At 69.7% G+C, this 115,343-nt stretch carries 102 protein-coding genes and 1 pseudogene; 47 read left to right on the top strand and 56 right to left on the bottom strand.

Translation table 11 applies throughout. The features are described 5' to 3' along the window. Positions 1-1,278 precede the first annotated feature (1,278 nt). A complete protein-coding gene (locus BMW88_RS29995) occupies positions 1,279-2,652 on the bottom strand; it encodes a hypothetical protein (RefSeq protein ID WP_143116319.1) in 1,374 nt (457 codons plus the stop codon). Next, positions 2,649-7,592 carry a P-loop NTPase family protein gene (locus tag BMW88_RS29990; protein WP_143116318.1) on the bottom strand — a complete coding sequence of 1,648 codons (4,944 nt, stop codon included), beginning with the start codon at positions 7,590-7,592 and terminating at the stop codon, positions 2,649-2,651. Before BMW88_RS29990 ends, BMW88_RS29995 begins: the two co-directional genes overlap by 4 nt. A gap of 3 nt (positions 7,593-7,595) precedes the next feature. Between BMW88_RS29990 and BMW88_RS41230 the strand changes: the two genes are divergently transcribed. The 7 genes from BMW88_RS41230 (at position 7,596) to BMW88_RS29960 (ending at position 18,792) form a co-directional block, all read left to right on the top strand. Beyond that, the gene (locus BMW88_RS41230) at positions 7,596-8,087 is read left to right on the top strand and encodes a hypothetical protein (protein ID WP_143116317.1); all 492 of its coding nucleotides are present in this window, start codon (positions 7,596-7,598) and stop codon (positions 8,085-8,087) included. A 514-nt stretch (positions 8,088-8,601) separates the two neighbouring features. Further along, complete coding sequence (locus tag BMW88_RS29985) at positions 8,602-9,822, top strand: TIGR02679 family protein (protein WP_245778159.1); 1,221 nt, start codon at positions 8,602-8,604, stop codon at positions 9,820-9,822. A 36-nt stretch (positions 9,823-9,858) separates the two neighbouring features. After that, entirely contained in the window at positions 9,859-11,397 is a 1,539-nt protein-coding gene (locus BMW88_RS29980; protein ID WP_245778158.1) for a TIGR02677 family protein, read from the top strand. Then, a complete protein-coding gene (locus BMW88_RS29975; protein WP_089957000.1) occupies positions 11,394-12,626 on the top strand; it encodes a TIGR02678 family protein in 1,233 nt (410 codons plus the stop codon). The genes BMW88_RS29980 and BMW88_RS29975 overlap by 4 nt, the downstream gene beginning before the upstream one ends. Continuing rightward, positions 12,623-16,693, top strand: coding sequence for a TIGR02680 family protein (locus tag BMW88_RS29970; RefSeq protein WP_089956997.1), 4,071 nt, complete (start codon positions 12,623-12,625; stop codon positions 16,691-16,693). Before BMW88_RS29975 ends, BMW88_RS29970 begins: the two co-directional genes overlap by 4 nt. Positions 16,694-16,917: 224 nt before the next feature. Beyond that, positions 16,918-17,690 (top strand): IS5 family transposase gene (locus BMW88_RS29965; protein ID WP_177221470.1). Its coding sequence is split into 2 segments (ribosomal slippage): positions 16,918-17,224 and positions 17,224-17,690, totalling 774 coding nucleotides; the frame shifts between segments, so codons are not numbered across the junction. A 199-nt stretch (positions 17,691-17,889) separates the two neighbouring features. Beyond that, positions 17,890-18,792 (top strand): DUF1963 domain-containing protein, encoded by a 903-nt coding sequence (locus BMW88_RS29960; RefSeq protein WP_089956994.1) that lies wholly within the window; start codon positions 17,890-17,892, stop codon positions 18,790-18,792. Between the two features lie 214 nt (positions 18,793-19,006). Here the strand turns inward: BMW88_RS29960 and BMW88_RS29955 are convergent, their stop codons facing one another. From BMW88_RS29955 to BMW88_RS29940, 3 genes are all read right to left on the bottom strand, one after another. Further along, the gene (locus BMW88_RS29955; RefSeq protein ID WP_089956992.1) at positions 19,007-19,453 is read right to left on the bottom strand and encodes a hypothetical protein; all 447 of its coding nucleotides are present in this window, start codon (positions 19,451-19,453) and stop codon (positions 19,007-19,009) included. Continuing rightward, the gene (locus tag BMW88_RS29950; protein ID WP_089956989.1) at positions 19,453-21,087 is read right to left on the bottom strand and encodes an RHS repeat domain-containing protein; all 1,635 of its coding nucleotides are present in this window, start codon (positions 21,085-21,087) and stop codon (positions 19,453-19,455) included. The genes BMW88_RS29955 and BMW88_RS29950 overlap by 1 nt, the downstream gene beginning before the upstream one ends. A 288-nt stretch (positions 21,088-21,375) precedes the next feature. Further along, complete coding sequence (locus BMW88_RS29940; protein ID WP_089956986.1) at positions 21,376-21,633, bottom strand: RHS repeat domain-containing protein; 258 nt, start codon at positions 21,631-21,633, stop codon at positions 21,376-21,378. A 549-nt stretch (positions 21,634-22,182) separates the two neighbouring features. Here BMW88_RS29940 and BMW88_RS29935 point away from each other — a divergent pair. The 11 genes from BMW88_RS29935 to BMW88_RS29885 all read left to right on the top strand — a co-directional run bounded on the left by BMW88_RS29935 (position 22,183) and on the right by BMW88_RS29885 (position 29,726). Continuing rightward, positions 22,183-22,473 carry a hypothetical protein gene (locus tag BMW88_RS29935; protein ID WP_143116316.1) on the top strand — a complete coding sequence of 97 codons (291 nt, stop codon included), beginning with the start codon at positions 22,183-22,185 and terminating at the stop codon, positions 22,471-22,473. Positions 22,474-22,612: 139 nt separating this feature from the next. Then, positions 22,613-22,987 carry an antibiotic biosynthesis monooxygenase family protein gene (locus BMW88_RS29930; RefSeq protein WP_089957183.1) on the top strand — a complete coding sequence of 125 codons (375 nt, stop codon included), beginning with the start codon at positions 22,613-22,615 and terminating at the stop codon, positions 22,985-22,987. Further along, positions 22,984-23,592, top strand: coding sequence for a SchA/CurD-like domain-containing protein (locus BMW88_RS29925; protein WP_177221465.1), 609 nt, complete (start codon positions 22,984-22,986; stop codon positions 23,590-23,592). Before BMW88_RS29930 ends, BMW88_RS29925 begins: the two co-directional genes overlap by 4 nt. Next, a complete protein-coding gene (locus BMW88_RS29920) occupies positions 23,589-23,978 on the top strand; it encodes a cupin domain-containing protein (protein ID WP_089956979.1) in 390 nt (129 codons plus the stop codon). Before BMW88_RS29925 ends, BMW88_RS29920 begins: the two co-directional genes overlap by 4 nt. Next, positions 23,975-25,231 (top strand): beta-ketoacyl-[acyl-carrier-protein] synthase family protein, encoded by a 1,257-nt coding sequence (locus BMW88_RS29915; RefSeq protein ID WP_089956976.1) that lies wholly within the window; start codon positions 23,975-23,977, stop codon positions 25,229-25,231. Before BMW88_RS29920 ends, BMW88_RS29915 begins: the two co-directional genes overlap by 4 nt. After that, positions 25,228-26,484 (top strand): beta-ketoacyl synthase N-terminal-like domain-containing protein, encoded by a 1,257-nt coding sequence (locus tag BMW88_RS29910; RefSeq protein WP_089956974.1) that lies wholly within the window; start codon positions 25,228-25,230, stop codon positions 26,482-26,484. Before BMW88_RS29915 ends, BMW88_RS29910 begins: the two co-directional genes overlap by 4 nt. A 1-nt stretch (position 26,485) precedes the next feature. Then, positions 26,486-26,728 carry an acyl carrier protein gene (locus BMW88_RS29905; RefSeq protein ID WP_177221464.1) on the top strand — a complete coding sequence of 81 codons (243 nt, stop codon included), beginning with the start codon at positions 26,486-26,488 and terminating at the stop codon, positions 26,726-26,728. Between the two features lie 2 nt (positions 26,729-26,730). Continuing rightward, complete coding sequence (locus BMW88_RS29900; protein ID WP_089956971.1) at positions 26,731-27,189, top strand: SRPBCC family protein; 459 nt, start codon at positions 26,731-26,733, stop codon at positions 27,187-27,189. Next, entirely contained in the window at positions 27,174-27,503 is a 330-nt protein-coding gene (locus tag BMW88_RS29895) for a TcmI family type II polyketide cyclase (protein ID WP_089956969.1), read from the top strand. Before BMW88_RS29900 ends, BMW88_RS29895 begins: the two co-directional genes overlap by 16 nt. Next, positions 27,496-29,058, top strand: coding sequence for an FAD-dependent monooxygenase (locus BMW88_RS29890; protein ID WP_089956966.1), 1,563 nt, complete (start codon positions 27,496-27,498; stop codon positions 29,056-29,058). Before BMW88_RS29895 ends, BMW88_RS29890 begins: the two co-directional genes overlap by 8 nt. Positions 29,059-29,105: 47 nt before the next feature. Next, positions 29,106-29,726, top strand: coding sequence for a SchA/CurD-like domain-containing protein (locus BMW88_RS29885; RefSeq protein WP_177221463.1), 621 nt, complete (start codon positions 29,106-29,108; stop codon positions 29,724-29,726). A gap of 205 nt (positions 29,727-29,931) precedes the next feature. Here BMW88_RS29885 and BMW88_RS29880 read toward each other — a convergent pair whose 3' ends face one another. The 4 genes from BMW88_RS29880 to BMW88_RS42235 all read right to left on the bottom strand — a co-directional run bounded on the left by BMW88_RS29880 (position 29,932) and on the right by BMW88_RS42235 (position 36,236). Beyond that, positions 29,932-32,127, bottom strand: coding sequence for an SseB family protein (locus BMW88_RS29880; protein WP_143116314.1), 2,196 nt, complete (start codon positions 32,125-32,127; stop codon positions 29,932-29,934). A 34-nt stretch (positions 32,128-32,161) separates the two neighbouring features. Then, complete coding sequence (locus BMW88_RS29875) at positions 32,162-32,719, bottom strand: SMI1/KNR4 family protein (RefSeq protein WP_089956958.1); 558 nt, start codon at positions 32,717-32,719, stop codon at positions 32,162-32,164. Then, a complete protein-coding gene (locus BMW88_RS29870; protein ID WP_177221462.1) occupies positions 32,716-35,094 on the bottom strand; it encodes a scabin-related ADP-ribosyltransferase in 2,379 nt (792 codons plus the stop codon). The genes BMW88_RS29875 and BMW88_RS29870 overlap by 4 nt, the downstream gene beginning before the upstream one ends. 911 nt (positions 35,095-36,005) lie before the next feature. Further along, entirely contained in the window at positions 36,006-36,236 is a 231-nt protein-coding gene (locus BMW88_RS42235; RefSeq protein ID WP_177221461.1) for a hypothetical protein, read from the bottom strand. Positions 36,237-36,307: 71 nt separating this feature from the next. Between BMW88_RS42235 and BMW88_RS29860 the strand changes: the two genes are divergently transcribed. Both BMW88_RS29860 and BMW88_RS29855 read left to right on the top strand, forming a co-directional pair. Then, positions 36,308-36,586, top strand: coding sequence for a hypothetical protein (locus BMW88_RS29860; RefSeq protein ID WP_143116313.1), 279 nt, complete (start codon positions 36,308-36,310; stop codon positions 36,584-36,586). Positions 36,587-36,646: 60 nt separating this feature from the next. Beyond that, positions 36,647-36,982 carry a hypothetical protein gene (locus BMW88_RS29855; protein ID WP_143116312.1) on the top strand — a complete coding sequence of 112 codons (336 nt, stop codon included), beginning with the start codon at positions 36,647-36,649 and terminating at the stop codon, positions 36,980-36,982. Between the two features lie 31 nt (positions 36,983-37,013). On the opposite strand, the gene BMW88_RS29850 is transcribed toward BMW88_RS29855, so the two are convergent. From BMW88_RS29850 to BMW88_RS29825, 5 genes are all read right to left on the bottom strand, one after another. Beyond that, positions 37,014-37,847 carry a WXG100 family type VII secretion target gene (locus BMW88_RS29850; protein ID WP_089956947.1) on the bottom strand — a complete coding sequence of 278 codons (834 nt, stop codon included), beginning with the start codon at positions 37,845-37,847 and terminating at the stop codon, positions 37,014-37,016. Between the two features lie 17 nt (positions 37,848-37,864). Beyond that, entirely contained in the window at positions 37,865-38,368 is a 504-nt protein-coding gene (locus tag BMW88_RS29845; RefSeq protein WP_143116311.1) for a YbaB/EbfC family nucleoid-associated protein, read from the bottom strand. 1,358 nt (positions 38,369-39,726) lie between these two features. Further along, entirely contained in the window at positions 39,727-39,981 is a 255-nt protein-coding gene (locus BMW88_RS29835; RefSeq protein WP_143116310.1) for a hypothetical protein, read from the bottom strand. Between the two features lie 18 nt (positions 39,982-39,999). Beyond that, on the bottom strand, positions 40,000-40,371 hold the full coding sequence (locus tag BMW88_RS29830; RefSeq protein WP_218148252.1) for an ectoine synthase: 372 nt from the start codon (positions 40,369-40,371) through the stop codon (positions 40,000-40,002). A 45-nt stretch (positions 40,372-40,416) separates the two neighbouring features. Continuing rightward, positions 40,417-41,751 (bottom strand): preATP grasp domain-containing protein, encoded by a 1,335-nt coding sequence (locus BMW88_RS29825; RefSeq protein WP_089956937.1) that lies wholly within the window; start codon positions 41,749-41,751, stop codon positions 40,417-40,419. 378 nt (positions 41,752-42,129) lie between these two features. Here BMW88_RS29825 and BMW88_RS29820 point away from each other — a divergent pair, with 378 nt between their 5' ends. Further along, positions 42,130-43,383 (top strand): MFS transporter, encoded by a 1,254-nt coding sequence (locus BMW88_RS29820; RefSeq protein ID WP_089956934.1) that lies wholly within the window; start codon positions 42,130-42,132, stop codon positions 43,381-43,383. Here BMW88_RS29820 and BMW88_RS29815 read toward each other — a convergent pair. The 7 genes from BMW88_RS29815 to BMW88_RS29785 are packed head-to-tail and all read right to left on the bottom strand — an operon-like array spanning position 43,349 to position 48,955. Continuing rightward, complete coding sequence (locus tag BMW88_RS29815) at positions 43,349-44,710, bottom strand: class I adenylate-forming enzyme family protein (protein WP_218148251.1); 1,362 nt, start codon at positions 44,708-44,710, stop codon at positions 43,349-43,351. The genes BMW88_RS29820 and BMW88_RS29815 overlap by 35 nt on opposite strands. Next, entirely contained in the window at positions 44,689-45,261 is a 573-nt protein-coding gene (locus tag BMW88_RS29810; RefSeq protein ID WP_089956931.1) for a beta-ketoacyl synthase N-terminal-like domain-containing protein, read from the bottom strand. The genes BMW88_RS29815 and BMW88_RS29810 overlap by 22 nt, the downstream gene beginning before the upstream one ends. Next, positions 45,261-46,355 (bottom strand): beta-ketoacyl synthase N-terminal-like domain-containing protein, encoded by a 1,095-nt coding sequence (locus BMW88_RS29805; protein WP_089957174.1) that lies wholly within the window; start codon positions 46,353-46,355, stop codon positions 45,261-45,263. The genes BMW88_RS29810 and BMW88_RS29805 overlap by 1 nt, the downstream gene beginning before the upstream one ends. A gap of 35 nt (positions 46,356-46,390) precedes the next feature. Continuing rightward, complete coding sequence (locus BMW88_RS29800; RefSeq protein WP_089956929.1) at positions 46,391-46,876, bottom strand: 3-hydroxyacyl-ACP dehydratase FabZ family protein; 486 nt, start codon at positions 46,874-46,876, stop codon at positions 46,391-46,393. Then, positions 46,869-47,303 carry an acyl-CoA thioesterase gene (locus tag BMW88_RS29795; protein ID WP_177221460.1) on the bottom strand — a complete coding sequence of 145 codons (435 nt, stop codon included), beginning with the start codon at positions 47,301-47,303 and terminating at the stop codon, positions 46,869-46,871. The genes BMW88_RS29800 and BMW88_RS29795 overlap by 8 nt, the downstream gene beginning before the upstream one ends. After that, a complete protein-coding gene (locus BMW88_RS29790) occupies positions 47,300-48,670 on the bottom strand; it encodes an aminotransferase class III-fold pyridoxal phosphate-dependent enzyme (protein WP_089956923.1) in 1,371 nt (456 codons plus the stop codon). The genes BMW88_RS29795 and BMW88_RS29790 overlap by 4 nt, the downstream gene beginning before the upstream one ends. 3 nt (positions 48,671-48,673) lie before the next feature. Next, entirely contained in the window at positions 48,674-48,955 is a 282-nt protein-coding gene (locus BMW88_RS29785) for an acyl carrier protein (RefSeq protein WP_089956918.1), read from the bottom strand. Between the two features lie 194 nt (positions 48,956-49,149). On the opposite strand from BMW88_RS29785, the gene BMW88_RS29780 reads away from it, so the two are divergent. From BMW88_RS29780 to BMW88_RS29770, 3 genes are read left to right on the top strand one after another with little or no spacing between them, the layout of a single operon-like run. Next, the gene (locus BMW88_RS29780) at positions 49,150-50,037 is read left to right on the top strand and encodes an HpcH/HpaI aldolase/citrate lyase family protein (protein WP_089956915.1); all 888 of its coding nucleotides are present in this window, start codon (positions 49,150-49,152) and stop codon (positions 50,035-50,037) included. Beyond that, positions 50,034-51,254 (top strand): 8-amino-7-oxononanoate synthase family protein, encoded by a 1,221-nt coding sequence (locus tag BMW88_RS29775; RefSeq protein ID WP_089957171.1) that lies wholly within the window; start codon positions 50,034-50,036, stop codon positions 51,252-51,254. Before BMW88_RS29780 ends, BMW88_RS29775 begins: the two co-directional genes overlap by 4 nt. After that, entirely contained in the window at positions 51,251-51,790 is a 540-nt protein-coding gene (locus BMW88_RS29770) for a MaoC family dehydratase (RefSeq protein ID WP_089956912.1), read from the top strand. The genes BMW88_RS29775 and BMW88_RS29770 overlap by 4 nt, the downstream gene beginning before the upstream one ends. A 2-nt stretch (positions 51,791-51,792) precedes the next feature. Here BMW88_RS29770 and BMW88_RS29765 read toward each other — a convergent pair whose 3' ends face one another. The 9 genes from BMW88_RS29765 to BMW88_RS29725 form a co-directional block, all read right to left on the bottom strand. Continuing rightward, complete coding sequence (locus BMW88_RS29765; protein WP_218148250.1) at positions 51,793-52,749, bottom strand: quinone oxidoreductase family protein; 957 nt, start codon at positions 52,747-52,749, stop codon at positions 51,793-51,795. 103 nt (positions 52,750-52,852) lie between these two features. Further along, positions 52,853-54,142, bottom strand: a complete 1,290-nt coding sequence (locus BMW88_RS29760; protein ID WP_342715254.1) for an aminotransferase-like domain-containing protein — start codon at positions 54,140-54,142, stop codon at positions 52,853-52,855. Next, positions 54,139-55,209 (bottom strand): alpha-hydroxy acid oxidase, encoded by a 1,071-nt coding sequence (locus BMW88_RS29755; protein WP_245778156.1) that lies wholly within the window; start codon positions 55,207-55,209, stop codon positions 54,139-54,141. Before BMW88_RS29755 ends, BMW88_RS29760 begins: the two co-directional genes overlap by 4 nt. Continuing rightward, on the bottom strand, positions 55,206-56,261 hold the full coding sequence (hppD, locus tag BMW88_RS29750; RefSeq protein ID WP_245778155.1) for a 4-hydroxyphenylpyruvate dioxygenase: 1,056 nt from the start codon (positions 56,259-56,261) through the stop codon (positions 55,206-55,208). The genes BMW88_RS29755 and hppD overlap by 4 nt, the downstream gene beginning before the upstream one ends. Before the next feature lie 26 nt (positions 56,262-56,287). Next, positions 56,288-56,503: an MbtH family protein gene (locus tag BMW88_RS29745; RefSeq protein ID WP_089956901.1), complete on the bottom strand. Its 216-nt coding sequence runs from the start codon at positions 56,501-56,503 to the stop codon at positions 56,288-56,290. Then, positions 56,500-63,516 carry an amino acid adenylation domain-containing protein gene (locus BMW88_RS29740; protein WP_177221458.1) on the bottom strand — a complete coding sequence of 2,339 codons (7,017 nt, stop codon included), beginning with the start codon at positions 63,514-63,516 and terminating at the stop codon, positions 56,500-56,502. The genes BMW88_RS29745 and BMW88_RS29740 overlap by 4 nt, the downstream gene beginning before the upstream one ends. Before the next feature lie 7 nt (positions 63,517-63,523). Then, positions 63,524-64,798, bottom strand: coding sequence for a cytochrome P450 (locus tag BMW88_RS29735; protein WP_245778154.1), 1,275 nt, complete (start codon positions 64,796-64,798; stop codon positions 63,524-63,526). After that, positions 64,782-65,051: an acyl carrier protein gene (locus tag BMW88_RS29730; protein WP_177221456.1), complete on the bottom strand. Its 270-nt coding sequence runs from the start codon at positions 65,049-65,051 to the stop codon at positions 64,782-64,784. The genes BMW88_RS29735 and BMW88_RS29730 overlap by 17 nt, the downstream gene beginning before the upstream one ends. Positions 65,052-65,114: 63 nt before the next feature. Further along, complete coding sequence (locus tag BMW88_RS29725; RefSeq protein ID WP_089956890.1) at positions 65,115-66,128, bottom strand: beta-ketoacyl-ACP synthase III; 1,014 nt, start codon at positions 66,126-66,128, stop codon at positions 65,115-65,117. Between the two features lie 164 nt (positions 66,129-66,292). On the opposite strand from BMW88_RS29725, the gene BMW88_RS29720 reads away from it, so the two are divergent. Then, complete coding sequence (locus BMW88_RS29720) at positions 66,293-67,516, top strand: cytochrome P450 family protein (RefSeq protein ID WP_089956888.1); 1,224 nt, start codon at positions 66,293-66,295, stop codon at positions 67,514-67,516. Between the two features lie 935 nt (positions 67,517-68,451). Here BMW88_RS29720 and BMW88_RS29715 read toward each other — a convergent pair. Beyond that, on the bottom strand, positions 68,452-69,699 hold the full coding sequence (locus BMW88_RS29715; protein WP_245778153.1) for an MFS transporter: 1,248 nt from the start codon (positions 69,697-69,699) through the stop codon (positions 68,452-68,454). A gap of 100 nt (positions 69,700-69,799) precedes the next feature. On the opposite strand from BMW88_RS29715, the gene BMW88_RS29710 reads away from it, so the two are divergent. Beyond that, positions 69,800-70,771 (top strand): ArsR/SmtB family transcription factor, encoded by a 972-nt coding sequence (locus tag BMW88_RS29710; RefSeq protein WP_177221454.1) that lies wholly within the window; start codon positions 69,800-69,802, stop codon positions 70,769-70,771. A gap of 25 nt (positions 70,772-70,796) precedes the next feature. Here the strand turns inward: BMW88_RS29710 and BMW88_RS29705 are convergent, their stop codons facing one another. The 3 genes from BMW88_RS29705 to BMW88_RS41215 form a co-directional block, all read right to left on the bottom strand. Continuing rightward, positions 70,797-71,690 carry a ParB/RepB/Spo0J family partition protein gene (locus BMW88_RS29705; protein ID WP_177221453.1) on the bottom strand — a complete coding sequence of 298 codons (894 nt, stop codon included), beginning with the start codon at positions 71,688-71,690 and terminating at the stop codon, positions 70,797-70,799. A gap of 1,062 nt (positions 71,691-72,752) precedes the next feature. Beyond that, complete coding sequence (locus BMW88_RS29700; protein WP_089956881.1) at positions 72,753-74,087, bottom strand: preATP grasp domain-containing protein; 1,335 nt, start codon at positions 74,085-74,087, stop codon at positions 72,753-72,755. A gap of 432 nt (positions 74,088-74,519) precedes the next feature. After that, a complete protein-coding gene (locus BMW88_RS41215; RefSeq protein WP_143116308.1) occupies positions 74,520-74,801 on the bottom strand; it encodes a hypothetical protein in 282 nt (93 codons plus the stop codon). A gap of 290 nt (positions 74,802-75,091) precedes the next feature. On the opposite strand from BMW88_RS41215, the gene BMW88_RS29695 reads away from it, so the two are divergent. The 3 genes from BMW88_RS29695 to BMW88_RS29685 all read left to right on the top strand — a co-directional run bounded on the left by BMW88_RS29695 (position 75,092) and on the right by BMW88_RS29685 (position 79,135). Continuing rightward, positions 75,092-76,303: a serine/threonine-protein kinase gene (locus tag BMW88_RS29695; RefSeq protein WP_177221451.1), complete on the top strand. Its 1,212-nt coding sequence runs from the start codon at positions 75,092-75,094 to the stop codon at positions 76,301-76,303. A gap of 718 nt (positions 76,304-77,021) precedes the next feature. Then, the gene (locus BMW88_RS29690; protein WP_089957164.1) at positions 77,022-77,705 is read left to right on the top strand and encodes a response regulator transcription factor; all 684 of its coding nucleotides are present in this window, start codon (positions 77,022-77,024) and stop codon (positions 77,703-77,705) included. Continuing rightward, positions 77,702-79,135 carry a HAMP domain-containing sensor histidine kinase gene (locus tag BMW88_RS29685; protein WP_089956876.1) on the top strand — a complete coding sequence of 478 codons (1,434 nt, stop codon included), beginning with the start codon at positions 77,702-77,704 and terminating at the stop codon, positions 79,133-79,135. The genes BMW88_RS29690 and BMW88_RS29685 overlap by 4 nt, the downstream gene beginning before the upstream one ends. 87 nt (positions 79,136-79,222) lie before the next feature. Here the strand turns inward: BMW88_RS29685 and BMW88_RS29680 are convergent, their stop codons facing one another. Beyond that, entirely contained in the window at positions 79,223-81,370 is a 2,148-nt protein-coding gene (locus BMW88_RS29680; RefSeq protein ID WP_089956875.1) for an MMPL family transporter, read from the bottom strand. Positions 81,371-81,753: 383 nt separating this feature from the next. Beyond that, positions 81,754-81,864, bottom strand: coding sequence for an acyl carrier protein (locus BMW88_RS44510; protein WP_425434707.1), 111 nt, complete (start codon positions 81,862-81,864; stop codon positions 81,754-81,756). Between the two features lie 346 nt (positions 81,865-82,210). On the opposite strand from BMW88_RS44510, the gene BMW88_RS29670 reads away from it, so the two are divergent. Continuing rightward, positions 82,211-82,792, top strand: coding sequence for a DUF3885 domain-containing protein (locus tag BMW88_RS29670; RefSeq protein WP_089956869.1), 582 nt, complete (start codon positions 82,211-82,213; stop codon positions 82,790-82,792). 139 nt (positions 82,793-82,931) lie between these two features. Here the strand turns inward: BMW88_RS29670 and BMW88_RS29665 are convergent, their stop codons facing one another. The 3 genes from BMW88_RS29665 to BMW88_RS29655 form a co-directional block, all read right to left on the bottom strand. Beyond that, the gene (locus tag BMW88_RS29665; protein WP_143116306.1) at positions 82,932-83,432 is read right to left on the bottom strand and encodes a hypothetical protein; all 501 of its coding nucleotides are present in this window, start codon (positions 83,430-83,432) and stop codon (positions 82,932-82,934) included. Then, complete coding sequence (locus BMW88_RS29660) at positions 83,429-84,136, bottom strand: hypothetical protein (RefSeq protein ID WP_089956864.1); 708 nt, start codon at positions 84,134-84,136, stop codon at positions 83,429-83,431. The genes BMW88_RS29665 and BMW88_RS29660 overlap by 4 nt, the downstream gene beginning before the upstream one ends. 201 nt (positions 84,137-84,337) lie before the next feature. Continuing rightward, positions 84,338-84,682, bottom strand: a complete 345-nt coding sequence (locus tag BMW88_RS29655) for a hypothetical protein (protein ID WP_089956861.1) — start codon at positions 84,680-84,682, stop codon at positions 84,338-84,340. Positions 84,683-85,005: 323 nt separating this feature from the next. Between BMW88_RS29655 and BMW88_RS29650 the strand changes: the two genes are divergently transcribed. The 6 genes from BMW88_RS29650 (at position 85,006) to BMW88_RS29625 (ending at position 90,140) form a co-directional block, all read left to right on the top strand. Further along, on the top strand, positions 85,006-86,028 hold the full coding sequence (locus tag BMW88_RS29650) for a GlxA family transcriptional regulator (RefSeq protein WP_089956858.1): 1,023 nt from the start codon (positions 85,006-85,008) through the stop codon (positions 86,026-86,028). Between the two features lie 116 nt (positions 86,029-86,144). Further along, positions 86,145-86,579 carry a hypothetical protein gene (locus BMW88_RS29645; protein WP_089956857.1) on the top strand — a complete coding sequence of 145 codons (435 nt, stop codon included), beginning with the start codon at positions 86,145-86,147 and terminating at the stop codon, positions 86,577-86,579. 366 nt (positions 86,580-86,945) lie between these two features. Next, on the top strand, positions 86,946-87,461 hold the full coding sequence (locus BMW88_RS29640; protein WP_089956855.1) for a hypothetical protein: 516 nt from the start codon (positions 86,946-86,948) through the stop codon (positions 87,459-87,461). 53 nt (positions 87,462-87,514) lie between these two features. Next, positions 87,515-88,378, top strand: coding sequence for a DUF4097 family beta strand repeat-containing protein (locus tag BMW88_RS29635; protein WP_089956852.1), 864 nt, complete (start codon positions 87,515-87,517; stop codon positions 88,376-88,378). A gap of 35 nt (positions 88,379-88,413) precedes the next feature. Next, the gene (locus BMW88_RS29630; protein ID WP_089956849.1) at positions 88,414-89,367 is read left to right on the top strand and encodes an ATP-binding cassette domain-containing protein; all 954 of its coding nucleotides are present in this window, start codon (positions 88,414-88,416) and stop codon (positions 89,365-89,367) included. Continuing rightward, positions 89,364-90,140 (top strand): ABC transporter permease, encoded by a 777-nt coding sequence (locus tag BMW88_RS29625; RefSeq protein WP_177221447.1) that lies wholly within the window; start codon positions 89,364-89,366, stop codon positions 90,138-90,140. The genes BMW88_RS29630 and BMW88_RS29625 overlap by 4 nt, the downstream gene beginning before the upstream one ends. 113 nt (positions 90,141-90,253) lie before the next feature. Here the strand turns inward: BMW88_RS29625 and BMW88_RS29620 are convergent, their stop codons facing one another. Then, positions 90,254-90,496, bottom strand: a complete 243-nt coding sequence (locus tag BMW88_RS29620) for a hypothetical protein (protein WP_143116305.1) — start codon at positions 90,494-90,496, stop codon at positions 90,254-90,256. 369 nt (positions 90,497-90,865) lie between these two features. Between BMW88_RS29620 and BMW88_RS44095 the strand changes: the two genes are divergently transcribed. From BMW88_RS44095 to BMW88_RS29610, 3 genes are read left to right on the top strand one after another with little or no spacing between them, the layout of a single operon-like run. Further along, positions 90,866-90,991, top strand: coding sequence for a hypothetical protein (locus tag BMW88_RS44095; RefSeq protein ID WP_281249462.1), 126 nt, complete (start codon positions 90,866-90,868; stop codon positions 90,989-90,991). 23 nt (positions 90,992-91,014) lie between these two features. Next, positions 91,015-92,502 carry an MFS transporter gene (locus BMW88_RS29615; protein WP_245778152.1) on the top strand — a complete coding sequence of 496 codons (1,488 nt, stop codon included), beginning with the start codon at positions 91,015-91,017 and terminating at the stop codon, positions 92,500-92,502. Then, the gene (locus tag BMW88_RS29610) at positions 92,489-93,091 is read left to right on the top strand and encodes a class I SAM-dependent methyltransferase (RefSeq protein ID WP_089956843.1); all 603 of its coding nucleotides are present in this window, start codon (positions 92,489-92,491) and stop codon (positions 93,089-93,091) included. The genes BMW88_RS29615 and BMW88_RS29610 overlap by 14 nt, the downstream gene beginning before the upstream one ends. Positions 93,092-93,100: 9 nt before the next feature. Here BMW88_RS29610 and BMW88_RS29605 read toward each other — a convergent pair whose 3' ends face one another. Next, positions 93,101-93,745, bottom strand: coding sequence for a DedA family protein (locus tag BMW88_RS29605; RefSeq protein ID WP_089956841.1), 645 nt, complete (start codon positions 93,743-93,745; stop codon positions 93,101-93,103). A gap of 235 nt (positions 93,746-93,980) precedes the next feature. Here BMW88_RS29605 and BMW88_RS29600 point away from each other — a divergent pair, with 235 nt between their 5' ends. Continuing rightward, entirely contained in the window at positions 93,981-94,643 is a 663-nt protein-coding gene (locus BMW88_RS29600; RefSeq protein WP_089956838.1) for a Type 1 glutamine amidotransferase-like domain-containing protein, read from the top strand. Positions 94,644-94,814: 171 nt separating this feature from the next. Here the strand turns inward: BMW88_RS29600 and BMW88_RS29595 are convergent, their stop codons facing one another. Both BMW88_RS29595 and BMW88_RS29590 read right to left on the bottom strand, forming a co-directional pair. After that, positions 94,815-95,273: a nuclear transport factor 2 family protein gene (locus BMW88_RS29595; protein WP_089956835.1), complete on the bottom strand. Its 459-nt coding sequence runs from the start codon at positions 95,271-95,273 to the stop codon at positions 94,815-94,817. Then, the gene (locus tag BMW88_RS29590) at positions 95,270-96,283 is read right to left on the bottom strand and encodes an NADP-dependent oxidoreductase (protein WP_245778151.1); all 1,014 of its coding nucleotides are present in this window, start codon (positions 96,281-96,283) and stop codon (positions 95,270-95,272) included. Before BMW88_RS29590 ends, BMW88_RS29595 begins: the two co-directional genes overlap by 4 nt. A 109-nt stretch (positions 96,284-96,392) precedes the next feature. Here BMW88_RS29590 and BMW88_RS29585 point away from each other — a divergent pair, with 109 nt between their 5' ends. Then, positions 96,393-96,956 carry a TetR/AcrR family transcriptional regulator gene (locus BMW88_RS29585; protein WP_089956833.1) on the top strand — a complete coding sequence of 188 codons (564 nt, stop codon included), beginning with the start codon at positions 96,393-96,395 and terminating at the stop codon, positions 96,954-96,956. Between the two features lie 38 nt (positions 96,957-96,994). Here the strand turns inward: BMW88_RS29585 and BMW88_RS29580 are convergent, their stop codons facing one another. Continuing rightward, positions 96,995-97,759 carry an SDR family NAD(P)-dependent oxidoreductase gene (locus BMW88_RS29580; protein ID WP_089957155.1) on the bottom strand — a complete coding sequence of 255 codons (765 nt, stop codon included), beginning with the start codon at positions 97,757-97,759 and terminating at the stop codon, positions 96,995-96,997. A gap of 147 nt (positions 97,760-97,906) precedes the next feature. Between BMW88_RS29580 and BMW88_RS42230 the strand changes: the two genes are divergently transcribed. Then, positions 97,907-98,056: a hypothetical protein gene (locus BMW88_RS42230; RefSeq protein WP_177221445.1), complete on the top strand. Its 150-nt coding sequence runs from the start codon at positions 97,907-97,909 to the stop codon at positions 98,054-98,056. A gap of 81 nt (positions 98,057-98,137) precedes the next feature. Here BMW88_RS42230 and BMW88_RS29575 read toward each other — a convergent pair whose 3' ends face one another. Together BMW88_RS29575 and BMW88_RS29570 are read right to left on the bottom strand one after the other, a co-directional pair. After that, positions 98,138-99,724 carry a glycoside hydrolase family 64 protein gene (locus BMW88_RS29575; RefSeq protein ID WP_089956830.1) on the bottom strand — a complete coding sequence of 529 codons (1,587 nt, stop codon included), beginning with the start codon at positions 99,722-99,724 and terminating at the stop codon, positions 98,138-98,140. 266 nt (positions 99,725-99,990) lie between these two features. After that, complete coding sequence (locus BMW88_RS29570; RefSeq protein WP_143116304.1) at positions 99,991-101,301, bottom strand: tetratricopeptide repeat protein; 1,311 nt, start codon at positions 101,299-101,301, stop codon at positions 99,991-99,993. 226 nt (positions 101,302-101,527) lie between these two features. Between BMW88_RS29570 and BMW88_RS29565 the strand changes: the two genes are divergently transcribed. Next, entirely contained in the window at positions 101,528-101,971 is a 444-nt protein-coding gene (locus tag BMW88_RS29565) for a hypothetical protein (RefSeq protein WP_143116303.1), read from the top strand. Between the two features lie 51 nt (positions 101,972-102,022). Here the strand turns inward: BMW88_RS29565 and BMW88_RS29560 are convergent, their stop codons facing one another. Beyond that, on the bottom strand, positions 102,023-103,471 hold the full coding sequence (locus BMW88_RS29560; protein ID WP_089956820.1) for a carboxylesterase/lipase family protein: 1,449 nt from the start codon (positions 103,469-103,471) through the stop codon (positions 102,023-102,025). Positions 103,472-103,498: 27 nt separating this feature from the next. After that, complete coding sequence (locus BMW88_RS29555) at positions 103,499-104,416, bottom strand: MBL fold metallo-hydrolase (protein WP_089956818.1); 918 nt, start codon at positions 104,414-104,416, stop codon at positions 103,499-103,501. Between the two features lie 137 nt (positions 104,417-104,553). On the opposite strand from BMW88_RS29555, the gene BMW88_RS29550 reads away from it, so the two are divergent. After that, positions 104,554-105,435: a helix-turn-helix domain-containing protein gene (locus tag BMW88_RS29550; protein ID WP_089957152.1), complete on the top strand. Its 882-nt coding sequence runs from the start codon at positions 104,554-104,556 to the stop codon at positions 105,433-105,435. Positions 105,436-105,499: 64 nt separating this feature from the next. Here BMW88_RS29550 and BMW88_RS44090 read toward each other — a convergent pair whose 3' ends face one another. The 6 genes and pseudogenes from BMW88_RS44090 to BMW88_RS29525 form a co-directional block, all read right to left on the bottom strand. Continuing rightward, positions 105,500-105,631, bottom strand: a complete 132-nt coding sequence (locus tag BMW88_RS44090) for a hypothetical protein (protein WP_281249460.1) — start codon at positions 105,629-105,631, stop codon at positions 105,500-105,502. A 32-nt stretch (positions 105,632-105,663) separates the two neighbouring features. Next, positions 105,664-106,581, bottom strand: a complete 918-nt coding sequence (locus BMW88_RS29545; RefSeq protein ID WP_089956815.1) for a fumarylacetoacetate hydrolase family protein — start codon at positions 106,579-106,581, stop codon at positions 105,664-105,666. Next, positions 106,553-106,903, bottom strand: coding sequence for a sigma factor (locus BMW88_RS29540; RefSeq protein ID WP_425434703.1), 351 nt, complete (start codon positions 106,901-106,903; stop codon positions 106,553-106,555). Before BMW88_RS29540 ends, BMW88_RS29545 begins: the two co-directional genes overlap by 29 nt. A gap of 155 nt (positions 106,904-107,058) precedes the next feature. Next, the gene (locus BMW88_RS29535) at positions 107,059-107,850 is read right to left on the bottom strand and encodes a class I SAM-dependent methyltransferase (RefSeq protein WP_089956811.1); all 792 of its coding nucleotides are present in this window, start codon (positions 107,848-107,850) and stop codon (positions 107,059-107,061) included. A 265-nt stretch (positions 107,851-108,115) separates the two neighbouring features. Further along, positions 108,116-109,023: pseudogene (locus BMW88_RS29530) on the bottom strand (IS5 family transposase). 105 nt (positions 109,024-109,128) lie between these two features. Continuing rightward, positions 109,129-109,752 carry a DUF1345 domain-containing protein gene (locus BMW88_RS29525; protein ID WP_089957147.1) on the bottom strand — a complete coding sequence of 208 codons (624 nt, stop codon included), beginning with the start codon at positions 109,750-109,752 and terminating at the stop codon, positions 109,129-109,131. A gap of 844 nt (positions 109,753-110,596) precedes the next feature. On the opposite strand from BMW88_RS29525, the gene BMW88_RS29520 reads away from it, so the two are divergent. Then, on the top strand, positions 110,597-111,088 hold the full coding sequence (locus tag BMW88_RS29520) for a MarR family winged helix-turn-helix transcriptional regulator (RefSeq protein WP_177221443.1): 492 nt from the start codon (positions 110,597-110,599) through the stop codon (positions 111,086-111,088). On the opposite strand, the gene BMW88_RS29515 is transcribed toward BMW88_RS29520, so the two are convergent. After that, entirely contained in the window at positions 111,072-112,148 is a 1,077-nt protein-coding gene (locus tag BMW88_RS29515; protein ID WP_089957144.1) for an LLM class flavin-dependent oxidoreductase, read from the bottom strand. The two genes, BMW88_RS29520 and BMW88_RS29515, sit on opposite strands and share 17 nt — an antisense overlap. A 53-nt stretch (positions 112,149-112,201) precedes the next feature. On the opposite strand from BMW88_RS29515, the gene BMW88_RS29510 reads away from it, so the two are divergent. Further along, on the top strand, positions 112,202-112,837 hold the full coding sequence (locus tag BMW88_RS29510) for an NADPH-dependent F420 reductase (protein WP_089956805.1): 636 nt from the start codon (positions 112,202-112,204) through the stop codon (positions 112,835-112,837). Positions 112,838-112,940: 103 nt separating this feature from the next. Further along, positions 112,941-114,050, top strand: a complete 1,110-nt coding sequence (locus BMW88_RS29505; protein ID WP_089956803.1) for a DNA alkylation repair protein — start codon at positions 112,941-112,943, stop codon at positions 114,048-114,050. A gap of 9 nt (positions 114,051-114,059) precedes the next feature. Here the strand turns inward: BMW88_RS29505 and BMW88_RS42225 are convergent. After that, the coding region (locus BMW88_RS42225; protein WP_177221441.1) for a hypothetical protein at positions 114,060-115,343 on the bottom strand (1,284 nt) is incomplete at its 5' end.

Here is a 115,343-nt window from a genome sequence, read left to right as displayed (position 1 = left end):
CTCCCAGGTCAGCGGATTGGTGTTCGCGGCCTTAAGCGGGCGCATTCTCACCTTCCCACAAGTAGTGGCTTGACCAGTCCATTGCCGACTCGGCTCCAGCGTTGCCAGGCGACAACACAAGAGGAGACAGGAAACGGTAGTGCGCCTCGAAGAACTTGCCTCCACCCGGCAAGGGCATGTTGGGAGCGGACTGCGACATCTTTGGCGCCGGATGGCCGTACCTGCTCATTAGCCTTCATGATGGCAATCAACCAGTGGCTCACGCCTCGAAAACACTGATGATCCTGTAGCTTCGCGTGATACTCACACAACTCAGATTCCTTCTACCTGAAGAGAATATCTCCTTCTCAACTAGCCCGCAGGGCTATCTGCACCGCTCAGATATTTCATCAACCCGTAGACAGCTCAGGAATTCCGTCCACATCAGCGGATTTGAGGTCGAAATTCAATCAATTACCTGCCACCCACAGAACCTTTGACGAAGCCGCACCGAAGGCGACCCAAGATCGGGATGCACACTCGCGCTTCGAACCAATCATCCCACTGTCGGAACCCATGGAATCTAGACTGGTAGTAAAACTGGTAGCTGAGACGCGCTACCACCAGCGAGACGCCAGTGAACCTGCGAGACCTGAAACGACTGTTCATGCAGCTCAGGCCCGTCGTAGCGAGACCAGCGCAACTGCCTGATACCCAACAGGATCCGTTCACGCCGAAGAGGTCACTGGTTCGATCCCAGTATCGCCCACAGTGTGTTTTACCAGGTCAAAGGGCCTGCCGACGATCTTCGTCGGCAGGCCCTTTGCGTTGCGTAGGAGCAAATTGGGAGCAGGACCTCCCCATCAACTTGCGGTTTTGGCCGAAGTCTCGTCACCGAGACTTCTTAAATCCGCAGGCAGCGAACCGACATCCTTTTGGAGCACTGTGAGCGCTTCGCCGTTACCTAAGCGCTCACTACAGAACCATCGATAGCTCGATGCGCTCGTTCGATCAGCCCTGACTTTCCCAAGCTTGGGCAAGATGCGCGGCGACCGGGCGGCACACAGCTAGTGATAGGGCCCTCGCCGGTCCGGGTGTGAGTCGTTGCCGTGCGTCGGCGCCGAGCGAAAGTCGTCGAAGTGCAGACGAGTCCCATACTGACGTCTGGCATCTCGATCGTGACGCCTACACCGGCGTAGATCACAAGTGACCGCTGGTTCGCGATGTGCTCGATCAAGGTGAAGGTGCCCGAGTCGCTGAAAACGGATCAGCGCTCCGTGCGAAGGACATGCCCCCATCTCACCAAAGCGTTTCCGGCATCACCGCAGCGAGCTGGTCGAGTTCCTCATCGGTCAGCGGACGCAAGTGCGCCAACGAGTTGCGGACATCCCGCGCGCAGAACAGAAGCTCAGCATCCGGGCGGGACAGCTGAGCCCGCCTGCTGCTGACCGCCCAGGCCATCGCGCCCAGCTCCAACGTCCCCGGCCTGGAACGGGTGCGCCGCCAGTCGTGAGTGTCCTGTCCTCGCTCCAACAGCTCGATGACCGACTTGGACGCATTGTCCCGCAACACCTTCTCCAGACGCGCGCGGCATCCGTCCACCAGAGGTGTGAGAGCACGGCTCTGCCCGCGCCAAATCAACGTGTCGAGGTTGCCGTGATCAGCGGACGACAACTTGGCTGCGGGGCTGATCCGAATGCGTCTGTCCCACCGGTCCACAACGCCTTTGCGCCAGGCACTTCTCAACGCCTGTGGGGGACGAGCGCCCCCAGTTCGGCCGTCGATCTCCGCCGGGAGGACGTCATCGATGGCGTCGTACGGCAGCGCCTCGATCTGCTCGGCGAGCGTGGAGACTTGGCCGTTCCAGGACCGGGCGAGGTGTTCAGCGAGCAGCAGGTCCGGTCCGGCGACCTCGATCAACACCTCGGTCGCGACCTGCTGCCGGAGGATGGCCACCTTGCCTTTCGTCGTCCGCCATGGAGATTGCCGGCGCACCGACGCAGCGACGGTCGCGGTGTCCAGCCGACCGCACACGTCCCACCACCAGTGCACCTTCGTGGTCACCGGGTCGGCTCTTTCCAGCACGGAAGCCGGGAGGTCGTCCTCCCTGACCGCGACCAGCAGACGCGGTCTGGAGGCGGGTGCGAGCCCGTGTTCCTTGAGCAGGGCGGTGAACCGGCTGACGCATGCGCCGAGATCCGCGGTGTCCCAGCCGCCCCAGCCGCAAAGCACGACGACCTTGCCGGACAGCTTCTCGTCCAGGACGAGGCGGGCCAGCGGATCACCGGTCAGCGGGATGTCGAACAACGTGCGCAACTTGTCCACTACCGTCTCCTCTGGACGGTCCGCCACGATCGGCGAAGGATCCTGAGGCTCGTCGAACTCCAGGAGTCCCAGGGTGTTGCGCGCCCATGCCGGTAGCGTCGTGACCTCAGGCGCCTGCCATCGGTGTACCGCGGGCACGACCATCCTGCTCCGTTGCGGCGCCTGGACACGGACGCTGTCGGCGCGCGCACCGGCGATGTCGACGAGATCGTCGGCCGTTCCCCGGTCGACCAGTTCGTCCGGAAGCACCCACACACAGGTGAACCCGTCGTCCAAGTCGCGCGACAGGACGTCGAGATGGCCGCGCGGACCTGGTAGTGAAGGCAGTTCCCACGCCTGCCTGCTCACGGCGTGCCGCGCAGCGTCGCCAGGCACCGGTGGACCACCCGGTCGAGGGAGACGCCGTTGGCGCCTTCGTCGAGCACTCCCAGTTCCGCAAGCTCGTCCAGAAGCGCGGTAGCGTGAGCGAGATCAATCTCCAACGCTTCCGCGACGTCTGCCGGCGAGGCCAGGTCGCCGGGATCGAAGTAGTCGACCCAGACGCCGATCCGGTCTCGCAGACCCGCGCTCACATCCGCCTGGTCGAGGAACCTGGCGGCCCAGTCGCGGTCATCCGTGCCGCGCCTCGCCATGTCGAGCGCCTGTGCCTGGGTCCGCCCGCGCCGAACCACCGTGCTGATCAGATCCTCCACCAGCTCCGGCCAGCCACCGGTGGCCTCGATCAACTTGGTCCTTGCTTCGACCACGTCGAACGGGCACTCCGGCCAGCTGCGCAGACTGCCGACCGTCCACCGAGCCAGCCGTACGGGTTCGGCGCCGAGCTTCTCCGCTTCATCGCGCTCCAGCACCAGCACCGCCGCCACGGACGACTCGGTCAGCAGCTGCTCCGCACGACGAATCTCCGCAGGTGACTTACCCCGCAGGTCCGCGACGACGACCGTCGGCCGCCTGCGCCGCGAAGCGGCCTGCAAGGCCCTGGTTACGTCGGTCCCCATCTTGCAGATGTCCACGTTCAGGCTGCGCACTTTGGCGTAGTCGCTGACAGCCTCAGCGACTCGGTCGACACCGAGTGCCGCCGACCCGACTACGACGGACAGCCCTGAGGTCGAACTGGTCAGGTCGGACAGCTGCCCGTCGGTGAGCGGGCTCCTGCGGTCCACCTCGTTGCCGTCGACCTGGAGCAGCCGACGAGCGTCGCGCGGGTTGTATTCGTAGGGCAGGTCGAAGTCGGTTTCCTCCAGCTCGCGTTCCAGGTCTGACTTCGTGCCGAGCATGTTGACCACGTTCGGGCTGCGCACTGCGAACCTGTCCTGCCCCGACAGCCGGATGAGCAACCCGAGCCCCACCATCTCGGTGAGGTGGATGCTGGTCTGGGTGACCGTCATGTCGTCGAACCCTGCGGGCCAGTACAGCCTGGCCAGCTCGAGGAGCTCGTCGGCGCCGTAATCCGCACCGAACGAGTCCTTGAGGCTTTCCAGCGCGATGATCAGCATCAGGACCCGGTAGCGATCCTCGAGGTTGATCGTGATGCGCAGCCGTTCAGCGATCCGGGCCCGCACCCGGTCGCTCGCCGCGACCGCTTCGACATCGCTCTCCCTGATCTGCATCGGCAGGTCCTGGATCTGTGAGACGCGGCTGTGCAGCGTGCGCACCAGTTCCTCGCAGAAGATCTGGATCAGGCTGGCCTGGTAGTTCGTCGCCGCGAGCAGTCGCCAGACGAGCTCGGGCTGTTCGAACGTGTAGCCCAAGGCCGCGAGCGGCTCGGCGACGAGCTTTCGAGCGTCCGCCGCGTCCAACGGGCCAACCAGGATATCGGGACCACCGTGAGCCAGCGGGACGTTCGACAGGTGCCCGAACCGCTGCACCTGGTGCAGACCGGCGAACACGACCTTGAACCGCCGCTCTGTGGACTCCATGAGCTCCTTGAGCCGCAACACGTTCGGGAACGTGGAGACACCGCCCGCCGTCGGCACACCGCGAGAGTCGGCGGTGAGGAATGCATCGGCCTCGTCTGCCAGCAGGAGCAAACGCTTGCCGGGCTTGTTGTTGAGCCAGGTTCGGATCTGCGTGACCACGTCATCGGCGGAGACTTCGGCGGCCACCTTGGACTGCAGCACACCGCGCTCCTTGAGCAGGAGCACGAGCTCGCGCCAGATGCGACCGGCGGGCTCGGCCTCGCCGATTCCGCGTCCCTTGAGGTCCAGGTAGACGGCGTGCTGGTCGTCAACCGAGTTGAACGTGGCCTCCACCCGGCGCAGCAGCGCCGACTTGCCGAGCTGGCGTCCGCCGTAGATGAACAACCCACCGCGCGGGTCGATCACCTCCGCCATTTCCTTAGCACGCCCCACGAACACCTCGGGCGGAACGAGACCGGCGACGAACGGGGTGTACGGGTTGAGCGCCGTCCACGGCAACGTGACGCGCTGAGTGGCTCGCCACGACCCCGGCGCCTTCGCGGCGACCCAGCTGAACACGGCGGGGTCGACTACCAGCGCCTGTGCCGAGGTGCCGACGGCATGCACCGCGAGCTGACGTCGCGCGCCCATGTCCATCGGATGCAGGTACAGGACGACGTTGGCCCGGCCGGACTCCTCCGGACCGAGAACGTCAAGCACGGTCCGTCCTCGACGTTCGTCCGTCACCACGATCACGTTGTACTCAGATGCGGCGGATCCGAGCACCGACACGTAGGAACCGTCGCTGGGCACGGCCTGCACGCGGAACTTGCGGAAGCCGAGGCGTTGCCGCTGGTTGTACTCCCGCGGCCTGGTCGACGAGTTCAGTCCCAACGTGCGCAGGATGTCCTTCACCACCACCGGGAGCTGGTCCCCGCTGTGCTGGCGGTTGTCGGTGAGCGAGTCCCACGCCTTCACTCCCACGGCACCGAGCTCGGCCAGCTCACCGTCCTTCACGATCAGCTTGGCCCAGTGGGTGGCGCCGGTCTGCGGAGCCGTCAGGCCGCGGGCGACGCCATCGGCCAGGACGTCGGTGAACGCCTTGAGGTCCTGACCGGTGAGCTCGGCGTACTCAGGCAGCGGTTTGCCCTCCCTGACGAAAGCCAGGAATTCCGCCGCGGTCACTGTGTCGTCGTCGTCCAGCAACCCGGCTACCCGCTGACGGTCTTGGTCGGAGAGCGCCAACGCGGCGAGTTCGGCGCGGAGTTCCTCCACCCAGGAACGCTGCTTGGCTTCGAGGCCGCTGACGAGATCACTCACTTGGCGTGCGGCCTCGTCGAACCGGCTGTCGGCCACGTCGCCGAGCGTCAGCAGACGGCCGCTGACCGTCGACTCCTCGACCTGGTCCAAGAGGTTCTGCGTACGCACTCGGGCGAACAGCTCACGCGCCTTCATCAGGTCTGCGCGATGCTTGCGCGCCAGTGACTCCCGCGCTGCGGCGACATTCTCGCGAGCCGACGTGGCAAGCTGGTTTCCAGGCCAGAAGCCGGTCTCCGCCAGCTCGATCACCCTAAGCGCACTGCGGAGATCGCCGACCTCGCAGTAGGACCGCACCGCCGCATCCAGGTCGAGCGGCTCGCTCAACCGCGCCAGCACCGCCGACGTGCGCGGATCGTCTTGATCTGGCCGACCCTGCGCGTCGCGAGGCAGGTCCGACAGCGGCAGCAGCACATCGGCGCTCGGCTCGGCGATACCAGGTGCCTCGCTGGACAGGGGCGAATCGCCCGGCCCGAAACCGGTCCAGACAGGACTGGTCGTCGTCTCCAACCACCTGTGCAGCAGTGACACGGCGGCGCCGACCATCCCAGGAGGAACCTCGGCGGAGCCCGCGTCGGCGGCCGCGTGGAGCAGCTTCTGACCGAGCGCGGCGTCGTCGGACTCGGCGGCGGTCAACCTGCGGTGTACCGCGTCCGCCTCCTGCACAATCGCGCCTACCTCTTCGAGGGAGCGGCGCAGCGTGCGCAACGCGGTGGCCACGATGGGTACGCGAGACTGCTTGGGCGTTCTCATCGCCGCATCGGCGGCCTTGATCATGCTGTCGATCGCTCCGGGCACAGCGAATTCGGCGGCCACGTCGGACACCGCCTGGCCGTTCGACGCGTTCTCGGACCAGGCACGGACCGCCTCAAGTGCGTTCGACAGCGGCTGCCCCTTTACCATGAGCCGCTGCAGCACCCTCGTGGCGCGCTGGTAGTTGTTCTTGCGCCTGGGCAGCTCCTCCATGAGCACCGCGGCCCGCCTGCCGAGCTCGGCACGTGCCTCGTGCACGTCCTCCTCCGGCGGTACGAGCCCGACCTCGAAGTCGACCCGGAACTCGCGCCGCACCGCCGTGATGCACGTGTCCACCAACGTCTGCCAGGGCGCCGGCAACGTCAGCTCCGGGCCGATCTGGGCGAGCAGTGGATGACCCCACCCCGCGACCAGGCCGGCCCGGAGCACGGCCGTGGTCACCACCACCGCTGCCTCTGTGTCGGCGCTCAGCTCCTGCGCGTCCAGATCCAGCGCGGCGAGCACCGCGGTGGCCTCGGCGTTGCTCGTGACCGCGTAGGCGGCCGCGGCGAAGCGCAGCGCGGCTACCCGCCGGTCGAACTCCCCTGACATCGCCGTCACCCAGTAGGCCTCACCGAGCCTGCCCGCGCGCGTCAGGTCGACCGCGAGCGGCGGATCGCCTTCGTCCCAGCCGTGCAGGAACTCGTCCTGCTGCGGAACCTCTTCGTGCTCCAGCGCGCTAGGGCGACTCTCGAGCACAACGTCCGCGATCGGCGCCAGCTCCGGAGTCTTGTTAGCCTGCAACGGTTCCTGAGGCTCGGACGGCGGGTCCGGCTTGGGTTGGGGACCGGCCTCAGCCTCGAGCTGAGGCTTGGGCTCCGGGTCACTCTCAATGTCGGAAGCGCCTGAGGACGTCAGCGCCGCGTATTCCTTCCGGAGCACGGCCAAGCTGTCCATCAACCCGCTCTTGGCCTCCTCGGAAAGCGTGCCGAGGATGGTCTCCAGCCCGCGAATCTGCTCGCTGAGCTCGTCGACGCGGGCAGCGACCGACTCCTTCTCACGCTGCCGTTCGGCCTCCAGCTGCCGCAGGTTCTCCAGGCACACCTCGGCATCAGCGAACACCGCGTCCTCAGGAAGATCCAGTTCACGCAGAAGCTGTTCCCGCCGCTCGCTGTACTGGCTGACGGGCGCGGTCAGGACCGCCACCGCACCGCGCTCGACGTCGTCCGCCAGCTGACGCAAGGAAGCCGACGTCTCGGCGGCGAAGTTCCGGAACGCGGTCAACTGCTGATCGAGCTCGACGAGCCGACCGCTGGTCTCCGCTCTGCCAATGCGGTCAGTCACGTCGTGATCTCCATTCAGAATGAGGTCTGGCAAGGATTTCCTGGACGCGCCTCCGACGGCGCCCTCGAGTTCGGCGCGATACCGCGTGGCGGTCGGCGTCGCCTGTGCGTCACCGAGCAGGAGTCCGTACAACACCACCTTCCCGATAGGACGCCCGAGTGCGACGAGCATCTCGCCAAGCTGTTCTCTCGTCGGGTCGACGACCAGGGCCTCGTTGAACGACAAGTGGTGCACGAGGAGGTCGGCAGCCGGAGACAGCACCGCCTCCGCGATCGGGACGAGCTGATGCGCCTGGGCTCTCGCCAGCCATGCACGCGCCGCCAGGAGCTCGCGACGCACCGGCGCCCGCATGCCCCCAGTGCCATGAGGCAGCTTGGCAACGGCACGCAGCGGATCGCTCAACATCAGGACCGCGCCGAGATCCACGTCGTCGAGCGACCTGAGCCACCTGCGGAAGTCGTTGGACACATCGACGGCGCCTGTCACGGTCAGTAGTTGTACATCGCGCGGAACTCAACCTGTTAGGTGAACACTCAACATTACCCAAGTGGAGCAACCGCAGCTGCATCAATACGCCCGAACAGTCCAATGGCGAGACATGATCGGGCTTACTGAATTCGCCCGACCCGCCAACGACTGGTTACACGCGCGATGAACGCGGCAAGGCACAACGTGAACCCATCCACCCATACCATCGACCCACGTTGAGCTGGCCAATTGCTACTCCAGCGATTGGCGTCAACGCACTGCGAACGTCCGCGCAGAAAGTTGACAAGTTTTTGTCCTTGTATTGTCACCTTTGCCACGCCACGGCGAATTGCAATCCCATAGCACAAGCTCGCCAGACGTTGATCGTCGACCCCTCCGAATCTAACGGAAAGTGACGCTTCAGCCGGTCAGCGTGATGACCTGAGCAGCTGAACCAACATCGCAGCCACCGCGACCCGGTTGACTCCAAGCTCGGCCACGTCATGCCGGACCGATGAGCGGTTCTGCCAAGGTTGGCATCATGCGTGCGTTGGACCGGCTGGGGTCGCCTGCCCTGATGCCCTTGTGGAAGGCCGTGCACGACCGGATGTCGTCTGGACGTCAGGTCAGCCGGGTGAAGGCCGGCCCTCTCGACGACGAGCAGCGGTCGGCTGTGGCCGATCTGCTGGGAACTGATCGCCTGCCGGGCGAGTACGTGACGGTGTCGATGGCCGCGCTCGACGAGTTGCTGATGTCCGCAGTGGGTGCCGGGGCGCGCGAGGTTGTCGTGGCCCTGCTGGGCCCGCTGGACGACCGGGCCGGGCAGCGGGCGCTGGCCGATGCCTCCCGCTCCGAGCTGTGGGCGTGGCTGGACAGCCATGTCGTGGTTACCAGCCAACCGGCGTTGAAGGGGTGGGTGGAGTCCGTTCGGCGCGCAGGACTCGTCGCCGGTTCTGTCGAGCGCACCAGGAGGGAACTCGATCGCGCTTTGAGAATCCTCGCCGCATTGCCTGCGGCGGGCGTGCCTCTGCCAGTGCTTGCGGAGAGCCTGCTCGGTGATCCGCACGCCCTGGACGAGGGAACGCGGGGCGCGGGGCTGGTGTTGCGGGCGCTGGCGGAGTTGCACGACGTGGAGCTGCCGAAGAACGCTCAGGAGCGTCGGGCGCTGTGGGAGAGCGCCGGGGTGGTCGAGGACGAACTGTCGTCGGTCGTCTTGGCCGCCGGGCTGCGGTTGAGCGGTGTCGGCGGCCAAGTCCTGCGGGTGTGCGCGGACGAGGGGCACGTCGCGGCCCTGACGTTGGCACAGGTGCGGGCCACCTCGTTCGTCGGCTCGCCACAGGAGGTGTGGGTCTTCGAAAACCCGAGCGTGCTCGCGGTGGCGGTCGCCCGGCTCGGGCCCTCGTGCCCGCCGATGGTGTGCACGTCGGGGTGGCCCAACAGCGCGGTGATCGCCCTGCTGCGCGGGCTGGCCGCGGAAGGATCCGCGCTGCGCTACCACGGCGACTTCGACGGTGAGGGCGTGCGGATCGCCGCGCACGTGATCGCCCGCACGGGCGCCACGCCCTGGCGCATGGCAACTGAGGACTACCTGCGGGCGTTGGGTGACGGCACGCCGGTGGGACGGATCACCGAGGCGCCCTGGGACGACGGGCTGGCCAACGCGATGTGCGAGCACGGGTCGGCGGTTCCGGAGGAGCGGGTCACTGGTCGATTGTTGGACGAGATCCAGGAACGCGGGCGGGTTGTCGGTGGTCTGCCGTAGCGTGCTCGACTGAGGGGAGGGGAAGCCTTGGCTGCCATGCGCGTGCCATCGGAGATGTTCCGGTTCACCACGGGCGAGCGGGCGGAGCTGTACGTCGCGATCCTGCATGCGTTCGGCGAGGCCAACGAACGGCTTGAGACCGCTCTCGGGCTGGACGACGTGCGGTCGAGACTTCGTTCTGTCGGTTGGCTCGACCCCCTCGACGATCAGGACCTCGTCGACGCTCTGGGCAGCCTGCGCGGCTGGGGGCTGCTCGACGTCACCCAGAACCACGCCGAGAACTATCGAACCGCCGACGAGTACGAGCGGCGCAACATCCAGTACTCGCTGACCAGACGAGGTGAGGCCGCACTGGCCGGGGTGGTGCACGCGATGGGCGTGCTGGCCTCGACCGGGGCACTCCAGACCGCCGTGCTCGACGCGATCGCGGACCGGCTCGCTGAACTGGCCGTGCACCTCAGTGATCCCGCCGCGCCGGATCGCCGGGTCTTCAGCACGCTGGTCGAACTCGAAGGTCATCTGGAAGCCCTGCGGGGCAACACGAAGCAGTTCAACGGCGAACTCCAGCGCCTGCTGCGCACCGAGGGCGCGGACCAGGACACCTTCCGCGAGGTCAAGGCGGCGACCGTGGCCTACCTCCAGGAGTTCACCACGAACCTGGAGCAGCGCACGCACGCGATCGCCAGTCGCATCGCCGTGGTCAAGGGCTACGGTGTGCCTCTGTTGCACCACCGGGCGTTGCTCGGCGCAGAGCTCCCGCCCACCGAAGGCGACGGTGCGGACGTGGCGTGGCTGGAGCTGCGCCGGGCCAGGTGGGAGGGATTGCGGGCGTGGTTCCTTCCGGTAGACGGCAGCACGCCACGTGCCGAGCAGCTGTTCGCGGTCGCTCGACGCGCGATCATCGCGTTGTTGCAGGTCCTGGATCGGATCACCGAGTCCCGGCGCCGGTCGACCAGTGCGGCGGCAGACTTCCGCGAGCTGGCCCGCTGGTTCGCCGCGGCGCCGTCGGAGGAAGACCTGCACCTGTTGTGGACCACGGCTTTCGGCCTCGGTTCGGCCCGGCACGCCCACCTCGCGCACGCCGATCCCGAACTGGTCAGCTCGTCCGCCGGCTGGTCCGAGGCACCGCCCGTGGAGGTGTCCGCGCTCCTGCGCAGTGCGGGCCGGACGGAGCGGTTCAGCCGCACAGGGCGAGTGCGCGACGTGGCGGAGGTCAAGGCGGTGCGTGCCGAACGGGCTCGCGCTGAGCGGGCCGCGCTGAAAGCCGCCTGGGACCAGCTGGACACCGGAGGCGGCATCCGGCTCTCCCGGTTCGCGCAACTGGAGCACGAGGTGCTCGAACGACTGCTGGAGTTGCTCGGACGAGCCTTGGCCACAGCACCGGACCAGCACGGGGTCCACCGGGCCACCACAGGCGACGGACGGGTGGAGATCTTACTGACTCCACCGCGGGAGCACCGGGAGCACGCCGTGATCCAGAGCCCGCGCGGGGTGTTCATCAGCCCGGACTACGACGTCGAGATCCGCACACAGGGTGGCCGCACGACACGGCCCAGGGAAGCTGAGACCGGATGAGCAACCTCGCGAACCAGCTGGTCATCGCCGAGCGCGAAGAGGTCGCGCGGGCGATCCGCCTGCTCCTCGCGGCACCGCTGATCAGCGCCAGGAGCGCACCGGAGACCTTCGACCTCGTGCGCAGGCGGCGGGACCCGGTCGAGAAGTGGTTCGACTACTACTGCGGGTGGTCGCTCGTGGTCGAGCCGCGCTTGGGATACGCGCGGCTGGCCAAGGTCAGACTCGCCACCGATCCCACCCGTCCGGCACGACGGCACCGCGCCAGCCGTGCCCCGTTCGACCGCCGCCGGTACACGCTGATGTGCGTGGTGGCCGCCGAACTGCTGGCGATTCCGGTCACCACCATCGGGCTGTTGGCGGACCGCGTCGTACAGGCCTGCGCTGTGGACCCGGCCGTGCCACGGTTCGACACGTCCAGTCGCGCCGAGCGGATGGCGTTCGTCGACGCGCTGCGCCTGCTGGAATCGTTCGGCGCGGTCGAGGTGGTGGACGGCGCCACCGACGCGTACGTGGACTCCGCCGCAGCGAAGGTCCTCTACCGGGTGGATGCCACGCTGCTCATGCGACTGCCGGCGGCCCCGGTCGGCGCCTCGCAGGTGGCGGTACCCGCCGACGAGGTCCCGCTGCGCTTCCCGGAGCTGCTGACGAGGCTGTCCCGCGAACGGCGTTACGGCGACACCGACGACGAGGTGTCCGACGTGCGGCGCAACCTGCGGCTGCGGCACTCGGTGTTCCGCAGGCTCGTCGAGGACCCGGTCGTGCACCGCGACGAGCTGACGCCTGCGGAACTCGCCTACTTGGAATCTCCGACAGGTGGCCAGCTGCTGCGCCGGGCCGCCGATCAGGCGGGCTTCCTGGTGGAGGAACGTGCCGAGGGTTTCATGTTGGTCGATCCGGACGGCCTGGCCACCGACAGCCGGTTCCCGGACGACTCGAGCAACGCCAAGGTCGCCGCCCTGCTGCTCCTGGACGGGATCGCGTCCGCGTCCGGACCAGTCGCCGTTGAACAGCTGCGCGGTGAGGCCGACGCGTTGCTGAGCCGATTCCCCAAGTGGGCCAAGGGTTATCGCGACGAGAACGGCCCCGGCCGACTGGTCACCGACGCGCTGGACGTGCTGGTCGCGTTCGGCCTCGTCCGGGTCAGCGGTGGAGTCGTGCGAGCCCGTCCCGCAGCCGCCCGCTACGCGGTGACCCGAACCAGCGCCGACGACGTCGAGGACGAGCCATGACGGTGACCGAACTGCCGAGCGCCATTGCCGTCTCAAGCACGGAGCGCGAGGCGGTGGCCAGGTGGACACCGGAACGCGCCGGGATCCTGAACGTGTGGCGCTACTACGACGAGGTCTTCACGTTCCACAGAGGACGGTTGCTGCTACGCGGCCCCAACGGCACCGGCAAGTCGAAGGCGCTGGAGCTGCTCCTGCCCTTCCTGTACGACGCAAACCTGCGCGCCAACCGGCTGTCCACCTTCGGCACTTCCGAGCGCACCATGCACTGGAACCTAATGGGAGACGGCGCGTCCGGTACCACGAGGGTCGGCTACGTGTGGCTCGAGTTCCGCTTCCCCGCGGCGAGCGGCTCGCAAGACAGATGGTTCTCCTGCGGCGCACGGCTGGCCGCGACCAAGCACACCACCACCGTGCACCCCGACTACTTCACCACCGACCTCCGCATCGGTGTACCGAACGGCCTCTCGCTCACTGACCAGCACGGCGCTCCCCTCACCACCAAGGCGCTGGAAGCCGCGCTCAGCGAGCAGGGGGTCCTCCACCAGAACGCCGCGGACTATCGCGCCACCGTGCGCTCGACCCTGTTCCCCGGTTTGAGCGAACAGCGCTACGACGCACTCATCACGGCCCTGCTCCAGCTCCGCACGCCCAAGCTGTCGCAGCGGCTCGACCCCGTGCTGCTGTCCACGCTGCTGTCCAAGGCCCTGCCGCCGCTCGGCGAGGCGGAGATCAGCGATCTGGCCGAAGGCTTCGAACGCCTGGACCGGCAACGTGAACAGCTCAACCGCATGGACGCGGAAGTGGAAGCAGCGCAGCGCCTCAGTGCAAGGCAACGCGCGTACGCCCAGCGCGTGCTGCGCGCCGCCGCAGCGAAGCTGATCTCCGCGACGACCGAGCTCGGCAACCTGGCAGAGGCCGCGAAGCTCTCGGCCGAGGAGCACGAACGTGCGGCGCGGCGCAAGGAAGAAGCCGAAGAGCTTGAGGATCAGCTGGAACGGCGGATCATCGAAGCCGAAGGGCGTGTCCAAGGCCTGATCGGCAGTGAGGCGTACCGGAAGGGTGAACAGCTCGACCGGCTACGAACCCAGGTCCGCCAGGCGCGTGCGACCGCAACGACGAGGCGCGCCGACGCGACCCGCCATCGCGAGACCGCCCAGGCTGATGTGGAGGCCGCGGACATCGCCGCCAGGCATGCGGAGACACGGACCGAGACCACCGCGGCGCTGGCCGAAGTCGCCTCGACCGACGCCACCCGCGTCGGGCTGGCCTCCGTCCACGCGGAGATCGCTCGAACCCTCGCCGATCCCTCGCGGTCGCGGGCTCTGCTGCGCGCCGCGGTGCAGGCCCGAGGCGAACAGGTGGGAGCCGTGCGCGCCGCATTGAGGGAGCACGGGGTCGCCGTCGCGGGCAGGGAGGAGGCGGAGCAGGCACTGGACGAGGCCAGGGAAGCACTCGCGGAGGCCGCTGAACGCCGCGCGGTGCTGAGCGACCGCCGCGATGAAGCGCTTGCGAAGCTGCAAGCCGCCATCGTGACGTGGGCGGCGGGCTGCCGCGAACTCATCTTCCCCGAGCCCGGTGTGCTGGCAGGCCTCGCCACGGCGGAGACCGCCGTGCTGACCCAGGTCGACACCGTCGCAGGGCGCGTGCTGGACGCCGTCACCAGGGAGGAGACCCTGATCGAAACGGCGCGGGCAGACGCCGAACGTGAACGTGGCGCATTGCGCGAGGAGATCCGCCGGCTGCTTGCCGAACAGGACCTGCCTCCCCTGCCACCACACACCCGCACCACCGACCGCGCAAGGATGAACGGCGCGCCGCTGTGGCGGCTGGTCCGCTTTGCGGACGCGGTGCCCGAGGAGGTCCGCGCGTCGGTGGAAGCCGCACTTCAAGCGTCGGGCCTGTTGGACGCCTGGGTCGGCCACGACGGTGCGATCACCGGGCACGACACGTTCGCCGTGCCCGGCTCCGTACTTGTGGCGCCGGGCCGGTCGCTCACCGAGGTCCTCGTGCCCGAGTCGGACACACCCGTGGCCACTGGCGTCGTCACCCGCCTGCTGGCCGAGGTGGCCTTCGGCGAACATCCACCAGAGGGGCACCCGGCGGCGATCGGCGCCGATGGCGGCTGGCGCTTGGGCACCCTGCGCGGCACGTGGCAGAAGGACGAGGCCGCGCACATCGGCGCGCTCGCCCGGCAGCGGGCCAGGCAGCGCCGGTTGACCGAACTGCGCGAGCGGATCACCACGTCGGAGGGGCTGATCGAGACGCACACCGCCGCACTGCGAACGCTTGCGTCACGCAGGTCGGCCGTCCAAGCCGATCGCGACGCGCGGCCCAGCCACGCCGACGCGGACGCGGCTCTGGAAGCGCTCACCAGGGCGGAGGCGGCGGTCTCCACCGCCGATGGCATAGTCCGGCGTTCGCTGGACACCCTGTCGAAGCGCGAGCAGCGCGTGGACCGCGCCCTGCGCGAGCTGACCGCAGCCGCAGCCGAACACGGACTGCCCGCGGAGCGAAAAGCGCTCGACACCGTGGCGGATGCCGTGAACGCCTTCCGCGCCGCCGCTGACGCGTGGATCGACGAGCACGCCACCCTGGTCGCGGCGCGTCGCGAAGCCGACCGAACCGCCGAGCAGGCACAGCGCTCCCGGCTCGCCGCCGATCAGCGAGAGGACGAGGCGGACGAAGCCGAAGCCGTCGCGAGCAGACTGGACAGTGAGCTGGACGCCGTCGAGAGCACCATCGGCGTCGACTACCGGAGCGTGCTCGACGCGCTCGGAGCCCTGCGGGTCGAGCTCGGCGAGCTCAAGCAGCGAGCGAGCAGGACACGCAAGGAGATCAGCGGCCTGGCCGAGCGGCTGGGCGAGCTGACCACCCGGCGCGCCACCGACGCGGAGGTTCGTGACAGCGCCATCGGCGTTCGCGACCAGGCGGCAAATCGCTTCCGCCACCTGGCGAACGGCAGCTTCCCAGCGGACAGCGGCTTGCACGACATGACCGCGTTCACCGAGGCGCTCACGACGTCCACTGGTGTCCGGGCGGCTCTCGACGCGGCGAGGACGGTCGCGGCCTCGTGGCCAGCACTCCCCCACTCACCGAAGAACATCGGCGACGCCGCACATCGGTTGGCCGAGGAGGTGCACGCGTCCCGCGAGGTGCTCGGCGGTCGCGCCGATCTCGAACTCGACTCCGACGAGGACGTCCAGGTCTTCTCCGCAATGGTGGACGGAATGCGCATCGGTGCGTCGGCGCTGTTCGATCGGCTCCGATCCGACGCCGAGCGCAGCCGGAAGGACATCACCGCACAAGAACGCGAACTGTTCGACCGAACCCTCACTGGCGACACTCGCCGTCACCTCGCCGCCCGAATACGGCAGGCGCATGAACTGGTCGACGGCATGAACGCTCGCTTGGAGCGCGTGCGCACCGCGTCCAAAGTGGCGGTGCGGCTGGTGTGGGAAGTCTCACCAGACCTGCCGGCCGGCACGAAGGCGGCACGCGACCTCCTGCTCAAAGATCCGGTGCGGTTGAGCGAGGCCGATCGCGAGTCGCTGCACCGATTCTTCCGCGAGCGCGTCGAGCAGGCCAAGGCCGATGAGTCCGCCGCAGGCTGGGAACAGCAACTGGGTCAGGTGTTCGACTACACCGCCTGGCACCGGTTCGTGGTGAAACTCGACCGCATGAATGGCACGGGGTGGCAGCCGTTGACCAAGAAACTTCACGGAGCGCTCTCCGGAGGTGAGAAGGCGATCGCGCTGCACCTACCCTTGTTCGCCGCCGTGGCAGCCCACTATCAGGCAGTCGCCCGCGCACCGCGGGTCATCCTGCTGGACGAGGTCTTCGTCGGCGTCGACACAGTCAACCGCGGCCAGGTCTTCGAGTTGCTGTCCGCACTGGACCTGGACCTCGTGCTCACCTCCGACCACGAGTGGTGCACCTACCGTGAACTGGACGGCATCGCGATCCACCAGCTGATCACGGGTGGCGACGGAGAAGAGGCCGTGACCACCGCCCGCTTCGTGTGGAACGGGACCGAGATACTCGACGAGAGGGAAGGGGAAGACGGCTGAAGTCCCCCAGGCCGACTTCTCCTCTTGCGTCACAGGACGCTCATGGCGGCGACGAAAGCAGTACGTCAGCCGTGGGAGCACACTCTGGAAGCGGATCGGGAGCAGCGTCGTGCGCTGGACGCACCAGAACGGTCCTCAACGAACCTGAACGGAACCGCACCAGCCTGCAGGAGTCGCGTTCCTGGAAGTCAGCGCGATCTCATCGCCATAGTTCACACAGGCGGATCGAGCCGCTGCGTCCGGTGGTGTCGCGACGCGCGGATCATCCGGGACGTAAGCGGCTGGATGACCGCAAGGTGTTGTGCGGCATCCTGTTCGTGCTCTACACCGATATCCCGTGGGAGTTCCTGCCCCAGGAGCTCGGTTTCGGCTCGGGCATGACCGCTTGGCGGCGGCTGCGGGACTGGCATCAGGCCGGGGTGTGGCAGCGGCTGCACGAGAACCTGCTCGCCGAGCTCAACGCCGCGGGCGCGCTGGACTGGTCGCGGGCGGTGATCGAGGGCTCGCACGTGCCTGCTCTCAAGGGCGGCCCAAAACGGGAGCGAGCCCGGTCGATCGCGCCAGGACCGGCTTGAAGCACCATCTGATCACCGAAGGGCACGGCATCCCGCTGGCCGTGTCGCTCACCGGCGGCAACCGCAACGACGTCACCCAGCCTATGCCGCTGATCGAGCAGATCCCGCCGGTGCGCGGCAAACGCGGCCGGCCCCGGTTCCCGCCCGACGCGGTGTACGCCGACCGCGGCTACGACCACGACAAGTACCGCGCCCTGGTGCACGACAAGGGCATCACACCCGTGATCGCCCGCCGCGGCAGTGAACACGGCTCCGGTCTGGGCGTGTATCGCTGGGTTGTCGAGCAGACCTTCGCGCTGCTGCACTGGTTCCGTCGCCTGCGGATCCGCTGGGAGATCCGCGACGACATCCACGAAGCCTTCCTCAGCCTGGCCTGCGGCATCATCTGCTGGCGCCGACTCCGCGACCTCTCATTGAGTTAGGAGTTCCAAGGCGGTGTCCGCGCGCCCGCCGGTGTTCGGCGGGCGGGAGGGGTTCATCGTTTGCGAGCACGCCGCGCGGCATGGATCGATACGAGCACTTCCGTGGCTCCGCAGTGGATCGGGGTGAGTGGCGGAATCCGCTCCGTCTCAATAGGACCGTTCTGCAAGAACGGTCACACGATCTGCGATCATCCCTGTCATGGATCGTTATGAGCAGTTCCGCAGTGCCGCAGTCGATCGCGGCATTCCCGAGGACGAGATCGGCAAGTTCGCCGAGCTGATCCGGTTCGGGGTCTGGACCTGGCTGAGCACGGGTGAGGGCGAAGTCGTCGGTCAGGTCGGCGGCCTTCCCCGGTTACCGGTGGGCGTGGAATGGCCGGGGGGTAGCTTCCCGTTGCCGTTCATCGGGTCTGTCGACTGTGCGGCTCTTCCTCGGGCCGAGGGGTTCGGTCTGCCGGAGGACGGGTCGCTGTTGTTTTTCCTGCACCACGAGGAAGACATCGAGGAGTACCCCACTACCGACTACTCGCGGGTTCTGTACGTTCCTGCGGGCACGGAGACCGAGGAGGCGGCGCCGCCGCCCGGCCACGACTCCAGGTCGACCTACATGGACGAGACCATTCCGTTCCTCATCCCCGAGCACTGGATCGTCGCGCGGGTGCGGCCAGAGTTGCCGGAGTGGATCGAGGATCGGGACGTCCAGTTCGCGACGGCCGATGTGAAGGAGTTGTTCGGCTCGCTGAAGCACCTCGACGAGTTGTGCGAGGTCGTCGAGCAGCTCTGGCCGGAGGAGAGGCCGAACCACCACAGCACGCTCCAACTCGGCGGGTACTGCCGCAACATCGGCAGTGGGCACAGCCCGCACTCGCAGATGGCCGGGGTCCACGCGCAGGGGCAGCGCAGGGCGAACCCCGAGATGTCCCAGGACGAGTGGCGGCGCCTGGAGCACGAAGAGGAGGAGCGGCTGGTACGGCAGTGGGTGCCGCTCGCCCAGTTCTCCACGGAGAGCGAGTTCTACTACGGGTGTTTCCTGATCGACGAGGACGACCTCGCTGCCAAGAGGTTCGACAAAATACATTCTTGTACGATGTTCACCGAGTGAAGCCGGTCGGTGCGCCCCATCGGGGTCCGGTGGCGCGCCGTGAGGGCGAGGCGTTGCGGACCGTCGACGCGTTCAGCTGTCGCACGTCGCTGACGATGGAGTACGACTGAGGTCTGCCTTTGAGGTCATCCCGCAGGGGTCGTCCGCGCATTTCCGTCCGTTGGAGGCTCTGGGAGATCAGACCCGATCGAACTGCTGCCGTGCTGTGCGGTGCTCAGAAGACGGAGTCGTCCCACGTGGCGCTCAGGTCCTTGGCTGTCACCAGGATGGTGCCGGCGTGGAACGCGAGCTCGTGGCTGATACCGTGTTCATGGGGAAGGATCTCGTCCAGCGCGAGGTCGCCCAGCCGGACACCCGCCGGCTGGCGCTCACCCACATCGATGGAGAAGGTCCGCGCATCGGTGTACCGGATGACCAACGCCGGCGGATACGGGCCCGGTCGCGGCTCGAACCGGAAGCCGATCTCCACGTCTACGGTCTGGTAGTCGTCGAAGTAGTTGATCCGGTCGACCAGCAGATCCTTGACGCACCGCGCTGCGGAGAAGTCGTAGTGGTCCGGATCGGTCGCGAACCGGCGCGCGCCTTCGGGCAGCCGGTCGACGAACTCCGGAAGGTGCTCCTCGTACGGGCGGTAGTCGTAGGGGAAGAGGACGTACTTCATCAGGTTTCACACTTGTTCGACAGGCGTGGGCGCTTCCACTTGTCGCCGGTGACGTCCGCTGACCCCTTCTCCGGCAACCTGTCCCCCTTGCGCAGCAGGTCGATGGACAGGTTCTTCAACCTACCCTCGATGTGGGGCGGTACTTCGCCTGGATCCGGGATTCGGCTGAGGCGGTGCTTCAGGAACCAGCCTTCGCTGCCCCAGACTCCGATCTCCTCGCCGTTGCGGTGAACGTGGAACTCGAAATCGTGTGATCCGGCGATGGGGAACACGGCAAGGCCGAGGGTCCAGCCGTCGCTGTGGTTGTACCACTTCCTCGGCAGCGCCCCGCCGAGGCCGTACGGGTCGATCCAGGTTCCGGGGTTGACCACGTAGGCGTGGCAGTCGTCGCCGCCGTTGATGCCAAGCGGGTCGGTGGAGGTGAAGCGCCCGGAAGCCGGGTCGTAGTAGCGCACGTAGTTGTAGTGCAGCCCGGTTTCTTCGTTGAAGTACTGGCCTGGGGAACGCAACGGGGTGTGCGCGGCGCCGAGTGGCCGGCCGATCTGCTCGCCCCACGCGGTCGTCCGGGACCGCCACGCGATCTGCCCGTCGGGGTCGACCAGTTCTGTCGGTGTGCCGACGATGTCGGTGACGATCGCGTAGAACTGCTCGTCCACCCACTCCTGCGAGGACGTCGCCCGGCGTTCGGTCTGGGCTACCGGTTCGAACCTGCCCGGCGCGAAGTCCCAGCTCGTCGCACGGCCGTCGGAACGCACCTGTTCGGCGAGCACCGGGCCGTCCCACGTGAAGTCGGTGCGTTCGGTCGTGCTGCCGTCCGCAGCGAGCTTTTCCTTGGCGACCCGTCGGCCCAGCGGGTCGTACAGGTAGCGCCAACGGGTTCCGTCCGGGGTCGTCACACCGGCCAGCCGGTCTTCGGCGTTCCACTCGTAGCGCCAGGTTTCCGGCTTGCGGGACAAGCGCTTCTTCTGCCGGATGACCATCCGGCCCTGCGGATCGTAGGAGAACCGCATGTCGCCCGTGGTCAGTACGAGCGTCTCGTCATACTGCCTCGGTCCGCGGGAGTCCGCGCTCGGGGACGCCGCAGACGTGATGCAGCCGGCCGCGTCGTAGGTGTACGCCTCGTGCCACCCGTTGCCGTTCACCGCTGTGACCCGCCCGACCGGGTCGAGGTTGTACTGCCGCATCCCGGTCACGCCGTCGGCCACGGCACTGGTGTACCCGTCCGCGCGGTATCGGAAAGTGCTTTGCTGCGTGGCCCGCTGCTGCCCTGGCTTGTGCAGGACCTGCGAGACCAGCCGGCTGTTCCGGTCCCAGGTCTGCGTCATCGCCACGCCCGTGTCCAGCAGGCGCTCGATCTCCCGGCCCGCCGGGTCGTAGCCGAACGTGATGACCCGGCCCGCCGTGTGCAGCCGAGCAGGCTGGTCCGCGTCGTGGTACTCCCACCGGCTGATTGCGCCCGTCGGGATAACCCGGCTGATGCGCCGGCCAAACGTGTCGTACGTGGACCACACGGTGCGGCCGTTGACGGTCTCGGCGACCACGCGGCCGGCCGGGTCCCGTTCCAGCTCGAGCAGGACGTCGTCGCTCGCGGCCCGAACCAGCCGCTGCTCCGCGTCGTACTCGAAGCGCGCCACTGTGTCGCCCGTCCGGCGTCGTCTCGGCCGCGACGAGGTCGAAGTGCGTGGTCTCGATCCGCGTGACCCCGCCGATCGCGTTGGTGTGCTCGACGGCGTTGCCCTCTCCGTCGTACCTCCACCGCTCGACCGAGCCGTCCGGCATGGTGTGCGTGAGAAGCTGGCCCTCGACGGTCCACGTCATCCGCCGCACGTTCCCGGCGGGATCCACGGCCTGGCTGACCCGGCCGAACGCGTCCCGCACGTACCGGGTGGTCGCGCCGTCCGGCCGATCAGCATCAAGGGCAGTCAGGCGGCGTTGCTCACGACACGGCGGATCGCTCCGGTCGGATCGACCACCTGCCTGACGGTTCCGCGGGCGTCCCGCTCCGTCATGATGACGGCGCCCGCCGGGTCGGTCAGGGCGACGACGTTCCCGCGCTCGTCGTAGTCGATTCGCCGGGTCAGGTCACCGGGACCGGTCACTCTGATCGGCTGACCCCACTCGTTGTAGGCGCTCCTCGTCTGCGTGCCGTCCGGCCTGGTGAGTACGACGAGGTTGCCCATTTCGCCGGTCGTAGCGGTCCCATTCGTTCGAGGTCGTGTTGCCGAGTGCGTCGACGACGCTCGAAAGCTGCATCGCCTCGTTGAAGTGGTAAACCGTGCGGTGTCCCGAAGAGTTCGTGTAAGTCGTCCGTCCCGTGGGTTCCGTCCCGCCGTGGCACGTCGTGCCGTCGGTGGTGAGGGTCGATTCGCGACGCGTCCGGCCAGGAGGCAGGGCGTCGGTGTTCCGCCCGTCTACCACGTCGACACCAGCGAGACGAAGGTGCGGGCGAGGTTGCCGCACGTGTCGATGCGGTGGGCTGTCCATTGCCATCGGAGACAACCTCAGCGAGTAGTGGATTCGGTGCTCGATCGGGTAACGGGATGCGGTGGCGGCCTACACGCCGCGCACGCCGCGGGAGGCTTCCTCCTTCGGATGGGCGGCATTGCGCTCGATCGAGGGTTGGGCGAGCCGGATCGGCTTGTCGGACGCATCCTGGGTTACTCGATGGCGACCAACGACCGGCCGAGCGTGGCGAAGCGCCTTGTTCGGCGTCAGGAGAGGACGATCCGATGTCACGTTTGCCTCGTGTGGCCGGTCTGACCGGCATGGTGTTCGCCGCCGCAGTTCTGTTCTCGTTCACGGGGCCGCCGGCTCAGGCCGATCCCGGGATCTGCATCGACCACGTAATGGAGAACGGGTACAAGGCGAACGCCAACGTGCTCAAGGCGTGCAAGATCGCGAAGACGGGCGAGGAAGACGACGCCAGGACGTGCCGCCGGATGCTGCACGACGAGGGTGTGCGGCGCTCGGTGGCTTCGCACGCCTGCCGGATCGCCTCCTACCCGGAAGGTTCTTCCTGACCTGGTCCCGGGCTTCGCCCTCTCGATCGGGTGATGGCCGACCGATCGGCCGGCCCCGGCCTTGTCGGCGCGCAGAGCGGATCACCCCTCGGTCACCACGAACTGCCTGTTCATCCTGTGCACAACCGGAGGAGACGAGATGGCGTCGACAGCGGAGCACCACGCGTCCGGGCGTGGTCGGCTGCGGGTGATCTTCCGCCTGCGCGTGCCGGACGCGGACCAGGACCGCTTCCTCGACGCCTACCGGCGGATCAGGCATCAGGTGTCGCAAGTGGAGGGTTACCTCGGTGACCAGCTGTGCCAGTCGGAGGGTGATCCCGAGGACTGGGTGATCACCAGCGAGTGGGCGAGCGCGGCGCACTTCCACGCGTGGGAGCGCGGCGCCGACCACCGGCGGCTGGCGGCCCCGCTGGTCGCGTGCGCGACGGCGCGCGAGTCCTCGCGCTACCACGTCCGTCTGACCACCACGCCGGACGCCGGAACCGATCGACAACTGCTGGAGGTGAAGTCGTGAACCGCTATGCGTTGACGTTCCCGGTGCGGCCGGGGTCGGAGGCGGCTGTGGCCGAGATCCTGGGCGGCTACGCCGGGCCCCCGCCCGGCCGGCCGCAGGCCGCGCGCCCGCTGCTGGACCGCACGTCGGTTTTCATGGTCGGACCGGTGGTGGTGCGGGTCGTGGACATCACCTGCCCGCCCGCGGAGGCGATCCGGCACCTGGCCGCGCAGCCGCAGATCCAGGCCGTGGAGCAGCGGTTGCGGCCGCACCTGGTGCAGGACCGCGACCTGTCCGACGACGACGGCCGGCGGCGTTTCCTGGCCGGCTCGGTGATGCGGGTGGTCGCCTCCCGCAACGGCCATTCCGGCCACCTGCCCCGTGCGGCGGCGTTCTACCGGGCGTTGCCGGGCAAGGCCGGCGAGGTGGCCCGGCTGCTCGCTGACGAAGGCTCGGATTCCGGTTGCGGCACAACGGTGTTCCGGCGAAGGGACGTGGTCGTGCACCTGGTGGAGTCCTCGGACGGCATGCCTGCCGTGCCGCTCGCGGACAGGCTCGCGCCGCTGGTGGACGTGGCGTGCCCGATGTCGCTGGTGACCGACCGAGTGGTGGGGGCGGTGGCATGACCGGCCAGCTCCAGCGCGCGATGAGCCCGGACGACGTCGCGCCCAACACCCGCCGCGGTGGCGACATCCGCGTCCTGCTCGGCCCGGCGACGGTCGGCGCCACCTCCGGGTTCTTGGGTGTCGTGCTGCTCGGGCCTGGCGAACAGGTGAACGAGCACTACCACCCGTACTCCGAGGAGTTCCTCTACGTCGTGGAGGGCTCGGTGGTGCTGGACCTGGACGACGTGCCGCACGAGGTGGGCGCGAACCAGGCGATCCTGGTGCCGATCGGGATGCGGCACCGCCTCCGCAACACCGGGACGTCACCGGCACGCGTGCTGTTCCAGCTGTCCCCGCTGGCGCCCCGGCCGGATCTGGGGCACGTGGACACGGAGCAGGCGTCGTGACGCGCCGGGTGGCGGTCACCGGCCTGGGGGTGGTGGCACCGGGCGGCATCGGGACGAAGGCGTTCTGGGAGCTGATCACCTCCGGGCGCACCGCCACCCGGCCGATCACCCTGTTCGACCCGGACGGGTTCCGGTCGAGGATCGCCGCCGAGTGCGACTTCGACCCGGTGCACGCGGGGCTGACCACCGCGGAGATCACCCGGATGGACCGCTACGTCCAGTTCGCCTCCGTCGCCGCCGACGAGGCGTGGCGACAGGCGCAGGTGGGCGTCACGGACCCGTGGCGGCTGGGTGTGTGCATGGGTTCCGCCGTGGGGGGCACGACGCTGCTGGAGCAGGACTACGTGGCCACCTCGCAACGCGGGCAGCAGTGGGTGGTCGACGCGGGCGCGGCCTCGCCGTTCCTGCACTGCGCCCTGTCCCCCGCCACGCTGGCCGCGGAGGTCGCCGACCGGGTCGGCGCCTGCGGGCCGGTGCGGACGGTGTCCAGCGGGTGCACGGCCGGGCTGGACGCCGTGGGCCACGGCGCCCGCCTCATCGAGGACGGCCAGGCCGACGTGGTGGTGGCGGGGGCGTCGGAGTCCCCGATCTCGCCGATCACGGTGGCCTGTTTCGACGCGATTCGCGCGACCTCGGCGCGCAACGACGACCCCGCGCACGCGGCTCGCCCGTTCGACCGCGACCGGGACGGGTTCGTGCTCGGGGAGGGCGCGGCCGTGCTGGTGCTGGAGGAGCTCGACCACGCCCGTCGGCGGGGCGCCGAGGTGCTGGCGCAGGTCGCGGGCTTCGCCACCCGCAGCAACGCCCACCACATGACCGGCCTGACGACGGAGGGCGTCGAGATGGCCGAGGCCGCGCGGCGCGCGCTGGACCACGCCAGGGTGGCGCCGGACGAGATCGGCTACGTCAACGCGCACGGCTCGGGCACCCGGCAGAACGACCGGCACGAGACCGCCGCGTTCCACCGGCTGCTGGGTGAGCGAGCGCACCAGGTGCCGGTCAGCTCGATCAAGTCGATGATCGGCCACTCGCTGGGGGCGATCGGCTCCATCGAACTGGCCGCCTGCGCGTTGGCCCTCGTCCACGGTGTGGTCCCGCCGACGGCCAACCTGGAGACACCGGACCCCGAGTGCGACCTGGACTACGTGCCGCACACCGCCCGGGAGCGCCGGCTGGACGTGGTGCTGTCGGTCGGCAGCGGCTTCGGCGGGTTCCAGTCCGCGGTGGTGCTGACGAGACCGGAGCGGTCGTGAGCCCCGCGCGCACCGGTTCCGCGCCCGTCGTGACCGGTGTCGGTGTGATCGCCCCGAACGGTCTCGGGGTCGGCGAGTTCTGGCCCGCCGTGCGCGATGGGCACCTGGCGCTGGCGCCGATCGGGCGGCTCGAGCCCAACCCCTACCCGGTCACCGTGGCGGGCGAGGTGACCGGGTTCGAACCGGCGGGGTGGGTCGAACCGCGGATCACCGTGCAGACCGACCGGTTCACGCACTTCGCCCTCGCCGCCGCCGACCTGGCGTTGCGCGACGCCGCGCTGGACCCGGCGGCGGTGGAGCCCTTCGAGTTCGGCGTGATGACAGCCGGCTACAGCGGCGGTGTGGAGTTCGGCCAGCGGGAGATCGAACGGCTGTGGCGGCACGGACCCGAGCACGTGGGCCCCTACCAGTCGATCGCCTGGTTCTACGCCGCGTGCTCCGGTCAGGTCTCCATCGGCAACGGCCTGCGCGGCCCGTCCGGAGTGCTGGTCGCCGACGAGGCGGGCGGCCTGGACATCTTCGCCGCCGCCGGGGGTGAGCTGCGACGAGGCGTGCGAGCCATGCTCGTCGGTGGCGCGGAAGCCCCGTTCTGCCCGTACGCGATGTGCTGCCAGCTCGGACTGGGGCTGCTCAGCACGTCCGGCGACCCGGCCACGGCCTACCAGCCGTTCACCAAGCGGGCCGGCGGGTTCGCGCCGGCCGAGGGCGGCGCCATGCTCGTCGTGGAGAACGCCGGCGCCGCGCACCGCCGGGGGGCCACCGTGCAAGCGGTGGTGGCGGGGCACGGCGCGACCTACACCGGTCGGCGGCGGTTCGACCGGTCGGCGCAGGGACTGCTGCGGGCCGCCGCGGGCGCGCTCGCCGAGGCGGGTCTGACCCCGGACGACGTGGACGCGGTGTTCCTCGACGCGATGGCCGACCCGCTCGCCGACGCCGCCGAGGCCGAGGCGTTGCGCCTGCTGCTGGGCGAGCGCGCGAGCCGAGTGCCGGTGACCGCGCCCAAAGCCGGGTACGGGCGCAGCTACTCCGCCGCGGCCGTGCTCGACGTCGCCACCGCGGTGCTGGCCCTCGAACACGGTCTCGTGCCGCCCACCCCGGGCGTGCGCGAGTGCCGGTTCGACCTCGACCTGGTCATCGGCGCCGCCCGCCCGGTCGACCTGCGCACCGTCCTGGTGCTGTCCCGCGGTGTGTACGGCGGGAACTCGGCGCTCGTGCTGCGCCACCCGGAATCACCGATCAGCGGAGGTATGTGACGTGGACACCCGACTTTCCCCCGACGACCTGGCGGCGTTGATCAGCCGGTGCACCGGGGTTCCCGTGACCGGCGAGCAGATCACCGACCCCGACCGCACCTTCGACGACCTCGGCGTGGACTCCCTCGGCCTGATGGGCGTGCTGGCCGAACTGCAACGCGAGCACGGCGTGTCCAAGAACGCCGACCTGCGACCGCACCAGTCGCCGCGCGAGCTGCTGGCCCTGCTGCCCGGGAGGGCCTGAGGATGAGCGGGCACACCGAGAACGAGATCGTCATCGACGCGCCGATGGAGCTGGTGTGGGAACGCACCAACGACGTCGAGCGCTGGCCGGAGCTGTTCAGCGAGTACGCCTCGGTCGAGGTGCTCGAACGCGACGGCGACCGCGTGCTGTTCCGCCTCACCATGCACCCGGACGCGGCCGGCAGGGTGTGGAGCTGGGTGTCCGAACGCGTCGCGGACCGGGCCACCAGGACCGTCACCGCCCGACGCGTCGAGACGGGGCCGTTCGAGCGGATGCACATCCGCTGGACCTACGAACAACTCGACACGGGCGTGCGCATGCGCTGGGTGCAGGACTTCGCGATGAAACCCGACGCCCCCGTCGACGACGCCGCCATGACCAAGCACATCAACGACAACAGCCGCGTCCAGATGGCGCTGATCAAGCGCAAGGTCGAGGAGGTCGCGTGCACCGCACCCTGATCGTCGCCCGCATGGTCCCCGAGGCCGCCGACGAGGTCGCCGCCGCCTTCGCCGAGTCCGACCGCCACTCCGGCCTGCCCGCCGCGCTCGGTGTGCGGGCGCGCAGCCTGTTCCGGTTCGGCGAGCTCTACCTGCACCTGGTGGAGAGCGACCGCCCGTTGGCGGAGGCGGTGGCCGCGCACCGCGACGACCCCCGGTTCCGGCGGATCAGCCAGGACTTGAGCCCGTTCGTCTCCGCCTACGACCCCGGCACGTGGCGCGAGCCCAAGGACGCGATGGCGCACGAGTTCTACCGCTGGGAGCGCCATGTCTGAGATCCCGGTGCTGATCGCGGGCGGGGGCGTGACCGGCCTGTCCGCCGCCGTGTTCCTCGCCCGGTACGGCCTGCCGGCCCTGCTGGTGGAGCGCCACTCCGAACCGTCGACCGTTCCCAGGGCCCGCGCCCTCAACCCGCGCACGATGGAGCTCTACCGCGCCGTGGGCTTGGAGCAGACCATCGAGCGGGTGCGGTCACCGATCGCCGACCACACCGTCGTCGCCCACGCCGAAACCCTGGCCGGCCCGGAACTGCTGCGGCTGCCCAACCGCCTCGACACCCGCCCGGACTCGCTGAGCCCGTGCCGGTGGGCCGCGATCGACCAGAACCAGCTCGAACCACTGCTGCGCGCACATGCCGTCCAGACCGGCGCGGACGTGCGCTACCACCACGAGGTGGTGGCGGTGGACAACAGGACCGACGGCATTGTCGCGGTGGTGCGCGACCACCACACCGGGCGTGAGGAGCGTGTTCGTGCCGACTACCTCATCGTGGCGGACGGCGCGCACAGTCCTGTCCGCCGCATGCTCGACGTCGGGCAGGACGGTTCAGACCTCCTGGCGCGCAAGGTCAACATCTACTTCGACGCCGATCTCCGTGAACCGCTGCGCGGGCGCAAGATCGTCGGGCTGACCGTGCGCAACCCCGCCGTGCACGGGTTCCTCACGTCCATCGACGGCGCGAAGCGGTGGCGGTTCGCCGTCTCCCTGCGGCCGGGTGACGACGTCGCGGACTTCACCGAGGAGCGGTGCGTGCACCTGCTGCGCACGGCCATCGGCGTCGACGACCTGCCGATCGTGATCGACCACGTGTCCGAGGCCCCGTGGGAGATCTCCGGCCAGGTCGCCCACCTCATGCGCGTCGGCCGGGCGTTCATCGCCGGCGACGCCGCCCACGTCATGCCGCCCGTGGGCACTTTCGGCGTGGCGACCGCCGTCCAGGACGTCTTCAACCTGGCGTGGAAGATCGCCCTGCACCACCGCGGTGTGGCCGGCGCGGGCCTGTTGGCCACCTACGAGACCGAACGCCTCCCCGTGGCCCGGCACACCACCGCACTGACCGTCGAGCGGTACGGCCTGGTCAACGGCAAGCCAGGCGACGCACGCGACAGCGCGATCCGCCAGCGGGCGACGATGTTCGGCTACACCTATCCCGAAGGCGCCTTCGTCCCGGACGGGACCCCCACTCCCCACCCGGTGGAAGACCCCGACCACCCCACCGCCGCACCAGGCTGCCGCGCACCTCACATCACCTTGGAGCACAACGGCACCGCACTGTCCACTACCGACCTCATGGGACGCGACCTGGTTCTCGTCGCCGGCCCCGACGGCGACGATTGGCAACGGGCCGCAACCCTCGCGGGCGCACGGATCGAACACCACCGCATCGGCGACACCCTGCACGACCCCACCGGCGACTTCACCCGCCGCTACGGCATCACCGACGACGGCGCCGTCCTGATCCGTCCGGACGGGTTCATCGCGTGGCGCAGCCCGGCCACACCCGATCCCGGCGTCCTGCCGGCCGTGGTCGACCAAGTGTTGTTCCGATGAACGAGCAGCCTCCCGGTGGTCACTGTGGTGGCTTCCCCGCAGTCACGATGACCGGAAGTCGAACCGTGGACCGCTACGCGTTGACGTTCCCGGTGCGGGCCGGATCGGAGGCGGTTGTAGCCGAGATCCTCTCCGGGTACGCAGCCCTTGCCGTGTGCAGGCCGGAGACGGGGTGGGCGCTGCTGGAGCGCACGTCGGACTTCATGGCGGGGCGCGTCGTGGTGCGCGTCGTGGACATCACCTGCCCTCCTTCGGACGCCGTCCGGCACCTGGCGGGGCAACCCCAGATCCAGGCGATGGAGCAGCGGCTGCGGCCACACCTGGTCCACGACCACGACCTGACCGACGAGGCGAGCTTCCGCCGGTTCCTGGCGACCGCCGTGATGCGGGTGGCGTCCGGCAACGGCCGCACCGGTCGGCTGCCGCGCAGGGCCGTCCTGTACGAGTCGCTGCCAGGGCACGCCGGCGAACTGGCCCGGCGGCTCGCCGGTATCACCGTCGTCTCCGGTGGAACCACCGTGTTCCGGCGTCGAGATCTGGTGGTGCACCTGACCGAAGCGGACGATGAGACGCCCCCGGTGCCGCTGGTGGGCCTGGTCGCGCCGTTCGCGCGGCTGGCACGGCCGATGACCCTGGTGACCGACCGTTCGGTGGGAGCAGTGGCGTGACCGCCCTCTGCACCGATCGTCGCAGGCCCGGCAGGGCGGCGTGCGGGTCGCCGGCCTTGAGGTGAGCCGGCCCGACCAGCAGCCGGAGTCGACGCGACGTCGCACGGGCCGAAGGCACGAGCGGAAAGCAACGCCCTGTCCTCCGCCCGCAGTCGCGGGCGCTGCTCGCCGAGCTGCCTGCGCAAGACCGTGAACGAGGCGCGGCTCAGGCGTTCAGCGCGGCGATCAGGTCGTCACCCGGCAACTCCACACCGAGCTGCCCACCGGGGTTGATCACCAGCACCCCACCCGCCAGCACCGCGGCCAGCTCACGCCCCGTCGTCTGCATCGGCGCCACGACCTCCGCGGGCACGTGCCCCGGTGCCGACCACACCGCCACGAACCGACGCCCGCCCGCCGTGGTTCCCATGCGCAGGTTGCCCTGCCCGTCCGTCTCCGCGATCAGGTTGGCCTCCAGCGCCGCCGTGAGCAGACGCTGCTGCGGCGCCCACCCGGCCGCGACGTAGCCCAGCACCACGTCGAGGTCCGCCAGGGGCTCGGGGACACCGCGCCGTCGCGGACCGGGGCGGTAGTGGGGATTCAGGTAGGTCTCGCCCGTCAGTTCACCGTCGGGGCCCACCGCGTACGCGCCGAACAGCGTCGCGTCCGGGATGCCGTCGATGAAGTTCGGGTTGACCTCGGGGTCGGCGCACCACAGCCAGGTGTCGGGGACCTGGCGGCGGGCCTGCTCCCGCAGCGAGTCCGTGATCTCGGGCAGGCCGGGGTGCAGGGTGAAGTCGTCGATGTGATCCGGGTACTCGGTGAACGGCTTCGGCAGGACGTAGGCGCGGACGCCCTCCGCGGTGACGGCGGTGATCAGCTTCCACGGGCCCTTGAGCCGGTAGAGGTGGTGCTCGCGGTCCGACTCGATCGGGCTCTCGTAGGCGAGGTTGCCGTCGTGGTCGCCGTAGCGGTGCACGAACAGGTCCTCGACCTGGGTCAGCCGCACACCGGTCATCGTGTCGAGCGACGGGTCCAGCTCGGAGATCACCTGGAACGGCGACTGCCACGCGGGCAGTTCCTCATCGAGCTCGAACCCGAGCGCGTCCTGGTTCAGGACGAGCTGGCCCGCCAGGTAGGCGACCGCGTTGCGGACGTCCGCGAACCTCTCCCGCTTCTCCTTGAACCCCTCATCGGCCCAGTAGACCTCGTACCAGTCGCCGTCGCGGACCAGGCACCACGCCTGCTCGCGGTGGCCGTCCAGGCTGTAGAAGCGCGGGCTGGTCTGCAGACGCGTGATCAACGGCCAGAGCGGTTCCAGCGCCTTGCGGAGCGCTGCCTCGACCTGCTGCTCGCTGAACGGCCGGCCCATCGCGAGCGCCGCCGCGCGCGCCTTCGCGATCTCCGGGACGACGGGCGGCTCGTAGCGCTGCTGGCGGATGTGGTCCACCAGTTCCAACGGCGGCGGGACCTCGTGCTTGTCCAAGTGGTAGACCACGCTCGCGGGCCACACCCAGCGGCCGTCGGTCTGGTAGCCGAGCGGCACGACCTCCTCCTCGCCGGTGACGAGGTCCGCCGCCGAGCCGCGCGACGACAGGACGACCGGCGCGCTCTCCAGGTAGCGCAGCAGCAGAGCGGCTTCCCTGCCTCCGACCATGGGCCGGTACCAGACGCCCCTGCCGTCCTCGATCACGTCGAACGCGCGCGCCAGGTCGAGCCGGGTGGTCTCCTGCGGCGGGTCCCAGGCGTGGACGCGCCCCCTCTGCTGAGCCTTGCCGGCCGCGTGCCACATCCAGTCCGGCACCGCCTCCGGCCGTCTGGGCAGGAGACGCAGTTCGTCAGCCGCGTGCGTCTCCGCGGACGTCTCGATCCGCCACTGCGGCGGGCCGTCGATCAGGAACCTGCGGGTCGTCTCGCCGTCCCGGACGAACGTGAAGCTGCCGGTGAACCAGGTGCCGAGGCTGTTGCGGAACTCGCGCACCCGGAACCGGTGCAGCCACTGACCGGCCATCGCGGGCGGCGCCCACGCGCGGGTGATGCCGTCGAGGGTGACCGTCGCCTCGTATTCCATGCAGCGGCCGAGCGCACGGCAGTGGAGCTCGACCTGTTGCCAGCCCTCAGGTGCGAGCGCGACGAGAGCGTCCTGCACCCGGTCGAGGATCGGGGTGTTCGTGCGCGGCATCGCGTCACCGGGCGGCAGCGACGGGTACTGCGGCCACGCGCCGGGGAGCGGCGGCAGCTTACGGACGACGACCAGCCGTTCGTCGCTCACGTGGCCCTGCAAGGGGTCCAGGTCGGTGAGCGTCGCACCCTCGTCGGTGACGCGCCAGATCTCCGCGCCCAGCAGCGTCTCGACCGGCGCGTCCGCGCCGGGGCCGATCCGGAACGCCCTGTCCCCGTCGATCGCGATGTCGAACTGCACCTGCTTCACTCCTTGCCGCACAACGGAAAGACGGTCACGACCGGCGGGGTTCGACGAACTCGGCCCACTTCGGCGGCCGCTTGCCCATCTCCTCCATCATCTCCAGCATGTCGCGCAGGTCGGCGACGTTCGGCGCGGTGCCCGCGAACCAGTCGCTGACGCTGTCCCACGCCCTGCGCGCGCCGTCGCCCTCCACGACGTCCCAGACTGGCGGGTCGTCCTGGTCCAGGTCGGCGCCGTCGACGACGTGGTACGCGTACCCCTGGTGCGCCGTCAGCGCGAGCAGGCCGCGCGGGTCCGCCAGCTCGTGCTCGAGGTTCGTGAGCGTGGCGACGACGTGCCGCTTGCGCTCGGCGGTCATGGCCTCGACCCCGAACGCGGTCCCCGCGAGCCACAGTCCTGATCGGACACCCATGATGCGCAACACCTCGCGCACCGCCTCGGGAACGCGGTCCACCCCCTGCTCCGCGGCCATCTGGTCGATCTGGTCGTCGGACGCGCCTGCCACGGACCCGCGCCGCAGACCGTTCGCGCACACGCGCTCGAAGATCGCGGCGATGCGCTCACCGGGGTTGTCAGTCGGTTGGTTCACAGCGGGTAAAGCCTCTCTCCAGCTCGGTTGACGACCTCCAGGCGCATGTTCGGGAAGATGCGCTCGTAGGCGAGCATGATCTTCTGGCACGACATGCAGATCTGGAACTCGGGCGGGGTTCCGTCGCGCTTGGCCGACGGCAGGTCGACCACCATGCGGAGATCGCCCGAGATGTCCGCCGCGGAGAACGGCGCGTACGTCGTGCCGTTCGCCTCGGCCCGTGCCGCGCCACGCCTGTTCAGCTCGTCGATCGCGAGGGACATGCGGTCCTGCGTGCGCTGCACCTCGCCCTTGAAGCCGTCGCGGTAGTAGTTCGGGTCTTCCTTGTCGAGCTTGTCGACCGTCTTGTTGGCGTCGCGCAGTGCCGTGTCGACCTCGTTGCGGGACAAGCCGCTGTACTCGGCGAGCTGGTGGCGCGCGAGGTCCTCGAACATCTTCGGTTCCGAGTCGTTGACCCTCGGGGTGCCGCCGCCGTCGCGCCAACCGCCGCTCTCCGGGTCGTACGACGTCGCGTTGGACGTCTCGAAGAGCCGCTCGTTCTTCGGCGGCTGCTGCGGGGCCTCCGCCGCGGGACTCCAGTCGTGCTGCTTGCCGCTGAAGTTGTAGAAGTCGGCGAACTCGCCGTCGCGGTCGCTGCGGTAGCGCGCCGTCGACAGCGTGCGCTCGTGCGGCCGGCGTTCGGCGTCCGTGCTCGGGTTCCGGCCGGTCAGCTCGCGGACCGAGTCCAGACCTTCCTCGCGCTTCTCGCGGTTGTGGTCGCGCATGTCGCGGAAGTCGTCCTCCCGCTCGCCACGCCGTTCCGCGGTCTCCGGCGCGAACTCGGGCGTCTCGTCGCCCCACTCGGGCGTGTGCCCTGGCGGGTGGGGACTTTCGTGGATCTGCTGGGAGCCGTCCGGCCCGAACGTGCGCCACTCACCGTCGGGCGGCCAGCCGGGACGCTCGTTGTCCTGCGTCCTGGTGGCGAAGAGGTTGCCGTTGTAGTCGACCCACGCGTCCGTGTTCGGCGCGGTCACCGGCGCGCCGAGCTCCTGGGCGAGCCGGGCGGCGAACCCGTCGTCCCGCCGACCCGTGTCGCACCCGACGAGGGTGATCGGGTCGCCCCGGTAGTCGGGGTTCGCGCGGATGATGTCCGCGACGTCGCGCGGGGTGAGCGGGTAGCTGCCGACGCGTGCGGAGTGCGCGCTGCCGTGCAGGTCGACGACGAACTGCCCGGGGATCCGCGGCAGCTCCCTGGCCGTGTGGAACTCGTTGCGGTCCTGCGACCTGTCGAAGATCGACATACCGGCCGGCGTGGTGTGCACGTGGTCGCGCACGTTCGCGTCGAGCTCGTCGCCGAGCGGGCCGAGGCGGTCGCTGAGCGGCTTCTGCGGCCGTTGCGGGAGTTCCTCCTCGCGGCTGCCGCGGTCCTTTTCAGACGGCGCGTCGTCGTGCCGCGGAGCCCCCGGCTCGTGCTGCGGACGGTCCGGTTCCCGGTGCGGACGCTCGGACTCGTGCTGCGGACGGTCCTGCTCGGGGCGCGGTTGACCAGGTTCCTGCGTGTCCAGGCGATCGTGCACCGGCGGCGATTCCGTGCGCGTCGGCGCGACCGCCTGCGCCGGCTGGTGCGTCGGCGGCGCGGTGTTGAGCCGCTCGGCGATGGACGGCCGCGGCATGTCCGCCGGCCGCGGCACCGGCTGCGTCGGCCCGGACTGCCGCTCGGGCACCTCGGATCTGGCCGGTGTCTCGTTCTGCCCTGGTGGCACCGGTTCCCGGCGAGGAGGCGGCTGCTCCTCGGCGCGCGGCCGCACCGGGTCCGGTGCCCCGTCCGACTGCGCGGTGGTGCCGTCGGAACCGCTCTTGTGCCCGACGAAGTCGGGGTTCGGCACGAACGGCCCGAGCACGAGCCCCTGCCCGGGCTCGTGCCGAACCTGGTGCCAGCCCTCGACGTACCGCCAGTCGATGCCGCCGGGGAAGAGCGTCTCGCTCTCGGAGTACCGGCGGCGGTGATCGCCGACGCTGTCCAGCGTCGCGTCGGTCATGATGCCGCCGGGCGCCTTGACCACGTAGACCTTGCCCTCGCCGGTGCCCGCCCGTTCGACGGCCGTGCGCTGGTCGGACGTGGTGCTGACGTAGCCGTTGGTGTCCCCGTGGACGTGCTGGAGCAGGTCCGGCTTCTCGGCGGGCGCCTTGACGTCGAACCCGCCCGCCGCCTTGATCTCCTCCGGCGACCGCGTGTCACCTCGATAGAGCGCGTTCTCGTCCCGCGTCCAGCCGGGGACGTCTCGGTGCACGACCTTCGCCGGGTCCACGCCGTAGTACGACGGGTCGACGTGCCGCATGGCGACGGGCGGTTCGCCGTCCGGCCCGGGCCGCGGCTCCGAGTAGGCCTCGTGCACCAGAGGCGGACCACTGTCCTGACCGACGCCGGCAGGCACCCCTTGGTGGGGCCCCGCCGCGGGCGGAAACCCCTGCGGTGCAACCGGTACGTTGCCGTACCCAGGTTGACGGTGCGCAGGCGGCGCGTGCATCCCCGGCGTCTGCTGGGGGGACCAGGCGGGACGGTGGGGACCAGGCGAGCCGGGCACGCCGGGGTGCATGCCCGGCCCGCCCGGCGGCGTGCCGGGACGCATCCCAGGACCACCTGGCGCCATGCCGCGCCCGCCCGGCGGAACACCAGGACCGCCAGGCCTCGCACCCGGAGGAACGCCAGGACCCCCGGGCCGCATCCCGGGAGCACCAGGAGGCGAACCGTGGCCACCGGGCGGCATGCCGGGCCGCACGCCCGGACCGGGAGGCGCACCGGGCACAGGAGGGTTGCGCCCGGGACCACCGGGGTAGGGGCCACCCGCCCCGAACCCCGCGGGCCCAGGACCGTGCTGCCCGTTGGGGTAGGGCATGCCCCGCCCCGGCCCGCCGGGAACCGGACCAGGCCCGCGCTGTGCGGGCGGCACCGGACCAGACGCGCCGGGCTGGTGCGGCGGCACGCCGGGCGGACGGCTTCGACCGCCAGGTCCCTGCCCGCCGACGGGTGGACCACCAGCCGGCCCACGCCCGTGTCCGGCTGCCGCCGGACCGCCCGCAGGCGGACCACCCGCAGGTCCACGGCCGGGTCCACCCGCCGTAGGCGCGGGCGGACCAGCGGGCCCGCGCCCTTGACCACCCGCAGTCGCATGTCCTGGCCCGACGACACCGGTGGGCGGTCCACCACCAGGCGCACGTCCCGGCCCAGCCGGCGGACCACCAGCAGGCGCACGCCCCGGCCCGCCGGCCGCCACACCCGACGGCACATGTCCGCCCATCGAACCACTCACGGGCGGACCACCGACAGGCCCGCGCCCCGCCACACCCGAGGACGGGCCACCGGCAGGCACCCGTCCCTGACCAGCCGCCCCACCGGCCGCAGGCCCACCCACAGGCGGGCCACCGGCAGGACGTCCCGGCCCACCAGCCCCTGCGCCACCCGCGGGCGGACCACCAGCCGCACGTCCCTGACCGGCAGGCGGACCACCGGCAGGCGCCATCCCCAGCCCAGTCCCACCGGGCCGAGGCGCCCCGCCCGTCCCGGGACCCACGGCCGGGCGGGGCGGGGCGCCACCTCCCGCGGGCGGCGTGCCACCGGCGGTGGACGGGCTCACCCCCGGCGTGGACGGCCGGCCACCCGGTCCACCCGGCGTCGTGGCAGCCGAAGGCCTGACCGGTGTGCCTCCGGGCGCGTTCGCGGGCCCGCCGGGCTTGTCGGACACCTTCACCGACGGCCCGGAGGGCGCGGGCGTCCTCGTGGAACCGCTGCCCGCGGAGCTCCCCGGCGACGGCGGCACCGAAGCGCGGTTCCCGGAAGAGGACGAGGACGACGAGGTGCCGGCCGTGGAGCTGCTGGATGAAGCCTGAACCGGTGCCTTCGGCTGGACGCGGTTCATCGACGACGCCACCGACTGGTCGGTGTCGCGCGTGGTGCGAGCGGTCTCCCTGGTCTTGGTGCCGGCGTTGTCCGCGGCCTCGGCCGCCTTCTCCGCACCGCCGCGCGCGGTCTGGATCGCGCGGTCGGCGTGCTGCATCGCCACCTGGCCGAACACACCCGCGCTGCCCGAGGTCGCGTTGATGTTCAGCTTGCTCGCGACGTCGGCCCTGACTTGGTCGCCTCGACCGGCGATCTTGCCGCCGAGCGACTCGACGGCGTCCGGGTCCATCCGCGTACCGCGCCCGCCGACACCGCCCGGCGAAGGCGACGAGGAGGACGGAGGCGGCGAGGACGGTGTGTTGCCGCTGTGCGAACTACCGGTGTGATGAGAGGAGGACCCCCGAGTTCGGCCGGTCATCAGGCGTTGGCAGGCGGCATGTCGTAGGGCTTGACGGCGTCGTACGCGGTCTTGGCGTAACCGCCGTACTCCGCGAACCGCTCAAGCCCCTTGACCAGGCCTTCCATCTTCTCCGCCAGCTTCGCCATGCGCCCGCCGAAACGCGCCATCGCGGACGCCAGCTTCGACAGCCGACCCGCGATCTTGGTCGCCATCATCGCCGCGCGGGTGCCCGCGTACCCGGCGAACGCGGCGATCGAGCTGCCCAGCGTGACCACGGCCGACGCCGCGGCGATGAGCGCGCTCGCGATCAGCTCACCGATCAGGTCGGAGATCCAGCCGAACACCAGCGACCGCAGCTCGCACACGAGCGCGCCGGACAACGCGTAGATCGCGGCGGTGCCGTCCATGGTCTTGCCGAGCGCGTCGTACTCGGCGGCCATCTGCTCCATCTCGCGCCTGAACGCGTCCCCCGCCTCCCCCTCCCAGTCGGAGACGGAACGCAGGTCCTCACGGTGCTCCTGCGCGACCACCTTCATCTGCAGAGCCGCCTGCTTGAGCTGGTCGGTGTTCGCGTTGATCTCGTCGGGGTTGCCCAGCAACGCGTCCAGCGGCTCGCGCAGGAAGTCCACGTGCTCCAGGAGCCACCCGACACCGGCCGACGCCAGCATGCCCAACGGGTTCGCCATCGTGGCGACCACGTCCACCACCACACCGGCACCACCGAGCGCGACGTCGATGACGTCAGGCCCCTCGCCCTCGGACTCCGAGGTCAACGAGTCGACGAAGCCCGCGACGCTGTCCACCACACCCGCACCGGTGGACCACGTGGTCGTGCTGTTCTCCTCTGCCACCGCTCCCCCAGCCGGTCTCAGTGCTTCTTGAAGATCGAGTCGCCGCCGAAGTCCTCGTCGTCGTCAGGACGAGGCGCGGGACGACGCACAGGCGGAGGAGGAGGCGGTGCCGCAGCGGCACGTTCCTCGTACTCCTCGTTGAACGCGTACCCCGCGGGCTTCGGCTGCTCCTCTTCCTCCGGCGGCGGCAGGTACTCGGTGATCATGCGGTAGGTCTCGGACCCGGTCCCCTCCACCGCACCGAACGTCTCGGCGACCTTCACAGCCGCACCGCGCTGCGCCTTGCGCGCGATCTCCAGGATCTCGCCGGACAGCTGCCCCGGCGCCTTCCGCATGGCGTCCGCGGTCAGCTCGAGCCCGGTCAACGCCCCGTTGGGCGCGACGCTGACGATGATCGACCCGTCCTTCGACGAAGCGGACCCACCAGCCTGCGCCAGCCCTTCCTGGACCGCGGCGGCCTTGGCCTGCGCCTCGGCGATCTTCGCCTCGAAGTCCCGCATCCACTCTTCGGGCGTCTTCACCAGCACTCCACCTCACGCTCGACCGTTCGGTCCAAAGGATTCCACAACCCCGTCGGACGTGTTGACCGAACGGCCGGAAAGACGCAAGTCGCACTCGCGAGGGAAGCGCACACCCGCAGCAGCGACGGCTGACGACCCCACCTGGCGGCCCACCCGTCACGGATCGGCCCGCCGGAGATATCCGGAGGAGTGGCGTTCACCGGATGCGAATCTGTGGTCACCACGGGAACGCAAGGAGGTCGTACTCGGCGAGCCTGGGAGCACGGAGTGGGCGGAGATCGGGAGCAACTCCGCGCGTCGAACATGCCGGAACAGTCCTCTATGGACCCCGCCTGACCCGCGCTGACCTGCAAGATTGTTGTTCTTGCAGGTCAGCGCGGTACCCGTGCCATAAGTCACACCGAAGAGGTCACTGATTCGATCCCAGTATCGCCCACAGCGTGTTTTACCAGGTCAGAGGACTTGTCGGAGGATCCCGTCGGCAGGTTCTTTGCGTTGCGTTGGGAGCAAATTGAGAGCACGGGCTCCCCACCAACTCGCCGGACCAGCCCGAAGTCTTGTCACCGAGATTCTCGAATTTGCAGGTCAGCAAGTACACCCAGGTCAGCAAGTACACCACTGCGGCATCGCAAGTGGCCTCTTCGTCATCGCCTAAGCGCTCACCAGCAAGGAGCATCGCCGGCGCTCTGGCCGCCCAGGTCCGCCCGGCGCGCGTTCAGTCCGGCGCCTCGATCATGGCCGGAGCCAACGCCTGAGTGCGATGGGGATCGTGGCGGAGCCACAACTGGAGTCGAACCTGGGATCAAAGCGTAAACGGGTGAGACCCCGTCCAGGCCAGAAGGGTCCTGCCACGTTGCCGGGCTCCTGTCTCATCGAGCTCGCATATCGGCAACGCGTGAAACTGACCTCCTACCGACGGGTGGATCGAACCTCGTCGACAGCAGGGAGTGCTCCACGTGGAGGACCAGGCGGAGATCCGCCGTCTTCATCGAGATGTGTGATGGTCTCGCGTTCGGGTGAGCGCTGGTGGTCGAAGTCCGAACTCTTCCAGGGACTTGCGCGACGGGAACCGCGCCGCGCGGATGCGCCGCTCACCGCCGTGCGACTCGCGGGCGGCGACCTCGCGCTGCATCGGCCGCCAGGAACTCCTCGTGCGTCCAGGACGCCGCCCGCGCCGCTCGACCGTCCCGGCCAGCGGCGGCGCTTTGATCGCCCGTGTGGGGTAGGCGACCGCGCCGAAACCGAAGCCGCGGCTGGGCGGGAACGAGGTCTCCGGACAGCCATTGGCCCGCTCGGGATCGGCCGGACGACAATGACCTTGATCCCGAGCGTGCAGCGGAAGGCGTTCATCGACTCGGTCAACAGTTACCGCTGCAGGCGGCCACCGCGGCCTCGATGACCTCAGTGACCATGTCGGCGCCGATGTGCTCGGCTACGCTGTAGCCGAGCGCCCTGCGGAGTGCCCGTCCCGTATCGCGCACAGGAAACATCTCGCCCTCACCACGGGACAGATACGTGATGTCGGTCGGCCACACGGCGTTCAGCTGGCTCTGGTCGAACTCGCGCTCGACGAGATCCGACGGGAACGACGCGGACGGGTCGGTCGCGGTCATGCGTAGCATGTGCCCGTCTCAATAAGTGGAGGCCTCAGTCTCGGTGAGGACGTGCCGTTCCGGCCCGATCAACGGCGGGTTGAACGTGCAGATGAGCCGCATGCCTTCGATTGAACGCAACAGGTGCGTCTCACCGCGCTCAGGCGCGTACATCGTCCCGACGCTGATCGGGTACGAAACGCCGTAGACGATCACCTCTCCCCGGCCCTCGACGCAGTAGCACGCCTCGAAGTGGTTGTCGTACCGCAGAATCGAGCTGGTACCCGGCGCCACCAGGGTTTCCGTCATGGAGAAGCCACGGCCGTCGGCGGCGAGGAGCAGTCTTCTGCTGTAGCCGTTGCCCCATGCGACATCGCGGTCACCACCGATCAACTCGCCAACAGTTCTCACCAGCACTGCGTCCCCCCTCAGCGGGCCCGGCGCCCGCCTTGTGCTTCAGACCGCGACGGGCACGGACAACGACTCGAGCCGACGCTGCATCTCCAGCGCCGCAGGAAGATCCTCTGCCACGAAGCAGCACCGGACCGTGCCGTTCAACCGGGTCAGATCGAGCCCCAGCACGACGCCCGCTCGCGTGGCCGGGTCGAGCGCCAGACCGGATCGGTCGAGCACGTCCACGGCGGCACCGAACGACGGAACCCGCCAGCCACCCTGTTCCAGAACCACCCGGTCCCCCAGGCGCTCGCGGCCACCGGCGCATTCGGCGATGGCGATGTGGAGATGGGAGCAACCGGTGATCCTCGCGTTCATCTCGGTGAACAGCAGTTCACCGTCGGGCGTGAGGATCGCGTCCGGGGAAAGCACGCCCCGATAACCCATGTCGCGGAACGGTTCGCACATCCGCCGCCCCAGTAGGAGAAGCTCGGCGAGCTGTTCGGGCGAAGGCGGCTGCGCGGGCAGGATGATGCCGGACAACACCGGCGACATCATCATTTCGCCGTTGCCGATCAGCTCGATCCCGTCGTCGGTGATCAGGTACTCGCCGTAGAGCGCGACCGAGTCCTCGTAGTAACGCTCGACGACGAGCCGGTCGTGCCGGTCACCGGTCAGCCAGTTCCACCGGCGCGCGACGTACTCCTCGACGGCGGCGCGGTCGGTGACGTGGACGACCTCACTGGCGCCGAGCGGCCGGACTCCCGCACGCCGGCTGACCACCTCGTTGCCCAGGCCACCGATCTGATGCTCCTTCTTGAGGATCACCGAGTGCCCGTCGGCGAGCAGGCTCTCGATCGCCTCCACCGCGTCTCTCCTGTTCGTCACGACCGCGCCCGGAGCGATCGGCACGCCGATGCCCGCGGCGACCGCACGGAACACCGCCTTGCTGTTGATCAGCGTCGTGCCGCTCTGGCCGGCGAAACGGGCGCCAGGAAGCTTGTCCTCCGCGCCCAGTGCCCTCGCCACGGCGACGACGGCAGGATCCGGGTGGACGGGAATGATCTCCCGCAGTGCCCGCCCGTCCAGCACGTTCCGCAGTTCGGCCAGGAATCCGCTGTCCTCCAAGCGATCCGGCGACAGGAGGTGCTCGCCCAGCTCTCCTGGCGGAGGAGTGACCAGTCGCAAGGACGACCGCCGCATGCCCCGCAACGACATCACGTAGTCGAGGAACGCGTCCTCCGGCATCCTCGGCAACACGACCACGTCGCCGTCGCCGGCGAACCACACCATCCGCTGCGCACCGATCCCGGCGGACACGCGTTCTTCCTCGGTCTGCGCCGACAGGATGCCGACCATGTCCTCGGTCCGGTTGTTGCTGATGTACAGCGTCGTCATGCCGATCCCCCCGACGGAGTGGTCTCCGGATCGTGTCCGAGACGCGTCGTGAAGGTGTCCCCCACCGTTCGGCAGACCACCGCCACCGGCGGCACTTCTCAACGGGAACGGCGAAACCCCTCAGCCACAACGGAATGCGTCACCAGCAACAGAGCCCCCGGAGTCCGCGCGACGCGGACCCGGCCGAACGTAGGCAACTTCGCACTGGGCGTCAAGCGTTCCGATCACCGACGCGCGGATGCCGACAGCGGTTTCCTGCCCCTCCGGTGTTCAAGTGATCGATTCTGCGGTTGCACGCTTCGTCGGCTCCGCGCAGGCTGATCCCGCTAACATCTGCCGGGCGAACAGCCGTCGAGGCCGGTCACCTGGGGGGATGAAGTGCTCACGAAAACACGTGCCGAACTCGCGGCCCTGGTCCTCGCCAACGCCATTTCGGCGTGTGGCACCGCCATGACGTTCCTCGCCGTCCCATGGTTCGTCCTGCACACGACCGGCAGTGCCGTGCAGACCGGTCTGGTGGCCACCGCGGAAACCGCCGGACTCGTTCTGAGCTCCGCGATGTCCGGCCCACTGATCGACCGGTTCGGCGCGCGGCGGTCCGGGATCACGGCGGACGTCGTCGCTTTCGCGGCGGTCGCGGTGATCCCCGTGCTGCACCACCTCGGCCTGTTGGCGTTGTGGCACATCGTGGCTCTCGCACTGCTGCTCGGCCTGAGCCGCGCACCGGGCGACGCGAGCAGGGTGACGTTGCTGCCGTCGATCGTGAGCAGGTCCAGCACTCCCATGGAGCGGGCGGCGAGTGCGTACGAGGGAGCCACGCGCGGCGCACGAATGCTCGGTGGCCCACTGGCCGGTGTGCTCATCGTGTGGCTCGGTGTGCCACCGGTGCTTGTGGTCGACGCGCTGACGTTCCTGCTGTGCGCCGCGCTGGTGCGGTTCTGCGTGCGGCCCGACGAGACGCGGGAGCGGCCGACCGGTCGATACCTCGCCGAACTGGGCGAGGGGCTGCGCACCCTGCGCGGAGACCGGCTCGTGCTGGTCTTCGTGATCATGACCATGGTCACGAACCTGCTGGACGCCGCACTCGTGGTCGTCATCCTCCCGGTCTACGCGAGCGAGGTCCTGCACAGCAGTGTCGCGCTCGGCCTGCTCGTCGGTCTCCCCGCGGGAGGGGCACTCGCCGGAGCGACGCTCTTCGGCTGGCTGGGACCCAGGTTGCCCCGATGGCAGACCTTCGCCATCTGCTACCTCCTCATGGGGTGTCCTCGTTTTTTCGTGCTGCTCGCCGAGCCCGGACTGCCCGTCCTGATCGTGACGATGTTCGCCGCAGGCATCGCCGGAGGCGCCATTAACCCGATCATGACGACCGTGGAGTACCAACGCATTCCCGAGGACAAGCGAGGCCGGGTCCTGGGTGCGGGGGCGGCCGGGGCCATGCTCGGAATGCCCGTGGGCACGGCTGCCGCGGGTGTTCTCGTCACCACGGCCGGGTTGCACGGCACGATCGCGTTGCTCGGCACGATCTACCTCGCCGCGACGCTCACCGTCTTCGTGTTCCCGGTGTGGCGTGAGATGAACGCTGCCGAACAAGCCGCTGTCACTTCTGGAACACCATCGGATCAGCCACACTGACGACGATCCGCCTCGGCCGCTCCGCAGGCAGCAGCGAGGCGGCGAGCGCGCTGCGCACCCGGCGTGCGGTGTCCGTTCCCCCGTCCGCGACGACGACCTCCAGATCCAGGTGCACCTCACCGTCCTCTGTGGATTCCACTCGAGGTGTGCAGCTCAGCACCCCGGGAACGGCGGCTGCCGCCTGCCGTACCGTGGTCAGCGACACCTTCTCACCCCTGACCACCACGAAGTCGGACTTCCGGCCGCGGAAGTACAGGTAGCCGTCGTCGATCCAGAACACGTCACCGGTCGCGATCACACCCGGCCGTACGAAGGGCTGCGCGGCTCCGATCTTGCACACCAGCACCGTGTCGGACTCGACCAGCAGTTCGCCCTCGGACGCTCCGTCCCGGATCGACGCGCTCACCCCCGGCATCGGCAGGCCCACCGACGAGTGCCGCCGGGCCGGCTCCGCGTGCGCGGCCAGCGTGGAGACGCGCGGGCCGGCCTCCGTGAGGCCGTAGGTGAGGTAGAGCTCACCCTGCGGATGCAACGCCAGCAAGCTCTGCACGTGGTCCGCGTTGATCTGGTCGCCTCCCACGGTGAGCGCTCGCAACACCCGCGGCAGACGATCTCCGGCCACCAGCAGCGATCGCGCCATCGTCGGCGTGATCGACGACGACGTGCAGAGGTGTCCTTTCAGGACGGAAAGGAAGGAGGGCGGTGCGAACGGTGGCCCGGTGACCACGAGACCGGCTCCGGAAACCAGCGCCGCGAACACTTGGGCGACCATCGCGTACGAGTAGTGCAGCGGCAGCGTGACCAGCACGACGTCATCGCGATGCAACTCCACTGATAGTGCGTGCCGAGAAGCATTGCGCAGCAGCGAACCGACCCGGTGCACACAGGCGCTGTAGCTCCCCGACGTGCCAGAGGTGAGCATCAGAACGTCACCTGGCGCCACGTCGCTGTGTGGTCCGCGATCGACCACGATCACCTGAGCCGAACCGATGCGACGCGCCGACCCGACGCCCCGCACTGCGGCATGCGCCCGTTTGGTGATCAGCGCCTTCGCACCGACCCGGCGGAGCAGTTCGGCGAGCCGCGCGGACGGTGTCGCCGGCGAGACGGCGAGTGGCACCAGTCCCGACACCAGGACCGCGAAGTAGTGGCTGAGCAGTTCGGCTCCGTTGGCCAACGCCAGCACCACCACACCGCCGGCAGGCAAGCCGAGCGTTGCCATGTCCTCCAGGACGTCGTCCAGTACTGGCCGGTCGTGGCCGGGATCGTCCACACGCGACAGAAATGCTTCGACCACGTCCCTGGTCAGCGCGAGCTCGGCGGACAAACCACACGCTCCTCCAACCGTTCCGGCGGCGACGCCAGGAGCACCGAGCAGAGGTCGACAGGCTTGCCTTCGCCGACGATCGCGCAGTTCACCACGTGCTCCCCCGCTTCCGTCACGAAGTGCGCGGCGAGCACCACGTACCGCGCGGCAGCCGAGTCGAGCCAGCCGCGCACCACCGCTACACCGGCGCCGAGTGCGGCCGCCGGACTCGTCGACAACACCAGCGAGGGGCCGCGGAACCGCCGTCTGATGCACGTGAGGCCTGCCAGCACACCGGGGTTGGCACCGGCGAAGCGCAACGGTGACACGCGTCCTCGCGCCGCGCCCAGGCCGATGGCGTGCATCGTGCCGGTGGTCGCGACCTCGCTGATGACGACGACGCCCACCTCATCGCTCACCTCGCCCACCTGGTCGCCGGCCTGCCCGAGCGCTCGGTCCACGGCCTCCGCGACGAGCCACGCGACCGAGTCCGCGTAGAACGACGGCGCGTTGTGGTCGAACACCGCGGGGTCCACGACGATGAGCGAGCCCAGTCCCAGCACGGGATCCATCACGGCGTCCCGGTGAACACCAGGCAGGTGTTGAACCCGCCGAAACCCAGGGTGAGGCTGACACCGGCGGCACCACGGAACGGGCGGGCCGCACCGGCGGCCACCTCCGGCACGAGAACGGCGATAGGCTCAGCAAGTCCGAGCACGGGCGGGACCACACCCTCCCTCAAGGCGAGGATCACGGTGATCGCCTCGATCGCGCCGGTGGCACCGAGGCTGTGGCCCAGCGCTCCCTTCGTGCCGAACACGAGCGGCCCGGGAGGCAGGCCGGTGAAGATCCGCGACAGAGCCGTGGCCTCCGTCGTGTCGTTCATCGACGTACCCGATCCGTGCGCACTCACCACCGCGATGTCCGCCGGCGTGAGGCCGCTGCCCCGCAATGCCCTGTCCACCGCCAGAACGATGCTGTCCCCGGATTCGTCCGGGCTGGTGAGGCCGCTCGCGTCGTTGGCGGAGCCGGCCCCGGCGAGCCGCGCGTGCACCGTCGCCGAGCGCGCTGCCGCGGACGATTCGGACTCCAGCACCACGAAAGCCGCGCCCTCGCCGAGCACCATGCCGTCGCGGTGCTGGTCGAACGCGCGCAGTTCGCCGGTGCTCATCGTGCCGAGCGCGCTGTGCCCCAACCGTTTCGCGGGCGTCACGACGTCGGCGCCGCCGCACACGCACATGTCGCAGATGCCCGCACGGATGAGCTCCGCACCTATCAGGAGCGCGTCCGAACCCGCCGAACACGCCGTGGCGACGGTCACCGGTGGGTTCGGGTGGCCGAGCCGTTCGACCGCACTGGTCGCCCAGCTGTCGACCGTGCCCTCTGCTCCGTCGAGGTTTCCGGCGTAGCTGGAACCGAGCACCACCATCACGCGCGGATCACCGACTGTCAGACCGGCGTGCGCGAACGCGCTCTCCAGTGTGCTTGCCGTGAGGGTGATCTGGCGTTCCGCCGGCGGATCTGGTGCGGGTGGCGCAGCGACCATCGCCGCGGCGGTCGTGCGCAACGCGTGCCGCGAGGGAACCGGCCGGACCCCGCACCCGCCCGCCAGCAAAACGGCCCACACGTCGTCCAGTCCGGTCCCCAGCGGGGTCGTCCACGCCATGCCCGTCACCACGGGCGGAGCCGACGACCGGGTCGTCACCACAGTTGCGCGCCCAGCTCGGCCACCGGCGTCCTCGTCAGCGTTCCCTTGAACAGGGCGACCGTCCGGTCGTCGACCCGCGCCGTCGCGGAGAAGAAGAAGGCCTTGCCCATCAGGCGGTCCACCCGGACATCGAAGAACACCTGGTCTCCGGGCACGACGACCCTGGTGAACCGCGACTTGACCGAGCCGATCAGGGTGATCTCGTCATCGTCCAGCCGGGAGGTGGACAACTGGTACAGAACGATCCCGGACTGGGCGAACGCCTGCATGAGGTGGCTGCCGGGGAAGATCGCACGGTCGGGGAAGTGTCCCGCGACGCAGTCCAGCGCGCCGGACACCGACAACACGCTCACCAGCCGGACTCCTGGCTCGTAGTCGGTGACCCGGTCGATGTAGATCATCGGGTGGCGATGCCGCAACCACTGCTTGATCTCCGAGAAACCGAGTGTGCGGGCGGTTTCCACGAGCTGGTCAGTCATGTCCCGTCAGTCCTCTCCAGGCCTGGCGAACGGGCGCGGGAAGTGCGGTGGGGCGCCCGTTCGACCGCTCCACCGCCGCCAGGAAGACGCGTGCGTCGACGAGTACGGTGCGTTCACCGCCGTCAGCGGCGCGATACAGCGATCCGCACGCGCGGATCTGCGTGCCGCCCACGTGCTCGAGTCCGATCTCGGCGGTGAGCACGTCGCGATAGCGGGCCGGGGCGCGGTAGGCGATCTTCAGCTCGGTGACGACGAGTTCGATCTCCCGCGCGGCAAGTGCGGCCAGGCCGTGTTCCGTCGATTCGAGCAGGTCCAGCAGCGCGCTCTCGACCAGCGACGCGTAGCGGGAGAAGTGCACCACTCCGGAGGCATCGGTGTCGACGTGCTCCACCTGGTGCCGCCACGCCACCGGAACCGGCGTCGTCACGACAGGTCCTCGAACACCCTGGTTCCCGCGCACAACCGGTCGACGATCAGGTCGGCTTGGTCGGCAGTGGTCACGAGCGGCGGCGCGATGCGCATTGCCGGGTGCACGTAGCGCAGCCCGTGCGAGCGCCGGCCAGCTCCGGCCATGAACTCCACGTAGACGCCCGCCCTGACCAGTTCCGTGCGCAACGCGCCGAGCTTGCCCGCGGCCTTGCCGGTGAGCTCGACGCCGTGCAGCACACCGATACCACGGCTCTCCGCGTAGATCTCCGGAAACCGCCGCACGAGTCGTGTTCGCAACGCGTGCGACAGGTGCTCGCCCACCGCTTTCGACTGTTCGAGCAGGCCTTCCGCGACGATGTGGGCCAGCCCGTCGTTGATCACGGCGCACGTCAGCGGACGCAGATCCGACGTGGCGACGGCACCGGTGGCGCGCACGCCCAGCTCGCTCCGCGCGAAGACCATGGATGTCGAGAGCGCTCCCATGCCGAGGCTCTTGCCGATGACCGTGATGTCGGTGTGCACGGGAGCGCCTTCGTCGACCATCGCGAAGAACCGGCCGGTCTTGGCGAAGGTGAGGACTTCGTCGGCGACGAGCAGAACCTCGTCCCGCACGCACAGATCAGCCAGGGTGCGCAGGTAGCCGGGTGGTGGCAGGAGAATCCCCGCGTCTCCCTGCACCGGTTCCACGAACACCGCGAGCAGCCGGTGCGCGTTGGCCGCGAAGAAGTCCCGGAGCAGGGCCACGTCGCCGAACGGAACGTGTTCGACGCGGAGACCGTCCTCACCCGTCGGCAGGCCGGGCAGTCCGACGCGGTAGTGCCTGCGGTTGAGCAGGGGCAGCAACCCGTCGGTCCAACCGTGCCAGGCACCTTCGAACACCAGGATGGTGTCCCGCTGCGCGCGCTCGGGCCGGTACCGCAGTCGCCGCCCGTCGAACCGCGACTCCAGCACCAGCCGCAACGCGAGCTCGACACCTTCCGAACCCGAGTTCCGCCCGCTCACACGATAACGGCCCTCGGGAAAGTGGTCCCGCCACAGGCCTTCCGCGCCGAGCAGCCGCTCCAGCAACCTCGCCCGTTCCAGCGAGCCGACCTCGTCGGTGACGTAACCGGATTCGCCGAGGCCGCGATCGAGCGCACCGCGGACAGCGGGATGGCCCGCGCCCAGACACGCGCTGCCGTAGCCACCGCTGGCATCGATCACCGAGAACAGTTCGCCGTCACGGCTCAGATCCGCCATCTCGATCTCGACACCACTTGCGCGCACGCTGCTGAACGGCAACCGTGCACGGCCGTAGTGGTTGAGGTGGTGTTCCTGCGCGAACCGCAGACTCCGCAGGTCCGCGCCGCCGAGGGAAACCGTCATGGCTCAGCGCTTCTCGGCGGACTTCGCGAGATCCTGCCGCGCCGACACCCGGCGTTCCACCAGTGCCACGACGCTCGCGATCGTGCCGAAGTTCTCGGGGTTGAACTCGTCGTCCGGGATGGTGATGCCGAACCGGTCCTCGCACTGCACCCGCAGTTCCGCGAAGCCGAGCGAATCCAGCCCGTACGCGTCGCGCAGGCTGTCGTCAGGATTCATCTGGTCCTTCGGAACCTCGACGAACACCTCGGACGCGAGAACTTCCTTGATGGTGTGGATGATCTCCATAGGCCCTCCCCCAAGAGCAGCAGTGCACCGAAGCTAGCGAGCACGCCGAACCGGTGTCAACAACGACCGATGGTCGGATGTGGACCGTCCAACCTCAGTGCGGTGTTTTGTTGGCCCGCAGGGCACAACGGCGCTAGGTTCGGACCGGCGAGCAGAAGCCGGCACGTCCGGTAGCACGCTATGGGGGGAACTTCATGAGGTACACCAAGCATTTTCGATCGATGCTGTTCACTCCGGCGACGGCGGTGGACCGGTACCGGAGGTGCCACCAGTCCAGCGCAGACATCTGCGTGGTGGATCTGGAGGACTCGGTCGCCGCCGCGGACAAGGAGATCGCGCGCAGGGACGCGGCCATGTTCTTCTCCGCTCCGTCGGCCGCGGCACGCCGTTGCGCGGTGCGGGTCAACGCGGTCACCGAGCCAGACGGGCTGCGGGATCTGGTCGCGTTGCTCGACTACGAGGTGCGGCCGAACATCGTGGTCGTCCCGAAGGCCGAATCGGCCAGGGACGTCGAGATCGTGGAGCAGGTGCTCGGTGGCGGCCGCGCGGATCTCGAGATCTGTGCGGTGATCGAGACTCCGCGAGGGTTGGAGAACGCCCTCTCGATCGCCGAGGCCTCCGAATCCCTGCGCGCACTGATCTTCGGTGCCGCCGACTACTCGTTCGCCGTCGGGGCGCGGCGCACATGGGAATGCCTGCTGTCCGCGCGCGCACGGGTGGTCAACAGCGCGCGGGCGGCGAACATCGAGGCGGTCGACTCGCCCGTGTTCGAGTTCGCCGACCTGGATGCTCTGCGCTGGGAGGCACCGCTGTCCAAGGACCTGGGCTTCAGCGGCAAGGCGGCGATCCACCCCGGCCAGGTGCCCGTGATCAACGACGCCTTCTCGCCGGACGCGGACGTGCTCGCGCTGGCACAACGGATCGTCACGGCGGGCAAGGCGAACGGCCGTGCCGTGACGTCCGTGGACGGGGTGATGGCGGGTCGGCCGTTCTTCGATGCGGCACAACGACTTCTTGACGAGTTCGAACCACCCGCCGAGTCCGCGTCGCGGAGCGCCGGCAAAGGAGAAGCATGGGCATGAGCGTGCACACCGCGGCAGGGGTCGTGGGACCTCGCCGATACCGCAACAACGAGAAGATGCTCGCATTGGCCGACCCCGTCTGGCAGGCAGCCGCAGACGAAGGCCTGCTCAACCTCGACGTCGAGGTCGCGGGCAACCGGCTCGTCGACACCGGCCGCGGACACGAGTTCGTGAACCTGTGCTCGTGCTCGTACCTGGGGCTCAACCGTCACCCGGCGGTCATCGAAGGCGCGGTCGAAGCGTTGCGGGCAGAGGGTTCCACCGCGCTCTCGGTCTCCACGACCCGCGTGCGCCCCGCGATGCTGACCCGCCTGGAGGACGAGCTCGGCGACCTGTTCGGCGGCACCGCGCTGGCCGGCCTCTCGTGCAGCGCCCTCACCTCGGGGATCCTGCCGCTGGTCGCCTCCGGCCATCTCGCTCCGGATGGTCCCCGGGTCATGGTTTTCGACAAGATGAGCCACTTCTGCATGTCGTATGTGAAGCCGGTGTGCGCGGACGAGAGTCTGGTGCTGACCATCGACCACAACGACCTCAACCAGCTCGAGGACATCTGCCGCAAGTACCCGTCCGTCGCCTACGTCGCCGACGGCGCGTATTCGATGGGTGGCACGACGGCGCTGGAAGGCCTGCTGGAACTCCAGCAGCGCTACGGCCTGTTCCTGTTCTTCGACGACTCGCACTCTCTTTCCGCGGTCGGACAGCGCGGCGAGGGCTTCGTGCGCTCGCGGATCGAGCCGAACCCGCTGACGGTGATCGTCGCGAGCCTGCACAAGGCGTTCGGCGCCAAGGGCGGCGTCGTGCTGCTGGACAGCCCGCGGCTGAGGGACTTCCTGCTGCGCCACGCCGGAGCGATCGCCTGGTCCCAGAACATGGGGATGGCCGACGTCGGCGCGGCACTGGCGAGCGCCGCGATCCACCGCTCGCCCGAACTCGGTGAGCTGCAACGAAAGCTGCGGAGCAACGTCGCCCTGTTCGACGAACTGCTGCCCACTCCGTTCGCGGGCGACGGCATGAACATCCGCTTCGTCGAGGTCGGCGACGCCGACCTCGCGGTCGCCCTCTCCGCCGGCCTGTACGAACGCGGCTTCTACAGTTCCGCGGTCTTCTTCCCGATCGTGGCGCGCGGCCACGCGGGCATCAGGATCATGGTGAGGGCGGACCTGGCGCACACCCAGATCACCCAGTTCGCTTCCGCCGTCCGGGAGCTGACCGCATGACCACCGAGCCACGTCCGGCGCCCACCGGATACGAGCGTGTCGGCGACAACAGGTACCGGGAACTCCTGGGGTTCGACTACGAGGGGTTCGTGGTGGGTGCGGTCTTCGAGCACCGGCCGGGTCGGACGGTCACCGAGATGGACAACGTCCTGATGAGCACGCTTTGCATGAACACGTCACCGTTGCACATCGACGCTGCCCACTGCGAGACCACTCAATGGGGCCGGCCGCTGGTGTCGAGCCTGGTGACGTTGAGCATCGTGAGCGGCATGAGCGTGCGCAGCACCAGCGGGCAGGCCGTCGCCAACCTCGGCTGGGACTCGATTCGCCTGCACCACCCCGTTTTCGCCGGTGACACGCTCTACGCCGAAAGCGAGATCATCGCCAAACGGCCGTCCGCCAGCAGACCCGGTCAGGGAATCGTGACGGTGCGTACCACCGGTTCCACCGCCAAGGGGGACGTGGTGCTGACCTTCGAACGGAGCTTCCTGGTTCCGCTGCGCGAACACAGCGGGGAACACAGCGGAGACCAGTAGCGCTACTGACCCGCCCACGTGCGGCGCACGTCGACGAGCACCTTGCCCGTGGTCTCCCGCGCGGCCATCGCCTCGTGCGCCGCACCGATCTCGTGCATCGTCACCACGCGATCGACCGCGGCGACGATCTCGCCCCGCAACGCCATCCCGAACACCTCTCCCGTGACCTTCTCGTACAACGCGCGGTCCTCGATGACGTGCCGCATCCAGAACCCGAACACGCCGACGGACGGCACCCCCAGGTCGTCGTCGATCGACAGCTGGTCGGGACCGGGGTACCGCGAGCCCACCGACACGACCCTGCCGAACGGACGGAGAAATCGGAGCGCGGCCCTCATCAGCGGCCCTCCGACGGTGTCGATGACGAGGTCTGCGCCACCGTGCGTGGCCTCGCGCACCTCCTCGGCCAGCCCGGGTGACGCCGGATCGAACGTGACGTCGGCACCGAGCGAGGCGACGAACGCCCGCTTCGGCCCGGTTGACGCGATCCCGACGACCGGGCCCGCGCCCAGAGCCTTCGCCACCTGGACCGCGAGGTGTCCCACTCCTCCCGCGGCCGCGGTGACGACGACGCTCTCCCCCGGCCGGATCCGGCCGGCCGCCGTGAGCGCCGCGTACGCGGTGCCGCCCTGCTCGAGCAGGGCGGCCGCCTGCAGGTCGTCGATCCCGTCCGGGATCACGACGGCGTGCGCGTCCCGCACCGCGGCGACCTCCGCATATCCGCCGCCCTCGCGCAGCAGGGCGGCGACCCGGCGTCCGTCGGACCGGCGGACACCTGCGATCTCCGCCCCCAGCACCGCGGGCAACGGCCGCGCGGGAACACCGGTCCGATGGCTCAGATCGGCGAAGTTGACACCGGCGACCGCCACGTCCACCAGGCTCTCCCCCGCCGCGACGGCTGGCTCCGGTACCGACTCGACGCCGAACACGCCGGCGCCGCCGAATCGACGGATCACCACCGCCCGCATCGCTCAGCCCTCTTCCCGCGTGCATTCGCCGGCGTTCCGCCGCTGTGCGAGTGCGCGCTGTTCGCAGTCGAACGCGGCCGACGGCCTCGGATGATCACCGAACGACACCGCTCTCGCGGATCTGCTCGCCGGCGAACGCGCGGAACCGGTTGAGCCCTTCCTCGATCTGGCCGGGCGCCAACGCACTGCAGGACAGGCGCAGCTGATGTTCGCCGCCCGAGCCGCGGTAGAAGTGGCTCATGGGTGTCCACAACACCCGATGTCCGCCCGCTGACCGCTCCAGCGCTTGGTCGTCCGCCACGAAGGGCACGTCGACCACCACGAAGAACCCGCCCGCGGGTGTGTTCCAGGAAAGCTCCCCACCGGGGAACCGCTCGGCGAGCCCGTCCAGCAGCAGGCGGCGGTTGCGCCGGTAGACATCGCTCTCCCGCTTGGTCGCCGCGACGAGGCTGTAGTCGTGTTGAAGCAGCTTGCCGCCGACGACGGCCTGTGCGAGCGGGGAGGTGTTGACGGTCGTCATGCTCTTGATCTTCGAGAGCTCGTCGGCCAGCACCCCGCCGCCCGACACCGGTTGGTCGGCGACCACATAACCGATCCGGGCACCGGGGAAGCAGGTCTTCGCCAGCGAGCCCAGATAGACCACACGTGTGTTCTCGTCCAGCCCCTTGAGCGTCGGCGGCCGCTCGTCGTGGTCGCCGAACAGGCCGTACGGGTTGTCCTCCAGCACCAGGAAGTCGAGTTCTTCGGCGAGGCGGAGCAGTGCGCGCCTCGTCCTGACGTCCATGCTCGTGCCGGTCGGGTTGGCGAAGTCCGGCACGACGTACACGGCCCGCGGGCGCCGACCGGCCGCGCGAGCACCGCGCACTTGGTCTGCGAGGTGGTCCAGGTCGATGCCACCGGCGCCGGAACGCACCGGCCGCAGCGGCATGTCGACCAGCTGGGCCGCCCCCGCTATGCCGACGTAGGTCGGTGACACGGCCAGCACGACATCGCGCTCATCCGCCCGAAGGGCGCGGAGAACGAGGAACATCGCTTCCTGGCAACCCACGGTCACGACCACGGCCTCCGGGTCGACGACCACGCCCTCGTCCACCGCCAGGTTCGTCGCGATCAGGTCGTGCACGATCCCCTTGGTGCGTCCGTACTGGAGCAGCAACCGGCGAACCTGGCTCGGATCAAGCCCCTTGCTCACCTCCAGGTGTTCCCGGAACCGCGCCAGGCACCGTTCCACGTCCTCGATCTCGAAGTACTTCTCGGTCGGCCGGCCGGCGGCGAACGAGATCGCGTCGCGGAAGCGACCGGCGACCTCGTTGAGGAAGTTCATCGACTCCAGGACCGGATCGCTGAGCGAGGCGTGCAGATCCGCCACCACCAACGGTTTCACCGACGACCTCCGCTCCGAACGAGACACCGCAGTCCGCGGATCGCCGCCACGTCCCGGCAACCCGACAACGTCATCGCGTCCGCGAGCTCGTCGCGCACCAGCGCGAGCACGTCGGCCACACCCCGTTGTCCGTCCGCTGCCAGCCCCCAGAGCACGGGACGGCCCAGCAGCACCCCGTCGGCGCCGAGCGCGACCGCCTTCAACACGTCCAGGCCGGATCGGACGCCGCTGTCCAGCAACACGTCACACCGACCGGCCACCGCGTCGAGGACGTCCTGGAGGGCCTCGGCGCTCGCCACGGCGCCGTCGAGCTGGCGGCCTCCGTGATTGGAGACCACGATCGCATCAACGCCGGCCCCGGCCGCGGTCTTCGCGTCGGCGGGATCCAGAACTCCTTTCACCACCAGTCGAAGCCGGGTGCGTGCCCGCAGCCAGGCGAGGTCGTCCCAACACAACGCCGGGTCCACCAGCAGGTCGGTGTGCCGGGCGACGACCGAGGAACGCCCGGTCTCAGGCAGGTTCGCCGCCGTGACGTCGGCGGGCAACGTGAAGCCGTTGCGGATGTCCCTCAGCCGCTTGCCCATCCTCGGCAGGTCGGCGGTCAGCACGAGCGTCCGGCAGCCGGCGTCCTCGGCTCGCGCGACGAGATCGGCGGTGACGGCCCGGTCCGCGAACCAGTACAGCTGGAACCAGGTCAGCGCACCGGTCGCGGCGACATCCTCCACCGACACGCTGCTGAAGGTCGACACCGTGAACGGGACACCCGCGGACTTGGCGGCCCGCGCGGAGGCCAGTTCGCCTTCCGGATGAAGAAGCCGTTGGTAGGCCATGGGTGCAACGGCGAGCGGTGCCGACACGTCGGTGCCGAGCAATGTGGCGTTCGTGACCGGGCTGGCGACGCCGGAGAACACCCTCGGCACGACGCGGATCAAGTCGAACGCCTCGATGTTCGCGGCCAGCGTGACCTCGGCTCCGCTACCACCTTCGACGAAGTCCCACACCTCTGCGGGCACAACGGACTTCGCCCGGTCAGCGAAGTCTGTTGTGGACAGTGCGGCTGGGGTCACGATGAGCCCCTGGTGCGTTCCAGCTCGACGGCCTCGTACAGCGCCTTGATGTTGCCGCTGCCGAAGGTCTGCGCACCGAGCCGTTCGATGACCTCGAAGAAGAACGTCCGCCGCGGGTGGGTCGACCTGGCGAAGATCTGGAACAGCTGGCCCGCGTGGTCCTCGTCGACGAGGATGTTCAGATCGCGCAGCTCACCGACGGCGTGCGCCGCGAGTTCGACGCGTTCGGGCAGCAGACGGTAGTAGGCCGCCGGGGTCTTCAGGAACTCCACCCCTCGTTCCCGCAGCGCGCCGACCGAACGCACGATGTCGGACGTGGTGAAGGCGATGTGCTGCACACCCGAGCCGCCGTTCTCCTTCACGAAGTCGTCGATCTGCCCCGCTTCGTGGTCCCTGTCGGGTTCGAGCAGCGTGAGCACGACCTCGCCGGACGGCGACTGCACCACCTTCGAGTCCATCGCCTGCCTGCCGACGACGATGCGTTCCTCGAACGTCTGGCTGAACCCCAGCACGGAGACGTAGAACTCGACGGTCGGTTGCAACTGGCCTGCTTCAAGACACACCGCGAAGTGGTCGAGCCTGCCGAGTCCCGTGCCGCCGCCGGGCGCGTCCTCCTCCACCGGGGTCAGCCCCGCCGGAAGCGATCGCGCCCCGGCTGGTCGCTGCACGAAGGTGTGCACAACGTCTCCGAACGCCCGGATCGTGGCGTGCACGGTGTCGGCGCGTTCCGTCGGCGCAAGAACCGCGGTCGCTCCCCTCGCGACCGCTTCCTCATACGCCGCCTTCGCGTCCGAAGTGCTCAGCGCGATGTTGGCGACCCCGTCACCGTGCGTCTGCACGTAGGCGGCCGCGGGGTGGTCGTCGCTCGTCGCCTCGGTGAGCAGGACGAGGATTTCGCCCTGACCGATGGCTATCGAGTGGTGGTCATCGGCTCGGCCGCGCGCGACGACGCGGAACCCGTAGCTCTCGGCGAGTTCGGCCGCGCGGGCCTCGGCGTCGGTCACGTAGAACTCGACGTGGTCGAGTCCGAGACCGGACAGTGCTGTGCTCACAGTTCCCCCAGGTGTTGGTTGTGCGATCAGTCCGCCGGCCGCATCGCGGCGACCAGGCTCGCGGGGCGCATGTCGGTCCAGCTGCGCTCGACGTGGTCGAGACATGCCTGCCGGCTGTTCGCCGGGAGCGCGATCTCCCAGCCGGCGGGCACGTCGGCGAACTCGGGCCACAGCGAGTGCTGGCCCTCGCTGTTGACCAGCACGAGAAAGCGCGCGTCCGGGTCGTCGAACGGATTGGTCACGGGATCGTCCTCCTCAGGTGTTCGGCCACCAGCGGGCCGATCTCGGCCAGGGCCTGCGGCCCGGTCAGGTCCGCGTGCCGGTGTGCGAGCGGGTGATGCGCGATGTGGCCGACGTGGTCACGCCAGCTACCGGCCGCCGGAGTCTGGTCGGTCCGATCGGCTTCGGCCGTGACGAGCAGAAGGTCGCCGTCGAAGTGACCGGCCACGTGGGACCGGGCGAGCCGAACGTTGTTGGCCGCCACGGCGAGGAACGCGCTCGTGCGCTCCTCGTCCGGCAGCGCGGCCACACCGGCGGCGTGCCGCACCGCCTCCAGCACGTCCTGCTCCGAGGGTTCGGCCGCGTACCGGGGGTCGCCGGGATAGGCGTCGAGCACGGCGAGCAGTCCGACCTCCTCACCCTGGTCGCGCAGGAGCTTCGCCACGGCATGTGCGACCAGGCCGCCGAAGGACCAGCCGAGCAGGTGGTACGGACCGTGCGGGCGCACGCCGCGAATCAGCTCGGCGTACTCCGCCGCCATCTCCTCGATGCTGCCGGGAAGCGGTCCGTCCGCCCGAAGTCCCGCCGCCTGCAGCACGTGCACGGGCCTGCCGGGTTCGAGATGAGTGAGCAGCCCGGTGTAGCTCCAGCCGACACCACCGCCGGGGTGCACGCAGAAGAGCGGGCTGAGCTCACCTCCCGGCCTCAGCGGCAGCATCCGGCCCAGTCCGTCGTCGTGCTGCCCGTCCGACAACATCGCGTCGAGCGACGCGACGGTCGGCGCGATGAACAGCGAACGTGGCGCGACGTCCACGCCGAGCACCCGCTTCATCCGCGCGCACGCCTGGATCACGAGCAGTGAATGACCGCCGAGCGTGAAGAAGTTGTCGTCGACACCGACCGACGGCACGGCGAGAACCTCGGCGAAGATCTCGCACAACGCCTTCTCCCGCGCGGTACGAGGTGGTGTGCCGTCCGGTGCCTGCCCGTCCACCTCCTCGGCCGCCAGCTCGACCAGCTTCTCGCGGTCCAGTTTTCCGTTGACGGTCAACGGAATCCGATCGAGCACCGTCACCGTCTCCGGCACCAGGTAGTCGGGCAGCACCGAGCCGAGCCTGTTCCTCAGCTCCGCCGGCCGCACCTCCGCACGGGCAGCGGGAACCACGAAACCCGCTAGCCGCGTGTCACCAGGATTACGGGACCACGCGACGACCACGCCCTGCGCCACGTCGTGCTGACCGGCCAGCACGGCCTCGGCCTCCGCCGTCTCGACGCGGAATCCGCGGATCTTGACCTGTTCGTCGGACCGGCCCAGGAACACCAGTTCTCCGGCGGCGTTCCACCGCACGACGTCACCGGTGCGGTACAGCCTTTCGCCCGGCAGGCCGAACGGGTCGGCGACGAAGCGTTCCGCGGTCATCCCCGGACGACCGTGGTAACCACGGGCAAGTCCGGCGCCGCCGATGTAGAGCTCACCCGGTGTCCCCGCCGGGACCGGCCGCAGCGTCGCGTCCAGCACGTAGACCCGCGTGTTGTCCAGCGGTACGCCGATGGGCAGCACATCGCTCTCCCGATGTCCGCGTGCCACCGGGTGCTGCGTCGCGCAGAGCGTGATCTCAGTCGGTCCGTACAGATGGCGGATCACCACACCGGGGCAGTGATCCAGCACCCGCCGCACCGCCGCCGACGACACCACGTCGCCACCGGTGAGCACCTCGCGCAATCCCTTGAACATCGACGGCTGCTCCTCCGCCATCACCCGGAAGAGGCCCGCGGTGAGGTGCACCGCGGTGAGGTCCTCGTCCGCGATCACCCGCTCCAGGAACCGTGCGTCGACGTCACCCGCAGGTGCCACGACCACCTGACCACCGGTCAGCAACGGCACCCACAACTCGTAGGTGGAGATGTCGAAGGCGTGCGGCGCGTGCAGCAGCACCCGTGCGTGTTTCTCCGGTTGCCAGCAGGAGTCGAGCGCGAGGTCGAGCACGTCGCGGTGGGTGATCGCCACGCCCTTGGGAGTACCGCTCGACCCCGAGGTGTACATGACGTACGCCAGCTGTTCCTCGGCAACGGGCACCGCCGGATCATCGGCACCGGCGGCGCTGACCGCCTCGTGATCGTCGAGGAGCAGCACCGGCGCCGTCTGGTCCGCGACGCGCGCCCGCGTGGTGCGGTCGGCGAGGACCACCACAGGCCGCACGTCGGCGAGCACCAGGTTGAGCCGTTCGTCCGGTTGGCCGAGGTGCAGTGGCACGTACACGCCGCCCGCCTTGAGAATCGCCAGGGTGCCGACCACGAGCCCGATCGACCTGTCCGCCACGATGGCGACCGGACTCTCGGCTCGGACCCCCAGTCCGATCAGGACTCGCGCGAGCCGGTTCGCGGCGGCGTCCAGTTCGCGATAGGTCATCCTCTCCCCTCCGGCGGACACCGCGATCGCATCGGGGGTAGCGGCGGCCTGACGCGCGAACCGTTGCTGCACCGTGCTTCCCGCGTGGAGCCTGGCCCTTGCGGACCCGTTCCACTCGGACAGCAGACGCCGTTCCTCGTCCCCGACCAGGATCTCGAACCGGCTCACCCGCCGGCGGGAGTCACCGGCCGCCTGGTCGAGCAACGCCGTCCAGCGCTGGACCAGCGTTCGCACCGTCAGCTCCTCGAACAGATCGGTGCGGTACTCGACCACCCCGTCGATGCCGTCCGGTGTGCTGTCCATCCCTCGGTGCTCGAGCAGGCTGAACGACAGGTCGAACTTCGCCACACACGCATCCACCGGCTCGACCGCGGTGGTGAGGCCACCCAGTCCCGGTAGTTCCTCTGTGACGCTCTGGAACCCGAGCATGACCTGGAAGAGCGGGTTGCGCGACAGCGACCGGGTGGGGTTGAGCACCTCGACCAGCCGCTCGAACGGCACGTCCTGGTTGGCGTACGCCGCAAGATCCGCCGCCCGCACCCGTTCCACCAGCTCCGCGAACGACGGATCACCCGACACATCCGTGCGCAACACCAGCGTGTTCACGAAGAACCCGACCAGATCGTCCAGCGCCGCATCGGTCCGGCCCGCGATCGGCGACCCGATCGGCACGTCCACACCCGCACCCAACCGCGACAACAACGCCGCCAACCCCGCCTGCAACACCATGAACACACTCGCACCACAACCACGAGCCACCTTCAGCAACCGCTGGTGCAGTTCGGGTTCGATTCGATAGGCGAGGCTGTCGCCGCGGAAACCCGCGACAGCGGGATGGCTCCGGTCAGTGGGCAGGTCGATCTGCTCCGGCAACCCCGCCAACACCGACCGCCAGAACTCCAGCTGACGACTCACCCGGCTACCCGGATCCGACTCCTCCCCCAACAACTCACGCTGCCACAACGCGTAATCCGCGTACTGCACCGGCAACACACCCCACCCCGGCACACCACCCGCACACCGCGCCCCATACGCCAACGCCAAATCCCGCGCCAACGGCGCCATCGACCACCCATCACCCGCAATGTGGTGCAACAACAGCAGGAACACGTGCTCCTGCTCCCCCAAGACGAAGAGGTGCCCGCGCACCGGAAGCTCGGCGGAGATGTCGAACGGACGCCGGGCCGTCGCGACCAGGTCGTCCGGCAGCGCCTCCTCGGTGGACTCCGAAGCGCTGAGCGTGACGACGACGTCCGCCGCGGACAACACCGACTGGACCGGAGTCCCCCCGTGCTCGGGGAACACCGTGCGCAGACTCTCGTGCCGCAGGACGACGTCCCGCAATGCCAGCTCCAGCGCGGCGCGGTTCAGCGTTCCGGACAACCGGAGCGCGAGCGGGATGTTGTAGGTGGCGCTCGGACCTTCCAACCGGTGCAGGAACCACAGCCGTTGCTGCGCGAACGACACCGGCAGCAGATCGGGCCGCCGGCGCGCGACGAGTGGCGGGCGGTCGTCGTCCGCGACCGCGCCGGCGGCGTCGAGCGATGCCGCGAGTCCGGCCACGGTCGGGGTGTCGAAGAGGCTCTTGATGCCGAGGTCCACCCCCTCCTCGGCGCGGATGCGGCTGATGAGGCGCGTGGCGAGAAGCGAGTGACCGCCCAGCTTGAAGAAGTCGTCGTCCACACCGACCGAAGGCAGTCCGAGCACCTCGGCGAACAACGCTGCCAGACCGCGCTCCCGCGGCGTCACGGGCGCCTTCCCGGCGGCACCGGCGGCGAAGTCGGGCGCGGGCAGGCTCGCGCGGTCGATCTTTCCGTTGAGTGTCAACGGAAACCTGGGCAGGACGACGACGGCGGCGGGAACCATGTGGCCGGGCAGTGTCGCGGCGAGGTGCTCACGCAGCGCCTCGACGTCGACTGTGCCGGCACCGTCGCCTGCGAGCGTGACGTACGCGACCAGCCGGCGGTCTCCCGGCTGGTGCTCGCGCACCACGACGACGGCCTGTGCCACGCTGTCGTGCCCGGCGAGCGCGTTCTCGATGTCACCGAGTTCGACCCTGAAACCGCGGATCTTCACCTGGTCGTCGTGGCGACCGACGAACTCGATCACCCCGTCGTCGCGCCGGCGAACCAGGTCACCGGTGCGGTACATGCGATCGCCGGTGCCGAACGGATCAGCCACGAACCGCTCGGCCGTGCGGCCCGGCTGGTTCAGATAGCCCCGCGCCACCCCGTCGCCGGAGACGTAGAGCTCGCCGACCACGCCGGGAGGCACCGGGCGCAGCCGTGCGTCCAGCACGTGTGCGCGCATGTTGTCCAACGGCAGACCGACCGGCACTGTTGTGCCAACAGAGGACTGAGCAGTCATCCGGTGGTACAGGGCAAAGGTGGTCGTCTCCGTCGGACCGTACCCGTTGGCGATCGCCAGTCCCGGGCAGGCGCCGAGCACCGCGCGCACCGCGGCGGGCGACACGACGTCCCCACCGGTGATCAGGTGCCGGACACCGCTGAAGCACGAGGGATCGGAGTCAGCCAGCTCGGCGAACAGCCCGGCGGTGAGCCAGAGTCCGGTAACGCCCTTGTCCGCCACCAGGCGACGCAGTTCTGGTGCGTCGAGGTTTCCCGCGGGCGCGAGCACGACGGTGTGCCCGTTCAACAGCGGTACCCAGAGCTCGTACGTCGCGGCGTCGAAGGCGTGGGGTGCGTAGTGCAGCACGCGCTCGTGGTCGTCCGGCGACCAGCGCTGGTCCAGCGCGAGTGCGAGGACGTCCCGATGGGTGACACCGACACCCTTCGGTGTTCCGGTCGAACCGGAGGTGTACATGACGTACGCCAGTTGTGCCGGCTCCGCGGGCACGTGGACCGTCTCGACCGGGCCGGAGCCGTGCTCTTCCTCCACCGGCACGACGCGCATGTCGTGGTCGAACGTCCGATGTTCGTTCGCCCGGTCGACGAGCAGGACGGCGGCACCGACGTCGGCGGCGACCAGCGCGAGCCGCTGGTCCGGCCACCCGCTGTGCAACGGAGCCTGCACACCTCCGGCCTTCGTGATCGCGATGAGCGCGACCACGAGCTCGGCCGAGCGCTCCACCAGCAGCGCCACCGGTGTTTCCGCGCCCACGCCCAGAGCGGCCAGGCGGCGGGCGAGCAGGTCGGCACGCCGGTCGAGGTCCCGGTACGTGAGCCGCGTGCCCGCAGCATCGACGGCCACGGCGTCCGGGTTGCGGGCGACCTGTGCGGCGAACCGGCCCGCGATGTCGCCGTCGAGCTCGGGAACGACCCGGCCGGTGGCGTTCCACCGCGCCGCCTGCCGACGCTCGTCGTCTGTCAGCAGATCCACGTCGCCGACGCACTGGTCCGGATTCTCGGCGAACGCGGTGAGCAGGGTGGTGAACCGCCGTCCGTGCGTCACCAGGTCTTCCGCGCGGTAGAGCGCCGGGTTGCCGTCGAAGTTGACCTGCAGGCCCGCGCCGGACCCACGCTCGTAGATGTTGATCGACAGGTCCTCGATGGGCCCGGTCGCGAGGTTGTGCGCGACGCACGGCAGACCGCCGAACGTGAAGGTGTAGTCGAACTGCATGATGTTGACGACCGGGCCGTACAACCTGCGGTCTTCGCCCAGCAGGCCGAGGTCGCGACGCAGGTCCTCCGCGCGGTAACGCTGGTGCCGCAACACCTGCAGCACCTCGCGCGACACCTCGCCGACCAGCTCACCGAGCTTCGTCGACGACGCGACCGCGCACCGCAGCGGTGCGACGTTCGCCACCATGCCGGGCACCCGGCGGGTCACCGGGCCGAGCCGGGCGGGCACCGGGAGACCGAGCCGCACTTCCGCCGATCCGGTGATGCGGTGCACGTAGGCGGCCACTGCGGAGATCGCGACCCGCGACCAGTTCACCTTGGCGCGGCGGGCCGCCGCGGCGAGCACCTCCGCCTGGTCCGGCGCGATCGTGGTGCTGTGCCGGAGAAAACTTCGGGAGGTCGCCGCCCAGCGACCCGCGAGGTTCACCGGCCGGGCGTCTCCTGTCAGCCGTTCCATCCAGAACCTGCGGTCGCGTTCCCACTGCCCCGACTCGCGGAACGCCTGTTCGTCGGCGAGCAGGTCGGGCAGCCGCGAGAACTCGGCGGTGGGCGGTTCGCCGGCCGCCAGCGCGGTGTAGACGTTGCTGACCCTGCGCGCGACGAGCATCAGGCCGTACGCGTCCAGCACGACGTGGTGGGCGCGCTGGTACCAGAACACCCGATCGGCGGCGACGAAGACCATCTGGGCGAACAACCTGTCCTCGATGAGGTCGACCGGCCGGCCCAGGTCGGCCCGCATCACCCGCACCGCCGCGGCACGCGGGTCCGGCTCGCCGCGCAGGTCGATCACGTCGACGGTCCAGTCGCCAGGAGGCCGGACGATCTGCCGGGGCCCGTCGTCGGTGTCGGCGAATCCGACGTGCAGTGCCTCGGTCTCGTCGACGGCGATGCGGATCGCAGCCTCGAACAGGGCGACATCGACCGAACCGGTGATCTCCAGGTACTCGCCGATGTTGTAGATCGGGCTCGCCGGGTCCATCTGCTGTGCGAACCACACACCGAGCTGTGCGGGGGTGAGAGGGTGGCCGGCGGTCGAGTTCGGCATCGCGGTCCTATTCGGGTTCGAGGGTCTCGGCGCGCAGCACCCGCGCGGCATCGGCGCGCAGGTGGGCGACGACGGGCATGTGTTTGACACCGGCGACGAAGTTCGAGCGCATGCGCTCCACCGGACCGGCGAGCTCGAACCGCTCCACCAACCCGACGAGCTCGCTGACGACGAGTCCCAGTGCGATGCGGGCGATCGGCGCGCCCACGCAGTAGTGCCGGCCGAAGCCGAAAGCGAGGTGGCGGTTGGGTTTGCGGGCCACGTCGAACGTGTACGGGTCGGCGAAGACCTCCTCGTCGCGGTTCGCGGACCCCACCCAGGCCACCACCGGGTCGCCCGCGTGGATCCGAACGTCGCCCAGCGTCACGTCGTCCACGGCGTGACGCATGAAGTGGTTCGCGGGCGAGGACCAGCGCAGCGCTTCCTCCACCGCGGACGGCACGAGTTCCGGCCGCGCGGCGATCTCGTCCTGAACCGCCGGCTGCTCGATCAACGCCAGCACGGTGGTCGCGACGACGTGCGGCGCGGTGACGTTGGCGCCCAGCAACAGGCTGTAGCAGTTGTAGACGACCTCGTCGTGGGTGAGCCCACGCCCGTCGATCTCCGTTCCCATGAGACAGCCGATGAGGTCGTCGGACAGCTCGGTGCCACGGTCGTGCACGAGCGCCGAGAAGTACTCGAACAACTCGAAGTGGGCTTTCGCGATCGCCTCTTCCGTGCCACCCACGCCGAACTCGGGGTCGTCGGGAGCCATCGCCGCGACACTCGTGCGCGCGAGCGCGGCCCAGTCGGACTCGGGCACCCCGAGCAACGGGCCCGTGAACGACATCGGCAGGCTCATGCCCGCTTCGGCGAGATCCCAGGGCGAATCGTCCAGCAACGGCAGCAGGAACCGGCGCACGGCACGGCGCATGTGGTCCTCGCGCCTGACGAGTTCGCGGTGCGACAGCAGGTGGTTCAGCGGCTCCCGCAGCTCGGTGTGCCCCGGCGGGTCCATCGAGGTCATCATCTTCCCCGCCGCGGGGTCCCAGCTGCCGAGCGTGTAGAGCAGGTTCCCGCCCTCGGAGGTGAACAGGTCGTGGTCGCGCAGCACCCGGCACGCGTGGTCGTACCTGGTGATCGACCAGAAGCCGCGGCCGTCGTCGAGCTGTTGCCAGCGCACCGGATCGCGCAGGCGGAGCGCTCGCCAGATCGCGTGCGGGTCCCCCGTGGCGTAGAGGTTCGGGTCGAAGAGGTTCACCTCCTCGAGATCGACGTCGTCGACCTCAGGCGGAACGGACATCCGCGCCATCGCTCTCCTCCCGCAGCACGGAGACGATGTACTCGACCAGCCCTTCGACCCGGTCCAGGTTGTCCAGCCTCGAGTCCGGGATCTCCAGGTCGAACGCGGTCTCGGCGTCGGAGAGCAGGTCGACCATGTTCAGCGAGTCCATGCCGAGGTCTTCCTGGAACCTCGCGGACAACGCGATCTCGCCCTCGTACTCGGGCAGCAGCTCGCGGATGAGCTCCGTGATCCGCAACAGAACAGTGTCCATCATCAAGTCCCCCAACAGGAGTTCACATCGAATCCGCCGCAGCCGCGGAGCGGATGATCCGGATCACGTCGCGGCGATGTCCGGCCACACGAGTGCGGCGGCACCCCAGCTCGCGCCACCTCCGAACGCCGTCAGCACGACTCTCCGGCCCTCTCGCAACGCGCCGGAGGCCACACCGTCCGTCAACGCGATCGGGATCGACGCGGCCGCGGTGTTGCCCACCCGGTCCACGTTCACCAGCGCCCGGTCCGCTGGCATGCCGAGCCCGGCGACCACGGTGTCGAGAATGCGTTTGTTGGCCTGATGCCCGACGAGCAGGTCGACGTCCTGCACAGACCAGCCGACGCGGTCGAGCACGTCGAGCGTCGCCTGGGTCATCCGGCGCACCGCGTGCTTGTAGACGGCTTTGCCCTGCATCGAGAAGTACTTCCCGCTCACCGTCGCTGCGGAGTCACCGGCCGACCGCTGCCGGGAACCCCCGTCCGGCACGATGATCAGTTCGCGCAAGCCGCCGTCGCTGCCGAGTTCGACGCCGAGCACGGCACCCGGTTCATCGGACCGGCCCGCCCTGAGGACGCACGCGCCCGCGCCGTCACCGAACACCGAGACGGTCGCCCGATCATCGCCGTCGACGATCGTCGAGAACGTGTCCGCGCCGATCAACAGCACCGAGGCGAAGGCACCCGAGGCGATCAGGCCGTCCGCCACGGCGAGCCCGTAGACGAATCCCGAGCACACCGCGTTCACGTCGAAGGCGGGCACGCCCGTCAGGCCCAACCGGCTGGCGACGGAGGGCGCGGTGGCCGGACACGGGTGATCCGGCGTCGTCGTGGCGAGCAGAACGGCGTCGACCGCCGCCATCCCCGCCGACTTCAACGCACGCGCACCCGCCTCGACCGCGAGGTCCGACGTCGCCGCTCCCGGCTCCACCACGAATCGCTGCCGAATACCGGTTCGCGTCGTAATCCATTCATCCGAAGTGTCCATTCGGGACGCCAGCTCTTCATTGGTCACCAGCCGGCTCGGCAAACTCGCGCCCACACCGGCGACAACGGCGAATTCGCGTGAACGACGCATTACCCCCACCTGCGCTCGACATCAAATGCAGCGAAACCTAGACACCTCACACCCGTCAAGGCCTGTTCAACCCTGCTGACTGCACAGGCGCAAAACACACCTCCAAGCTCGTAGACTGATCACTCGACACGGGCCATTAATTCCTGGGGGGACAGGTCCTGCGCATGGTGACGCCCACATCCATCACCGAGCTCGATCCAGCTGATCCGAGCTTCGTCGCGAATCCTCATCCAACTTACGCACGACTGCGCGCGAACAGTCCGGTGCAGCTGGTCGCATTGCCGAACGGCACTCGTTTCTGGATCATCACCGGCCACGACGAGGCACGGCTCGCGATGTCCGACCACCGGCTCGGAAAAGACCCAGGGCTCGCGGCGGAACATCTCAGGAGCGGCCCGAACCCGTTGCTGAGCGAGAAGCGGCCGTTCGGCAACCACCTGCTGACCTCCGATCCGCCGGACCACAGCAGACTGCGCAAACTGGTCAACAAGACCTTCACCGTTCGCCGCATCTCCGCGCTGAGCCCGCGGATCCGGGAGATCTCGGACGGCCTGCTGGACGACCTGACCGGTCGCGCGCAGTTCGACCTCGTCGAGGACTACGCCTCCTTGCTGCCGACCTCGGTCATCTGCGAGCTGCTCGGCGTGCCGTACGACGATCGCGGACAGTTCCGCACCTGGTCCACCGCCGTCGTGTCGCCGAACGGCGGCAGCGCGGAACAGCGCGACACCGCGGGGTACGAGCTGCGGACCTACCTGAGCGAGCTGATCCGGCTGAAGGCGGTCACCCCCGCGGACGACCTGCTGAGCGAGCTCGTGGCGGTCAGCGAGGACGGCGACCGGCTCTCCAGCGCGGAGCTGCTGTCCATGGCGTTCCTGCTGCTCGTGGTCGGCCACGAAACCACGGTCAACCTCATCGGAAACGCCGCGCTCGCGCTGATGCGCAATCCGGAACAACTCGCCCGGCTCGCTGCCGATCCCGGCCTCGTCGACGGCGCGATCGACGAACTGATCCGCTACGACGGGCCCATCGAAACCTCGACCTGGCGTCTGGCGATCACCGATCTCCGAATCGGCGCGGCGGAGATCAGGCAAGGCGACGCGGTGCTGGTCGCGCTCGCCGCGGCCAACCGGGATCCCGAACACTTTCCCGCGCCCGACCTGCTGAACATCACCAGAGACGCGTCCAGGCATCTCGGGTTCGGACACGGAATCCACTATTGCCTCGGGGCGCAACTCGCACGTGCCGAAGCTCGCACGGCTTTCCGCAGACTCAGCCCGATGTTGCGCGACCACGAGCTCGCCGTGCCCGAGGAACAGCTCGAGTGGCGTCCCGGCCTCCTCGCCAGGGGACTGTTCCGGCTGCCGCTTCGCCGGATCACCGCCTGAGCACGACCGTGCAACCGCACATTTCGCGCGGTTGCACGGTCAGGAACCGGTTCACCGTTGACGTCCTCGGAAGGCTTCCGGCAGACGCAGGAATGAATGACGCGGCGCCGGATGAGCGGAGAACCCACTCAGGCCGAAGGATTCAGGCGCGGGTAGTCGCACAATGAAACCAATGCAGCCGGACGCGTTCTCCCCCACTGGTTCAGGTGCCCGGTTGACGCGCCGGATAGCGCGGCTACGGTCGATGGGTTTACATTGTGTGGTCACTTGCGTGCGAGACACATCAATTAGATCCATCGCGATTGATGACCCACACTGGGCTGTGGGACATCTGGGATCGGTTCATACCGGGGTCAATGAACTCGTTGTGGAGTCCGCACCACATAGTGCAGGGCAACGGGCAGATCGGATTCGCGGTCACGCGCAACACGACCGCGGTGAACCGCGATCTCGACGGCTTGGCGCCCACGTCAACCACTCGATCGCCGAGTCGGCGACCGGTGACACCCTGCTGTGCGGCAGGCTCGCGGCACCGTTCTCGCGGAACGTGCGGGGGAGGCAAACCGGGCGATGACCGTGGTGAACGGCTACGACGCCACGGAGAACGCCACGTTCACCACGGTCCACGTCGTGGGCTCGCCCGAGGACGTGGTCGACCCGGGGCGATCCCGCGCCCCAGGACCCCCGGACCTGATCCCCCAGGAGCACGCCGCCTGGTTCACCGCCACCGAACTGGTCCGCACCATCACCCGCCGCGCAAGGGCCCGCAGCGGGCAGCTCGTCGTAGCCTGCGCCCTGTCTTCAGCACCACCCACGCTCTGCTCGGCACCATCCGGACAGGGACCGCTCCCCGCCCGAACCCACCCGCATCGCCGCCCACGCCCTGGCCGTGATCGCCACCGCACGACCTCCCTGGCGTCGTCAGCACGGGACCCTCAATCCGGGTTGTTCACCGGCACCGCGACCAGTCGGGCGTTCTCGAACCCGGCCGCCGAGAGGTTCCGCCACACCAGTGCGACACCGGCTGCCTGGATCGCCGCGGCGACCACCCACACGAACTCGAGGCTCAGTGCACCGGCGACGAGGCCACCCGCCACCGCACCGAGCGGCGCCATGCCCCAGGACAGGGCGCGGTGGCTGGTGAGTACCCGGCCCAGCAGCTCCGGTGGCGTGTACCGCTGCCTGCTGGACTGGGATCCGACGTTCCACACGAAGGTCGCCGCCGAGTGCACGACGAGCACCACGGCCACGAGGGACCAGTGTGCGGGCACGACACCTATGAGGAGCTTGCAGGCGATCTCGACGGTGACCGCGACACGCATGGCCACGGGATAGCCGAGCCTCGCGATGACTCGGCTCGCCATCGCGGCACCACCGGCGAACCCCACCGCCGTGCAGGCCAGGAGAAGTCCGTAGCCCCTGCCGTCGAGGTGCAGGATCTGTTCGACGTACAGCGCCAGCGTGGCGTAGCCCATGAACCACGCGAACGACGCGGCCGACACCGCGACGGTGATGGACCTGAGCAGCCTGTTCCCGACGAGGTAGTGCAGCCCGTCCCGGATCTCCCGCAAGGGGCGCGGCCGGCCGGTCGGCTTGGTGGTGGCGCCGTCGACGGCACGCAGCCGGAACGACAGCAGCACCGCGAACGCCGTGAACAACGCGGCGATCCACCCGACCGCCGGCTGGCTCCAGACCACGAGGAAGCCCGCGAGCGGCGGGATGAGAAAGCGCACCACACCGACGTCGATGAGGAGCAGTCTCGAGTTGGCCGCGTCGAGAGCGTCCGGGGAGACCACCGACGGAACCATCGCTCCCCTGGTGCCCTCCGTGATCACCTGGCCGACCACCAGCACGAAGGCGATCACCATCAGGACGGGCAGCGACAACATCCCGGCGTGGACCGCCAGCGCCATCACCGCGCAGGCGAGCGCCTGCACCGCCAGAGCGAGTCCGAGCAACGACGCTCGGCGAACCCGGTCGATGACGACGCCGACCAGCAACGGCAACAGCACCCACGGCAGCTGACTCGCCATCGTGGCGAGCGACACGGCACGCGGATCGCTGGTGATGCTCGCCGCGAGCAGCGGGACAACGGCCAGCAGCATGCCCTCACCGCAGGACGCGGCCAGTGCCACGCCTTGCAGATCACGCCACCGAGACCCGCTGGAAGTTTGGTTCCCCACGGGCTACATGATTGCGTCGGCGCTCGCCCACCGGTTCAATTTAGCCACGACTAAAGCGTCTGGGGGACCGATGCGGCAATCCGTGGCGCTCGCGGGAGGCGTGGCCGAACGATTGCGGTTCTCGGTGTCCCAGCTGTGGGAGACCGTCGCGGGTCTGCGCCTGCTGTCCCGGCCGGACCGGAGCGCCGCCCACGACAGGTGGACCGGCTGGGCGCGTGAACGGCTCGTGCGGCTGGACCGGGAACCTCGTTTCCGGCTGCTGCGCTGGCTCGTCACCACGGCGTCGACCGTGCCCGAGTTCCTGATCGTGACACCCGGCTTGCGCACCGTGCCGGTGGAGACCGAACTCGCCGCCGTCGTCTCCACACCCGCCGGCCGTGTGCGCGACTCCATCACCGGAACGTTCGGTGACGGAAAGCTCCCGCCCGACGTGCTGCGGATCGTCGAGCACCCCGAGGAGTCGGCCGCGGCGCTGGCCGAGGTGCTGGCCGAGTGCCACAAGCTGATCATCGACCCGATCTGGCCGCGCCTGGCCGGTGTTCTCGAAGGGGACGTCGAGTGGCGCGGCAAGCAGCTCGTCGAGTTCGGTCTGCCGCACGTGGCGCCACGGTTGCACGACTCGGTGCGCTGGCGTTCGGGCTCGCTGGTGATCGGCGACCCCGAGCAAGCGGAAACGTTGTCCGCGCACGATCGGGACGTGGTGCTCATCCCGTCGGCCTTCCTGTGGCCCGACGTCTACCTGCGGTACACCCCTCACCGGATCGCCTTGTGCTATCCGGCGCGGGGATTCGGCTCGCTCTGGCAACGCACCGCAGTGGCGTCCGACCGGTCGCTCGAAGCCGTCATCGGACGGACCCGCGCCCGCCTGCTGAGAACGCTGGACCGGCCCTGGACGGTGTCCGAGCTGGCGAGCTTGCTCACCATCACCAGCGGCGCCGTGTCGCAGCACCTGTCCGCCCTGCGCGCTGCCGGGCTCGTGGTGAGCAGGCGCAGTGGCAAGGAGGTCACCTCGCTGCGCACGGCGCTGGGACACGCGCTCGTGGACGGACAGCTACCGGAGTCGTCGTTCTGACCTCACGACCTGAGCCGCGCCGCGATCACCGTCCCGACGCCTGCTCACGTTGCTGGACCACCTCGGCGAAGGCGCTCCACGAGTGCGCGCACATCCGGGCCATGTCGGCCACCACTGCGCGGGCGTGCGCGGGAACGCTGTCGACGAGCGCGCACCAGTCGGCGCTGATCCTCGAGTGCGCGTCCAGCAGGCGCAGGACCTCGCGTCCCTTCTCGGACAACCGGAACGCCGGGTCGCGTGTGAGGGCGCGCACCGCGTCGTGGAAATCTGCCGGAAGTGCCAGCGCCGTGGCTTCGGTCCGTGGGGCGGGCACCTCGACCTCGCGGCTGACGGGCGAGCGCTGCCGCGGCGGCACCGGGTGCTCACCGGACGCGAGCCGCAGACGCACGTCCCGTGCGGTGCCGACCGAGATCCCGGCCTCCCTGGCGACCTCACGCAGACTCGCCTCCGGACGCTCCTGGAACAACCTCCCGGCGAACACCCGACCCTCCGCGGTGCTCAACGGCCGCACCCTGCCGTCCTTGCCCAACCTCGGCGGGGGTTGCGTCACCCCCGCAGTCACCCGCCTGCGCACCGCGCTGACCGTGCTGGCCCCGACCCCGGTGAGCGCCGCGATGGCCCGATCCGACCAGTCCGGATGTGACGCCACGATCCTCGTCGCCGCGGCCACCCGGTCCGCCCGGGACAGGGGCAGGCCGTGCTTCGCGTTGAGTTCCACCGCGAGCAGGAACGCGTCCCGCTCGTCCCCGGTGAAGAACACGACCTCGATGGATTCCCTGCCGCGCAACAGCGCGGCCCGCACCCGGTGCAGACCGTCGATCACCCGCATGGTGGCGCGGTGGACCGTGATCGGCGGGGTGGTCTCGCCGAGGACCGCGAGCATGTGGACGTGCTCGGTGCTTTCCTCCTCCGTCCTCACGAACCGTTCCAGCACCAGCTGCGATATCGGTACCATCGCTGTGCGTTCTAGCTGCGCCGCTGCCGCTGAAGTGAGTTGAGCACGTGCGGCCTGCCCGATGACGGACGCATTTTCACTCACAGTTCCCCCAGAACGATGATGGCCGTTTTACATTCACGCAGCACGATGTGCTGCTCAAGAGGTGTCGAGACCACCGGAATCCAGCCGGAATCAGCCAGCCGAGAAAGAACTCAGACGGCACCGCGATGTTCGAGACCCGTTAGGAGGACAGGTTCAGCGGCCTACGGGACCGACCCGGCTTTGCATCCACTTAGGACGCACCGGCATCCGAGTTGTCGGATGATCCGAAACAGAGATCATCCCGTCTGATCTCTTCCGCTCCGAATCACGGCACACTGCCGGATCCTCCCGCAGCACCAACTGATCCACCACGGCCGAGTCTTCCCATGCGCGTCCACACAAGCCCCCAGGCTGGTCGCGTATATCGGCTAAGTTACCTGAGAGATCCGCAAGGCGCCATGCTGACTTTCGCCGTGTTTCGCGCTATGGCACGGCTTTGCCTTCGACGGTTGTGAGTGACGCTTTGTTCGACCGCCGCGGCACGGTGTGCAGTGGTGCCACAGCACCCGCTCGATCCGCTACGCGCCTGTTCACGTGCTGATCAGGGTCGACCGCGAGGCACTGCTCCTCACACCTCGAATGCCGCGCCGTCGGCGGGCACGGTGATGACTTTTCTCGCCATACGGCGGTTAATGCTGCACATCAGCGGAAGTGCGGTGCAGCTACACGTGGTCCGGCCGGTGGGCGTGGAACGCGTTCTCCCTGTGGAAGGCGAGTTTCACCGAGCCCAGAATGCCCTGGACGTGTTTGCGACCGTGCACGGGCACCACGTCGTGGATTCAGCGTCCCGGTGTGGCCGCGTGCCGGGCCGAGCCCTCACCCGACGGTGCCGGGACAGGCCGCCCGCGGCGACCGGGAAGCCTCGCAACACGAGCAGGCCGTCGTCCAGGGACCGACGCAGGAAGGCATGATCCCGTCGTCGAACAAATCGACATGACCGGCTCAGACCGCTGCGGCCACGGGAAGCGATGCGAGTTCCTGTTGCATCCGCCGTGCCGAGGCGATGTCCTCGGCCACGACGCAGTACCGGACGGTGCCATCCAGCCGGCTCATGTCGCACACCAGCACCACTCCCGTCCTCGTGGTCAGGTCGAGCGCCAGCCCCGACCTGTCGAGCAGGTCCACCGCGGCGCCGAACGACGGAACCCGCCAGCCACCCTGTTCGAGGAACACCCGGTCGCCGAGCCTGTCCCGCGCACCGAGGCATTCCGCGATGGCGAGGTAGAGATGGGTGCAACCGCTGATCCGGGCGTTCGTCTCGCTCAGCAGCAACTCACCGTCCGGAGTGAGGATCGCGTCCGGAGTGAGCACCCCGCGGTAGCCCAGGTCGCGGAACGGCTCGCACATCCGCCGCCCCGCCTGTTCGAGTTCGGCGACCTGGCGGCCGGAGAGTGACTGCGCGGGCGAGACGAGTCCCGAGAACACCGGCGACATCGTCATCTCGCCCTGACCGAGCAGCTCGACACCGTCGTCGGTGACGAGAAACTCGGCGTAGACCGACACCGAACCCTCGATGTACCGCTCGACGACGAACCGGTCGTGCCGGTCTCCGGTCAGCCAGTTCCAGCGGTCCTCGACGTACGCCTCGACCGCGGCGCGGTCGGGCACGACAACGACTCGGCTCGCGCCGACCGGCCGCACTCCGTCAGTCCGGCTGACCACCTCGTTGCCCAGGCCGCCCACCTGGTGCTCCTTCTTGAGGATCACCGGGTGTCCGTCGGCGAGGATCCGCTCGATCTCGGCGACCGCCTCTCGGTGGCTGGCGACGACCGCACCGCGCGCGATCGGCGCGTCGATGCCCGCGGCCACCGCGCGGAAGACGGCCTTGCTATTGATCATCGTCGTACCGCCCTGGCCGGCGAACCGGGCGCCGGGCAACGCGTCCTCCGCACCGAGCGTCCTGGCCACCGCGACCGCGGCCGCGTCGGGGTAGATCGGTGCGATCTCCGCAAGGGTCCGGTCGGCCACCGCGTCCCGGAGCTCTGCCAGAAAACCGCTGTCCAGCAACCGGTCCGGCGAGAGGATGTCCTCCCCGATCTCCCCAGGCGGCGGCACGATCAGCCGCAGCGAGGACAGGCGGGTGCGCGTCATCGACGTCACGTAGTCCAGGTACGCCTGCTCCGGCAATCTCGGCAGCACGACGATGTCGTCGTCCTTGGCGAACCACACCATCCGCATGGCGCCCGCGCCGGCGAACCTGCGCTCCTCCTCGGTCTGCGCCGCCAGGTCACCGACCATGTCCTCAGTGCGGTTGTTGGCGATGTAAAGCGTTGACATGCCGCCCTCTCGACAGAGCAGTTCCTGGGAAGCACACGCACAGGCAAGCACGCACAGCCGCGCACGACATCACCACACGGCGCAAACCGGCAGCATCGGCTGCCCCACTCGCATCAGGCCCCCAGGCCCGCGTACCGCGGACGCATTCGAACGTATGCAACTTCTATCCGGACGTCAAGGAACTTGGTCGCATTCCGACAAAACACCGCATAAAATCTACTTTGGACATACGAATTGCGCAGCATCTGCCAGAAGCGCGACATGAGGTCTGTTGCCCCTGTTCAAGTGCGCTGTGCACGCTGTTGCACACCGACCGGCCCGATCACATGCCGGAATGGTCCCCAATGGACCTGAACGGACCTGCACCGACCTGCAAGAGTCAAGTTTTCGCAGGTCAGCGCAGCATCAGTGCCATAGTTCACATGGAAGAGGTCACTGGTTCGACCCCAGTATCGCCCACGGTGCGCTTACCAGGTCAAAGAGGCTGCCGACGATCTCAGTCGGCAGGCTCTTCGCGTTGCGTGGGAGCAATCTGGGAGCAGAGATCTCCTCCAACCCGCAGGATCTGTGCGAAGTCTGGCTACCAAAACCTACAAAGTCGCCGTTCAGCGGATTGACGACCAATGGAGCAATGGTGACCTCTTCGCCAGTGGAATCCACGATCCAGGTGGTGCCGGTCCACAGGTCGGTGTCGGCGGCCAGCCAGTGAGCCACTTGCTTGAGTCACACGAAATTCGCCTACGGCTGACGACCGAACGGTGACGCGCCTCGTGCCACTCGCACTGGCCGCCAGTTCCGACGAACTCGCTCGCAACGGCTGCATGCTCGCGATCACACCCCGACGTCGTTCCGGAGCAGAATCCTGCAGGGATGCACGAATCGCATCGTCGGCAGTGGCACGACAGCCCTGGCCTCGACCACACGTGTGCCGTAACGCCTCGTGTTTCACATCTCAACGGCAGGGCACCCAAAAGTGTCGCGTCGGGACGATGGAGGGTGTGGCGGTGTCACCGAGAGTTAACGGCAGTGTGCTGGCGGGCCGCTACCGGTTGCTGGACACGATCGGCATCGGCGGAATGGCGGAGGTGTACCGCGCCGAGGACACCGTGCTGGATCGTGAGGTGGCGGTCAAGGTCTTCCGGCCAGGATGGGACGACACGGCGAAGCGGCGGTTCGAGGCCGAGGTCCGCACTCTGGCCGGGCTGTCGCATCCCGGCTTGGTGCCGGTCCACGACGCCGGTACCGGAGATGACACGCCCTTCCTGGTGATGCGGCTGGTCGAGGGACGCACCCTGCGCGAGGAGATCGCTGGCGGCCCGTTGCCGGTCCAGCGGGTGCGCCGGTTGGGCGCGGAATTGGCCGAGGCCCTGGCTCACGTGCACGCCCAGGGCGTGGTGCATCGCGACGTCAAGCCGTCCAACATCCTGCTCGACGCCCACGACAGGCCGTACCTGGCCGACTTCGGCTTGGCCCATCTGCCCGGCACGACCAGGCTGACCCGCGCCGACCAGATGGTCGGCACCGCCGCCTACCTCGCTCCCGAGCAGGTCCGCGGCACCGACGTCGACTACCCCTCCGACATCTACGCCCTCGGGCTGGTCCTGCTGGAATGCCTCACCGCCCGCCGCGAGTACCCCGGCAGCGAGGTCGAGGCTGCTCTCGCCCGCCTGCACCGCTCCCCCGCCATCCCCGAGGACCTGCCGGTCGACCTGGTCGACCTGCTGACGTCGATGACCGCCTCCGCCCCCGATCAGCGGCCGGACGCCGCCGGCTGCGCCCGCGCCCTGCCGGGGAACCCCGCCGATGACATCCGGCCGGCCTCCTCCCCCGTCGCGAAAACGGCTCCGGTCGAGGTGCCGCGGTCGGCGCGGATGCCGCGCAAGGCGGTCCTCGCGTCGGCGACGGCGCTGCTGGGCGCGGTCAGCGTCGCGTGGGTGATCGCACCCGGTGCCCAGCCGGTGAACTCGGCCCCCACGTCGAGCACACCCCCGGCCGCCACGTCCTCCAGCACAGCGGTCCTCACGTCCACCACACCACCCCAAACCGCTGCACCGGTGACGACGTCGGCCCGGCAGCCAGCCCAGGCGGGCACCGCCACCCCCGTTCCAGCGGTTCCGGAGGTGGCGCGGCCCCCGGCCGCCCACGCCCCGGCTGGGGGGACAGATGCGAAGAAGCAGAAGGACAAGCCGCAGTCACCAGGCAAGAGCAAGAAGTAGCCGACGCCACGTCTGCCGGACAGGCGCGTGTCCGAGCGACCACGGCCGCTGGCTCCTGCTCTCCGCAGGCCCCCGCACACAACCCCTTCAGGGGAACCGCATGCGACCTCCGGACCGCTTCGCGGTGCCCGTCGCCGCACTTCTGGCGGCGGGAATCGCTTACAGCTGAGGCCGGCAACCACCATCGAGGCTTCCTGCCGGTCGCACGGTCGTGGGTGAGGACAACACGGCGCCATCAGTGGCCATCCGCCCTTGCCTCCCGTCGAGCAACGTGCGATGGGCGACGCAAGGTGCGCGAGCGACGTCAGCCACGCGCTCGCCCCCCGCTCACCGCCATGGTGAACGCAGCCGAGGTTCTTTGCCGTCGTCGCGCCGTGTCCCCGGTACGGCTGGACGAGCGACCGACCTGCTCACGTCCGAGGACGATTCGCACGCATGGTGGTGGCCTGCTGGACATCTCCTGCTTGGATCAACAGTTTTCCTGGTGTCGATGGCGTGTGCCGCCGTCGTGGCCGTTGTGGTGTCCTGGCTGCTCGGCCGTGGCGAGCGATCGGGCGGCTGACGGCACGCTGGCCGTAGCGGCACCAACCTCCCCCTTGCACCCCGGCATCCGTCAGGCACGGCCTGCGGGCACCACGGCGGCGACGCTTTAATCCTGGCCTCAGGTTGATCGAGGACGATGAGCGGCAAAAGCATCGACTGGAGGGGGCGGGCCGGCGTGCGGATCATGATCGCGGATGACGAGGCGGCCATCCGCGAGTCGTTGGAGCGGGTGCTCCAGGTCGAGGGTTACGACACCAGCACCGTCGCCAACGGTCTCGCCGTGCTCGACGGGATCGATGGCGACGAACCGGATCTGCTGATCCTCGACGTGATGATGCCCCGCCTCGGCGGGGTGGAGACCTGCCGGCGGTTGCGGGCGGCGGGCCGGGATCTGCCGGTGCTGATGCTGACCGCCAGGGACCAGGTCTCCGACCGGGTCGCGGGGCTGGACGCGGGTGCCGACGACTACCTGCCCAAGCCGTTCGCCACCGAGGAGTTGCTGGCCAGGGTCCGGGCGTTGCTGCGCCGCCGCGCGCCGGGCGACGACGAGTCGCAGATCCTGACGTTCGCCGACCTCCGGGTCGATCCCGACAGGTTCGAGGCGTGGCGGGGCGGGCGGCCGCTGCACCTGACCCGGACCGAGTTCTTCCTGCTGGAGGTCCTCGTGCGCAACGCGACCAGGGTGTTGACCCGAGGCGCGCTGTTCGAGGCGATCTGGGGCTTCGACATGAGCGTCACCTCCAACAACCTCCAGGTGTACGTGAGCTACCTGCGCCGCAAGATGGAGGCCGGGGGTGAGCCGCGACTGATCTACACGCGGCGCGGCTTGGGGTACACGTTGCGGGAGACTCCTCCGTGAGCGGGTCCGCTACTCCGCGTCGGCTGCGCCGGTGGTGGCATCGGCGGTCCCTGCGGACCAGGCTGACGGTGATCGCGGCGACGGCCATCGCGGCCAGCGTGTTCATGGCCTTCCAGGTGGCCAGCGAGCTGCTGGACTGGGAGCTGCGGGCTACCGCGGAGGACCAGTTGCGCGCCGACTCCCGCGTCCTGGCGGCGAACGCGGAGCGCGCCGGTCTGGCGCAGGTCCAGCTACCGCCGTATCCCGGCTCCGGTCGCCTGGTGCGGGTCGTCCTGCCCGACGGCTCGACCCGGACGCCGGTCGGCCAACCCGCGCTGCCCCCGGTCAGCGAGGCCGCCGGGCGCGTGGCGCGGGGCGCGTCCGCCGACCTGATGGAGTCGGGCGACAGCGACGACGACGGCTACTTCGTCTACACGCTGCGGGCAGGCGGCGGGGCGGTCCAGGTGGCCCGCGTCGCCGACGACAGCTCGATCAACCGGTTCGGGCTGGGCATGCTGCTGATCGGGCTGCTCTGCGTGGTGTGCGGCGGCCTCGTCGGGCGGGCCGTGGCGCGGACCGGGCTGGCACCGATCGACCGGCTGACCGCCGCCGCGGTGCGTGTCGCGCGCACCCGGGATCTCGACGCCGACATCCCGGACGAGGGCGGTGGGGAGATCCGGCAGCTCATCCAGTCGATCAACGACATGCTTGCCGCGCTCCGGGACTCCCGCCAGGCCCAGCGGCTGCTCGCCGAGGACGCCGCCCACGAGCTCAAGACCCCGCTCACCAGCCTGCGCCTCAACATCGAGCTGCTGATCCGGCTCGATCGGCGCGGCACCCTGGACAGCGCACTGCCCTCCGAGAGCCGGACCCGGCTGCTCAACGACCTCGGCGCCCAGGTGGCCGAGTTGAGCACCCTCGCCGCCGAGCTGACCGACCTGGCGCGCGGTGACATCAGCGACGAGAGCGCCGAACTGCTCGACCTCGCCGACGTGGTGGTGGCCGCCGCGACCCAGGCGTGCTCCCGCATGCCCGACGTCGAGGTCGCGCTCGACGTGACCTCCGTGTGGGTGAGCGGGCGGCCCGCTGCGCTCCGGCGGGCGGTGCTCAACCTCGTCGACAACGCCGGCAAGTGGTCCCCCGCAGACCAGCCGGTCCGGGTCCGGCTCCGCACCGAGGGCGCGTCGGCGGTGCTCGAGGTCGACGACGCCGGGCCGGGCATCGACGCCGCCGACGTGCCGCGGGTGTTCGACCGGTTCTACCGCGCCGACAGCGCCAGGGCGTTGCCGGGATCCGGGCTGGGGCTGTCGATCGTGCAGCGGGTCGTCGACGCCCACGGCGGCCAGGTCACCGTGGGCCGCTCCTCACGCGGTGGCGCGTTGCTCCGGGTCGACCTCCCGGCCGCCTCGATCGCGCGGCTCACCGCCGGGGACGACGCCGCGGTGCGCTGACCCGTCCCGGCCGCACGGCGCAGGACGGGGCACGGCGGGAGCCTGGAAAAGATCCGGGACGGGCCTGGAGCCCGTCCCGGATCTCGCTCACCGTTGCGGCGCGGGCTCCTCGTCGTCGGCGAGCGGCCGGTGACCGTCCGGCGGCTCCACCGGCCGGGACAGCCGGCTCGGCCACCACATCCGCCGGCCGATCAGCAGGGTGAGGGCGGGCACCAGGACCGACCGCACCAGCAGGGCGTCGAGCAGCACGCCGAAGGCGACCAGGAACCCGACCTCGATCAGCATCACCAGCGGGAGCGTGACGAGGACGGCGAACGTGGCCGCCAGCACCAGGCCTGCCGAGGTGATGACGCCACCGGTGGCGGAGAGGGCTTTGAGCATGCCCTGCCGGGTGCCCAGGCGCACGGTCTCCTCCCGGGCCCGGCTGGCCAGGAAGATGTTGTAGTCGACACCGAGCGCCACCAGGAACAGGAACGCCAGCAGCGGCACCGAGTAGTCGACGCCCTGGAACCCGAGGACCGTGTCGAAGACGAACACGCTGCCGCCGTAGGCCGCCGCGAACGAGACGACCACGGTGGCCATCAGGACCAGCGGGGCCACGACCGCCCGGAGCAGCAGCGCGAGGACGATCAGGACGACGGCGAGCACCAACGGGATCACCAGCTTCTCGTCACGGCTGGCGGTCACCTCGGTGTCGAGGTTCTCCGCGCTCGGCCCGCCGACGATCGCCTCCGCCCCGCTCACCGCGTGCACGGCGGTGCGCACCCGCTTGATCGTGTCGTACTCCGCGGCGGTGTCCGGCGCGTCCTTCGGGAACACGGAGATGTCGGCCCAGCCACCGCTGGTCTCGCCCGGCATGGCCATTGCCACGCCGGGAGTGCCTTCAACGACGTCGAGCACCCGCTCTTGGTGCTCCGGTCGCGTGAAGACCGTCATCGGCTGGCCGCCGAGCTCCGGGAAGTGCTGGCGGAGAACGGTGAAGCCGGTGACCGACTCCGGCGCGGACACGAACTGGTCCTGCTCCCGCAGGGCGCCGGTGTTGCCCGTGAGGCCGATGGCGAGCACGCCCAGGACTCCGAGCGAGCCGAGCGCCGCCACCCACCGGCGGCGGCTGATGGTGGCGCCGAGCCTGTCCCACAGCCCCGGCTTCTCCTCCGCGGTCGTGCTGAACCGCGGGATGGCCGGCCAGAAGATCCGCCTGCCGAGAACCACCAGGATCGCCGGGAACAGCGTCAGCATCGCCACCAGCGCGCACAGGATGCCGGCCGCGCCGATCGGGCCCAATCCCCTGGTGCTGTTCAGGTCCGCGACGAGCAGGCAGAGCAGGCCCGCGATCACGGTGGCCGCGGACGCGACGATGGCCGGCGCCGCGCCGCGCAGCGCGTGGACCATCGCGACCCGGACGTTCTCGTGGTGGTGCAGTGCTTCCCGGTACCGGGCGATGAGCAACAGCGCGTAGTCCGTGCCGACGCCGAACACCAGGATCGTCAGCAGCGCCGAGTTCTGGTCGTTGACCACGATGCCGAAGCCCTTGACGAGCAGGTAGACGGTCGCCATCGAGGTCAGTGCGGCCGCGCCCACGGCCACGAGCGGGATGAGCCACAACACCGGGCTGCGGTAGGTGATGATGAGCAGGAGCGTGACGACGACGATGGTGGTGAGGAGGACCTGCAGGTCGATGCCGTCGAAGACGGCGTCCATGTCGCCGTCGACCGCGGCCGGGCCGGTCACGTCGAGTTCCAGGCCGGCGGGGCGGTCCTTCGCGGCGTCGCGCAACGGACCGACGATGGCCTCCGGTTCGCCGTAGGTCTTGCCCACGTCGAGGGTGAACATCATCGCCTTGCCGTCGGTGGAGGGGTTCGTCGGTGGACCCTCGTCGTCCTCGCCGACCGGGGTCACCGCCTTCGGCGGGTACCGCTTGGCAAGGGTGTCGTAGTGGCGCTCGACCGTCGCGCGGTCGGCGTCGGTCATGCCGCCGGCGCGGTGGTACACGAAGACGAACGTGTTGTCGTCCCCGCCGGGGAGACTGTCCTCCAGCACCGCGACCTTGGTGGACTCGGCGCTGGCCGGCAGGGTGTCCGCGGCGCTGTCGGTGGTGACCGAACTCAGCTTTCCGCTCAACGGCCCCATGACCACGGTCAGCACCAACCACAGGCCGATCACCAACCACGGCACCCACCGGCCTGCCAACCGACCGGCCGGCGCTTCCCCGGACGGCGCTGCGTTGCCTGCCATTCACTGGCCTCCTACATGCGTGTTGCATCGCTTGTATGACGCCGACTTCCTATCGAGCGAATCTGAGATGAGCGTTAAAACGCTCCGCAGCGCGAGTAGTACCGTCGTACCGCCTCCCTCCTGAAGATGACGACCGCGGTACGACGGAACGAGACGGATTCGAGCCTGGCGTTCAGACGATGGCGAAACTCGTCAGTCCACTGTGGAGGCTGGGGCCGCTGGCGGCGGCGCTCGCCGTCGTCACCTGCGGGTCGGACGCAGACAAGGGTGCGGCCTGTCGATGGTTTCCATCGACAGGCCGTTCGTCGTTGAGTGGAGCAGGTGGGAGCACGGCATGCAGTGCGCCAAGACGCGGTCCGGCGAGTCTGCTCCACACTCGTTGATCAAGCCGCCGGCGTCGGATGGGTCGAGAGGACGCCCGCGGGCAGCGCGATCCCGGTGCTGTGCTGCAGCTTCCCGCGAATGGCGATACCCATGACCGAGTCCAGGCCGATGTCCGAGAACGGTCGTTAGGGTTCGATCCGGTGCTCCGGCACACCGGTCTCGGCCGCCACGGGAATGGGGCGCACCGACCGTGATCGGCCGCGCGCTGCTCACCGTGGCCGTCGCGACCGGCGGTACCGCCGCCGCTCAGTGGCTGACCGAAGCCGACCGCGTGCTGCGCCGGTCGCCCGCGCGGATGCTGCGCGCACAGGTGCTCCTGCAACTCGCCATCACGCGGTGGGAGAGCGGACGGCGACGACAGTGGAAAACGGACTGCACGCAGACGGCCCCGGTACGTAGGCTCAGCGAGCCTCGTCGACTGAATCCGGCAGGTCCACGATCCATTGGGGAAACAACGTGTTCGACGACCTGTCGGTGCTGTGGCAACAACAGTGGCCCGAGTGCCCTCCGCTGGCCGACGACCTGAAGCACGTCTACCGCGACCGGTGGGTGCGCTTCCACAGCCTGCCCGAATCCAAGCGCTACCCCGGTGACAGCTCCGAGTACGACATCGTGCTCCACCGCTACAACACGGTCCTGGACGAACTGTTCCGCGGACAGGAAGTCCGGATCGTCACAGCCACTTGGTCGGACGGCCCTGAGCCTCCGGCGCTGCCGGAGCAGCATTCACGCTGGCATCCCGGTGCGTGTCACTGGACGTCCGTGCGCACCGACGAGGACGAGACGGATCCGGACTTCATCACCTACACCCACCTGCACGCAAGCCGCGTGCCCTGGCGACGTGGTCTGGTGGACGACCTGCTCCGCGCCGTGGCCGACTACCTCACCGCCGGAGTGATGATCACCAGCCTGACCTTCGACCGGATCCACCACCCCTACGACGGAGGCGCCGACGTCCTCCTGCCCACGGCTGCCGACCGCGACGCCGCGAAAAGCCGTCATGCCGACTGGCTCTCACCCTATCCCGGCGGCTTCTGAACGTCCGAAGTCCGCGTCTGCCCGGATGTCCGCGGACAGCCCACCGGCCTTGATCGGCCGAACTCCTCCCGCCGGACCGGGAGGTGCCGGGACCGGCCAGTGATCTGTCCGGTCCCGGCATCCCTGCCCCCGAACGGGCTCAGCTCGTGCGCACGCGGACGCCCAGCGCCTCGTCGTAGAGGTCGGCGACGCTGAACGCGTTGCGGGTCACGCCGTCGACGCTGCATCCACCCTTGTGCGACCCGAAGGCCGTGAAGTTGAACGACCACCCGCCGCCGCTGTCGCCGCCGATGGTGGTGCGCTTGGCGTTCATGGCCACCAGACGGTCGTTGAACACGCCGCTGTTGGTGCAGGAGATCGACGTGCGGAACACGGTGTCGCTGCAGTCACGCGAGTTGGAGGAACGCCCGTAGACGCAGACCGACTCGCCGACGGTGATCGAGGCACGCGGTTCCACCGCCTCGACGTCCCGCACCTCCGACGCGGTGGCGTAGAAGTCGTCGGGCTCGACCTGCGTGGAGGTCTTCCACTCGACGTCACCCCACTCGCCGCGGTGCTCCGCCTGGTGGGTCAGGGTGTGGGTGCCCACGCCGGGCTCGACGATCTGGTTGACGCCGTCGCAGTGGCCGGCCGTGGTCACGCCGGTGGTCCCGGAGCTGATGTCTGCACGGCCCAGCCGCTGGTGCACGCGAAGGCGCCGTCGTCCTGCACCGCCATCCCGCCGAACGCGGCCTCGTCGGACGCGACGTCCGCGTCGGTCATCGTCAGCCGGACGTCCCGCACCTCTTCAGCGGACAGCCGGGAGAGGACCTGCTCGGCCCTCGCAGGCAGGTTCGGCCTCCTGGTCACCACGGCTTCGACCGTCGAGGTCGTCTCGTCGAAGGACGTGACGACGTCCTGGAAGCCGAGGCCGGCCAGCCGGTGGTTGAGCCGGACCGACCGCTCCTCCAGCTCCAGCCACGAGTGCGGCCGGTTGTCGACGACCTCGGCACCGACGCCCGCGGCGCGGACCCGCGTCAGCAGGTCGTCGCCGGCCTTGCCCTTGACGTAGAGGGTCGGAGCGCCGCCCGGCTTGTCGGACAGCTTCGCCCCCGCGTAGGCGTCCGGGTACTTGGCCGCCACCTCCTGCTGCACCTTGCCGAACGCCTCGGCCACCGCGTGGTGCGCGGCGGCCTCCTCGACCGTCCAGCCTCTGCCTCTGGCGACCAGTGCCAGGTCGGTGGTCAACGCCTCCGGCCCCGCTGCGCCGTGGACGACCGCCGTGCCGCCGCCCGCGGACGGCGAACCGGCAGCCGCCGGTGCGGCGATGACAGTGCCGGCGAGCGCGCACGACGCGATTACCAATGGAATCCTCGAATACTTCAAGACGACTCCCAATAGTCGACCGAGAAAGGAACATCCCCGGCGAGGAACTTTGGCAGAGCACATCGCCGACAGGTACCGCCTTACGGTTCACGCGAAGACCCCGAAAAATCAGCCGAACGGGATGTATCTCCGGCGCCCGCACCACACCGCCAGGAAACAATTAGTTCGATGGGACGAGTATCAACGAGCCTCGAGCAGACTCACGTCGTGAACGATGAAGACGTCGCGAGCACAGCTCGGATCCGGTTCCGCGACCCAGCGGAGATCTCGCTCGACCGGCTCGTCACCCACGAGGTCCTCACCGCTGACGCTCACCGCGTCCCCCGCCCTGATCGTCAACCCGTCGCCGTTGGCCGTGGTGAAGAGGATCGTTCCCGCTGACCACTCGACCTGGGCCGACCGCCAGGCGAGCAGCTTGCGCGCGCCGGTCTCGGCCGGTTCCAGCTCCACGCACCGCTCGGTGACGTGCAGTCGTCCGGTGCCGCCCAGGCTCGTCGACTCACCCCGCCCCGGGTCGTCGAGCACGGCGAGCGGACCGCCCTGCCGCGCCGTGTCTGTTTTGCTCGCACACGAATCAAGCGCCAACACAGCGGCAATGACGACGCAGGAGAACGGGATCAAGCTTCTACGAACGTCCATGCCAATCCTTTCTTCGGTGAGCACGCCAGGGCTCCACGAGAAAAGGACGGAGATCACCCGAGATCAGGTTGCACCAATGACGGCGGAAGCAATGATCCGCGATCATCCGGTCGGCTGCCTGACGTCACTTGAGGCTCGTGGCGTCTCGCGGCGGTGTCAACTACCCGAAAACGCCGCTCCCGGCTGCGCGGTCTTGGTTCCCTGTCAGGGTGGAAGACGACCGAGCGCGGCGGGTTGTGATCATCGCCTACGACGGCGCCCAGATCATCGACGTGGCCTGCCCCAGCGGAGCACTGGAGTACGCCAACCTGCTCGGCGCGGCACCGCCCTACGCCATCGAGCTGGCCACGACCTCCGGGCGCGGGTCGCGCACCTCGTCGGGGATCGTGCTCGCCGGCGGCCGGAGGCTGGCCGCGGTGACCGGGCAGATCGACACGTTGGTCGTCGTGGGTGGGACCGGCACCAAAGAGGCGATGTTCGACGAGCGGCTGCTCGTCCAGGTGCGGCGGCTGGCCGGCCGCAGCCGCCGGGTGGCGTCGGTGTGCACCGGCACGTTCGTGCTGGCGGCCGCCGGTCTGCTGGACGGCAGACGGGTCACCACCCACTGGAACCACGGGGACGTCCTCGCCGGGGCCTTCCCCTCGGTCGCCGTGGACCTCGCTCCGCTCTACGTCCAGGACGGCAACATCTACACCTCGGCCGGGGTGTCCAGCGCGCTGGACCTCACCCTGGCGTTGGTCGAGGACGACCACGGTCCCACGCTGGCGCGCAACGTCGCCCGCGAGCTGGTGACCTACCTGCACCGTCCCGCCAACCAGGCGCAGATCAGCACGTTCCTGTCCGCGCCGCCGCCCGCCGACCGGCTGGTGCGCGACCTGCTCGGCCACATCGCCGCACATCTCACCGAGGACTTGGGCTCCGCCGCGCTGGCGGCACGGGCCGGAGTCAGCAAACGCCACCTCACCAGGCTGTTCTCCACCCACCTCGGCACCACCCCGGCCCGTGCCGTGCGTGCCGTCCGGACCGAGGCCGCGGCACACCTGGCGCGCAGCAGCGAACTGTCGCTCCCGGTGATCGCACGCCGGTGCGGGCTGCGGTCAGCCGAGACCCTGCGGCAGGCGTTCCTGGACCACTACGGGGTCACGGGGGACACGATTCGCAGGATGCCGGACATGCCGCGACCGCTGGAGAAGCAACAGGGTCACTCTTCGGAGGACATGACAGCCGGATGAACCGCGATCGGCCAGGGAACCGATCCGTGCCCGGCAGCCAATCCGGTCCAAGACCGACCAACGAGGGGTCCTTCATGCGAATGTCTTCGCGGTCGTTACTCGCTTTTCTCGCAGCGATGTCCCTGATCGGCGCCCCCCACGCACCGGCATCGGCCGCCGCGGCGCCTCCGACCGGCGAGCTGGTTGCTCAGGTGGTGTGCGGCGGTTGCAACGGGTTCCGCTACCAGAACCCCGGCGAAAAGGCCGTGTACCTGGTGATCGACGGTGTGCGGCACCACGTCCCCGACGAGCTGACCTACTTCAACCTGTGGGCGAACTGGGCCGGACTGCAGTCCGGCGGCGCTGTCATCGACATCGGAGCGCCCTTGGTCTCCGGGTCGTACCTCGCCCGGGAGAACGAAACGGGCAGGATCTACCTGGTGGGCCGCACCAAGCGCTGGATCCGCAACGGCCAGATCCTCGACCAGTACGCGTTCGACAGGTCCAGGATCCGCAACGTGAACCGGGCGAGCCTGCCGGCAGAGGGTCCGGTGATCCCCGGCCGATCCTGACGGTTCGGTTCTGCGGAAGAACTCCGGCGTCTGCGCCGGTACGACTGCCAAGCGGCCTGTCGATGGACTCCATCGGCAGGCCGTTCGCGTTGCCGGGCCCCACTGTCCAAAAAGGATCATCCGGTTGCACGACCTCCACAATGACACGGCGCCCATCTCCGGGAACGCCGCCCTGTTCGGTTGGCCACCGCATCGACCGGCTATATGTTTGCTCTCGAACGACATGTCGTACGCCCGGCACCACGACCACACAGCACGCTTGACAGACCAGCCCTCTAACCCCAGCACCCGCCATGCGCGTCATGTAGCGCCACTCCGGCCCCCACGGGAGTTGTTATGACGCCAGATTGGCGCTAGATTGGCGTCATGGACCTCTCGTCATATGTGGAGAGCCTCCGCCGAGCATTGGCGGTGGCTGCCCAAACAGAAGGGGCCGACGCCACGTCGCCCACCGGGCAGTTCGCCGCGACCCTGGAGTCGGCGATCCGATTCACCCTGCTGGACGCCCTGTCCACCGCGGCGGAGGAGATCACCGAAGACCTGCGGCCCGGCTCCGTCGATGTGCGGTTGCGGGCGGGCAACCCGGACTTCGTGGTGACGCCACCTCGCTCCGAAAAGCCTGGAGGTGACGCCACTTCGACGCCAGAGGAGGAGCCACTGACGTCGGCAGTCCTGTCCGACGAAGGTCCCACGGCACGAATCAGCCTGCGCATGCCGGAGAGCCTCAAGACGAGGGTCGACGAGTCGGCTGGCCGTGAGGGGCTCTCCGCCAACGCGTGGCTCGTCCGGGTCGTCGCCAACGCCGTCGAACTGGAAGAACGCCGCCGCCGCAGGGCAGGCGGCCTGCGCATCAACGAAGGCCACACCGGCTGGGCCCAGTAGTCCGGACCGAAACGCTCGTTCGCCACCCGGCACCGCACAAAGGGGGAAGTCGCATGCCGACCTTCAACACCGCAGAACCGATCGCCGTCAAACTCGACCTCGTTGCCGCAGACGTGCGGATCACCGCGGGCAACCGGGCGGACACCGTCGTCGAGGTGACACCCACGTCGGAGAACGAGGTCGACATCAGGGCCGCGGAGCAGACCCAGGTCGAGTACTCCGACGGCAAGCTCCTGATCAAGTCGCCGAAGCGGCGGCGCAAGCTGTTCGGGCGCGGCAGCCCGGCGGACGACCAGCGCTACGGCGCCATCAAGGTCGCCATCGAGCTGCCGGAGGGCTCCTCCGTGCGCGGCACCGCCGCGCTCGGCCACCTGCGCGCCACCGGAGCTCTGGGGGACCTGCGGTTCAAGACCGCCGCGGGCGACGTCGACCTGGACGAGGTCAACGCGCTGGAGGTGGAGTCCGCGGTCGGCATGGTCGACGTTCGCCACGTGGCGGGCAACGCCGACGTGACCACCGCCCAGGGCGACATCCGCATCCCGCGCATCCTCGGCACCGCGGTCGTCAAGAACCTGAACGGTTCCACCGCGCTCGGCGTGGTCACCGGAACCCTGAAGGTCAAGGGCGTCAACGGTGACATCGTGGTGCGCGAGGCCGCCGCGGACGTGGAGATCAAGACCTCCAACGGTGACGTCCGCATCGACGAGGTCGTGCGCGGATCGGTGGTCGTGGAGACCGCACGCGGTTCGCTCAACGTCGGCGTCCGCGACGGCAGCTCGGTGTGGCTCGCCCTCAACGCCTTGGTGGGCGGCGTGCGCAACGACCTCGACGACGCCGAAGGCCCTTCCGGCGCCGGCGAGTCCGTGAAGGTCAGCGCTCAGACGATGTTCGGCAACATCCACATCCGGCGCGCCTGAGCGCCGCGATTCCGACTTCCTGGAAGGAGTGCGGCGTGTCCACTCATCCGTTCGCCATCGAGACGACCGGCTTGCGCAAGTCCTACGGCGACAAGGTAGTGCTCGACGGCGTGGACCTGCGGGTCCCGGCCGGAACGATCTTCTCCCTGCTCGGCCCGAACGGCGCGGGCAAGACGACCGCGGTCAACATCCTCACGACTTTGCTCCGCGCGGATGGCGGTGAGGTGCGCGTCGCGGGTCACGACGTGGCACGCGAGCCCGACGCGGTGCGCAAGGCCATCAGCGTCACCGGCCAGTTCGCGGCGGTGGACAACCTGCTGACCGGCTGGGAGAACCTGCTGCTCGTCGCGGACCTGCACCGCCTGGGCAAGCGGGAGGGCCGTGCGCTCGCGACCCGGCTGCTGGAGCAGTTCGACCTGGTCGACGCCGCGAAGGTCAAGGCACTCGCCTACTCGGGCGGCATGAGGCGCCGGCTGGACCTCGCGATGACGCTCGTCGGAGGACCGAGCCTGATCTTCCTGGACGAACCGACGACGGGGCTCGACCCGCGCAGCCGCCACTCCATGTGGCAGATCATCCGCGACCTCGTCGCCGGCGGTACGACGATCTTCCTGACCACCCAGTACCTCGAGGAAGCCGACGAGCTCGCCGACCGGATCGCTGTGCTGGACGGCGGGAAGCTCGTGGCCGAGGGTACGGCCGACGAGCTCAAGCAGCGCGTGCCCGGCAGCTACATCCGGCTGCGCTTCGCCGACGGGCAGGCGCTACGGGCGGGCGCGGCCGCGCTCGCCGTGCCGCTGCCGGAGACCGAGGAGCTGACGCTCAAGGTGCCCAACGACGGTGGTGTCCGCGCCCTGCGGACCGTGCTCGACCGCCTCGACGACGCGTCGGTCGAGGCGGAGGAACTGACTGTGCACACGCCGGACCTCGACGACGTGTTCCTCGCACTGACCGACCGCAAGACCGTCCCGCAAGGAGCTACCCGATGAGCGCGCTGGCACTGTCCACGAGCAACTCGGCCACCATGCTGCGGCGCAGCCTGCTGCACGGTGTCCGTTACCCGCTGATGCTGGTGTCGGGGCTGCTGACGCCGGTGATCCTGCTGCTGCTGTTCGTCTACATCCTCGGCGGTGCGCTCGGGGCGACGATGCCCGACGGCCGGATGGGGTACCTGAACTACATCGCGCCGTCGATGGTTCTGCTGACGGTCTGCTACGGCGGCGGCGCGACGGCCGTGACCGTCAGCGTCGACATGACCGAGGGCATCATCAACCGGTTCCGCACCATGCCCATCTCCCGTGCCTCGCTGCTGATCGGGCACGTGATCGGCGGGGTGCTGCGGACCATGGTCTCGGTGCTGCTGGTGCTCGCCGTGGCGCTGCTGATGGGTTTCCGCCCGTCGGCGACGCCGGTCGAGTGGGTGGCGACGCTCGGTGTGCTGACCATGCTCGCGTTCGCACTGACGTGGCTGACCGTCGCGCTCGGCGCTTCGGCCAAGAGCCCGGCCGGCGCGAACACGGCGATCCTCCCGATCCAGTTGCTGCCGCTGGTGAGCAGCGCGTTCGTCCCGACGGACTCGATGCCGGGGGTGATCAGGTGGATCGCGGAGTACCAGCCGTTCACACCGGTGATCGACACCGTGCGCGGGCTGCTGATCGGTTCGCCGATCGGGAACAGCGCACTGATCGCGGCGATCTGGTGCGTGGGCATCACCGTCGTGAGCTTCTTCTGGGCACGAGCCGGCTTCAACCGCGACGCGTGATCCACCTTCAGCTTATTGCGGGGAATCTCCTCGAAAGCACGAGCAACGATCAGATCTGCCGTCACGTCCTGGTTGACGGCCCCCGGCTGTCCCGACGGGGTAGTTCTCCTGCTTCACGCGAACAACTGGACCACCCGCTGCGGCACGCCGGCCGCGGGCACCTCGTCCTCGAAGTACCCCGTCTCGTCCACGAACGCGAACGTCTCCAGGTCGCCGGAGATGGCCTCGTGGGACACCTCCCCGAGGTCGAACGACAGGTGCCAGAAGTCGCCGTGGTCCGCGGTGATCACCAGCTCCCGCAACCGCGGGTCGAGCCGGGAGATCTCCTCCCGCCACGACCGCACCAGATCCGTCATCTCCACCACTTCCACCACTTCCCTTGGTCGAGGCCGCCCGCGGAACTCCGCCGGAAGCATTAGACCCGCTCGGCCAAGCGGACGCCGAACTGGTGTGCGAACGCGGCTCGCCGCGGTCGCCTCAACCGCTCTGACCTGCGCGTCGGGCTGGCGCGGGGCCGCGGTCGTCGATCAGCCCGCCGGAAGCCGGCCGGTCGGAATGGCACGATGGTCCTCCAGGAGAACGAGGAGGTTGCCATCCGCCCGGTATCGACATCGGTCTGGCGAGAGCCGCACCACCCCGTTCCGCCGGGTCGAGGAGACCGGCTGACACCCGCCACGCCACCGCGCGGGTCGGCGACGCCGGCTTTCGGCTGTCGGAGGACCGGCGTGCCGGGGCTGCGCCTCTACGACCACAGGATGATCCACGAACGCCCGAAGTATGAGGTGCCGCGGACCGCGATCGGCCACAGTGGAGCCGTGTACCGCCATCTGCGCAAGGTCGACCGGTTGTGACGACTCCTCCTCACGGAGTGCTGGTGAGCAGGCGCTGGCTCGTGCTGGCGATCTTGTGCGCCAGCCTGCTGCTGGTGTCGGTCGACGCGACCGTGCTGCACATGGCCTTGCCCGCGCTGGCGGAGGACCTGCGGCCCACGTCCACCGAGCAGCTGTGGATCATCGCCGTCTACTCGCTGGTCGCGGCGCCCCTGCTGCTCGCCTTCGGCACGTTGGGCGATCGTTACGGCCGGCGTCGCGTTCTGGTCCTCGGGTACGTCGTGTTCGGGCTGGCTTCGCTCGCCTGCGCGTGGGCACCCGGCGTCGGGGTGCTGATCGCCGCGCGGGCCGTGCTCGGCGTCGGTGGCGCGATGATCATGCCGGCCACGCTGTCGCTGTTGCGCCAGGCGTTTCCCGACCGCGCGGAACGCCAGTTGGCCATCGGCATCTGGAGCGGGGTGGCCGGCTCGGGGGCTGTGCTCGGGCCGCTGCTCGGCGGCTTCCTGGTGCAGACGTTCTCGTGGCACGCCGCGTTCCTGATCAACGTGCCGGTGATGGTCGTGGCGGTTCCGCTGACGTACTGGTTGATCCCGGAGTCCGCGGACCCGCCGGAAGGGCCGTGGGACGTGCTCAGCGCGGTGCTGGCCGCGCTGGGGGTCATCGGGGTGGCGTTCGCGATCAAGCAGACCCCGCACGGCGGCACGATGCTCGTGCTCGGCCCGGTTGCCGGGTTGTTCGGGTGCCTGTTCCTCGTGGCGTTCGTCCGGCGCCAACGGAAGCTCCGCGTCCCGCTGCTCGACGTGACGTTGTTCCGCGACCGCGCGTTCAGCGTCGCGGTCGGCAGCGTCCTGCTGGTGCTGACCTCGTTGGTGGGCCTGGGTCTGCTGTTCGCCCAGTACCTCCAGCTCGTGCTCGCGCTGCAACCCATGCCCGCCGCGCTGCGGCTGATGTTCGTCATGGTCTCGGCGGTCATCGGCAGCGTCGTCGCCGGGCCGTTGTTGCAGCGGTTCGGGAACCGCCGGATGACGGTCGCCGGTTTCGTCGTCGCCGCGGCGGCACTGGCGGCCGCCGCCGCGGGCCTGACGGTGACCGAGAACCTGTGGCTGCTCGGTTCGGTGCTGGCCGCGACCGGCTTCGCCGTCTCGATCTCGCTCACCGCCGCCTCCGACGCTCTGCTCGCCGCCACACCGGCGCAGCAGGCGGGCGCGGCGGCGGCTGTCGAGGAGACCGCCTACGAGCTCGGGGCCGGGCTCGGTGTCACGGTTCTGGGCAGCATCGCCACCCTGGTCTACGCGGCCGGTCTTCCCGGCTCCGCAGCGCCGGCGCGGGACGGCCTCACCGAGGCGGCCGCCGCTGCCGCCGGACTACCGTCCGAAGCAGGCTCCCGGCTGCTCGAACTGGCCCGTGCCGCGTTCGTGACCGGCCTGCGGGCCGCACTGGTGGTCGGTGCCGTCCTGTTCGTCCTCGCCGCGATCGCCGCGGCGCGTGCGCTGCCCAAAAAGAAGGAATCACACGACGATGACCGACCTTGACCTCAAGACCGGCACGGCACACCCCGGTGTCAGCGGCGGGTGGCGCACGCCCGACCGCCTGTACCGGCTGATCAGCAGCCCGGTCCTGCGCATGGTCCTCGGGTGGGACCTGCCCCGCCGCGACCTGCGGGTGATCAGCCGCCGCCCCGGGAGCGTCTGCCTGGAGGTCGGCAGCGGCGGCGGTTTCTACACCACGGCCCTCAAAACCCACCTGGGCGCGGAGAACACGCTGATCGCCCTCGATCCGTCACCGTCGGCCATGCGAGCGCTGCGGCACCAGCTCGACGCCGTGCCGGGTGCGCGGATGTCCTGTGTGGCCGGTGACGGCTGCAAGCTCCCGCTGGCCGACGACCGGGCCGACACCCTGTTCTACGGCTACAGCCTGGAAGAGATGCCCGATCCCCTGGCGGCCATCCGCGAGGCGCACCGGGTGCTCCGGCCGGGAGGAGAGCTGGTGCTGTTCCTGTGGCGCCCGGTGTTCACCCGGCGTCGCCGCCGGCCGGTCGTCGCCCTGCTGGACGAGCTCTTCGAACGCCGCCGCACCTCGGCCGGTCCGCAGAACATCCGCCTGGTCTACCGGAAGCGGTGACGCGCGGGGTCAGGCAACTTCTTCGAGTTCCGCGGCTTCGGCCACCGCGGCCTGCTTGCGGCGGCGCAGCACGACGACCACGCCGATCACCACCGCGACGCCGAGCAGGACCCACATCGCCCCGTTGAAGGCGGACTCGACGTACTTCGCCGAGGCGCCCGCGGCGGAGCCGATGCCGATGTGCAGCGCCGACCAGCACACCGCGCCCGCGATCGAGGCGGGCAGGAACCGGTGGTACTCGAGCTTCGACGCACCCGCCGACGCCGGGACCAGGGTCCGCACGACGGGCATGAACCGGGCGACGAACACCGCCCACGCGCCCCGGCGTCGCAACAGCTCAGCCGCCTTGTCCCAGTGCTGCCGGCCCACCTTGCGCACGAGCCTGCTGTCGCGCAGGCGGTCGCCGAAACGGCGGCCGAGGAAGTAGCCGATGCTGTCGCCTGCGATCGCGCACACCGAGACCACGAGCCACATGGCCAGGAACCTGGGCACGCTCGTCACCGTCGTCGAGGCCAGCAGCAGGGCGCTCTCCCCCGGCGCGAGGAAACCCACGCCGAGCGTGCACTCCGCCAGCGTCAACGCGCCCGTCACGGCCAGCACGGCGGGCTGCGGCAGACCGGCCAGCCCTTCGAGGGCATCGGTCAAGAAGGACATGAGCTCTCCCCAGGAGGAACATCCGGATGTGCGGGAATTCCACCGGAACCGCCACTGCGCGCACATCGGCCCGTGGTCTGATCCGGCCCCAGACCTTCGGGGTAGGGGTGAACCCCGACGTTTCCGGCCAGGCTGACGGGCGGTGGCTCGCGCGCCGTTGCGCGAACGGCGATGAATCCCCGGTCGTCCCCCGGTCTTCAGACCCGTCCACCTTCCGCGCGTTCCGGAGGCAACCGTGCAGCTCTTGCTCACCTCAGGCGGCGTCACGAACCCGAGCATCCACTCGGCGCTCGTGCAGCTCCTCGGCAAGCCGATCGCCGAGTGCCACGCCCTCTGCGTCCCGACGGCCCAGTGGGGTCACCCGATGTGCGGGCCGGCCTCGGTCAGGGGGTTCGTGGCCGCCGAGCCCGCGGGACGGCACCTCTCCGGCCTGGGCTGGGCGTCGCTCGGTGTCCTCGAGCTCACCGCGCTGCCCACCATCGGCGCGCGGCGGTGGGTTCCCTGGGTCCGGGAGGCGGACGTGCTCTTGGTCGACGGCGGCGACGCGACGTACCTGTGCCACTGGTTGCGGGAGTCCGGGCTGGCCGGCCTGCTGCCGTCGCTGGGCGACACGGTCTGGGTGGGGGTGAGTGCCGGCAGCATGGTGATGACGCCCCGCGTCGGGACGTACTTCGTCGAGTGGCCCGCGGCTCCGGACGACCGCACCCTCGGCGTCGTCGACTTCTCGATCTTCCCGCACCTGGACGCCTTCCCCACGAACACCCTGGCCGACGCCCAGCGGTGGGCCGCGGAGATCGGCGGCCCGGCCTACGCCATCGACGAACAGACCGCGATCAAGGTGGTTGGCGGCTGCGTCGAGGTGGTCTCCGAAGGGCGGTGGACGAAGTTCGGGTCGTAGCCGCCCGGCGTTCCCGGGTGCACGTGCCGGAGAGCCGCGGCCCGGAGGTGGCGTCCCTGTCCAGCCCCTGTCCAGCCCGGTCAGCACGCCGGGGCCGGCCACACCCGAGCAGCAACGCCTGGGTGAGCGCCTGGACATGACTCCGGAGGACCGAGACGCGCTGACGGCGCCCTACCTGCGGTGCCTCACGGACCACGGTGTGGACAGGAGGGCCGACCCCGCCGGTGTCCCAGAAGCGTCGTCGGCGGCGAGGACCAGCTCCGCGATCCGCCACTCCCCTCCGGTGCGGGCGAGCCGGAAGGTGAGGACGCCGGTGGTGAGCACGGCCGCGTCCGACGTCAGCAGCAGGTAGGCGGTCGCCGACGCGGTCTCGCCGTCCGCGCCGTGGACGACGACGTTGGTCGGGTGGTGTCGCCGCTGCCCGGTTTCCGCGGCCCACGCGGTCCGCACGAACTCCAGGACCGCCTCGCGGCCGGCGACGGGGCCGAGGACGGGCCGGCCGGGGAGGTGGAACGTCCAGGTCGCGTCCGCGGTCAGGACGGCTTCCAGTGCCGCCGGGTCGTGCCGGTCGAGCGCGAAGGCGTAGCGGGCCAGGGTGTCGTGGACGGCGAGCCGCTCCGCCGGGCTCATGCGACGGTGAGCACGATCTTGCCCCGCAGGTGTCCCCGCGCGGCTCGCTCGTGCGCGGCTCGGGCGTCCTTCAGCGGGAAGGCGCTGTCGATCGCGACCCGGAGGGTGCCGTTCTCGAGCAGGCGGCCGATCTCGGCGAGCTGCGCGCCGCTCGACCGGACCTGCGTGGCCGTGACCGTGATGCCCAGCCTCGCGTTCTCCTCGTCGTCGAACTCGCCGAAGTAGACCGGGTAGAGGGAGCCGCCGCGCTTGATCGTCGTGAGGAAGCGCCTGCTGTGCGGTCCGCCGACGCAGTCGAGGACGAGGTCGACGTCGCGGACGACCTCCTCGGGGCGGTCCTTCGTGTAGTCGATCACCTCGTCCGCGCCGAGCCGGCGCAGGAACTCCTCGTGGGCACCGGAGGCGACGGCGACGACCCGCGCGCCCCGCCACTTGGCGAGTTGCAGCGCGAGGTGCCCGACGCCGCCGGCGGCGCCGTTGACCAGGACCGTGCTCCCGGCGCCGAGCGCCATCGGCCGGTGCGGGGCTCGCTGGAACGGCGAGGGGAAGTCGTGGCCGAGCTCGATCAGGAACTGCCACGCCGTCAGGCCCGACATGGCCGCGGCCGCGGCGTGCTCGTGGCTGACACCGGCCGGCTTGTGCGCGAAGTCGGTCGCCGCCGCGGCGACGTACTCGGCGTAGGCGCCGCCCTGCAGCGAGATCGGGAAGTTCAGCAGGCCGAACACCTCGTCGCCGACGGCGAAGCCCTCGACACCGGCACCGGTCGCCGCGACGACGCCCGAGACGTCGGTCCCCGGGACCAGGGGCAGCTCGACCGGCGGCTTCAGCTCGTCCGGCACACCGGGCATCCCCTCACGCGCGTACCAGTCGGGAGGGTTGACGCCGACCGCGTGCACCCGGACCAGCAGCTGTCCCGGCCCCGGCACGGGCGTGGGCGCCGTCTCGTAGCGCAGCACCTCGGGGCCGCCGTAGTCGTGCAGGCGGATCGCGTTCATGGTCTCCGGCAGCACAGCTCTCTCCTCGTCTCACTGGGTAAACTTCAACCGAGTCACGGACCCGTTTTTCCGAGTCACTGACCCGAATATACGGGTCAGTGACTCGGATAGGCAAGGAGCGCAGATGAGGGCGGACGCCAAGGCCAACCACGACCGCCTGCTCGCCGTCGCCGGCGCGGTCATCACCGAGCACGGCAGCGAGGCGTCGATGCGCGACATCGCGCGCCGCGCCGGGGTCGGGCTCGCCACCGTGCAGCGGCACTTCCCGACGCGCGAGGCGCTGCTCGAAGCCCTGCTCCGCACCAGCTTCGACGAGCTGACCGAGCGGGCGGCCCAGGTCGAGGCCTCGAACCCGCCCGACGAGGCGCTGGTGCTGTGGCTGCGCGACTTCATCGCGGTGTGCACGAACTACCGCGGCGTCGTGACGGCGATGGTGCAGGCGATCGAAGACCCGGAATCGGCGCTCCACAGCTCCTGCGTGGCGATGCGCGGGTCCGGTGCGCGGCTGCTCTCCCGCGCCCAGGAGGCCGGCGTGGCGCGCACCGACTTCGACGGCGCCGACCTGTTCGCCCTGGTGTCCTCGCTCGTCTGGCTCAGCGACCAGCCGGGGCTCGAGTCGCGCGCCGAGCGCCTCTTCGAGATCGTGATGAGCGCCATCGTGACGAAGGCGCGCCCCGGCCGGGAGTGAGTCCGGCAGCCGGTCATCGGCGTGGACGGGCGACCGCGTCAGGTGCGCAGGTAGGACGCCCCGTTCAGGTCCAGGACCGTTCCGGACGACCAGGCCGCCTCCGGCGAGGCGAGGTGCACGATGGCGGCGGCGATCTCCTCCGGAGTGCCGACCCGGCCGAACGGGCTCTGGTCGCGCACGGCGTCGCCCTCCTCACCGGCGAGCTTCCCGGCCTGCCGTTCGGTGGCGATGAACCCCGGCGCGACCGAGGTGACCGAGATCCCGTGCGGCGCCAGCGCGACCGCGGCCGACTGCCCGAAAGCGTGCAGTGCCGCCTTGCTCGCCCCGTACGCGGGGTAGTCCGGTTCCCCGCGGAACGCACCTCGCGAGCCGACGTTGACGATGCTGCCCGGTGCGCCGCGGTCGATCAGGTGCTGCGCCACCGCCCAGGTGACGTTCACCGCGCCCATCAGGTTCACCGCGAACATGGACCGCCACGCGTCAGTCCACTCGTCCCACGCGGTGTCGCCGAGGCGGTGCCGGTTCCGGTCGGTCGGCGCGACCCCGGCGTTGTTCACCAGCACGTCCACCGCGCCGAGGGCCCGCACCGCCTCGGCGACCAGGTCACGGGCGGCGTCGGGATCGGCGAGGTCGCCCCCGATCACCGCGTGCCCGTCTCCGGCGAGCCGGGCCACCGTGTCCTCGGCGTCCTCACGGCGGTTGCCGTAGTGCACGGCGACCCGGTGGCCCCGCTCGGCGAAAGCCACGGCGGTCGCGCGGCCGACGCCCCGCGACGCCCCGGTGATGATCACTCCACTCGGCATCTCGTCCTCCCTGTGCCGCACAGTAGCGCCGGGCTCCCGGCGCGGCGGCGGAGGCTCCGCGGAGCGCGGAAGTACCCGGTTGAACCCGGACGGCGGTGGGTATTACGCGGACCACCACAGCTGTTCCGGAAGCGATCGGAAGCACCCATGACCTTGCACGCGGCGAACGACCTGTTCAGCCACCCCGAGACGCACCAGCCGCACGTGCCGCCCGCTCCGTCCCATGTGGACCAGCCGAGCTGGGCGAACCTGTTCCAGGAGCCGCCGATCACGCCGCGAGCACCTTCCGAGAACTGACGAAGCGAGCACGTCCGTCTTCGAGGAACACGGAAAACGCCGGGGCGCGGAGGCGCCCCGGCGTCAGCCGCACGTCGGGTGTCAGCCGCGGTGCCACTTCTGGTTGGCGCCGCCGACGCAGTCCCACATGTGCAGCACCGCGTCGTTGTTCGGGTTCCACTCGGCGATGTCCACGCACTTGTTCGCCTGCGGGTTCACCAGGTCACCCGCCCCGGACAGCACGAACTGCTGAGCCGCGTTCCCCGAACAGGTCGCGAGCTGCACGGCCGCGCCGTTCGCGGTCGAGCCCCACGCCACGTCCACGCACTTGTTGTTCTCCGTGCGGATGGTGCCGCCCACGAACTCGAACTTCTGGTTCGTGCCGCCCGTGCAGTCCCACACGATCAGGCGCTGGCCGTCGGCGAAGTTCCAGTTCGGCACGTCGATGCACTTGCCGTGCCAGTCGCTGACGATGCTGCCGGCCGCGGGCGGAGGCGCCGAGCCGCCGAACGGGGTGAGGATGATCCCCGCCGAACGCGGGTCGCCGTCGTGCACCAGCGACTCCTGCGCCTGCACGTCGTCGAACGCGAACCCGTAAGCCTTGCCGTCCACCATGTTCTGGTGCACGAGCCGCGAGTAGTGGTTGGTGATCGCGCCCTGGTAGAAGTCCGCGGGACCGCCGCCGGGCTGGACGTCGATGCGGCCCAGCGTGGAGCGGTGCAGGGCGGCGCACAGGGTGCGCGCGATCGGGCCGACCACCTGGTCGTTGGGTGCGTGCAGCGCGCCGTCGCAACCCCAGACGTTCGCCGTGGACGGCTTCGCGAATGACGCCACCTGCTGTCCGGCGGAGTTCGTGAAGTTCATCGTGGTGCCCGAGGTGCGGCCGAAGTACTTCACGTCCGGCCGGTCGCCGAACGGCTGCACGGTGAGCGTCTTGGTCGTGTAGGCGTTCCACGCCTGGGTGATGTAGGAGTCCAGGTAGTGGGGGTCGAACTTGCCGACGTCGGCGGCCTTGCCCGGCGCGAGCACGCGCAGCACGGTGCCGTCCGGGCGGGACATGATCGACCCGCCCCAGCCCGCCTGGTTGCGGATGCCGTTGATGACCGCGTCCCGCCCGCCGGACTTGAGCTCACCGGTCTTCTTCGTGGCACCGCTCGCGCCCGTCACGGTCACGGCGTGCGGTACGGCGAACATGTCCACCTGGGAGCTGTTGAGCCACAGGCCGGCGTCGTTGTAGGTGAACTCGCTCCAGTCGAACAGGATGCCGCTGTTCGGGTCGCCGGACGCCCACGGCGCCGGCTGCACCAGTCCGTCGGGCGTCAGGAAGAACTTGAGCTTCTCGCCGAACGACATGTAGACGCGGCCGGAGATGAACCGGGGCACCCGCAACGTGGTGGTGCCGCCGAGACCGGGACCGGCGATCGACACGTCCGGCGCGGGCGTCGGCGGGTTGCCGCCCGGCGACCACGGCGTGAACGCGCCCGCCTGGTTGACGTACCCGAGGCGCCCGTTGCGGATGTCGGTGCCCAGGACGTACAGGTGCACGGCCTCGGACCGGCCGCTGTTGTTGGTGACGTTGAGGGGCAGCAGGTCGGGGCCGATCGCCTGTACCGGTGTGATCGCGACGGCCGCCGAAGCGGTCGCCGCCAGGACGGCGAGCGCACTCAACCACTTTGTTCGCGTACGCATGTGACTCCTTGTGCAGGGGTGCTCCGTCAGCAGAACCCCGACCGGTTCAGGGCGGTCGGGGCCCTCCGCTCCGAGAACTGGTCCAGACCGGTTATGAGAGCGCTTCCATGGTTGTGCGCAGATGCGAGCTCTGTCAATACCGAGTGGGCACGGTGTGGACGAACCAGTGGTCGCTGCCGGAGCCGGCAGCGGCTGGTCCCGCCGAGGCAGGACCAGCCGCCGGGGCGGCCCGAGCACGTCGGTCAGGAGGAACAGCGGTGCCGGTGTCAGCCTGCGGGGCCGCGCGCGGTGAACAGGGTCATGGTGGTGAAGTCCAGGGTGACGTTGCCGGGTTTGTGGAAGCTGTGGAAGAACGCGGCCGGCACGTCGAACCCGTTGGGAGCGAGCGGAGAGTTCGGGTTCGTGTAGCAGTAGACCCCGTTGGCGGTGGCGTCGCCGAGGCGGAGCTCCTCGGGATAGCACGGGTAGGTGACGACCGGGTGGCTGCCGGAGAAGGTCTCGACCGGGCGGTCGTGGTCGAGCCGGATCCGCAACCTCCTGGCCGCTTCCCCGTTCACGACTCCGGCGACCTCGCTGTGCCCGCCGAACAGCACGCCCACCACCGCCGTGCCCGAGCCGATGGCGCCGGCGATGCTGCCCTGGCTGTGCAGCCCGTGCTCACGGGCCAGCCACATCGGCAGGGGCCGGGCGCCCACCCGTGCCGCGGCGGCGCGCACCTCGGCGACCGCGTCGGGAGTGTTGCGGCGCAGGACCAGCGACCGGCCGGCGTAGTCGAAAGTGGACAGCAGGTGGTAGAAGACCCACATGCCGATCATGCCGTCGTGTTCGGTCTCCACCTCTTCGCCCGACTCCCACTCGGACCAGCTCACGGGGATGTTGCGCAGCTCCATGCCCCCCAGCGCGAGGGAGTCCAGCACCCCGAAGTACTGCCATACCCGCCCGTTGAGGAACTCGATGTTCTGCTTGGCCACGGGAGCCAGCCCGGCTTCCGCGGCCACCGACTTGGACAGGCTCAGCCACGGTGCGCCGGTGTAGAACGTGAAGCGCTTCGGCGGTCCGTTGTTGACCGAGACCTCCACCAGCGGCATCGGGTCCATCTGCCGCCACGGCAGGCGCGCGGTGTCGCCGTGGATCCGGTACGGCTCACCGCTGACGGCCTCGAACCAGGTGGCGCGGGTCTCGTCGCCGATCGCCCGCCAGTGGGGCACGGAGAGGGCCAGCTCGTCCTGCCTCAGGTAGCAGTCACCCAGGAACCTGTGGGCGTCCCTGTCGTCCGGCGCGAGCCGGAGCGCCATCTTGAGGTACTTCTCGGCGTCGGGGAACTTGTTGCCCAGCAACGCGACCTGGCCGCGCCGGCGCGCGGCGTGCAGGTTCGCGGGGTCCGCTCTGAGGATCTCCTCGTAGGCGCGGCCGGCCTGCTCGAACCTCCCGGCCTTGAACAGTGCGTCGGCGTCACCGCCGGCACCGGCCTGCGCCGCGGCCGGCTCGCGCAGCAGCGGCGCGGCCGCGGCGGTACCGGCCAGCACGGCCGCGGCCCGCAGCGCCGAACGCCGGTTCATCTTTCCGTCATCAGCCAAGGTGTTGCTCCCTTTTCCGTGGGCCCACAGGGAAAGGAGCCCGTGCGCTTCACCGTGGCCGGACGATTTCCGCGTGCCTCGACCGGCCTGTCACGGTTGCGCTACAGCCGTCGGGCAACTCGTTGCGACGGAGCGACGACTGACTCCGGTTTCACAATCGAAACCAGTTGTCAACGCATCGGCGACTACCACCCAGAGTATTAATGCGTACCCATCAAAAGAATTGATGTCACTCACCCGGCGGTATCCGCCCGAAGAGCACCGTGTTCTTGTTGGACAACTCCTCATCTCCGCCAAAAACACCAGCAAGGAGATTCAAATGTCGAAAAGAGCACTCTTCGGGCGAATGACGGCCGTGGGGGTGATGGTGGTTTCCTCCGCTGTCGGCATCGGTGCGTCACCGGCTCAAGCAGCGGTTGTCTGCCCTCAGTACGGTCGCGACGGAAACGGCGGAACGCTTCAGACCATCGGTTCCGAGCCCTATCGCAACGGTCCCGGCCAGAACTGCGACGTCTACAGCAACCGCTCCGGCACCGCCGACATCTTCTGCAAGAAGTTCAACGAGCTCGGCAACCTCTGGTACTACGCGCGGGACCGGTCCTCCGGCACGCTCGGCTGGATCTGGAGCGGCAACGTCGCCAGCACGAGTGGCACCCGCCCGAATTGCTGACGTAACCCGAATTCAACGCCGGCCCGGGACGGGGTGAGTCCCGGCGCGAGCTCAGCGGGGTTCGGCCCCGAGCACCCGCGCCACGGGGTGGTGCGGGTCGTACGCGGCCCAGCCCGGCTCCCCCGTGCCGGCGAACGCGACCCAGGCGCCGTGCACCCCGGCCGCGAGGCCGGGCGGGACGGGGCCGGGGCCGAGCAGGCCGGTGTCACCGTGCAGCCAGGGCTCGTCGGCGACGTCGAAGACGAAGGGCAGTTCGACGGTGTGGGCGGCGCCGAGCCGTCCGTTCAGGGCCGTGGAGCGGTAGCCGAACGAGTAGACGTGCGTGCGGCCGCCCGAGATCTGCGCGTGGGCGCGCGCCATGCGCTCGGTACCGGCCCCGAACAGGGCCTTGCCGAGCACCGCGGAACGCAGCTCCCCCGGTGTCGCGTCCGGCAGTGCCGCGCGGAGCGCGGCGACCTCGGCCTCCGGATCCGCGTGCACCCTGGCGGCGACGGCGAGCACGTCTGCCTCCGTGGACGACTCCAGGTCGCCCCGCGGCACGACGTAGAGGTGGCCCTCCTCGGTGTTGGTGCCGATCAGCAGGTCGACGTCGCGGGCGGGGCCGTCGGCGAGACCGTCGGCGGGCTGGACCGTGCGGACCAGGCTGAACGGGCTGAGGCCGGCCAGCGGGTCCGTGGCACCGGCGGTGCGCAGGTCCAGCCCGGCCAGTGCGGGCAAGATCTCGAGGAAGCGCTCGTCCGGGATCGCGGCGAACGCTTCGGCGGTCGGCGCGACGCCCAGCGCGGCGGCCGCCGCGGCGGTGACCCGGCGCGCCTGTTCCGTGGTGAAGGCGCCGGTGCCGCTTCCGCTCTGCATGATCGCCCGCCGGAACAGGCCGGTGGCCTCCGGCGTCGCGAGCAGCGCTCCGACGAGCGTGGCGCCCGCGGACTGGCCGAAAACCGTGACGTTGCCCGGGTCGCCGCCGAACGCGGCGACGGTGGCGCGCACCCAGCCGAGCGCGGCGAGCACGTCGAGCAGCCCGCGGTTGGCCGGGGCGCCCTCCAGGTCGAGGAAACCGGGGATGCCGAGGCGGTAGTTCACCGTCACGAGGACGATGCCGTCGCGGGCGAACGCGCTGCCGTCGTGGAGCGGGGCGCGGGCCGAGCCGGTGACGAACCCACCGCCGTGCACGAAGACCATGACGGGGCGCCTGCCGTCGTCGGCGGCGGGCGTGCGGACGTCGACGGTCAGGTACTCCTCGCCCCGGACCCAGCCCGGTCCGAAGTAGGGGCTCATGTCGAGCCGGCCGAAGTCGCGGACCGGTTGGGGCGCTGTGGGAGGAGGGCGCGTGCCGTCGCGAACGCCGGGCCAGCCGGGGTGCGGCGCGGGCGGGGCGAACCGGCGGGCGCCGATCGGCGCTGCCGCGTAGGGGATGGCGCGGTAGAACTCACCGGAGTCGTCGCGGACGCCGCGCACGGCGCCCGCCGGGGTCTCGACGACCGGGTCTGCGGGCCGGGTCATGGGAAGCGCTCCGTTTCGGTTGTGGTGTCAGGAGATGCGGGAGAAGGGCGCCCACTGCTTGATCGAGAACTTCGACCCGGTGCGCTCGACCTCCGCGGCGCCCTGGCCGCCGAAGTGCGCGGGGAAGACGAGTGCCCTGTCCTCGGCGGCACGGCCGAGCAGCTCGTGCCGGGTGGCCCTGGACTCGGCCGGGTCCTCGCAGAAGCAGGAGTTGACGTCCGGCTCCACGATCTGCAGCGGGCTGTGCAGCAGGTCCCCGACGAACAGGGCCCGATCACCGCCGGAGTCCAGGACGAGCACGGACGAGCCGGGGGTGTGCCCAGGGGCGAGGTCGAGCCGCAGGTTCGCGTCGATGCGGTACGACCCCTCCCACAGGTGCGTCAGCCCCGCCTCGTGGACCGGCGCGACGCTGTCCTCGAAGACGTTCTGGTTCCCGCGGCCCAGCACGGACCTGTGCTCACCCGCCGGGTCCCAGAACTCGAAGTCCCGCCGGGTCATCAGGTACGTGGCGTTGGGGAACGTCGGCACCCAGGCGCGGCCGTCGAGCCGGGTGTTCCAGCCGACGTGGTCGACGTGCAGGTGCGTGTTGACCACGACGTCGACGTCCTCGGGCCGCACGCCGGCGGCGGCGAGGTGGTCGAGGTAGTCCGTGTCCAGCCGGCTCCAGATCGGCGAGTACGGCCGGTCCTTGTGGTTGCCCACGCCGGTGTCGACGAGGATGGTGCGCCCCTCGCTGCGCAGCAGCCAGGACTGGACCGCCGCGTGGCACTCGTCCGTTCCCGGGTTCCAGAAGTCGGGCGCCAGCCAGCCGCGGTGCTCGTCCCACGAGCCGCCGGAGCTGTCCGGGAAGAACTGGGCCGGGGTCATCTCGACCGAGCCGTAGAACTCCTCGACTCGGGTGATCGTGACATCGCCCAGGACGATCTGGTCGGGTTCCTGCTGCATGTGCTCCGCCCTCGGTTCGTGGTCTGCGTCCGGCCGGGACCGAGCCTGGCCGCGCGGACACGCCCGAACCACTCCCGCGTTGTCCTACCCCTCGCGGGGTGTGGCTGGGCACCGGCCGCGCCCTGGACACTGGGAACATGGACGGACCCGGCCCACTCGGCGACTTCCTCCAGGCCCGACGCGCGCTGCTGCGGCCGGAGGACGCCGGCCTGCGCGATCTCGGTCCCCGCAGGCGGGTGGCCGGGCTCCGGCGCGAGGAACTGGCCGAACTGGCGGGCGTCAGCGTCTCGTACTACACGAGGCTGGAGCAGGGGCTGTCCCGCGGGGCCTCGGCCGAGGTGCTCGACGCGATCGCCCGCGCCCTGCTGCTCGACGACCACGAACGCGAGCACCTCACCCGGCTCGCCGACGCCGGCCGCCGCACGCTCCCCGCGCGCCGGTCCCGGCCCGAGAAGCTCGCCGACGAGACGCGGGACCTGCTGCGCGCCGTGGACGGCGTGCCGGCCGTGGTGCTCGGCCGTCGCACGGACGTGCTGGCGTGGAACACCCTCGGCCACGCCCTGCTGGCGGGCCACCTGGACTTCCGCGGCCCGGACACCCCGGCGGGGCGGCCGAACACGAGCCGGATGCTGTTCCTCGACCCGCACTGCCGGGAGCTGTACGCGGACTGGAAGCGCAAGGCCCGCACGGTGGTCGCCAACCTGCGGATCACCGTCGGCAGGCACCCGCGGGACCCGCTGCTCGCCGAGCTCATCGGCGAGCTGACGATGAAGAGCCCGGAGTTCGTCGCGCTCTGGGGCGACCACCGCGCGGCGCCCTGCGACGTCGCGTCCTACGAGCTGCGCCATCCCGTCGTCGGCACGGTGACCGTGACGCAGCAGACGCTGTCGATCGCGCGCTCACCGGACCAGTCGCTGATCGTGTGGACGACTGTCGCCGGCTCGCCCTCCGAGGAGGCGCTCGTCCTGCTCCGGCAGCTCGGCGGCGACCGGACGGCCGGCGCGCGGGCCCTCCGCTAGCGCCGGTTCGACAGGATGCCCCCGACCTGCTCCAGCATGTGGTCGACGTCGTCCGCCTGGTAGATCACCCGAGCTGTTCGGCCTCGCGCGCGTACCCGGCCGCTCGCGGTGCCTGCCAGGCGACCGCACCCGCCTGCGGCATCGTGAACCCGATCTGCACGGGCTCCCCCGACGTCGTTGCTACTGCTTTGAACACTGCCTTGTGGTGACGCGCTCGCACCGGAGGCGTCAGAGGATGCGGTGCTCGACCGTGCCCACGCCGTCGATGTCGAGGCGCAGGTAGTCCCCCGGTTGCAGCCAGCGCCCGATCTCCATCCCGGAGCCACCGACGAAGGTGCCGGTCGCGAACAGCTCGCCGGCGTGGAGCCGCTCGCCCGCCGAAGCGTGCGCCAGCACCTCGCCGAGGGACCAGCGGGACCGGCCGGCGTCCGGGTTCGCCACGGTCTTCCCGTTGATCTCCACCCGTGCCCGCAGCTTCGTCCACTGTGGAAGGACGTCCGCGGCGGACACCGCCGTGCTCGACAGCGAGGTCAGGAAGTGCTTCGCCTTCTGCGGTCCGAAGCCGCTGTTCATCTCCGCGATCTGGACGTCTCGCGCGCTGAAGTCGCACAGGACGACGAACGCGCCGATGGCCTGCTCGGCTTCTGCGGGAGAGGCGTCGAGCAACGGGCTGCGCAACACGAACGCCAGCTCCAGCTCGTAGTCCAGCGCCTTTGTGTAACCAGGTGCGCGCACCACGGTGCCACTGGGCACGATGGTGGCGGCGTTGCCCATGTAGTAGATCGGTTGCCGGTACCACAGGGGCTTGGGGCGAAACGCCGGGAAGACCGAGCGGGTGACGGCCTCGTAGGCCCGTGCCAGCCCCGCCACACCGCGCCGGTAGCGCCCGACGTACCCGCGGGCCGCGTCGATGTTGTGCTGCTCGTACAACATGAAGTCGCGGAACGACAACGGCTGGAACGGCAGCAGGAGGTCTCCCTCGGCCACGCCGTCGGCGAGAGCGCGCTCCGCCTCCCAGGACGGGGCGAAGGGCGACTCGAAACCGAACGCCGTCCTCGCGTCACCGGCCGCCCACTCCTCATCGGGGTGGTCCCGCGTCTCGACCAGGATCGAGTTCTCAGCCGCGAGACGACGACGAATCTGCATTGGACCTTCCCAGGGAAAGATGTTCGTGGAAGAAGCCGTGCCGCGCCCCGCCTCCGCCGGCGGTCCGCCCCTCGGTCACGACGCTGTGCGCCACCGCGAGGAGCCAGCCGCGCACCGCTCCCTTGCTGCCGAGCAACTCTCCCGGACGGCGCCACGCGCGCAGGAGCGTCTCCTGCACGACGTCCTCGGCTGCCGCTCTGTCCTCGCACAGCCGGGTCGCGTACGTCAGCACCGCTCTGCCGTGGTCTTCGAAGAGCCGGCGGATGAGCACCTCATCGGCAACAGTGTCTCGTGCGCGGCACATCGTCTTCGTCTTCCACATCTTCGAGCAGTCGAACCGGTCAAGTGGTCCAGGTCTACCCCGCGCCCGGCGCCGGATGACCGGCCCGCCGCCAGGAGGACACCCGCGTCCCCTGTTTCGTTCCCATGCGGGCCCTGTTCGCCGACTCCGCCCAGCGCCGCGCTGTCCCGCCGGGGTCAGGGGCGGCGGCCGCTGCCGATCAACGTCGTGGCGTCGAGCTCGGTCAGGCCTTCGCCGCGCATCGACTCGAGGTAGCGCTCGCGCACGGCGTCCAGCTCGCTCACGGGCACCTCCGCCAGCACCTCGCGAAGCCCGGAGCCGACGATCACGAGCCACGCCACGTCGGGGGTCATCGCCAGTGCGAGCGGGCTGACCGTCACCTCGACGTCGACGAGACCGCGTGCGCGCAACCACTTCGCGTACGCGTCCGCTCGGTCGATGCCCTCGGTCTGCCCGGCCGGCGGGGCGGGCACGCCCTCACCGACGGCACGGCCGAGGTGCCGGCCCGCCGCGGCCATCGCCCCGTCCTGCCAGATCGTCAGGACCACTCGCCCACCGGGGCGCGCCAGGCCGACCAGGTGCTCCGTCCCCGCCACCACATCGGGGAAGGAGAGGATGCCCAGTGCCGACTGGACCAGGTCGTAGCCGCCGGAGGTCCAGGTGGTCACGTCCGCCTGGCGAGCGCGCAGCTGGGGCAGGTCCTTCGCCAGCCACCACAGCTCGTCGATCATGGAAGCCGACGGGTCCACCGCGTCGACCAGGCCGTGCCGGCCGACGAGCCGCGCGGCGGGGATCGCCGAAGTGCCCGTGCCGCAACAGGCGTCGAGGACCCGGTCACCCGCCCCGGGCCTCGCGACCACCACCGCCGCCGCACCGATCGGCTCCCACAGGCAGCGCCTCAACCCGGTGAAGTCCGCCGCCGCGGCGTCGAACTGACCGCGGATCCGGGCCCACCGGACGTCAGCCATGCCGACCTCGCTGTTCGCATACCGCTCCGATGTGGACGGTCTCGAACGACTGCCGACCCTCCGACGCCGCGGCCCACCCCGGCATGGTCGGCAACGAGCGGGACGAGCACAAGGTTCCAGCACCTACGTGCTGTTCATCGGAGCCATCCGGACATCACGTGGTGAGCGGCTGGGCGCTCCCCGGTCCGACGAACACCGCCTCGCCCACCGGAAGGTGAGCGAGGCGGTGTTCCGATGGCGGAGCGGGCCGGACCTAGGTCGTGTTTTAGATGTGGCGTAGCCAGATGTTGATGGCGGCGACGTGGATGGTGGCCTGGTAGCGGAGGGCGAGTTTGTCGTAGCGGGTAGCCACCGTGCGGTGTTGCTTGAGCATGCTGATACCGCATTCGACGGCGTGGCGCTGTTTGTAGACCTGCCGATCGATCGCCGGTGGCCGCCCACCTGCGGAGCCTTTGGCCTTGCGATGGGCGGCCTGGTCACGGGGCTGGTCGATGGTCGCCTTGATCTTCCGCTGCCGTAGATAGGCCCGGTTGGCCTGGGAGCTGTACGCCTTGTCCGCCAGGACCCGGTCGGGTCGGGTTCGTGCCCGGCCGGGGCCGAGGCGCGGTACCGAGATCTGCTCGAGCACGGGCGTGAACTGCGGGCTGTCGCCCCGCTGCCCGGCGGTGACCAGCAGCGACAACGGCCGTCGGCCCTGCTCGCAGGCCAGGTGCAGCTTGCTGGTCCAGCCGCCGCGTGAGCGGCCCAGCCCGTGATCGTCGGGCTCGGTTCCGCCGGCCGGGGTGTCGGGCGGTTCGACCTGCAGATCCCCCTTTTCCGTGCTCCGGCGGCGTGCTGGTGCGCCCGCATGACGGTGGAATCCACTGACACGTCCCACACGATCAGCCCGTCGGCATCGGCACGGGCCTGCAACGCGGTCACAATCTGCTGCCAGACTCCGGACCGCTGCCAGCGGCGGAACAATCCGTACACGGTCTGCCAGGGACCGTAGTCGGGCGGGATGTCGCGCCACGGGGCACCGACGCGCACCCGCCATCAGATGCCGTCGATCAACTGCCTTTTGCTCCACTTCGGCGGGCGACCCGGTTTACGCCCGACGGGCAGCAGCGGTTGCAGCACCGCCCATTGCGCGTCGGTCAGGTCGGCCCGCCCCGCTGCCGCTACGCTGGCCACGAGGTCTCCGGTACTGCAGGTTTGCTTGGTCGCTAACCCACTTACCGGAGATCTCGCCACGTTCCGGCACCGACACGCCGCCGGTCACCACCTTTGAAACACGACCTAGTCCCCGGTCACGACCCCGATCGCGATGCCGAGCGTCGCGGTGTTGTAGACGAATGCGAGCACGCTGTGTGCGAGCACCCGCACGCGCACGATCGAACCGTTCGTGTCGACGTCCGAGACCGCGAACGTCGTCCCCACGGTGAAGGCGAAGTACGCGAAGTCCGCGTAGGTGGGCTCAGGAGAACCCGGGAAGACGAGGATCTGCTCGGGCAGCGCGCGGTAGTAGGCCTGCGCGTACCGCTCCGCGTAACCGAAGTGCAGGATCGCCCACGCCAGGAGCACCGCGGGCACCGCGATGACCTTGTTGACCAGATCGGCGGTCTCATCGCCGCCGTCGACACCCATCACGATGGAAAGGCCCGCGGTGATACCGGCGATGCTGGTGAAAATGGTGAACAGCAGCCCCGCGCGGGGGCCGAGCGCCAGGCTCAACCAGTTCTCGCCCAGCTTCCCGCGCCTGCTGGCACGGACTCGCGCGACGCGGATTCCCAGGTAGATCAGGGCGAAAACATCCCACAACGTGATCCAACCCCGGTTGTCGGAGAAGAAGATCATCACACCGAGGAGGATGAGAACGGCCTCAATGGCGCGCGACAGCGCACGTTGAACAGTCTTGATCATGTGGAGCATTCCTAGCTCACTCGGACATCAGGACAACGGCCACAGCTGAACAACTCAATTCGCACGCTCTGCTCACGGCGCCATTCGGATCGTGGAGCCGACTTCGGTCGTCCGCGTGCGACCAGTGCCGGAACCAGGTTCTCCGATCCGCGCCGGACGACGATCCACACAGGACCGGCGGAGCCGCGGAACCGCTGAACTTTCAGCGCGGCAAGCGTACCAAGCTGACCACATCCTGATGCCGAAAAACGCAGCCACCACTGGCCCGAGCCCGGGTTTGCGCAGTTCAGCGCACCGGGAGGACGAGCACCACACTTCGACTCACCGTCTCATATGGACAGCTTCGCCGGTTTTCCGGGACGATCGCCGCCCGGTTGCAGCCCGCGCAACGATCGGTGCGATGGCACAGGCCAGGGCATGCCAACCAGTCGAGATGCATGCCCTGACCTGTTCCCCTGACACTTCAGCCGTCCACCGCGTCACTTCCACGGCGGTGGCATGAGAGCAACCATTCACACCTCCTCGCTGCAAGAGTTCGCCCGACCACTGAACATCGCGGATTCGCCGGAATGCAACGAAGTTCGCGGAAAGTGCGAAACAATGTGTTCCGCCGGTCCCCTCCGTGGTTGGCGGCAGGCGGCGCAACGGATCGAGTCGCGTTCCACGAGAGGCCGTTCGTTCCGAGTTCCGCGCGATGTGGCTGTTGACGTTCACCGGAACCGGTTCACCCGGCCGACGAGCCGCGCCGGTGGACGCGGAGGCCGCGACCGCTCGCCGAACTCCTTCGCCGGTCCTGGGCCCGCGTCGGGAAACGTGCGGCCGGCCTCCTTGTACGCTGGTCCACGTGAGCCGGACTCGCAAGACCACGCACGACGAGGCCGACGGCGATGACGTCGGCTTGGCCTTGGGCGTGCTGCTCCGTTCCTACCGCGAGGTGGTCACGCCCGCACTGAGCGGGTTCCCGCACGGCGCTCGCGGCTACGAGACCATGCGCGAGGTGCTCAGAGGTGAGCGCCCGAGCCAGCTCGCGCTGGCGAACCGGCTGGGCCTCGACCGCACGGTCATGACCTACCTCATCGACGACCTGGTCGCCGCGGGCTTCGTCGAGCGCCGGGTGAACCCGCAGGACCGCAGGCAGAGGCAGATCGTGGCGACAGCCCGCGGTCGTGCCGCGGTCAGCGACCTCTGCGAGCAGGTCGCGGCAGCCGAGCGCATCGTCCTGGCCGGGCTCGACCCCGCCGAGCAGGAGCTCTTCCGGCGCCTGCTGGGCAAGGCCGCGGCGGCGAGAGGCGATCACTCGTTCGAGACGTGCCTGACCGTCATCGGCGAGCAGTGACCCTGCCCGCGAGCTCGTCGACGGACGTGTCGCCGAGCTCGGCCTTCACGATCGGCGCGACCTTCGTGCCGAACAGTTCGATCGCGCGCAGGTGTGCGGCCTGCGGCAGTGCGCCCCAGTCCATGTGCAGGTAGTGCCGCACGTGTCCGTAACGGGCGTGTAGGGCCAGGATCCGCTCCGCGACCTCCTCGGGCCCACCCACCATCAAGGCGCCGCCGGGCTTGACCCCGGTGTCGTAGGACTCGCGCGAGGGCGGCAGCCACCCGCGCTGAGCGCCGACCGTGCGCATGAACCGGTCGTAGTGCGGCCACCACTCCTCGCGAGCCCGTTTTCCTCCGTCGGCGAGGAATCCCGGCTGTCCGATGGTCACCAACGTCTGCTGCGGGGAGTTGCCCAGCTCCTGGGCGGCACGCCGGTACAGGTCGACGAGCGCCGCGTTGCGGGTCGCGCTACCGCCGAGGACACCGGTCGCCAGCGGGAGCCCGAGCTTGGCGGCGCGCACCGCCGACCCCGGCGAGCCGCCGACCCCGACCCACAGGGGAAGCGGCCCGCGTTCGGCACGCGGCGGGATGTACTCCCCGTTCAACGGAGCCCGCGTCGTGCCGCTCCACACGACGTGCTCGGACTCGTTGACGGCCTTCAGCAGTTCCAGCTTCTCGCTGAACAACCGGTCGTAGTCGGTCAGGTCGTAGCCGAACAACGGGAACGACTCGACTGACGAGCCGCGCCCCGCGATGATCTCGGCACGTCCGTGCGACAGCGCGTCGACAGTGGCGAACTGCTCGTAGACGCGCACCGGGTCGTCCGTGCCCAGCACGGTCACGGCGCTGGACAGCTTGATCCTGCGCGTTCTCATGGCTGCCGCCGCCAGGACGGGCGCCGCCGAGGAGGCCGGGAACTCCGGCGTGTGGTGCTCGCCGATCCCGAACCAGTCGAGACCCACCTGCTCGGCCAGCTCGATCGCCTCCACGATGTTCCGGATCGCCTGCGCCTGTGCGACTCGGCCACCGGTCACCGGATCGACGTCCGCGTCGCCGAACGTCGCCACACCCAGTTCCATGATCACTCCCGCCCTGGTTGAACCATCTGTAAATCAGACAGTATGTTCAACAGATGAATTCGGGAGTTTCTTCCCCGGCCGTGGGGATCATCGGCGGCGGCAGGCTCGGCCTGACGATCGCCCGCTTGGCGCTCAAGGCCGGCCACCGCGTGGGAGTCGCGTCCACGAGCAGTCGCGCGGAACTCGAGCTCGTCCTGGAGTTCATGGCTCCCGGCGCCATCGCCGCCGACGCCGGCGAACTGGGCCGCGCGGCGGAGGTCACGATCTTGACCGTTCCGCTGCACCGCTACCGCGAACTGCCGCGGGAGGCCTTGTCCGACCGGGTCGTCGTCGACGCCATGAACTACTGGCCGGAGGTCGACGGGAGGGTGGCCGACTTCGAGTCCGGGCGGACGAGCAGCGAGGTGGTGCAGGAGTTCCTGGGCTCCGCGCGAGTGGTCAAGTCGTTGAACCAGATCGGCTACGGGGAACTGGAGTCGTCGGCGAGGCCTCCCGGCGCACCCGACCGCCTCTCGGTCGCGGTGGCGGGAGACGACGCACCGGCGCGAGGAGTCGTGGCGGCACTGGTGGAGACGCTCGGGTTCGACGCCCTCGAACTCCCCTCACTGGCCGACGGGCGGATGATCCAGCCAGGAGCGCCGTGCTTCGGGCAGCCCTTGTTTTCTCGCGTCAGGCGGTCGATCGGGTGACTCGCCCCGCCGCGGCGAGGCCGGCCATCCGCGTCAACAGATCTCACCATCCGCTACATTGGAGCCTATAGCGCAGCTACCACCCCTGCTACCGGAGGACCCCATGCCCACCGCCGATGAACTCCTGGGTCCCGCCGCGGCGGACGGCCTGGTCGCCGTGATCGCTCGCGCCGCACCGGGCAAGCCGCTGCACCACCTGCGCCGTGCCGCCGCGGGACTGGCCGGGCTGAGCCTCCGGGAACGCTGCGACCTGCTCGCGGGGGCGGTGCTGGACGATCTTCCCGGCGACTTCGCGAGCCTGGCGGCGGTCGTCGGATCGGCCCTGCCGGACGAGGAGCTGACCGGCTGGCCGGTGTGGCCGGTGACGGAGGCGGTGGCCGCTCGCGCGCTCGCCGAGTCACCGCCCGCGATCGTCGCGGCCCTGCACCTGCTCGCCGAGCTCACCTCTCGGCTGACCGCCGAGTTCGCCATCCGCCCGCTGCTGTCCGCAGACCCCGACACGGCGCTCGCCGTGGTGCGCACGTGGACCGGGCACCCCGACGAGCACGTGCGGCGACTGGCCAGCGAGGGCACCCGCCCGCACCTGCCGTGGGCTCGCGCCGTCCGCGCGCTGCGGGACAGTCCACACAGGACCCTGCCGGTGCTGGACGCGCTGTACCGCGACGAGAGCGACTACGTGCGGCGCTCGGTCGCCAACCACCTCAACGACCTCAGCCGCGCCGACCCGGACCTCGTCGTCGCCACGGCCACGCGCTGGCTCGCGGCACCGGACGCCAACACCCGGCGCGTCGTCCGGCACGGGCTGCGCACGCTGGTCAAGAAGGGCCACCTCGGGGCGCTGGCGCTGCTGGGGTTCGGCTCCGCCACCGGGGTGTCCGTGCGCGGCCCGCTGCTCGACCGCACGTCGGTGGCGCTCGGCGAGGACCTCTCGTTCCAGGTCGTCCTCAGCAACACGGGCGAGTCCACCGCGAACCTGGCCGTGGACTACGTGGTGCACCACCTCAAGGCCAACGGCACGCGCACGCCCAAGGTGTTCAAGCTGACGACCCGTGCGATCGACCCCGGCGAATCGCTCACCCTCAGCCGCAAGCACTCCTTCCGCCGGATCACGACGCGGACCTACCACCCCGGTGAGCACGAGATCGAGGTGCAGGTCAACGGCATCGCCTCCGGCCGGGTGGCCTTCCACCTGAGCACCGCCGACGAGCACTGACCCCGCCGGTCACGACTCCTTCTGCTTCTTGGGCTTCGCGGCGCCGATCACCGACGGGGGCAGGTCCTCGCCGGGGACCTCGAACAGGTCGCCGCCCATGATGTAGCTGGCGGAGCGGTGTTCCTTGTCGTCCTCGCCCCTGCCACCGGCACCGGGAGCCATCGGGGCGCCGGCCATGCCGGCACCGGCCACACCGGCCGTGCCGGGACCGGCCATGCCCATCATGCCGGGACGGGCCGCCTGGCCCTGCACACCGGCCGAGCCACCGGGCTGCATCGCGCCGCCGGCACCCGCGCCACCGGCGCCACCACCGAACGCGCCACCGGCTCCACCCGCGCCGCCACCGCCACCCGCGCCGCCGCCGAACGCACCGCCACCGCCACCCGCGCCGCCGAACGCACCGCCACCGGCTCCCATCGAGGGGGTGAACGGCATGGGACCACCCCTCAGGCCCGCACCGCCGGCACTACCGGCACCGGCACCACCTCCGGCACCGCCGCCGCCCGGACCGGTGTAGCCGGGTGCGGTGGGCGTGAAGCCCCTGGGGTTCTGCGGGGTGTAGTTCGGGTTCGCGATGTCCCTGCCCACCACCGGGGGCTTCGGGATCTGCGGGGTGTACTGGCCGCCGCCCGGCTTGGCCGTCGAACCACCGGCACCCGTGCCCGGCGTGTATCCCGGCATCTGCGGCGTGTAGTTGCTGCCACCACTGCCGCTGGTGTGCGTGCTGCCCGTGTTGCCCGGCGCGGTGTGGCCGGGTGCCTGCGGCGTGTAGGTCGCGGCGGCGGTGGTGGTGCTGGTGCCGGCCGGGTTGTAGGTGGGCACTTCCGGGGTGGAGCCCGCGCCGCCACCCGCGCCAGCGCTGCCGGAACCCGCGTAACCGGGTGCGGACGGGGTGTAGGCCGCCGCGGCGGGCTGGTTCACCGCGGCGCCACCGGCTCCGGCACCACCGTTGACGTCCGGAGGCGCGGCCACGGCACCGGCACTCGCGGCCTGCGTCGACATCAAGCCGTCCACACCGCCGAGCGTGGGCGTGGCACCCAGGCGGGCCCTCATCATCACCGGTTCCTCGACCTGGCCGGTGTTGGGGTTGAACGGCGGCGTGAAGGCCGGCACCGACGAGTCGATCTGCCGCGAGTGGTCCTCCATGGCGGTCATCACCGACACCGCCTCCTCGTGGGCCACGCGCGAAACCACGTTCGCGATGGCGATGTCGACGGAGGCCAGCACGAAGGCGGGCGTGCCCGGCTGCGACAGCGCCGCGGCGGCCTTGTTCCAGTCGAACTCCACCGGCGC

The organism is Lentzea xinjiangensis (assembly GCF_900110955.1).
Lineage (GTDB): Bacteria > Actinomycetota > Actinomycetes > Mycobacteriales > Pseudonocardiaceae > Lentzea > Lentzea xinjiangensis.
The sequence above is the reverse complement of the archived record's forward strand: the minus strand, read 5'-3'. Positions and strand labels throughout refer to the sequence as shown.

Excerpts from the sequence above, each read along its gene's own strand:
- BMW88_RS29985 (WP_245778159.1), top strand. The coding sequence starts at position 8,602 with ATGCGTGCGTTGGACCGGCTGGGGTCGCCTGCCCTGATGCCCTTGTGG.
- BMW88_RS29980 (WP_245778158.1), top strand. The coding sequence starts at position 9,859 with ATGCGCGTGCCATCGGAGATGTTCCGGTTCACCACGGGCGAGCGGGCG.
- BMW88_RS29975 (WP_089957000.1), top strand. The coding sequence starts at position 11,394 with ATGAGCAACCTCGCGAACCAGCTGGTCATCGCCGAGCGCGAAGAGGTC.
- BMW88_RS29970 (WP_089956997.1), top strand. The coding sequence starts at position 12,623 with ATGACGGTGACCGAACTGCCGAGCGCCATTGCCGTCTCAAGCACGGAG.
- BMW88_RS29960 (WP_089956994.1), top strand. The coding sequence starts at position 17,890 with ATGGATCGTTATGAGCAGTTCCGCAGTGCCGCAGTCGATCGCGGCATT.
- BMW88_RS29955 (WP_089956992.1), bottom strand. The coding sequence starts at position 19,453 with ATGAAGTACGTCCTCTTCCCCTACGACTACCGCCCGTACGAGGAGCAC.
- BMW88_RS29940 (WP_089956986.1), bottom strand. The coding sequence starts at position 21,633 with ATGGGCAACCTCGTCGTACTCACCAGGCCGGACGGCACGCAGACGAGG.
- BMW88_RS29935 (WP_143116316.1), top strand. The coding sequence starts at position 22,183 with ATGTCACGTTTGCCTCGTGTGGCCGGTCTGACCGGCATGGTGTTCGCC.
- BMW88_RS29930 (WP_089957183.1), top strand. The coding sequence starts at position 22,613 with ATGGCGTCGACAGCGGAGCACCACGCGTCCGGGCGTGGTCGGCTGCGG.
- BMW88_RS29920 (WP_089956979.1), top strand. The coding sequence starts at position 23,589 with ATGACCGGCCAGCTCCAGCGCGCGATGAGCCCGGACGACGTCGCGCCC.
- BMW88_RS29900 (WP_089956971.1), top strand. The coding sequence starts at position 26,731 with ATGAGCGGGCACACCGAGAACGAGATCGTCATCGACGCGCCGATGGAG.
- BMW88_RS29890 (WP_089956966.1), top strand. The coding sequence starts at position 27,496 with ATGTCTGAGATCCCGGTGCTGATCGCGGGCGGGGGCGTGACCGGCCTG.
- BMW88_RS29885 (WP_177221463.1), top strand. The coding sequence starts at position 29,106 with ATGACCGGAAGTCGAACCGTGGACCGCTACGCGTTGACGTTCCCGGTG.
- BMW88_RS29835 (WP_143116310.1), bottom strand. The coding sequence starts at position 39,981 with ATGACCGCGACCGACCCGTCCGCGTCGTTCCCGTCGGATCTCGTCGAG.
- BMW88_RS29825 (WP_089956937.1), bottom strand. The coding sequence starts at position 41,751 with ATGACGACGCTGTACATCAGCAACAACCGGACCGAGGACATGGTCGGC.
- BMW88_RS29810 (WP_089956931.1), bottom strand. The coding sequence starts at position 45,261 with ATGGATCCCGTGCTGGGACTGGGCTCGCTCATCGTCGTGGACCCCGCG.
- BMW88_RS29805 (WP_089957174.1), bottom strand. The coding sequence starts at position 46,355 with ATGGCGTGGACGACCCCGCTGGGGACCGGACTGGACGACGTGTGGGCC.
- BMW88_RS29800 (WP_089956929.1), bottom strand. The coding sequence starts at position 46,876 with ATGACTGACCAGCTCGTGGAAACCGCCCGCACACTCGGTTTCTCGGAG.
- BMW88_RS29790 (WP_089956923.1), bottom strand. The coding sequence starts at position 48,670 with ATGACGGTTTCCCTCGGCGGCGCGGACCTGCGGAGTCTGCGGTTCGCG.
- BMW88_RS29785 (WP_089956918.1), bottom strand. The coding sequence starts at position 48,955 with ATGGAGATCATCCACACCATCAAGGAAGTTCTCGCGTCCGAGGTGTTC.
- BMW88_RS29780 (WP_089956915.1), top strand. The coding sequence starts at position 49,150 with ATGAGGTACACCAAGCATTTTCGATCGATGCTGTTCACTCCGGCGACG.
- BMW88_RS29775 (WP_089957171.1), top strand. The coding sequence starts at position 50,034 with ATGAGCGTGCACACCGCGGCAGGGGTCGTGGGACCTCGCCGATACCGC.
- BMW88_RS29770 (WP_089956912.1), top strand. The coding sequence starts at position 51,251 with ATGACCACCGAGCCACGTCCGGCGCCCACCGGATACGAGCGTGTCGGC.
- BMW88_RS29740 (WP_177221458.1), bottom strand. The coding sequence starts at position 63,516 with ATGCCGAACTCGACCGCCGGCCACCCTCTCACCCCCGCACAGCTCGGT.
- BMW88_RS29735 (WP_245778154.1), bottom strand. The coding sequence starts at position 64,798 with ATGTCCGTTCCGCCTGAGGTCGACGACGTCGATCTCGAGGAGGTGAAC.
- BMW88_RS29730 (WP_177221456.1), bottom strand. The coding sequence starts at position 65,051 with ATGGACACTGTTCTGTTGCGGATCACGGAGCTCATCCGCGAGCTGCTG.
- BMW88_RS29725 (WP_089956890.1), bottom strand. The coding sequence starts at position 66,128 with ATGCGTCGTTCACGCGAATTCGCCGTTGTCGCCGGTGTGGGCGCGAGT.
- BMW88_RS29720 (WP_089956888.1), top strand. The coding sequence starts at position 66,293 with ATGGTGACGCCCACATCCATCACCGAGCTCGATCCAGCTGATCCGAGC.
- BMW88_RS29700 (WP_089956881.1), bottom strand. The coding sequence starts at position 74,087 with ATGTCAACGCTTTACATCGCCAACAACCGCACTGAGGACATGGTCGGT.
- BMW88_RS29680 (WP_089956875.1), bottom strand. The coding sequence starts at position 81,370 with ATGGCAGGCAACGCAGCGCCGTCCGGGGAAGCGCCGGCCGGTCGGTTG.
- BMW88_RS29645 (WP_089956857.1), top strand. The coding sequence starts at position 86,145 with ATGTCCCTGATCGGCGCCCCCCACGCACCGGCATCGGCCGCCGCGGCG.
- BMW88_RS29640 (WP_089956855.1), top strand. The coding sequence starts at position 86,946 with ATGGACCTCTCGTCATATGTGGAGAGCCTCCGCCGAGCATTGGCGGTG.
- BMW88_RS29635 (WP_089956852.1), top strand. The coding sequence starts at position 87,515 with ATGCCGACCTTCAACACCGCAGAACCGATCGCCGTCAAACTCGACCTC.
- BMW88_RS29625 (WP_177221447.1), top strand. The coding sequence starts at position 89,364 with ATGAGCGCGCTGGCACTGTCCACGAGCAACTCGGCCACCATGCTGCGG.
- BMW88_RS29620 (WP_143116305.1), bottom strand. The coding sequence starts at position 90,496 with ATGACGGATCTGGTGCGGTCGTGGCGGGAGGAGATCTCCCGGCTCGAC.
- BMW88_RS29610 (WP_089956843.1), top strand. The coding sequence starts at position 92,489 with ATGACCGACCTTGACCTCAAGACCGGCACGGCACACCCCGGTGTCAGC.
- BMW88_RS29605 (WP_089956841.1), bottom strand. The coding sequence starts at position 93,745 with ATGTCCTTCTTGACCGATGCCCTCGAAGGGCTGGCCGGTCTGCCGCAG.
- BMW88_RS29595 (WP_089956835.1), bottom strand. The coding sequence starts at position 95,273 with ATGAGCCCGGCGGAGCGGCTCGCCGTCCACGACACCCTGGCCCGCTAC.
- BMW88_RS29585 (WP_089956833.1), top strand. The coding sequence starts at position 96,393 with ATGAGGGCGGACGCCAAGGCCAACCACGACCGCCTGCTCGCCGTCGCC.
- BMW88_RS29580 (WP_089957155.1), bottom strand. The coding sequence starts at position 97,759 with ATGCCGAGTGGAGTGATCATCACCGGGGCGTCGCGGGGCGTCGGCCGC.
- BMW88_RS42230 (WP_177221445.1), top strand. The coding sequence starts at position 97,907 with ATGACCTTGCACGCGGCGAACGACCTGTTCAGCCACCCCGAGACGCAC.
- BMW88_RS29575 (WP_089956830.1), bottom strand. The coding sequence starts at position 99,724 with ATGCGTACGCGAACAAAGTGGTTGAGTGCGCTCGCCGTCCTGGCGGCG.
- BMW88_RS29565 (WP_143116303.1), top strand. The coding sequence starts at position 101,528 with ATGTCACTCACCCGGCGGTATCCGCCCGAAGAGCACCGTGTTCTTGTT.
- BMW88_RS29560 (WP_089956820.1), bottom strand. The coding sequence starts at position 103,471 with ATGACCCGGCCCGCAGACCCGGTCGTCGAGACCCCGGCGGGCGCCGTG.
- BMW88_RS29555 (WP_089956818.1), bottom strand. The coding sequence starts at position 104,416 with ATGCAGCAGGAACCCGACCAGATCGTCCTGGGCGATGTCACGATCACC.
- BMW88_RS29550 (WP_089957152.1), top strand. The coding sequence starts at position 104,554 with ATGGACGGACCCGGCCCACTCGGCGACTTCCTCCAGGCCCGACGCGCG.
- BMW88_RS29545 (WP_089956815.1), bottom strand. The coding sequence starts at position 106,581 with ATGCAGATTCGTCGTCGTCTCGCGGCTGAGAACTCGATCCTGGTCGAG.
- BMW88_RS29540 (WP_425434703.1), bottom strand. The coding sequence starts at position 106,903 with ATGTGGAAGACGAAGACGATGTGCCGCGCACGAGACACTGTTGCCGAT.
- BMW88_RS29535 (WP_089956811.1), bottom strand. The coding sequence starts at position 107,850 with ATGGCTGACGTCCGGTGGGCCCGGATCCGCGGTCAGTTCGACGCCGCG.
- BMW88_RS29525 (WP_089957147.1), bottom strand. The coding sequence starts at position 109,752 with ATGATCAAGACTGTTCAACGTGCGCTGTCGCGCGCCATTGAGGCCGTT.
- BMW88_RS29515 (WP_089957144.1), bottom strand. The coding sequence starts at position 112,148 with ATGGAACTGGGTGTGGCGACGTTCGGCGACGCGGACGTCGATCCGGTG.
- BMW88_RS29510 (WP_089956805.1), top strand. The coding sequence starts at position 112,202 with ATGAATTCGGGAGTTTCTTCCCCGGCCGTGGGGATCATCGGCGGCGGC.
- BMW88_RS29505 (WP_089956803.1), top strand. The coding sequence starts at position 112,941 with ATGCCCACCGCCGATGAACTCCTGGGTCCCGCCGCGGCGGACGGCCTG.